This window comes from Streptomyces sp. NPDC032721 (genome assembly GCF_055579625.1).
The window spans coordinates 1-110,968 of the sequence record NZ_JBVIMX010000009.1; the positions used below are offsets into that span (position 1 = coordinate 1).

Sequence of the window (110,968 nt, forward strand, 5' to 3'; positions counted from 1 at the left end):
ACCCCGTGAAGTCCACGCTGACCACGAGCAGTTGCGACTCGTCGCGTAAATTCAACGGTCAAGTACCTGTCCGGGAACTTCGAGGCACCTCAGGGGCCCCGTACCGACGCCGACCCTCCGGTTCCTGAGCCGGACCGCCCTGCCCCGCGGACAGGACGGCTCCGTGTCCTGTGGAGACGTGTCCTCGCCATGAACGCGGCCAACAAGATCGCACTGGGCGCCTGGGCCCTGGGCGGCGTGACGTTCGTGGTTCCCTGGCGCCAGCGGGTCCTTGAGCGGCTGCGTGGTCTGGAGGCCGTGTTCGTCGTCGCCCTCGCGCTGCTGATCGGCGATTCCCTGATGGCCAACGGCGCGGCTGCCGAGGAGACGGTCGCGCGGCGCCCGGCCTCGTGGCCGCATTCGCTTCCTGCGCAGAGCTTGCTCGCCCTTGGCTACGGCCGGAGCGCGGGACCATCAGGGACAGAGGGTGTGGAGGCCGGAGGTCGCCGAGGATTCCTTGGGTGGGTTCCTTGGTACGAGGAGTCCGGCACGCTGCCGGCGCTGTCCCGATGTTCAGGCCGCAAGGGTGGTGGAATCCGCCTCATCGGCAGCCGTTGCCGCGGGCTGGAGGATCAGGTCGGCCACAGCGAGGGCTTCTTCGATGTACGAGGTTCCGGTCAGCACGCACAGGGTGTACGACACGTCCTCCAAGGTGCGGCGGGCACTCTCGCCCGGCTTGCTCTCCGCAGTGATGCGGGCTTCGGCGTAGCGGGCGAGTAACGGGCGCAGGACCTGAGGACTGGGAATGATCATGACTGGGCTGCCTTTCACTGGCCGGCGGCACAGCGTGCCGGGGAACCTCACCGTCGACCACATGAGTTGCCCCGTTCCCCCTTTTCATGCGCACCCGCAAGCAGCTGAACCACAATCAGCGCGTCCGGCCGCCACCGGTGGCGTGGCCCCAGAACCACGCAATGGCGCAGCCCCCGCACCATTGCGTGCGGGGGCTGCGCCGGTCTTCTGCGGTTGCGGGCGTACATGGGCGCCCCCGGCGATCGAGTGCGGGCGTGGCGGAAGCCGGAGGTCAGACCTGGCCGCGCCAGGCACCGGTCTCGTGGCCGCGTTCCTCGATGAACGTCTTGAACCGCTTCAGATCACCCGTGACCTGCCGCTTGACGACGCCGAGCTTGTCGCCGACGTTCTCCGCCAAGCCCTCGGGGTCGTAGTCGAGTTGCAGCATCACCTTCGTCCGCTTCTCGTCCAGCCGGTGGAAGGTGACCACACCCGCCTGCTTGACCTCGTCGCCGAGCGCCTTCCACGCGATGCGTTCGTCGGGGATCTGCTCCGTGACCTCGGCGTCGAACTCCCGGCTCACGCCGCCGATCTTGGTGACCCAGTGGGTCAGTTTGTCGGTGCGCTGCTCGATCCGCTCCACGCCGTCCATGAACTGGGGGAACGACTCGAACTGGGTCCACTGGTCGTAGACGGTACGCACCGGAACTTCGACCTCGACGGACTCCTCGACCTTCGACACAGTCACTCCATCCTTCCTCGTCGTCTTCGGCCCGGTAGTGGCACCGGCCCGGATCCGGAGGGGCTGCCTCACCCTCCGCTGCGATGCCAGTGCCCGCATCCGCCTCTTTCATGAACCCTTTGGTCCGTAAAAGTCCGCGAGGGCGAAATCGGGACGCCCTGCCCCGAGGTCGACGCGGGCATACGAGTCCGAGCGGGTAGCCATTGGCTGTGGGGGCACTCGGGGTGCCATGCACGGACAACATGCGCGTCCCACTCGGAGCACTCTGTTCGGCCGGGCCCTGACAGTCGGGACGACACCGCCCGCCTGTAGCGGCGCCAGGCACTCCCGCCGTGACCGGCTCGGCCTGCGGCTGCGCCGCCGCCTTCTCGCCTACAGGGCCATCGAGTTCCTGCCCACGCACCTCCCGGACGGCCCCGGCCCGGGCGAGGAGTGTCTGCTCCTGGTGCACATCCGCAAGGTCGTCGGCCAAGTCCAGTACCGGATCTGCACGGAATGCACCCAGGGTGTCATCACCGCCGTCGTCATCGACGAACACTTCCACAGCACCGGCTTGGGCACCCGTGCGCTCTCCCACCTGCGCTCCCGCCACCCGGAACTCACCTGGCGCAGCACGCTGCGCCAACGTACTACCCGCGATCTCCTGCGCCGGATGCGCATCCCCACCGTCTTCTCGGCCACCCCCTGCTCCCACCCGCACGGCTGAGGGGTGCTCGGCATGATCCGTTCCGGAGAGTGTCTGAGCAAGATGTGCAGGCTGCGGAACCACGACCCAGCCAGACCGGACTACCGGCCTGGCAGGAAGTCCACGACACCTCCCCCCGCGAGGTTCGCGCCCGGGTCGAGCACGCCTTCGCCCGCATGAACACCTGAAGATTCTCCGCGGCTGCCGCCTGAGGCAGCTTCAGCGCGGCAGGTGTCGGCAGGCGTCGGCAGGTTTATGAAAATGATTGTCATTATGCTACGGTCCTGGCACCGCCGCCCCTCGCCGCGTCTTTACCCCCCCTGCCTCCCTGGCCTGCGTCGATGAATGAAGGTTCACGTGCACCTCCCTCCCCCCGCCCGGATATCCCGCCGCAGCGTCCTGGCCGCCATAGCCGTCGTGGCCGGCTCCGCCACGCTCACCGGCTGCTTCTCCGGCAGCGCCACCGAAAGCGCGGGGTCCGGTTCGTCCGGCAAGCGCATCCGCGTCGCGCACATGCAGCCGCCGCGCTCCGGTCTGTCCCCGCTGTCGGACGACGCGTTCAAGCTGTCCCGCTGGGCGACGGCCGAGACGCTGGTACGGCTCGACGCCGACGGTGGCGCGAAGCCGCTGCTTTCCACCAAGTGGCGTCAGAGCGGGCGGACTTGGACGTTCGAGATCCGTGATGGCGTCACCTTCCACGACGGTACGAAGCTGACGGCCAAAGACGTCGTACGGTCCCTGCAGACCGCCGCAACCGCCGCCCCCAAGCCACGCATCCTGGACGGAGTGGACCTGACGGTGCTGGCCACCGGCCCGCACACCGTCACGGTGACCACCGGCGAGGAGGACCCGCTGGTCCCGCAGCGCCTCAGCTCGCCGCAGCTTTCGGTCCTCGCGAAGAAGGCGTACAGCGGGAAGACGGTGAACCCGCTCGGTGCGGGGACCGGCCCCTTCGAGCTGGTCAAGGTGATGGGCACGTCGTCGGCGACGCTCGACCGCTACGAGAGGTACTGGGGCGGCAGGGCCAAGGCGGCCGGCATCGACGCGACGTTCGTCCCCGACGGCACCGCGCGCTCCGCGTCCCTGCGCGCCGGGGAAGCCGACGTGGTCGAGGCGGTCCCCGTCTCCCAGGCGTCCCTCCTGGACGAGAAGTTGATCACCGAGGTGCCGATGCCGCGCACCAACACGCTGTACCTGAACACCTCGTCGGGGCCGTTCCGCAGTGCCGCGCTGCGGGCCGCCGCGCGCGAGGCGATCGACGCGAAGACCCTCGTGAAGAGCGTGTACGAGGGCCGGGCCGACGTCGCCGACGGGCTGCTCGGACCGGCACTGCCGTGGGCCGCACAACTGCGCGGCGACGTGGCACGCGCGAAGGCGGGCAAGCCCGACGGGGCCGAGATCACCATCGGCACCTTCACCGACCGGGCCGAACTGCCCGAGGTGGCCCAGCTGTTGCAGCAGCAGCTGAAGAAGGCCGGGTTCAAGGTCACGCTCGACGTACGGGAGTACGCGAACATCGAGGCGGACGCGCTGGCGGGCAAGTTCGACGCGTTCATCCTGTCGCGGGCGACCGTGCTCGACTCCGGCGACCCTGCCGCGTACCTCTACAGCGACTTCGCCTCGGACGGTTCCTTCAACATCGCGCAGTTGAAAAACGCGGGTGTGGACAGCGTCCTCGGCACGGCGGCCTCGACCGCTTCCGGTGCGGCGCGCCGCCGTGCGGTGATGCGGGGCGAGGCGGCCGTGCTGGCCACGGACGCGGCGATCCCGCTGCTGCACGAGCGGGTGATCCAGGGCGACGCCCCGGGGGTGCGCGGGGTGGCACACGACCCGCGCGAGCGCGAACTGATCACTGTGAACACCTACGTCGGCTGAGGTTCTCCGCGTCATGAAGGTGTGGATCAGCAGGGCGGCCGGGCTCGCGGCCGTCGTCGTACTGGTGGGGCTCCTGCCCTGGCTCTCGGGCAAGGACCCGGCGCTGAGCCTGCTGCGCGCCCGCAGTGCGGAGCAGGAACCGACGCGGGAGGCGCTGGAGGCGATCCGCCGCGAGATCGGGCTGGACGCCGGGCCGCCCGGGCTGCTCGGGCAGTGGGCCGCGCGCGCGGTCCGCGGCGACCTGGGGGTGTCCTGGGCATCGGGCGCGGAGGTACTACCGACGGTGGTGTCCGGGCTGGCGGTCTCGCTCGCGCTCATGGGAGCCGCGTTCGTCGTGGCGCTGGTGGTCGGCTCGGCGCTGGTGCTGCCGACCGTGCGGCGCGGACGCCGTACCTCGGGCGCGGTGGCGGCGGTCTTCGGGGCGCTCCCGGAGTTCCTGCTGGCCACCCTGCTGCTGATCGTGGCGGGGGTGTGGCTCGGCTGGCTGCCCACCTCGGGATGGGCCGGGCCCGCCGACATGGTGCTGCCCGCGCTCGCACTCGGCGTGCCGGGAGGCGCGCTGCTCGGCCGGCTGGTCGCCGACGCGCTTCCCGCCGTGCTCGACGAGCGGTGGGTGCAGCTGTGGCGCGGGGCCGGGGTCACCCACCGCGGCATCACCGCCGCCGCACTGAATCGGGCACTGCCCCCGCTGGTCCCGCAGTTCGGCATGGTGGCCGTCGGCCTGACCGGCGGCGCGGTCGCGGTCGAGACGATCTTCGCGATCCCCGGTATCGGCCGTACGTCGCTGGGGGCGGCGAAATCGCAGGACGTACCACTGCTGCAGGGCTGCGTTCTCGCTCTGCTGCTGCTCGGCCTCGCCGTGGGCGCGGCGGCGGCACTGCTGCGGCGCAGGATGCTCGGCCCGGGGCTGCGCGACGCGGGGCTCACGCTGCCGCCCACCCGCCCGGTGCGCGTACCGAGGGCGGTCCCCGTCGCCCTCGCGGTTCCACTCGTGACAGTGATCGTCTGGGGCCTGTTGCGCGACCCGTACACCGTCCACCCCGACCTGCGCCTCGCCGCCCCCTCGTGGGCGCACCCGCTGGGCATGGACGCGCTCGGCCGGGACGTGCTCGCTCGGCTCGGGCACGGCGCGGCGACCACGGTCGGCACGGCGCTGGCGGTCTGCGTCCTGTCGTACGCGATCGGACTCGCTCTGGGCTTCCTGCCCTCTCTCGCCACGGGTCTGTCGGACATCGCGAACGCGCTGCCCCCGGTGATCGTCGGCATCCTGGTCGCCGCGGCGGCCGGACCCGGCGCCGGTGGGGCGGCGGTCGCGGTGGCGCTGATCTCCTGGCCACCACTGGCCGCGCACGCGGCGGCGCTGGTCCATGAGACGCGGGCCTCGGGATTCCTCCAGGCCCAGAAGGCGATCGGCGCCTCGCCCACCTGGATCCTGACCCGCCACGTCCTGCCCTCCGTGGCAGCCCCGGTGGCCCGCCACGCGGTGCTGCGCCTGCCCGGTATCGCGCTGGCCCTGGCCGCCCTCGGTTTCCTGGGCCTCGGCGCCCAGCCGCCGTCCCCGGAATGGGGACTGCTCCTCGACGAGTCGGCGGACTACGTGGAACGCGCCCCCGTCCCGGCGCTCGCCCCGGCCGCGGCTCTGTGCCTGCTGGCCGCGCTGGCGGTGTCCCTGTCGGGATACGCGCAAGGGCGACCGGGCGGTCGTAGTCGCCTGCGCGGCGGCCTCCCCCTCCTGCGTCGGGGCACGTCGACGGAAGCCCCCACCCGGCCGGCCACGCCGCCCTCAGCGCCCGCGCCGGTCCCGTCGAGCGCGAACGGAGCTCCTGATAACGGGAGTTGAGTCCGCAACGGCGCCCGCCCGCAACCCCCACCAGCAACCTGCCCGTGCGACGAGGACACGACCGACCCCGCCGTCGCCGTCACACTCCTGTGGCCTGAGCAAGGCCCCACCGCCGCCAACGAAACGTCCCACGCCCGCAGTTGAACCCGCGATCGCTCCCACCCACCACACCGACGGGCGACCCGGCCGCGTGACGCGGGCTGCACACACCCGGTTGGCCACACCCGGTCGGCCACATCCGGTCGACCACACCCGGTCGGCCACACACCCCCCGACCCCATCGCCGCGAAGGGACCTTCGGTGTCCACGCCTGACCACAGCCCTGTCTCCACCCCCAAGTCCCACCCCAAGTCCACGCCCAAGTCCACGCCCAAGTCCACCGCCGTTCCCCTCCTCCGCGTCCGTGACCTGCGCATCGCCTTCGCCGGCGTCGACGTGGTCCGTGGCGTCGACCTTGATGTGCGGCGCGGCGAAGTGCTCGCGCTCGTCGGGGAGTCGGGCGCCGGGAAGTCCCTGACCGCCATGGCCGTACTCAGAATGGCGCCCCGTGAGGCCCGCGTCAGCGGCGACGTACTGCTCGACGGGCAGACCGTCGGGCCCGGCGACCGGGGGCGGCGCATCTCGCTCGTACCACAGGACGCGCTCTCCGCTCTGTCGCCCGTGCACACCGTCGGCGACCAACTCGGCCGCGCCCTGCGCTCCGTGAGCCCCGAGCTTTCCCGGCGCGACGTACGGGCCCGGGCCGCCGCCGCCCTGGACCGGGTCGGGATCGCGGCAGCCAAGGCATCGGCGTATCCGCACGAGTTCTCCGGCGGAATGCGGCAGCGCGCCGTGATCGCCATGGCAATGATCAACGAGCCCGATCTCGTCGTCGCCGACGAGCCGACCACCGCGCTCGACCCGAAGACGCAGGAGCAGGTTCTCAGCGTGCTCACCGAGCAGCGGGCCGCCACCGGCGCCGCGCTGCTCCTCGTCTCCCACGACCTGGGCACCGTACGCCAGCACGCCGACCGGACCGCCGTCATGTACGCCGGGCGCATCACCGAAATCGCCCCCACCCACCGCCTGATCGCCGACCCCCGCGCGCCCTACACCGCCGGACTGCTCGCCGCCCTGCCCGGTGAGGGCGTCCGCCAAGTCCCCCACAAGTCCCGGCTGCCCGTCATCCCCGGCCAGCCACCCGCCCCCGGCACGATGCCGCCCGGCTGCGCCTTCGCCCCGCGCTGCGCGCACGCCGTCGACCGCTGCCGCACCGAACTCCCCGAGCCCCGCCCCCTCGGCCACGACCGCGTCCTGGCCTGCCACCGGAACCTGGACCGCACCGCCCTGCTGAAGGCAACCGCATGACCACCGCGACCCCGACGCCCGCCCCTCCCCTCCTCGACGTCCGCGATCTCGTCATCCGTCACGGTGCGACCACCGTCGTCGACGGCGCCTCCTTCCACATCGGCAGGGGCGAGACCGTCGGGCTCATCGGCCCCTCCGGCTGCGGCAAATCCTCCACCGTCAACGCAGTACTGCAACTGCGCCGCCCCCAGGGCGGGCAGGTGCTCTTCGAGGGCCGCGACCTCACCCGGGTCCGCGAACGCGAGCTGCGCACGACCGTCCGGCCGCGCATCCAGCCCGTGCTCCAGGACCCCTACGGCTCGTTCAGCCCGCGCAAGCCGCTGCGCGAGCAGATCGCCGAACCGCTGAAGGTGCAGGGCCGCTGGTCCCGTACGACCGGCCCGGGGCGGGTCGCCGAACTTCTGCACCAGGTCGGCCTCGACGCCTCTCTCGGCGACCGGCTCCCGCCCGAACTCTCCGGAGGCCAGTGCCAGCGCGCAGGCATCGCCCGCGCCCTCGCCTCGGACCCGGTACTCCTTCTCCTCGACGAGCCCGTCTCCGCCCTCGACCCGTCGCTGCGCGCCAGCATCCTCAACCTGCTCCTCGACCTCCAGGAACAGCTCGGCCTCGGCTACCTGTTCATCTGCCACGACCTCGCAGTGGTCCGCCACTTCTCGGACCGCGTCCTGGCGTTGTCCGGCGGACGGACCGTCCCCGCGTGACAGCCCTCGCCCGCCTTCTCGTCTGCAGCCAGTTCGCCTTCAACATCGGTTTCTTCGCCGTACTGCCCCATCTCGCCGACCACTTGAGCTCCGGACTCGGCCTCGGCGGCGCCCTGGTGGGCCTCGTCCTCGGTCTGCGGACCTTCTCCCAGCAGGGCATGTTCGTCGTCGGCGGCGCCCTCACCGACCGCTACGGCCCGCGCCCGCCGGTCCTCGTCGGGTGCGCGCTGCGCGTCGCCGGGTTCGTCTGGCTCGCGTACGCCGATGCCGCCTGGTCGGTCATCGGAGCGGTGATGCTCATCGGGTTCGCGGCCGCGCTGTTCTCCCCGGCGGTCGAGTCGGAGATTGCCCGCGAGGCACTTCGCATCGAGCGGGCGGGCGGCCCCGCCCGCACCCGGGTGCTCGCCAAGTTCTCCGCGGGCGGCCAGGCCGGAGCGCTGATCGGGCCCGTGCTGGGCGCGGCGCTCCTGTACGGCGGATTCCGCGCGGCATGCCTCGCCGGCGCGGCGGTGTTCACGCTCGTCCTGGCCGCTCACGCGCGCCTGATGCCACGCGGCGCCCCGCACGTCAGCCGCTCGCCCCTCACCCGCTCACCCCTCACCCTGCGCCCCGTCCTCACCCACCGCCCCTTCCTCCTCCTCGCCCTCGCCTATTCCGCCTACCTCCTCGCCTACAACCAGCTCTATCTCGCTCTGCCCGCCGAACTCGACCGTGCCACCGGTTCGCAGGCCGCGCTCGGCTGGCTGTTCGCGCTCTCCTCGGCCTTGGTCGTCTTCGGCCAGATACCCGTAGAACGGTTCGCCTCGGCCCGCCTCGGCCTCGCGTGGCCCGCGATGCTCCAGGCCGGACTGCTGCTGCTCGGCGCCGCGTTCGCCGCGACGGCGGCGCTGCGTCCGCTAGGTGGCCTGTGGCCCGCGACCGCGTTCGTGGTGCTGCTCACGCTCGGCCAGATGCTGGTGGTCCCAGCAGCGCGGGCGGGCGTCACCGCGCTGGTGGCGGAGGAACGCCTCGGCCTGTTCACGGGTGCGCTGTCGTCGGTCTCCGGCCTGGTCGTGCTGGCGGGCAGCGTCCCCGTAGGCGCCCTGCTGGACACGGACGGCCCGGCGCCGTGGCTGATCCTTGCCACGGTGCCGGTGCTGGGACTCCTTCTGATACGGCCTCTTGCAGATGCTCCGCGACCAGGAGAAGACCCGCCACGGCTCACGGCCTCGGCTCCCGTTGGCCAACCGGGGCACACGAAGTGGCGCCGTGGCGTGAGGACATCGAGAAGAAGATCCCGGTGATCCCCGACGCGCGGCCCGTCATCGTGCTGTGCGGAGTCATCCAGAGCCACGGCGGCGGGGCGCCCCACCTGATCTGTGGCACCGCCGCCGACGACGGTCTCGGCCGCAGCCGTCCGGTGGGCGGCACCGGGCCGAACTTGGCGCGTTCGTAGCCGGTGTACGCCTGGTAGACCCGGTGGTAGACCCGGCCTCGATTGATCATGCCAGGGCCCGAACAGTGACTCCCCAACACACCGCGCAACGACTCCCAGTCAAAGGCCCTGGTCCACTTCGTGTGGTGCAGGGCCGGGACCTGTGTAACTCAATCGCGAGCCGTCTGTTTGCACCGGCCTGGTGTCCGTCCTACTCAAGGAAGCCCGCTGCGCAGCACGTCGCAAGGGCCGAGGCCGGCAGGACGGCATCGGTGGTGCTCTCGTCATCGAGGCGAGAGGCGTCCACGTCTGCCAGCATGCGGGTGATACGAGAGCGCAGCAGGTGCGGCCACAGTGCCGAGGAGGGCACGGTTGCGGCCGCCGCTTCGTCGCTCGTCGGGTCCACGCCCCGCGCGGCGTCCATGGCCAGGGCGAAGTCTTCGCGCGTCTCCTCCACTTCGACGCGGTCGACCGCGTCTGCCGACGGCTCAGCCCAGAACAGCAGGGCGCCCAGCGCAGTCCCCCGCGGCAGCGTCTCCAGTTGAGGCACCCCCAACGCACGCAGAGCGGCCCTGATCTGATGGGTACTCAACTCCGATACCGGCACTCCCCCACCCACGAGGCGGCCCCTTCTCAGGCGTAGAAGCTACGCGTCCAGTCCGCCCCCGGCCGGTGTCGATACCTCCTCGGGTGCGGATCCTCGATCTCTGCGTCGAGCAGAGCGATGGCCAGCATTCGGATGGTTGTCAGTGCCCGTTGCTACGTTCAAGCCGTTCGAAATCCCTCACGCCAGGGAGCATCAGATGGGATCTCAACTCAACCCGTGCCTCGCCTTCAACGGGAACGCACGGCAGGCGATCGAGTTCTATCAGGACGTCCTCGGCGGCCAGCTGGATATGGGCACCTACGCCGAATACGGCTCGCCGGACGTGCCCCATCCCGACAAGATCATGCACGCCACGCTCCGTACCCCGGACGGCTACACGCTGATGGCGTGGGACGTTCGGGAAGACATGCCTCACACCCCGGGCGACAACGTCGCGGTCTTCCTCGGCGGCGACGACACCAAACTCCGCGACTACTTCGAGAGGTTGTCCGCCGGCGGAACCGTAACGCTGCCCCTGGAGAAGCAGTCGTGGGGTGACGAGGCCGGCTCGCTCGTCGACCAGTTCGGGATCACCTGGATGGTCAACATCACCCGGCACCAATGATCAAACGAAGCGTGTGACTGCAAGACAAAGAGGTCAGCGCCGAAGGACAGTGGCGGGGAGGAGGTGGGGCGCCAGGGTGTCGTTGCCGGAAGGACTTCAGCTACGAGAGGCTGCAGCTCGACGGCGCGTGGAGGAACTTCAGTCTGCGGCAACGAAGTTGGCCGACCAGTTGGAGAGCGCCCGCGAGGACCTGTCGCGTGTTCAGTGGGGACATTCTGTAACCAGCACAGCAGTGGCCACAGAGTACGAGACGCGTGGCGGTGGGCCGGGCGGGCTGGCCCACCGCACCACTCCTCGCCCCCATCTCGACCGCGCCCCCGACACCGGCTCGCCCCCGCGCACCTCACCTTGTACGCCCTCGCCAGTGCGTTGCGCGACGCGGGAATGACCACGGCGGAACTCGTACTACGCCGGCACATCCTCCGGGCAGAGACCCCGGACTCTCGGCGCCGACCACCCCTACACCCTCAACAGCCGCCACAACCTTGCTTTGGCGGAGGCGTGACTGGGGCGGGGCGGCCTTGGTGGCGTCGGCGGGGGGGGTGATCCGCTACCACTCCCAGGCTGCCGGGTGGAACACGGATGCGCCCGCCCCTGGAACGGAGAGAAAACGTCGAGCTTTCCGTAGCCGAGGCCGAACTCGCCGCCCTGCACCAGGAGAACGCCCAGCTGCGAGAGGCCATCGAGCGCCGCCCCCCTGGACGATCTCGCACGCGGCGTCCTCATCTCCGCACACAAGCTGACCGCCGGCCAGGCCTGGGACGTTCTGGTGGAGGTCTCACAGCGGACCAACACCAAACTCCGCGAGATCGCACACCCGATCGTGCTCGGCGCCCACGACCGACCCCTGCCGTCCCCGCGTCGCCACCCAGCTGCGGGCCGCGATCGACGAAGCAGCCCGGCACCTGGGAAGCACCGACGGGCTGCTTTCCCAACCCGTCGGCCCCAGCCCGCCGCAGCGAGCCACTCCCACAAGTACCGCCCCGAGCCAGTAAGCAAACACCGCAGGCACCACCGTCTCGCCAGCCCTGCAGCACAGGCCAAGGCTGCCGCTGACACTCGGCACTGAACGGCCCGGGAGCCGACTCCCTTGGTGATCTTCGTCCGCAGTCGGACGGTCGGCAGAACCAGCTGACTTGGTTCGTGTCCTACTTTGAACCTTTGACGCGCCGCTGAGGCGCGACAGGCGTGGCGCAGCCGAAGCCGTGGGAAGTGGATGACGAGTTATGGGCGGTGGTCGAGCCGCTGGTCCCGACGGTCGAGCGTCGGTACCGACATCCGGGACGCAAACGGCATCCGGACCGACTGGTGTTCCAGGGCATCCTGTTCGTGCTGCACACCGGGATCGCCTGGGAGTACCTGCCACAGCAACTCGGCTTCGGGTCGGGCATGACCTGCTGGCGTCGTCTGGGGGAGTGGACCGAGGCCGGGGTATGGCACCGTCTGCATGAAGTACTGCTCGCCAGGCTGCGCAGCGCGAACGCCTTGGACTTCTCCCGAGCGGTCGTCGACGGCTCCCACATCAGGGCGTCAAAGGGGGAGCCAAGACAGGACGAAGCCCTGTTGACCGGGGCAGAACCGGCAGCAAACAACCCCTGATCACCGATGCCACCGGCATCCCGCTCGCCGCTACCCTCACCGGTGGTAACCACAACGACGTCACCCAGTTGATCCCACTGCTCCAAGCGGTGCCTCCCGTGCGCGGAAAGTACGGCCGGCCCCGGCGCCGTCCCGACACAGTGTTAGGCGACCGCGGTTACGACCACGACAAGTACCGTCGGCTGGTCTGGGGCCTCGGAGTGAGCCAGTGATCGCCCGCCGCGGCACTGAGCACGACTCCGCCCCAGGCACCCAGCGCTGGGTCGTAGAGCGCGCGTTCGCCCACCTGCATTGGTTCCGCCGCCTGCGGATCCATTGGGAGATCCGCGACGACATCCAGGAAGCCTTCCTCGCCCTCGGATGCGCACTCATCTGCTGGCGGCGCCTGAACTCGTCCCGTGAGGAGTCCTTACTACGTCACGACCGGGGGCAGCGGTTCACAGGCCGCGTGCCATGCGCGAGGGAGGGCGGCGACGCCGGTGCGGGCGGCGATGACCCCGCCCGCGATGGCGCAGGTGGTATCGATGTCGCCGCGCCCGTCGACCGTGACCCACAGGCCCTCGTGAAGGTCGTCGAGATGCCCCGCCGCACACCACAGGGCGTACGGGACGGTGTCCGGCCCTGACATCCGGTAGCCGGAGCCCAGGACCTCCGCGGCATGCCGAACAGAGGTGTGTTCCGGCATCCGGGCCGCGATCCGCACTCCCGACCGGACGTCGCTGTCGGTAAGTCGTTCGGCGACTGCCTGAAGGAAGTCCGATCTGGCCGGGGCAGCCCCGCCCCGGCTTCGGGTCGCCAGCGCCGTGGCCAGGGCAACTGCCACTGCTCCGGCGACCGCCTCCGGGTGGTGGTGCGAGACCGCACTCTGACGGGCGGCCTGCTCAGCGGCCACATCGAGATCGGCGCTGTGCCAGGCGCCGAGCGGGGCGGCTCGCATGGCTGCGCCGTTGCCCCAGGAGCCCTGGCCGCCGAACTGTCCAGCGACCACTTCCCGCCAGGGCTCGCCCGCATCGATCCGGCGCAGCACGTCATGCATCGAGGCTCCATAGCCGCGGTGCGTGTCCTCGCTGTAGGCCGCCGCGAGGCGCAGGGCCAAGCGGTCCTGGTCGACGATGCCCCCGCCCTCGACGAGCTCCCGGACGAGAACCAGCGCTTGAGCGGTGTCGTCACTCCACTGCCACAGCGGTTCCGGGGGCAGCGTCCGCGCTTCCAGGGCTGCCGGACCATGCCTGCGCAGGATGCCGAACCAGCGGTCGCCGAAGGCGTCGCCGAACGCGAGGCCCTGCAACGAGTCCCGTACAGCGGTAGGCATGTTGATCATCGGCGCAGTATCGCAGCGCAGTGGCTCTCCCGCACTCCGATTCCGGAGCCGCCAGGCTTCTGCCTGCGGAGCTGTTGGAGATCCAAGAATCCTTCCACGCCCTCCGCTGCGCACTCGTCTGCTGGTCTTTCCGATAGGAGCTCTGAGTCAGCCTGCCCCGGCCCGCTCGGACTTGGCCTGCTGGAGGCGGGAGGAGCCGGCGCCGGTCTCGGTGACGGTGCCGCCGAAGATGAGGCAGTCGATCGCACCCGCGCAGAGCCCAGGACCGGACCCCCGGCAGTACCGAGGACATCGGGGCCGAGGACTTCTGGTGGGCGTACCAGACCCGCCTCAAGACTCACGGCGGGCTGGCCCCACCAGGGCGAAACGCGAAGGCCAGCTCCCCCGACCACTGCTCGCGCCCCGCCCAAAGAGACAGCGAGTCCACACCCTCACTGAGCAAGGCGACGCGTCCGACAAGAACGGTGTGCATGGAGCCGCGGTGGGGACCGCGGTCGCCGGACCCTTCGGGACCTTCCTCGGCGGTGCGATCGGCTACGTCATCGGAACCATCCTCGCCGAGGCGGTGGCCGAGGCCGTCGAGGACTGGTGAGCCGCGGCCCGAGGGCCGCGCTTCAAGGGGGAGCGGGGCCCCGGCTGGTGCCGGGGCCCCGCAGCGTGAGCGCCCACCCCGTCCCGCTGCCCCGCCGTACGCCGATACCAGGAGCGCCGTCGTTACGCGGAGAAAGCGCCTCTCTAGTCAGGCTGGTCGGGCCCGTCTTCGCGCTTGCTTCGTCGGGCGAGGTTCCGGACCTGCCCTTCGTGAATGTCGCTTGCCCACTCCCAGCCGGGTTTGGGCGAGACGACCCGTGGGTCGCTGGAGACCCGGGCGTCACGTAGGTCCTCCACATACGCTCGATCCCGTTGGATCCTTGCGCGTACCTCACCATTCCTGGCGACGGACCCATGTCCGGGGATGAGGACATCGACGTCGTCCGCTACGCCCTCCAGCAACTCCAGCCCGACGAGGTAGTCCTCAATCGGACTATCGGTGTCGTCGAGCATGGGTACGAAGACGTCGGAGAGCATGTCGCCGGCGATGAGAACCCGGCGTTCTTCGATCAACAGGGCCGCATGGCCCGGGGCATGCGCCGGATGCTCGATGAGCCGCACCTTGGGACCGTCCCAAGGAAGCTGTGCGGTTTCAGCAGGCAGTCCCGTAACGAGGCCGTACAGGTCGAGCGGTGTGTCCTCGGCGATTTCCGGCGGCAGTCCTTCGGCGACGCCGGCCCTCCAGCCCGCGTTCGACAGCACACCCCGCATGAAGTCCGCGCAGCGGGCTGTGCCGTAGCGAGGCGCTTCACCGAGTTCGGCGTGCCAGAGCACGTGATCCCAATCAGGATGCGTCGAGAACCCTGCCACCACGGGCCTGCCCAGCCCACGAAGGTCGTTCGCCAAGCAGGTCATTTCGGCACCGGTGATCCCGGCGTCCACGAGCAGCACGCCGTCCTTGCCCTGCACGACAACGGTGTTGTTTTCGAGCACCTCACTCTGGTGGATCAGCACACCCTCGGCGACTTGCCTCAGCATGGGTCCCTCCCCGTTTGATGCCCGCACCCTGCCAGAGGGCCTGGTGCACATCAACCCAACCGATACGGAGTTGCAGGTCGCGGAGTTCTCGTGGAGCCACCTCGGCCAGTGCGCGATGCCCCGCCCGAAGTCCTGGCGAAACCTGGACACTTGAACCCGGCAGCTCCGGGAGGTCCGTCACCGGAGATCGGGCATGTCCCTGAGCTGCCTGCGGGAGGTGATGCCGAGCTTGCGGAAGATGTTCCGCAGGTGGGCGTCCACCGTGCGCGGGCTGAGGAACAGCCGCCCGGCGACCTCCTTCGTCGTCGCACCCGCCGCGACCTGGCGCGCGATGTGTGTCTCCTGCATGGTCAGCTGGTCGTACGTGTGCCCGGAGCGGTTGCGGGCCACTTCCCCGGTCGCGCGCAGTTCGTCGGCGGCCCGTTGGGCGAAGGCCTCCATGCCGGTCTCCGCCAGGTGTGCGTGCGCGGTACGCAGGTGTTCGCGCGCGTCGCGGCGGCGGCCGGCCCGGCGCAGCCACTCCCCGTACCGCAGCTGCGCCCGCGCCAGGTGCGGGGTCAGTGAGCTGCCCGTCAGATGCTCAAGTGCCTCTCGGTGGTCGTCCTCCGAGTCGCTGACCAGCGCCCGCGCTCCCGCGGCCACACCGAGGGCGAAGCGGGTTCCCGCAGGTTCCGTACGCTCGGCCAGGGATGCCAGTGCCGCTCGTGCGGCGGCGCCCTCGCCGCACCGGACGGCGGCCTCCACCAGTTCGGGCAGCGCGATGCCGGTGAGGAAGAGGTCGCCGCCCGCCACCGCGCGCTTGGCGGCGGCCAGCGCGGCCGGGTAGTCGGCCAGGCCGTTGTACAGGACGGCGGTGGCCCAGTGGGCGTTCCCGGTCAGGTGCCCGGCCGGCCTGCTGGTCACCTCGGTGAACAGGTCGAGCACCTCCTGGCGGCGGCCGCGCAGCGCCGCCAGGTGCACCCTCGGGTAGAGCTGCGGCAGATCGCCGGTGGCGTCGGCGATCGCCTCCTCCTCGGCGATCGCGGCCATCGCCTGCCCGAAGGCGCCGGTGAACACCGTGGACAGGGCGAGTTGCGACAGACCGAGCCGGATGGTCATCGGCGATCCCGTGTCCCGCCCCGTCCGTACCAGCCACGCGACGATCCTCGCGTGCAGGTCCAGGTCCCACAGCTCGCCCGCGATCACCGTGGCCAGCGCGGGTGCCCGAGTCCATCCGGCGGTACCGTCGCCACCGTCACCGCCACTGTCTCCGCCATTGCCGACGAGCGCCCGCCGGAGCGCCGGTATCCCGGCACGGTGACCCTCGCTGTTCAACAGCACCAGCGCGCCGAGAAGATCCGTCGTTCCCGGGGCCGACGGCACCGTCCGGGCCGCTTCGAGCACCCGGTCCATCACTCCTGCCGCCTGTCCCACGGCGAGCCCCATCTCCAGTGCCGCGACGAAGCATTCGCGTGCGCGTTCCGGATCTCGTACGGCGAAACGCTGTGCTGCCCGCAGGATGAGTTCCGGTCCCCGCACGGCCCTGTCCGAACCCTGGCTGAAGGCGATCTGCCCGCGCAGCAACTCGACGGACGCGTGCTGGAGATCGTCCAGTGACGCGGTGTCGATGCTGGTCAGCAGCTCGCCCGCGGCGTCCGCCCGGCCCGCCGCGAGCGTGGCCCGTGCGGCGGCGAGCGCACGTACCCCCTGCTTTCCGGGGTCGAGCGACAGCTCCGCCGCCCGTTCGAGGAACGCGGCGCCGGCCGCTACGCCCCCACGGGCCTGGGCGCGCGACGCCGACGACTCCAGCTCCGCCGCGACCCGTTCGTCCGGTCCTGTGGTGGCCTGCGCACGGTGCCAGGCGCGCCGGTCCGGGGCTGCGACGGGGTCGGTGGCGTCGGCCAACGCCCGGTGTGCCGCCCGGAGTTGTTCCGGTTCGGCCGTACGGTAGGCGGCCGAGCGTGCCAGCGGGTGGCAGAAGCGCGTACGGGTGGCGAAGCGCACCAGCCCGGACGCCTCGGCGGCGGCGCTCGCGGACGGCACGCCGAGGCCCAGCTGCTGCGCGGCCGGCCACAGCAGGCCCGGGTCGCCGGTGGGATCGGCACTCGCGAGGATCAGCAACTGCCTTGCTTCCGGGGGCAGTTCCGCCATCCTGGCCTCGAAGCTCCGCTCGATGCGGCTCGCGACGGGGGACGGTGCCGGCAGGGCGAAGCCGCCCGCCTTCGGCAGCTCGATCAGGGCCAGCGGGTTTCCGCGTGCCTCGGCGAGCAGCCGATCACGTACCCGCACGTCGAGCGTCATGGCCTTGTCCTCGGCCAGCAACGCGTGCGCGTGCGCGTCGCTCAGGCCGCCGACCGTCAGGCCGGGCAACTCCTCCAACCCTCGTACGACTTCGGAGTCGCGGGCCGCGAACACCATCGCGATCGGCTCTGCCGCGACGCGTCGCGCCAGGAACGTGAGCGCCCCCGCGGACGCGGCGTCCATCCAGTGCGCGTCGTCGACGAGGCACAGCACCGGCCGCTGCGACGCGGCGGTCGCCAGCAGCTGGAGTACGGCCAGGCCGACGCGGAACGCGTCCGGGGTGCCGTCGGACAGCCCGAACGCGACGAGCAGGGAGTCGCGGTAAGCGGGCGCGAGCGACTCCAGATGCGCCAGTACCGGCACGCACAGCTGGTGCAGTGCCGCGAACGGCAGTTCCCCCTCGAACTCCGCCCCGGACGCCCGGATCACCTGGAACCCCTCCGGCACCGCACGCCCGACGTGTTCGAGCAACGCGGTCTTGCCGATGCCCGGTTCGCCGCGGAGGACGAGCACTCCGCCCCGGCCCTGTTCCGCGTCGCCGACCAGCGCGAGGAGGCGAGTGATCTCGTCGTGCCGACCGAGGAGGGTCCGGGAGGGCGTCGTGGACATGATCAGCACCCTAGCGGTGCTGCCGCCGCCCCGGGCGGCCGCCGGGTCATCGGCGACGACGGGCCGGTTCAGGCGGCCGCCGACGTACGTAGGTGATTTTCACCGACGCGAGCGAAGGCCGGTTCACGGGATCGTCAGGGCATGCACCCCGGGGAACCGAACCGACCACCGCCAGGAACCCACCACACCCACCGCTAGCCCCTCTTCGGAAGGACGGGACGATGAGCGACGAAACCGCCCCCACAGCCCTGCTCGCCCGCGCACGGCCGCCACGCGGAGTGGCGATGGCGGGCCTGGCGACCGCCGTGTTCCTGGTCATTCTCGACAGCGCCATGGTGAACCTCGCCGGGACGACGATCCGTGCCGGGCTCGGGCTGAGCGCCGCCGAACTCACGGTCGTCGTGGACAGCTACCTGGTGACGTTCGCCGGTCTGCTGCCGCTCGGAGGCCGTATCGCCGACGTACTGGGGGGCCGCAAGGTGTTCCTGACCGGCATGGCCGTATACCTCGCGGCATCGGCGTTCTGCGCACTGGCGACCAGCGGCACGATGCTGGTCGCCGGGCGGATCGGGCAGGGGATCGGCGCGGCGGCCGTGATGCCGGCCGCGCTGTCCCTCGTACTCGCCCTCTGGCCGTCGCCCGGGGAACGTACCCGTGCGATGGGCGTCTGGGGTGCGGTGGCGGGTCTCGGCAGCCTCGTCGGAGTCTTCCTCGGCGGCACACTGACCGCGACGCTGGGCTGGCAGTCGGTGTTCCTGATCCCGGTGCCGTTCGGCGTCGTCGGGGCGATCGTCGTGTGGCGTTCGCTGCCGTCGGCCCCCGGCGGCTCCCCCACCCCCGGGACCACCCGCGGTCCGGTTCGGTCCGCGAGGTCCCGCAGGCCCGGCAGGCCTGGCAGGCCCGGCAGGCCCGGCAAGTTCGACGTGCCCGGCGCTCTCACCATCACCGTGGGAATCTCCGGCCTCGCACTCGGCACCGTCTCCGCCTCCGAAGCCGGATGGACCGCACCCGGCACCGTCCTCGGCCTCGTGACCGGCCTCGCTTCCCTGGTGGCGTTCGTGTTCGCCGAGCGCCGGTCCGCGCACCCCCTGGTGCCGCTCGGCGTCTTCCGCAGGAAGCCGGTGGTCACGGCGAACCTGGTGGTGCTGCTGCTCGGCGCCACGCTCACGGGCCTGTTCTTCTTCCTGCCCCAGTACCAGCAGGACGTACTCGGGATGAGTCCTTTCGCCACGGGAATGGCACAACTCCCCATCGCCGGAACGATCATCGCGGGCAGCGTCGCCGCACCGCTGCTGGCGAGGCGTATCGGGCTGACCCGCGCGCTCCCGGTCTCCCTCGCCGTACTGCTCGCAGGCTTCCTGTGGCTGGTGCTCGACCCGACGGCCAGCGGCTTCTCCCTCAGCCTGCTCGGCGCGTTCCTGCTGATCGGCACCGGCCTCGGACTCGGCCTCGTCAATGCCACCGCGATGGGGGTCCGTGACAGCGCCGAAGACGAGTCGGGCCTGCTCAGCGGACTGATCAACGCGGCACAGCAGTTGGGCGGCGCGGTCGGGCTCGCGGCTCTCGCAGGGATTGCCATCGGCGCCGCGGGAACAGGCGGGGAGATCTCGTTCACCGCCGCCTTCCTCGGCGAGGCGGCACTGGTCCTCCTCGCCCTCGCACTCTCCTTCGTACCTGCCGCCCGGGCCCACCCGGCCCCGGCCCTTGCCACCGCGCACACGCACTGAACCCACCGAACCCACCGAACCCACCGAACGAACAGATCGAACAGAACTCAGAAAGGCACTCCACCATGAACGCACCCACCGTGCTCGTGACCGGCGCCACCGGAACGATCGGTACGGCCCTGGTCCCCGCCCTGCTGGCCCGAGGCGTCACCGTCCGCGCCATGATCCGCGACGCCGGCCGCCCCGTCCCCGGAGCCGAGAACGTCGTCGCCGACCTCCGGGACCCCGCCTCGGTCCGCGCCGCGCTGAACGGCGTCGACGCGGCCTTCCTCAACAGCCCCTCGGCCCCGGACGCCGCCGAACTCCAGATCCGGTTCGCCGACCTCGCCCAAGACGCAGGAGGACGACGGCTCGTACTGCTCTCCCAGTACGCGGCCCGCGCCGACTCGCCCGTACGGTTCCTGCGCTGGCACGCCGAAGTCGAAGCACACGTGGCGGACCTCGGGCTCGACCACACCGTGCTGCGCCCCAACCTCTACCTCCAGGCCCTGCTCGGCCTCGCGGGCACCATCGCCCAGGGCTTCCTCGCCGCGCCCATCGGCAACGCCGCCGTCAGCGCCATCGACACCAGGGACATCGCGGACGCCGCCGCGGCCGTACTGACCACCCCGGGACACACCGGCCGCACCTACACGCTGACCGGCCCGCGCGCCGTGACCCACACCCAGATAGCCGAGGCGCTGTCGGCCGCCACCGGACGGCACATCACCTTCCACGACACCTCCGCCGACCAGTTCACCGCCGCGCTGAGCGGCGTCCTGCCGCCCTGGCAACTCGGGGGCCTCGTCGAGGACTACGCCCACTACAGCCGAGGAGAGGCCGCCGACGTGCACTCGTCCGTGCCCGACCTCACCGGACGACCCGCCCGCGACCTCACCGACTTCGCCCGCGACCACGCCGCCGCGTTCGCCCCGGCCGTGCACACCGCCCGAGAGGAAGCCCGATGATCTACCACTGCATCCGATTCACCCTCAAGCCCGGCGTCCCGGACGCGGAGAGGACAGCCGGCCTCGCCAAAATGACCGAACACATCCACGCCATCCCGTCCATCAGCACACGTGTCGTCGGCCCCGACATCGGCGGGGAATTCGAGTACGGCGCGGTCACCTCGGTCGAGGACATCCCGGCGTACGAGGAGTACATGAACCACCCGGCGCACCTCGCCATGGACCGCGCCGGTCTGCCGCTGGTCGACAGGTTCATGTCGTACGACATCACCGACGACCCGGACCCGGAGATCGGCGCGAAGATCGCCGAGGTGCACCGGCGGCGCTTCGAGAACGTCCCGGACGTCGCCGAACTCGTCCGCGACCTCGACGAATACACCGGCAGCGCCGCACCCGGCAGAGACGGACACTGACGCCCAAGTCACGCGGGCAGGCAGCCGGTTGAGGCCCCCGCCACGACGCACGGCACGCCGTACGCCGCTCACCCCCTTCCGACGCGAAGAACACCCCGGTGGAGAGCCCCACACCGGTCAGAACCACACGAAGCAGCGACGGCACTTCGCCGAAATCGCCGTCATCCAGCGGGCGCTGTCAGCGCCCTGCCGAAAGGTCGAGAAATGATCTACCACCACAACCGCTTCCTCTTCAGGACGACCGCCACCGCCCGACAGCGCGAAGAGGCACTCGCCGGCCTGCGCCACCAGGGCGAGTCCATCGACGCGGTCGTACGGTACGTCGTCGGCAAGGACATCGGCGGCGAGTTCGAGTACGGCGCCGTCTTCGTCCTCAAGGACCTCGACGGCTACTGGGAGTACCTGACGGCACCCTCACACGCCCACACGGACCGGATCGGCCTTCCGCTGCTGGAGTCCTTCGTCTCCTACGACACCACGGACGAGGACGACCCCGACATCGCCCGCAAGATCGCCGACCTGCACGCACGCCGCTACGCCGCAGACCCGGCCCTCACCGGGCTGGTGGCCGCCCTACCCTCCTACACCGGCAGCAGCGCGCCGTCCCCCACCAACCCCGTGGGGATCGCACGGGAGCGGTAGGACCGGCACTGACGGCGCAAGGCCGACCAGCCCGCAACCGCATGGGACGCGGCTCGCGCGGCGGTCGGCCGCCACAGTCCGACCCGCAGGACCACTGGGCCCGGCACGCTAACGAGTGGTTGCGATCAGGGCAGTTGATACAACGCCGGCACAAAGCCCACGCAGCATGGACCTGCGGTCACGCCCCCGCTATGTCGAGGAGAACCTGCGCCAGCTCACGCGGCTGCGAGAACATCGGCCAGTGGCCGGTGTCCATCTCGATCAGCCGCCAGTGCCCACTGGTCAGCAGCTTGGCCACGTCGTCGCTCGGCTCGGGGTCACCCAGCGTGCACTTGACGTAAGTCGCCGGGAGGTCGCCGAGCGGCCTGTCCAGCACGGCGGGTTCGGTCAGCGTGGCACCCGGGTGCGGCGTCGAACCGCCCACGATCCGTGCGATCTGCTCATCGGTGAGACCGTGGCCCCCGAAGTGGGCCGCGGGCGCGACCGGCCAGAATCCTCCGTTCTCGGCGATCGACGCCCTCACCATCGCCCCACCGTCCGGCCAGTCGGAGACGAACGGTTCACCATCGGCCGGAACACTGGAGTCAAGGAAGACCACGTGCGCCAGTCGGTCACCGATCCGCCCGGCAGCCTGACCACTCGGGACACCCGAATAACTGTGGCCTACCAGAACGACTTCACGCAGGTCCTGGCGCTCGACCTCATCAACGATGTCCTGTACGTGGGTCTGCTGCCCGGCCGGCACGCCTTGCTTCTCAGCGAGACCGGACAACGTCAGCGGGTGGACACCATGGCCGGCCGCACGCAGATGCGGCACCACATCGCCCCACGCCCACGATCCGAGCCGTGCACCTGCAACCAGCACAAAGTTCGCCATGGCCGCACCGTAGCGACCCGACGACCGATCCGGAAATGCTTTCGATACACGCCCTAGTGCCACATCACCCTTCTGGCACGACGGCTGCACGGGCCTGACCGGCCAGCCATGTCTTCACCTCGGACCAGGCGGCTTGCTCCTCCGCCTCGGTTCCCCACCACCAGGTGAAGGGCGAGTAGTCGGAGATCAGCTCCTCCCTCCACCAACCGGCACTGTCAGCCAGGTGACGGCGGGCAACCGGGTTCGTAGCCGCCTCCCACAGGGCGAGCCACGGGGAGACCGAGGAACTCGCAGTCACACAGCTCTCGAACACCGCGCAGGCAGAGACGGGCGGCGACTCCGACCGCAGGGTCTGCGTCCACCACGCCTCCAGGAAGCCGGCCACTGCCCCGGCCTGCTCGCCAGGCCACTGCGACCACCCTGCCGCGGCCAGTCCGCGGGCCATGAGATCGGCCTCGTCCGCGCCCTCAGCGAGCACCGCAACGAGTTGCGGCAGAACCCGCCGAATGATCGCGGGCTGGTCATCCCAGTGGAAGGGATCCTTCTGTGCGACCCGACGGACAAGGTCCGCCGGGAGCGGGACACCAGGCGTCCGCAGCAGCTCGACCTCACCCACCTCGAAGCAACGGCCGCAGCCGCTCTCGTCCGGTTGAGCGGTCATACCGCTGAAGGTCTTCGCGACCCTTGCCACCGCCGCGGCAAGGACATCGCCATCCGGAGAAGTCACCGTGCATCCCGTCAAGACTCCAGCAGGCTGCCCTGGCCGAAGAGGGGGACGCTACCAGGTGACAACTCCCTCACCGGAACGGGGCGAACGTTGCTTGATACAGCCTGGAGCGGTGTGCGGGTGGACCGCCGACGCGGTGGCGGAGTGCGCTCAGCTGATCGCCTCGTACGGCCTCAACTTCGAGCTGCTGCATCTCCTGGTCGGCAGGGAGAACATGGCTCTCTCCCTGCACAACACCGCACACCGGGAGGACGCCGTGCTGGACGAGTACCTGGCCACGGTCTGCCGGCTCCGCGACGGAAAGATCGCGGGCATCGAGACCTATCTCTCCGACGTGCCCGGAATGAACGCCTTCTTCGTCTGACGGCTCCCAGCACGGGTCTTGACCTTCGATCGGCTCCTCGCTCCAGCGCGACCACGCCTCGGTTCCCTGTCATCTGCCTGAGCTGGGCGGGATCGGCGGCGGACACCGTGGAAACGAGGCGAGCAAGAGTCGTCTGAGGTCAAAACTCAAGCTCACGCTCAGTCCCACCAGAACTCCCAGCAGTTGAGGCCGATGAGCTCCGCGGCGTAGGAGGCCAGGCCCGGGTGTGCTCCCTGCCAGATGTTGTCGGGGCAGAAGGCGAAGTGTTCGGCGGCCACGGCCAGGGCGTCGTCGGTCCGGGCTGGTGGTGTGGCGATGCTGAGGTGGAGGGTGCTGAACCCGACGCCGATGACGCGGGCGCCGAAGCGCTCTTCCCAGCTGCGGACGACGGCGGCAAAGGCGGCGGTGTCGTTGTCGTAGTTGGCGGGTCCCATCCAGCCGACGGTGGCGAGGGCGTCGGCGCCGCGGGCTGCTGCGGCAAGTCCGAGTCGTGCGTAAGGGTTTTGGTCCAGGAAGCCGCGCGCGTACTGCTCGGCGATCTCATCGGCGTTCGTCGAGGGCTCGGGTGCGGGTGCGGGTCCTGGCCAGGTCGGGCCGAAGGGAGCGGTGACGGCGAGGCGTTCGTCGGCGGTGAGCTGATCGTCGTCTTCCTCGGTGGCGGTGTAGTTCCGCCACCAGCGCGCGAGGAGGGCCATGGGGTCGTGGTCCGCCGGGCGGGACATGCGCTCGGGCCACAGTTCGCCACAGCCCCAGGGGCGGAAGTCCGCATCCTGCGGATCCAGGGCGTCGAGCAGGAGCGGCCAGAGCCCTGAGGTGGAGTGGGCGGCTCGCAGCTGTGACCACAGGGCAATCGAGACCGGGGCATCGCTCAGCCACAGAGGCTGCACGCCGCCGTCGCCGTTGTCCGAGGTGATCATGCGGCCGGACGGCAGGGTTATGCCATGAGGCAGACGGGATTCGAGGTTCACGAGCGGATGCTAAGCCCGAGGTCTGACAACGGAGGACGGCGTGATGACTGCGCCGCCAGCGAGTCGACGCTGTTGATTCCGATTTGAGGCCGCTTATGAGCCAGTACGCGGAACGGATGGTGTGCCTGTTCGCGGAGTACGGGCCGCAATCGGCGGCCGCGAAGTATGGGCGGCGCGAGCTGCTCGCGCACCCGTTGTCGCTGATGGTCCTGGAGCAACTGGTGGCCGTCCGCACCTGGTACGCGCTGGCAGCACGGTGGAGCGGGGCCCCTCCGGCGTGGCCAAGTGCGGCGAGCGCGACGTGCGGCGGTCCCGTACGCAGATGAACCAGAGTGGCCAGCACGCGATCGACGAAGACCAGCTCGTGCTTCGGCCCGGCACCGGCCTCTCGCAAGACCACACATCCGATGAACCCGTGTGGTCCGTTTCAGGTCACGGGCGTGTCGCTCCGATCTGCCGGCGGCAGATGTAGAACAGCTCAGGGTCGCCCTCGTCCAGCCCGTGAAGCAGGCCGACCGGGCTCCACCCGGCTCGTTGGAGCAGCCGCTGCATCGGTTGATTGGAGACGTTGGTCGAGGTGAACAGCTTCGGGGTCGTGCACGAGGCGGCCACGGCTCCCAGCAACCGATGGCCAACGCCACTGCCACGGGCGGGCGGCGCCACCATCAGCATCGTGACAAAGCCCTGTTCGAAGAATGTGTACTCGACCACGCAGTAGCCGAGCGGGCCAGACGCATCTTCCGCTACGACCGCCAGTCCCTGCTGGCACCACCTTCGGATGCTCGCCTGCCGCTCGTCGTCACCGTCGATCGCGACCGCGTCGATGGCGATCAATGCGTCCGCCTCAGACTCACTCACGCGGCGTACAACGAACTCGCCCAGTCCCACTGCATCCATGCGGCCATGCTGTCACCTCGCACTCGCACCAGAAGACGCCCCCGCCCTCTCTCGCGGACCACGTCGTTACCTCGGCGCTCCCCCTGGAGGGTCACCGTCGTAAGGACAAGATCTTGCCCTCCGGCCGTGCGGCGGGCCCTTGCCTAGAGCTCGGGGCCCGGTCGGGGCACAGCCGGTGGAAGGAGCGGCTGGTACCGCGCCAGTTACCAAACATCCTCGCCAGGGCAAACCGCTCTTCAAGTCGGATCACCCCGACGCTGAAGGATCTCCAGGGCCTCCGAAAGACTCTGCGAGGCCTCCTCGGTGCGGCCCAGCCGGGCGAGCGGAATTCCGTACGTCATCAGGAGTTCGGCGAGTGCAGCTCTGGCATCGTCTCTCTCGCTCACAGCTCTGCGGCGATGGAGTTCGATCGCTGAGGCGAGCGCCTCTGCGGCCTCCGTCAGATCTGTGTCGTCCACGGCGTAGTGGATCAGATCTCTTCCCGTACTCGTGTAGAGCCTGGCCGCGAGGGCCTCGTCGTTTGCCTTGAGGTAGAGGTCGGCGGCTCGCCGCAGGCAGAAACTGCCCCGACGACGCTCGTTGTCACCCCACTCGCGCCAAAGGAAAACGCCGAGCCGATGCGATGCCTGTGCCGCAAGTGCGGTCTCCCAATGCCCGTCCCCCGCTGCGCGCGCACATGTCACGGCCTCCTCGAACCGAGCGACAGCCTCCGCACACCGGCCGGCGCCGTACAGGGCCCCAGCGTGGTTCTGCATAGCCAGGGCTGCCACGCTGGGACTCGTCTGGGAGAGAACTGCCAATGCCTCCTCCAGGACGGGGATGGCTTCGTTGTACCGTTCGGCACGGTCGAGCCCCACGCCGTAGTCCATCAGGGCCACTGCCATGCGGTGCCGGTCGGGTCCCAGCCGCAGCAGTCGTACTGCTTCTTCGGCCATGCGCAGTGCTTCTTCCAGCTGACCGTCATCGCCCAGGGCGGCAGCGAGGGCGCGCGCTGCCTGGCCTTCGCCCGGCTGGTCGCGAAGCGCGCGGAAGAGCTGCGTGGCCGTGCGCCCGGCATCGATGGCTCCCTCCAGGTCGCCCACCGCGCGAAGGGAGTCACAGAGTTCGACGTGGGCATAAGCGGTTCCATGCGCGTCGTCCAGAGCCTGTGCGGCCCGCAGGGCCAGTTCGGCGGTGGCGCGCCGTTCCTCCTGGTGGAGGGTCATTGCCAGGAACTCCGTCAGCGCCATGGCCAGGTCCCGGGCCAGGTCCATGTTTCCCGTCGTGCCCGCGAGAGATACCGCGGCGAGCAGGTTGACCTTCTCGGCCTCCAGCCAGGCGAACGCCCCGGGCCGGTCCTCGAAGCCGTGGGGCGTCAGGTCCTGCCGGTTCACGACGTAACTGCCGGCTGCTGTCGTGCGCTGCACGTAGTACTGAAGGAGCTTCCTGGTGTCCTCGGCCATCGTGGGCTCTGCCCCTGCACGCTGCCCGGCGTAGAGCCGCACCAGGTCGTGCACCCGCCAACGCCCCCAGACGGCGCCGTGTTCGACAAGGTGCGCACGGGCGAGCGCCTGTAAGCGCTGCCCGGCACGGATCTCTGCTTCACCGATCACATGGGCGGCCGCAGCGGTGGACAGGTCCGGGCCCGGGTTGAGCGCGAAGAGACGTAACAACCTGGCCTGGATCGCGTCCAGTTGTTGATACGACAGGTCGAGGGCAGCCCCTACGGCTCGATCCTCGCGCTCCAGCTGGTCCAGGCGGTGGTGCACGTCCGAGAGCGACCGGCGCAGGGAGGCGAGCGGACGTCGGGGTGAATCGGCGAGCAGGGAGGCTGCGATGCGCAGGGCCAACGGCAGGCCGGCGCACAACTCGGCGATCGAGGCGGCTTCGTCAGGGGCGTCGGCCACTCGGGTGTCCGCGCTGCCTCTCGCCAGGTCGAGAGCACTGCGCAACACCTCCACGGAAGCCTCCGTGCCGAGGACGCCGAGGTCGTGGAGGCGGGCTTCCACTCCCAGGGTGTGGCGGGAGGTGACCAAGGCTGCCGTACGGCCGTCGGTGGGAAGCAGCGGGCCGAGCTGTTCGGAGTCGGACACGTTGTCGACGACCACCAGAACGCGCCGGTCCCGTTCGGCGAAGGCTGCCAGGACGCTGCGGAAGAGGCGGGAGCGGCCGGGCAGGTCATCGGGGATGTTCTCCGCGGGCATACCCAAGGAGCGGAGCAGGCCCGCCAGAGCGTGTGCGGGGGTGAGCCGGCGGTCGGAGTCGTAACCGAACATGTCGACGAACAGCACCCCGCCGGGAAACCAGCCCGGCTTCTTCAGGACCCGGTCGGCGGCCTGGAGCACCAGCTCGGTCTTGCCGACTCCCGCCATACCGGACACGGCCACCGGCACGCTCTGATGCGGACTCCCTGCGGGCGCCAACTGCCTTACCAGCGAGTCTATGTGGGCATGCCGACCCGCAAAGGCGACAGAGGCACTGGGCAGCCCAGAAAGCGCCGGAGTGATTTTCGCGGGCAAGCGCACGCTGATCTCGCCGCCCTGGAGGACGGTGCCGAAGACGACGCTGTCATCGACCTCGTTCGATACGTCCATGGTCCACTCCTCCCCGATGCCTCGAACACTCGCAGCACAAATCATGGAGAGCTACAGCCTGCCCAGGGCCACCCGCATAAGGAAGAACACCACGAAGAAACCCGCCAAGGCGAGGGCATCAGCGGTTGAACGCGCTGTTCATGCAGACACCTGTGCCAGTTGATGTGCACTTCTCGCCGCCCGGGCCGGGGGCGGCTCAAGAGGAGATGTGCATGGACAAGGACCGGATCTACCGCACCAAGGTGGCAGCCGCTCTTGCTTAGACCACCGGGGAGGGGGAACGGCTTGGCGCTATCCATCGGTCAGTCGCTGGATGGTCTTGAGTGTCTGACCTGCTGCGTTCTCCGTCAGTAGATGTTGCGCCGCATGTGCGGCGGCTCGGCTGTGTGCCTGCTGGTTCACTGCTTGGTGAAGTGAGTCGGCCAGCCGTTCGGCGGTGAGGGATCCGAAGGGGATCGGGTCGGTGGCGGCGCCGATGGCGGCAAGGCGTCCCGCCCAGAACGGCTGGTCCGCAGTCACCGGTACGGTGACCGCGGGTACTCCGGCACGCAGTGCGGCGGCCGAGGTGCCGGCCCCGCCATGGTGGACCACCGCAGCCAGCCGTGGAAACAGCAAGGCGTGCGGTACGTCCCCGATGGTGAGCACGTCGTCCCCGTCGGCGGCGAGCCCGGCGCTGCCCGCTTGGAGGACGCCGCGCAGCCCGACGCGGCGCAGGGCTTGCACAGCGATCTCGCTCAGCCGCTCCCCGTCACCGGCCGCCATGCTTCCGAAGCCGATGAGGACGGGCGGGGGTCCGGCACGCAGGAAGTCCTCAAGCTCAGTAGGCAGCCGTTCGGTCGCCTCATGATGGGGCCACCAGTTGCCCACGACCTCCAGGCCGGGGCGCCAGTCGGAGGGACGGGGCACCAGGGCCGTGCTGAAGCCGTGCAGGATGGGCCAATTTCGCTGTTCCTGTCGTCGGCGCATCTCGGAAGGCGAGGCCGGGGGCAGCTGGAGGCGGCGGCGCAGCTTTGCGACAGCCTGTTCGTAAACGCGGTCGGCCATGCGCAGTGCGAAGCGTCCCGTGGCTCGGTTGGCGAGACGGCCCAGTGAGCGGGAGCCCGTGACGACCGGCGGGAAGTCGCCGGTCGCTGCGGTGGGTTGGAGGTACACGCCGAGACTCGGTGTGCCCGTGGCCTCGGTGAGGTGCCAGCCGAGCGGAGCCGTGGTGGTCGACAGCAGAAGCAGGTCCGTGCCATCGTCCATCACGTCGGCGAAGCCCTGCCCCAGTTCGGTGATGAACTCGGCGGCGGTGCGCATGAGTTCACGTTTGCCGGTGACGCTGCCCCGCACTCGTGTGTCGGCGGGGAGGCTACGGAATTCCAGCCCTGCGTCGCGTACGAGCGGTGCGAAGGTGTCTGTGGTGGCGAGGGTGACGTCGTATCCGGCCCGGCACAGTTCGGCGCCCAGACCCGTGTAGGGCGCGATGTCGCCGCGCGATCCGGCTGCGGCAATCAGGATTCTCATTGGTCCTCCTCACCATCGGCACGGCCACCAGCGTGGCGGGCCGCGTTGGCGTGAACCGCCTTGCGCGTATAGGCGGCCAGGCCCGGTCGCTGCTGCGACGGCGGTACGACCAGAGCGAATGCGCGCGGGTCGGCGACGAAGTCGTCCGCGATGCGGCCGTGCATGTCGGGTGGGCAGGAGGTGAACCATCGCGAGATGTGCAAGCGGTGCTCCTCGGCGAGGTCCATGGCCCGCCCGCCGTCGGCCGGCTCCCCCTCGTCGAAGGCCGCGAGCAGCTCCGCGCGCCAGGAGGCGGCCTCGCTCATGAGCTGACGCCAGTCCTCTTTGGTGTGAGCAGCAGCGCGCGCCATCGCCTCGCGCTGTCCGTCCGAGTGCGCCCACTTCAGTTCTGCCTCGGTCGCATAGCTCAGGTCGAAGGTGATCTCGCCGAAGGCCTCGAAGCGTTCCTGAGGAGTCAGGGACACCCCGGTCTTCTGGACCTCCATCGCCCGTTCCGCCACCTCGGCCAGCCGCGCCAGCCGGGCGATCTCCTCACTCAGCTGCCGCTGCCGGGCCCTCAGCCGCTCCAAGGGGTTCACCTGCGGATCCTTGAAGATCGCGGTGATCTCGTCGAGAGGGAAGCCGAGCTCACGGTAGAAGAGGATCTGCTGGAGACGGACCAGGTCAGCGTCACTGTAGAGCCGGTATCCGGCGTGGCTGCGGTCACTGGGCGAGAGCAGCCCCGCCTTGTCGTAGTGATGCAGTGTCCGCACCGTCACCCCGGCGAAGGCCGAGACCTGCCCCACGGAATAGCTCATCCACCTGCCCTTTCGTCAGTACACAGCCTCAAGCCTGACGTAGGGGGAGGGTCAACTCCCGCGCATTCGACCTCGGAGCGCGGGTGACCGGCACGATCGGGAAGCACGCCCGGCGGGTGGTCCACCACAGAGCGCAGGAATTTCGGGGGTGGTTCCCGCGGAAGGGGGCCGCAATGGATTTCGGGGCCCCCTTCCGCGTACGAACGCCAGGGGAACGGGCCAGCGGTCGTACTTGTGGTGAACGAAAAGACAGCCGAAACGTTGCTGCTCCTCCTGCCCCAGCTAACGATCTCCACAATTCACACCGACAGAACACGACTCGGGATCGGGGACGGGCGGTGGTCAGGCCAGGGAGTCGAGCGGAACTCCGATCGGGCCGCCGCCGGCGGTGAGTCCTCCCAGCAAGGCTCCCGGGGCAGGCACCGCGTTGGGGCCGCCGGGGTGCACGCGGCGTGCGGCGGCCTCTTCCCTGAGTTGCATTTCGTCCACGTTGGACTTGAGGTCGGCCAGGAGCTTCTGCGGGGTGGCGACGTCCGTCAGCTGCTGCACCTGACCGGCCTGCACTTTGTCGATCTGGGTCTGCGCTTCGCTCACCTGGGCGTTCTGGGGCATGCCGTGGCTGGTCTCGTGGTGGGCGAGTGCCGGAGTGGCGGACCCAAGGGCTACGAGTGTTCCGGCGAGGGCTGCGGTGGCCTGGGTGTACTTCATGGGGGGTCCTGTCCGTGGGGTGGCTTCGGGGCGACAGTTACCGAGCGGTGTCTGTCGTTTCACCTCTGGAGAACGTCCATGGAGACTGTTTGGAGACGAAAAATCGCTGTAGATCACCCTATCGACTCGGCTGTGGAGGTGGTGAGTTGAGCAGCGTGGTGACGTTTCTGCGGATCGGGCCGCGGGCATCGGCACGTGGCCGGTTGGGGGCCGGGCTGGAGGATGCGCCGACGAGTACGGAGAGGGCGGGCGCGTGACTTCTGGGCGGCGCGGCTCGTTGCGACTGCGACCAGCCGAACTGCACACAGGAGAAGTCAATGCGTCATCACAAGGCATCCGCAGCCGCTCTCGCCGTTCTTGTCTCGGGTTCTGCGCTGGCTGCTGCCGGCTCGGCTCAGGCCGCCGCTCCCGAGGCGGCGCCGAAGCCGCGTCCCGCTGCTGCGGATCCGGCCGGTGATCTGCTCGGTGGGCTCCCCGTCGTGGGAGGGCTCACCAAGGGCTCGTCGCCCACCGCGTCTGCTCCCGCCGGGCTTCTGGGCGGACTCCCGCTCGGCGGCTGACCCGGCACGGCGGTGGCTGCGGGCGGTGGTCACCCTGCGCTGGGACGAGCGAAGCGTTGGCGGCGGTGTGCGGCAGTGGCGTGCTTTCCCTCTGTGAGTCCCTTCTTCGCAGCTTTCCTCGTAGGGCCTTTCGGGTGACCGCAAAAACTCGTGGAATTGAGCGAGTTTCCTTATTGACTCCGGATCGTTACGGATATCGACGGCGACGCCACGGGATTCCCTCATGGTCCCGTACAGCACGAAATACGTGACTGTCACTGCGTCGTTGAAGGAAAGGTCACAAAAATGAAGTCCATGAAGGTTGCTGCAGTTCTCGCCGGCTCGCTGATGGCCCTGGGTGCGGCCTCCCCGGCCATGGCGGACGCGGGCGCTGACGCCGCGGCCTCCAACTCCCCCGGCGTTCTCTCCGGAAACGTCGTCCAGGTTCCGGTGCACGTGCCCGTGAACCTCTGCGGTAACACGGTCAGCGTGATCGGCCTGCTGAACCCGGCCTTCGGCAACACCTGCGTGAACAAGTAAATCCTTATCCGAACCCTTGAGTGTTCGGAACTGGCCAGCCCCTGAATACATGCCGTGTGTTCGGGGGCTGGCCAATCAACGCTTCCTCATGTGTGGGTGAGCAACCGGCTTGCCCCGCAAGCATGAAAGACAGGGAACGGCGTAGTGCGACAGGTATTGAGTAAGAGCGTGCTGGTAACTGCAGCCGTCTCAGGTGTGCTTTCCATGACCGGGGGCTACGCCCACGCCGACGCGGTGGGCGACAGCACGGTCTCGAACTCGCCGGGGGTCGTCTCCGGCAACAGCGCTCAGGTTCCGGTGCACGTGCCCGTGAACTTCTGCGGCAACACGGTCAACGTGATCGGCCTGCTGAACCCGGCCTTCGGCAACAAGTGCGCCAACGGGTCAGCGGGTAAGCCGGGTGTGCCCGGCAAGAGCAACGGTGCCACGGCCACGTCGAAGGTCACCGGGTCGCCCGGTGTCGCCTCGGGCAACAACGTGCAGGTCCCCGTGCACGTGCCGGTCAACGCCTGTGGCAACACTGTGAATGTGGTGGCCGCGCTCAACCCGGCCTTCGGCAACAAGTGCGCCAACGGCTCCACCGTGACTCCTCCGACGGATGAGCCGCCGGCGGACGAGCCCCCGGCCGATGAGCCCCCGGCGGACGAGCCGCCCGCCGACGAGCCGCCGGCCGATGAGCCCCCGGCCGACGAGCCGCCCGCCGACGAGCCCCCGGCGGACGAGCCCCCGGCAGATGAGCCGCCGGCCGACGAGCCCCCGGCGGATGAGCCGCCCGCCGACGAGCCCCCGGCGGACGAGCCTCCGGCCGATGAGCCCCCGGCGGATGAGCCGCCCGCCGACGAGCCCCCGGCGGATGAGCCGCCCGCCGACGAGCCGCCCGCAGATGAGCCCCCGGCGAACGAGCCCCCGGCCGACCAGCCGCCGGTTGCGGACGAGCCCCCGAACACCCCGGGGAAGCCGCAGCCCGGTAAGCCGATGGGTCCCGGCAAGCCCGGTGGTAAGCCGACCCTGGCGCACACGGGTGCGGGCGAGCTCGGTGGTGCCGCTGCTCTGAGTGCGGCGCTCCTCGCTGGTGGCATCCTGATGACCCGTCGCGGACGCGCCGCCCAGCGCTGACGTCGGCGAGCCGTACACGCTGTTCGAGTGGGGCAGGCATCAGGCCTGCCCCACTTTTCTCTTGCGTGGCGTTTCCGGCATGCGAGTGAAGTCCGGGTGATTGTGCATGAATTCAGTTTCTCTGGCTCCTGGGTCCGCGTTAGTCATCGCGTAGGCGCTGCGAGCAGGATCCCGCGGCGTCAGGTTCCACCAGCCGTAGAGCAGTCCCATAGAGAATGAGGAAATCTTCATGAAGCACACCAAGGCAACTTCTGTTCTGGCCCTCTCGCTGGTCGCCGTCGCCGCGGGTTCCTCGGCGGCTGTTGCGCAGAACACCGTGCCGACCAGCCCGTCGATGAGCCTCAACTCGGGTGTCGCGCAGCTGGTTGACGCGTACAACACGCACACCGCCTCGCTGGACGCCCCGCTGCCGCTGGTCGACGAGGCGAAGAAAGCGGCCAAGACGGTGACCGAGGTCAAGGACACGGAGCCGGTGGCGCTGGTCGAGGACGCGGTGGGCGGCAAGGGTGCGGGGTCGATGCTCGGTGGGCTTCCCCTGAAGTGATTGCGCCGGCGGTGGGGCATCCGGAGTAATCGGACGCTCCACTGGTGTGACGTGACGGGCCCTCCGGGAGGGAACAGGTGAGCGACGGTATGCCTCCCTGCGTCTCAATCCCCCTCTCTGGGAGTGCACATGCGCAAGATCATTGGAAAGACCGTAGTGACGGCGGCCCTGGCGGCCACTGCTCTTCTTCCCCTGGCGGGAGCGGCTTCGGCGGCGGACAAGGCGCCTGCGGTCAAGCCTGCTGCGGTGGACCGCTGCTGGAGTCACCACGGGCATGTCTACTGTGCCGACGGCCCGTACTGGTACCCGCACTACACCGGTGTAGGTGTGGGGCTGGGCCTCGGCCTGGGTATCGGGCTGCTCTGAGCGGTGGTTGCCCGCTAGGTTCGGCACATAGTTGGGGCCCCACAGCAGACCTGTGGGGCCCTACCCGTTTGGCGAGAGCCGGGGTCAGCTGTTGGTGGCGTCGTTGCCGAACGCCGGGTTGAGCAGGCCGCCCCCGTTGACGGTGTTGCCCGCGACGTTCACCGGGACGTGCACCGGGACCTGGGCCGTGTTGCCGGAGACGACACCCGGTGAGTGAGTCGCGGCGGACTCAGCCTCACTGTCGGCGGCGGCGGTGCCGGCGGCGGCGCCAGCAGCGAGACCAGCGGTGGCGAGTACGAAGGCAGCCTTCTTGGCAGCGTTCATAGTGGTGCATCTCCTGAGAAGTTGGGATGTTTCGAGGGATCCTCGCACATGCGTGGCATCGCTCTGAGAGCAGAATCCTCCGTTCATTCCAGGTTCCCCCTGATGGCGCATTGAGGCACAGTTCGCGAACGGAAGGGCCCGCGGGGCCTTGAGCGCCTCGGGGTTGAGCTGGGCGTCGCGCTGGCGGACGGCCTCCGTCCCGCTGCTTGCTGCGGATCACGTGTCGGCTTGCGCGGAAGACGCCCAAGGCATTCAGGGGATTCTCACCGGGCCTGCCACGGGGTGCTCACTTCCCCTCCGTAATACGGATTGTGCCCCCCAGACCGACAGGCCTGGGGGGCACAACGCTGTGCGGAAGAGACACGGTGCGTGCAGCCCTTTGCGGGCTGCACACACACGAAGGGGTCAGCCGTTGTGGTGACCGTTGCCCGAGAGGACCGGGAAGTCGCTGAGGATGTGCGAGAGCGGCTCGTCACCCTTGGCCTGGGTGGAGTTCTCGACGCACTGCTGGTTCTGCGGCGCGGACAGGATCGGAATGTCCTGGACACCGACCGGGACGACACCGATGAGCGACGTGACGTTGGCCTTGGCCGGCAGGCCGATGCAGGGCTTGTTGAGCGAGCCCTGGACCAGGGACATCTGCGGGCTCATGTCACCGGCGGTCTTGGCGTTGCCGTAGTGCTGCTCCGCGTTGTTGCCGCTCTTGGAGGTGGTGCCGTGGTCGTCCCCGATGGCCAGGGCCTGCGGGGCGCCCATGCTGAGCGTGGCCGCTGCGAGCATGGCCGTCGCCATGATCTTCTTCATCTCTGAATCCTTACTTTCCCATGGAGTACCCCGTGCTGGAGCTCCCTGCAAAACGCCTTCCGACGGGTTTGGTTATCTCCATTCACTCGGATGGGAGCATCCGACACCGCGAGGGGCGGCTATTAAATGACGAACGGATCGGCCGGAAATAAGGCCGAGCACGGCGGCTGTGCAGCTTTTATGCCATACGGGTGAACGGCAGCAACCAAACATGCCGGGGAATGGTTATGCCGCTCGTAAGCAGCCATTGCCTCCCGAACTCGAGAAGGTCTTCTCCATGCGTAACAAGATGATGGTCTCGTCCGCAGTTGCCGCCGCCGCGATGAGCCTGGGCGTCATCGCCGCTCCGCAGGCCATGGCCCTCGCGGACGACGACGGCACGACGTCGATGAGCGGCAACGGTGCGGAGCAGCACTACGGCAACGCCGAGACCGCCGGTGACATGAGCCCGCAGATGTCCCTGGTCCAGGGCTCGCTGAACAAGCCCTGTGTCGGCCTGCCGGCCAAGGCCAACCTGACCTCCCTCGCGGGCCTGGTGCCGGTCGGTGTCCAGGACATCCCGATCCTGTCCGCCCCGCAGAACCAGCAGTGCGTCGAGAACTCCACCCAGGCCAAGGGCGACGAGCCGCTCTCGCACATCCTGGAGGACTTCCCGATCCTCTCCGGCAACGGCGCCAACAACCACTGACCCACCCCCTCCGGGGCCAGGCCCCCGGGCTGGCGGTGCGGCTGGCAACAAGAGGGACGTGCGTGTGAACAGCCGCTCACACGCACGGGGATGAGGTGGCATGCGGGTGCCCCGCGAAGACATGTCTTCGCGGGGCACCCGCATATCCGCACTCACGCACTCACGCACTCCTGACAGGGTGGAGTTTGCGCCAGTAGGTCCAGCTGGTCTCGTTGGGCTCGCTCCACTTCTCCGGCGCGTGGGCGTACTCCGGGTGGTGTTCGGCGATGTACGCACGGGTGCGTTCGGGGACCTCCGCGTAAGAGGTGAGCTTGCGGCCCCGGCAGTGGTAGGTGAGACCGCCGGGACGCTGCCCTCGGCCCATCCAGGGGAGCCACGGCGACATGCGGCTCCACGACATGGTGGCCGGGACGCTGGGCGCGTCGCCCGCCAGGTCGGTGCGGGCGGCGAAGAACTGGAAGAGTTCCAGGGCCTTGTACGTGTCGCCGGCCGAGGCGAGCGGGTAGTCGGCGACCGGCAGCGGCGAGGGGTAGGCGAGCGGGATCTCAAGGCTGAAGCAGATCTGGTCGCCGAGCTCGGTCGTGGGGATGGGGAAGGGGCGCCACTTCTGGTTCGCGGGGTCGTTCCAGATGTGTACGACCGGCAGGTCCTGCCAGGTGTCCAGGATCTCCCGGCTGACCGGGTCCAGGTAGAACGCGGCCTCGCGGGTGAGGAGTTGGTAGGCGTCGGGGCCGTTGGCGGGGTCTTCTACGAGGCGGGATACGTTGAGCCCCTCGAAGCCGAAGAGGCGCTGGTAGGGCTCGTCGGGGGCCCAGGAGTACACGTCACCGGACCACCAGTAGGTGACCTCCTCGCCGTCGAGGGAAGCCCGGGTGCGGGCGAAGTCGCGGAGCAGCTCTGCGGGTGTCGTCATGCCGTCCAGTCTGCGTCACTCCCACTTCGCCCTGATCCGTCCGGGCCAGACCCTCAAGTCCCGGTGAATCGAGGGTTCCGTGTTGCGTCGGTTCCTCAATTCTCTTATTTGTGGGGGTAGTTGGGCTTGGGGGAGGCTGTTGTTGATTGACTGCTCCGAGCGTTGCGTGGGCCGGTGGTTTCGCTGTGCCCTTGGATTACTGCCCTGGGGGGAAGAATGACCCGTCCGAACAAGCCCGTTCTCAACCGCCGTGCCCTGCTTGGGGGTTCGGCTGCGGCCGGTGTCGGGGTTCTGGTGCCCGCTGGGGCCGCCGGGGCCGCCGCCGCTGAGGGGGTGGGTCGGAGCGGGCCCCTTGATCAGGGTGCGATCGACGCCGTTGTGCGGCGTGTCGAGGCCGGCCTCGTGGAGTTGCGGCGCGATCTGCACGCCTATCCGGAGACGGCGAAGAGCGAGACCTCCGAGGGTGAGGTGGCCACGTCCCGGATCGTCGCGCATCTGCTGCGCGCCGCCGGGCTCGAAGTGACCACCGGGGTCGGTGGTTTCGGCGTCGTCGGTGTGCTGAAGGGCGCGCGGCCCGGGCGTACCGTCGCCTACCGTGCCGATATGGACGCCGTGCCGGGGGAAGGGATTCTTCCCGAGGCCGCCCAGCCCGCCCATGCCTGTGGGCATGACATCCACACCGCAGTCGGTGTCGGTGTCGCGCAGACCCTCGCGCGGTTGCGGCACCGTCTCAGCGGGACCGTCGTGTTCTTCTTCCAGCCGGGAGAGGAGACCCTTCAGGGGGCGCGCGCGATGATCGATGCCGGTGTGCTGCGGGATTACGCGCCCGAGGAGATCCATGCCCTGCACTGCGGGCCCTTCCCCGTGGGGCAGTTCGCCGTGACGCCCGGCAGTGGGCTGCCCGGGCAGGACGGGACCGTCATCGAGGTGAACGGCGCCGACGCGCTCGCGCGGGCCGAGCGGCTCGCCGCCGAGATCACGGGGCTGGGCACCGTCGCGCCCCCGGAGACATCCGCCGGTCTGGAGAAGATGGTCGCTGACGTACAGGTCAAGAACGGGCCGCTGGCCAGGTTCGTGACCGTCTTCGCCGGGGCGGCGAAGGACAAGGACACGGGGCAGGTCACCGTCTCGGTGTCGTACCGCTGCTGGCCCGAGGAGCGGTACGTCGAGGTGCGCGAGGCGATTCGGGGGCTGGTCAGGAAGTACGCGGGTGTGGTGGTCGACTTCGACCGGGCGCCCTTCCCCGCCATGGTCTGCCCGGAGCGTGACGCACTCGCACTGGGGCGGCACCTGCGCCGTGTTCTGGGCGCGGGCGGGGTGACCGTGATGCACGCCGCCTTCCCGTTCAACGGCGAGGACTACGCGCTGTTCCTGGACCGGATCCCGGGCACGTACTCCTTCCTCGGCGTACGGCGGCCGGGCACCGACATCACCGAGGGGGTCCCGCACTACGGGGCCTTCGACCCCGACACCAAGGCCATCGGCATCGGGGTGCGGGCGATGGCGGGATGGCTCGCCACGCGGGCGAAGGCCTGACCGTCAAGGCACGGTGGGAAAGGCCGCCGCCAAGCCGCTTGCGGTCAGTGCTCGGAGCGCGGCTGCGGTCCCCTCGTCGGCGTCCTGGGTGCTCGTCGCCCAGGCCACGTGCCCGTCGGGTCGGATCAGCGCCGCGCTCACCTGCGCCCATTGTGCCGGGGGGCGGTGGAGGGTCGCGGTGTGGACGGTGAGTCCGGGGCCCGGCGTGGGGGTGGTCGTGAGGTCGGGGGTCAGGAGGAGCAGGAGGTGGGCGTCGGCGCGTAGGAGGGTGAACAAACCGTTGCCTGTGCCGGTGAAGGTCAGGTCCGGGGCGCGCGTTCCGGTGAGGGGGTGCGCGCCCGGGTCGGCCTGTGGGTAGTTGACGGCGAGGCCGGTGAGGCGTTCGGCGAGCTCGCGGTTGAACTCGGGGCGGTCGGCGATCATCGTGCTGAGGAGGGAGCGCAGGGCGAGGTTCTCGGGCGTGAAGGCGGTCATCAGGGCGGTCTGGGCGCGGCTGTTCCCGGTGAGCTGGCGGCCGACCGGGTGGCGCTCAAGGTGGTAGGTGTCGAGGAGGTCGTCGGTGGCGCGGCCGGTCAGGGTCGCGGCGAGCTTCCAGCCGAGGTTGTGTGCGTCCTGGATGCCGACGTTCATGCCGACGCCGCCCGCGGGGAAGTGCTGGTGGGCGGCGTCGCCCGCGAGGAGGACGCGTCCGTTGCGGTAACGGGCGGCCAGGCGGGTGGCGTTGCCGAAGCGGGAGAGCCATACGGGGTCGCGCATGCCGAAGTCCGTGCCGGTGATGGCGACGGTCCTGGCGCGCAGTTCGTCCAGGGTGAGGTCGCCCGGCCATTCGGTGGTGAGGCTGTCGGGGTCGGCGCCGACGATCCGGTACCGGCCGTTCGGCAGGGGTGCGGCCATCAGTCCGCCCTCGGGCCCGAAGGTGCTGAAGCCGGGGCGTGGCGGGTCGTCGAGGGTGACGTCGCCCAGCCAGCCGAGCACGGTGGCGGGGGTGCCGGGGAAGTCGATGCCGGCAGCCGTACGCACCGTACTGCGGGAACCGTCGCAGCCGACCAGGTAGGCAGCCTGGAGGTCGTACGGCCCGGCCGGGCCTTCCACCCGTACGGTCACGCCGTGCGAGCGCTCGGTGTACCCGGTGACGCGGTGTCCGCGCAGGATCCGTGCGCCGAGCCGGTCTGCCTGGGCCTCCAGCAGTGCCTCGGTCCGGGCTTGCGGCAGGGCGAGGGTGAAGGGGAACGGGGTGTCCAGGTCGGTGAAGTCGAGGCGGTCGTCGAGCATCGCGAAGTGGCCGCCGGGGATGCGCAGGCCCTCGTCGAGGAGGGCGTGCTGGGCGCCGCGCGAGGCCAGTACCTCGATGGTGCGGGGGTGCACGGTGAGCGCCTTCGAGCGCTGGTCGATCTCGCGGCGTTCCTCGATGACGGTGGCGGTGACCCCGCCCCTGCGCAGTTCCGCGGCGAGCCAGAGCCCGACCGGGCCGCCTCCGGCGATGACGACGTGCTGATCCATGGTTACCCTTCCAAGACTCTTGGTCACTGACCAAGTCCGATGGGCCCCAGTAGACTAGGTCAATGACCAAGAAGCAAGCGCCCGAGGACCGCGGTGCCCGCCTGGACCCCGGCGCGGTGATCCGTGCCGCGCTGGAACTGCTGGACGAGAAGGGGCTCGACGCCCTGTCGACCCGGGCCGTCGCCGACCGCCTCGGCGTACGGATGAACACCGTGCTGTGGCACGTGAAGACCAAGGCCGGGATGCTGGAGCTGATGGCGGACGCGGTGATCGGCGAAATCCCGCTCGACGGCCTGCCGGAGCCCCGGGAGGAGCGGGTCCGCGAACTGGCCCGTCGCTACCGCCGCGCTCTCCTCGCGCATCGCGACGGCGCCGCCCTCGTCGTAGGCACGAACACCGCCGAACCGCACACCCTGCGCTTCGCGGACACCCTCGTCGCAGCGCTGCTGGACGGCGGCCTGGCGGAACGGGAGGCCGCCTGGACCGTCTGGACCCTCACCTACTTCACTCTCGGGCTGACGCAGGAGGAACAGGCCGCGGCCGGCCAGGAACTCGACGGGCGGCTCGCCGCCGCGGTCTCCCCTGCCGCGCAGCCGGCCCTCCACCGCGTGCTGGCGCACCTCGGGCCTGACTCTTTCGACGAGCGCTTCGAGTACGGCCTCACGGCGATCCTGGCGCGCCGCGCTTGAGTACGTACTCGTCTCGTCGGTGATGCCGGTGTTGGGGGGGCGGTCCTTGGTATGCGGTCTTCGGTATGCGGTCGGGGCTCAGCGGCGTGGGTCGATCTTCAGGTCTCCGCGGTTCTGCATCCGGCCCCTTTCGCCGGCGAGGAAGTCGTGGGGGAAGCCCAGTTCGATCGCGCCGGCCTGTCCGAGGCGGGTCAGTTGGGAGGGGGTGAATTCGACTTCCAGGGCGCCCAGGTTGTCCTCCAGTTGGGCGGGGGTGCGGGCGCCGATGACGGGGGCCGTCACGCCCGGGTTCTGCAGGGGCCAGGCCAGGGCGATCTGGCCGGGGGTTCTGTTCTGTTCCGCGGCGATCTCTTTCACCGCGTCCGCGATGGTCAGGTTGCGTTCGGTGAGTGCGCCGTTGGCGATGTTGAAGTCCTTGCGCGTGCCGTCGGCGCCGCCCCTCGGGGAGGTCAGGTCGTCGCGGGTGTACTTGCCGGTGAGGATGCCGCCGGCCAGTGGGGAGAACGGGACCACTCCCAGTCCCATCTCGCGTGCCATGGGGATCAGGTCGCGTTCCCCGGTGCGCTCGATCAGGTTGTACTCGGTCTGGAGCGCGACGAGCGGTGACCAGCCGCGCAGATCGGCGATCGCCTGCATGCGCGACACCTGCCAGGCCGGGACGTTGCAGATCCCCACGTACAGGACCTTGCCCTGCCGGACCAGATCGTCCAGGCCGCGCAGGATCTCCTCGACCGGAGTCGTGGCGTCCCATACGTGCAGGTAGAGCAGGTCGAGATAGTCCGTGTGCAGCCTGCGCAGACTCGATTCCACCGACGCGAACAGTGCCTTGCGGTGGTTTCCGCCGGAGTTCGGATCGCCGGGCCGACGCAGCGTCGAGTACTTCGTCGCCAGAACCAGGCTTTCGCGGCGGTCCCGGGCGAACTCGCCCAGCAGCCGCTCGGAGCTGCCGTTGGTGTAGGTGCTGGCGGTGTCGATGAAGTTGCCTCCGCGCTCGACGTACACGTCGAACAGCTTGCGCGCCTCGTCCGGTTCGGCGCCCCAGCCCCATTCGGTGCCGAAGGTCGCCGCTCCCAGTGCCAGCGGCGAGACCCGCAGTCCGGAGCGGCCCAGCAGCCGGTAGGTGTCCAGGGTGAGCGGCATCGTGTCCTCCTGTGCTCGTGATCCGTTGCCGAGACCCAAGCCTGTGGCCGTCGCGAGCCGGGAGTAAGGGAAGGATCCTCCTGGGAAGGCCGGTCCTACCCTGGTGCGGACATCGAACGAAGTCGAACGAACAGGATTCGCGCCATGGACACCACCCAAGAACTGGCCGCTTTCCTGCGCGCTCGGCGCGAGCGCCTGGACCCCGACGGCTTCGGCCTGGCCACCCACCGGAAGGCCCGGCGGACCCCGGGGCTGCGCCGCGAGGAGGTCGCCGAACTGGCCGCGGTCAGCACCGACTACATCGTGCGACTCGAACAGGGCCGCGGGCTGCGGCCCTCGGCGGACGTGGTGGAAGCACTGTCCCGAGCGCTGCGCCTGGCCCCCGACGAACGCACGTACCTCTTCGACCTGGCCCAGCAACGCCCCCGCAACGCCAGTAAGCCCGCCACCACTGCGTCCCCGCAGCTTGCCCGGCTGGTCGCCGACCTGTCGCCGTTGCCCGCCATGGTGATGAACCACCGCTTCGACATCGTGGCCTGGAACCCCGAAATAGCCGGGCTGCTCCTCGATTTCGACGCGCTGCCGCCCTCGCAGCGCAACGCGATGTGGTTGTGCCTGATGCACCCGGGGATGCGGGATTTCTACGTCGACCGTGAACGCGTCGTACGGGAAGGAATCGCCCACCTGCGCACTGCGTGGGCCGCGCATCCCGAGGACCGGGAACTGGCCGACCGTATCGCTGAATTCACCGCCCGTGACGCGGAGTTCGCGCGCTTCTGGGGGGAGCGGGACGTCAAGGTCAACGGGCGTGGGCGCAAGGTTCTGCGCCACCCCGACGTCGGTTTGATCGCAGTGGATTTCGAGGTGCTCGTGCCGCTTCAGGATCCGGACCAGCGGCTGGTCATCTACCGCGCCGGGGACGGGGAGAGCCAAGCGGCGCTGGACACCTTGCGCCAGGGGCGATGAGGATTCCCGGGGCGGCACCCGCACTGCCCCTTCCGTGGCCGTAGCGTCGGTGCCGGTGCCGGTGCCCTGGCGCGGTCAGCGCAGCCGTTTGGCGAAAAATTCGGTGACGTACCGGATCGCTTCCTTGCGTTGCTGCGGGGGTGTCAACTGGTGTGGACTGCCTGTGTGGTTGACGCTCTTGCACTTTCCGCCGGGGCGGTTCCGGTGCTCGATGGCTACGTCGTCGCGGGCGAATGCCGGTCCTGTTCCGGGGGTCCATACGGTGTTGAAGTAGTTGTGGTTGGCGCCGGGGATGCTGTGGAGTTCGGTGTTCTTGTTTCGCTCGGTGATCGCCCGGACCGTCGTGCTCTCCTCCCACAGGGCGTCGCAGGTCCCGGCGGCGAACAGGACCGGGACCTTGGTCAGGCGGTCCTTGGTCTCGTCGATGCCGTTCATGGCCGGGGCCAGCGCTGCCACCGCCCGCAGGGTCACGCCGTCCGGGGTGTGGTGGTCGTCCAGGGCCTGGGCGAGGACGGCGCCTCCGCCGCGGGAGTGGCCCAGGGTGCCGACCCGGTTCATGTCGGCATGGCCGGCGAACTGCTTCAGCCCTTTGAGCGGGCCCTTGCCGGCCGCCAGGTCCCGCCACAGCGTCAGGTGCTTGTCCAGCAGTGCCCGGCGTGCCTGGTAGCCGGAACTCTGGCTTGTTTCCTGGGCGTTGATGCCGTTCGCGGAGATCGACACCACGATGTTCCCCTTCTCCGCCAGCGGCTGGGCGAGGTAGGAGTATCCGAGGTGGTTGTCGACGGGCCGGGCTCCGTCGCCGCACGGCCAGGCGGAGGGGCGCAGGGGCTTGTCACCGGTGGCGCAGGCGTCGGCCAGCCCGTGCAGCATGAACACGACGGGGTGCTTCCCGGAGCCGAGGCTGCGGGGTGCGGTGACGGCTGCTTTCAGTTCGGTACGGTCGCCGTCCAGGCCGGGCGGCGCGTAGGCGCTGTCGCCGAGGTCGTACGTGAACTCGGCCACCGGCCCGGAGGCGGTAGGGGCGGTCGTACGGAGCGGGGACAAGGTGTCGGCCGTATCGGACTTGGTTCCTCCGCAGGACATGACCAGGGCCGCCCCGGTGGCCACAGCCGTGGTGGCGAGGGCGGCGCGGCGCAGAGTTCGGCGGTGGGAGTGGTGCATGGGTGGGGGGGCCTTCCGGTGGTGCGAGCAACGTGGCCGACGGTATGCGGGCGATATGTCGGGCCCGTATCAGCGCGGAATCAGCCGCCGCGCAGCGCGTAATCGACTTCAGGGGCAGCGGACAGGTGCGTCCGCTGCCGTGATCGCGTGAAGTCGGGGCGGCCCGCTGCGCGGAGGGCGATGAGTGCCATGTCCGATGCCGTCGGCACTCCGGCGACGCGACGAGGTCGGGGCCGAGCCCTACCGGGGCCGGGGCGATGTCCGTCAGCCTGTGGTCATGCCGTTCTGGTCGCGTACGGGCACGGAGCGCAGCTTCGAGCGTGCCATCGATCAGTTCGGCGAGCCCCTCGGTGAATGTCTCCGCCGCCGCACCGGACACGTCGGCTCGGCCCGTGGTCAGGCCGTGTGCAGGGTAAGGCCGTAGCGGTTGAGGATCTCGTTGACCGGCTGGTGCCAGGTCTCGCCGCCGCTGCGGCAGTTGCCCCAGCCGCCCGAGGTGACGCCCTGGGCCTGGTCGCCGCTGATGAACGAGCCGCCGGAGTCGCCCGGTTCGGCGCATGCGCTCGTCTTCGTCATCTGGTGGACGGCGCCCTGGCTGTAGTTGACGGTCTCGTTCTTGGCGAGCACGGTTCCGCAGTGCCAGTGGGAGGTGGAGCCGGAGCGGCAGATGGACGCTCCGACGGGGGCTTCGGCCGAGCCGCGGACGAGGCGGTCGGGGATGGTGCCCCAGCCGAGGACCACGGGGACGGTCCACCAGCCGCTGCCCACGTTGACCCAGGCGTAGTCGTTGCCGGGGAACGAGGAGCCCTGGAAGTTGCCGATGTACGAGCGGTCCCAGCCGTTGACGGCCTGGCCCGTGCCGCCGCAGTGGCCGGCGGTGACGAATCCGCCGTGTACGGAGAAGCCGATGGAGCAGCGGACGTTGCCGGTGTAGTACGGGTCGCCGCCGACCGTACCCGCGGCGAAGGTCGTCGGTTGGTGGGGGGTGGCCCGGACCGTCAGGGGGCCGGCGTTGCGCGCCTGCGTGAGGAAGCGCTGGACATCGTTGTCGTTCTGGCGGTCGGTCTGGACTTCCACCACGACCTTGTTGGTCTTTGCGTCTACGTGCCAACTGGTCACGCCTGAGGGGGCTTTGAGGGTGTTGAGGTGTCGCATGTTCGTTTCGAGTTGCTGGGCGTTTCGGGCGACCGGTTGTACGGTCGCGCCGGTTGCGCGTACCTCTTCCGCCTTGTTCCGGCCGGCGACCGCGACGGTCAGGCGTCCGGTTTCCGGGGTGAACCAGGAGCCCGCGTAGTCGGCTCCCGCCGCCGCTCTGGCCCGCTTCTCGACGTCGGTCGCCTCCTTCTCCGCGGCGAGCCTGGCCTTCGCCTCGGCGGCGGTGAGGCCGAAGTCGCGTTGCATGGCGGCGAGTATGCCTGCGGATGCCGGGGCTCGGACCGCATCGGGGGTGTCCTTCGGGGCGGAGGCGGATCCGGTCGTTGCGGTGGCACCCACGACGAGGAGTGCCGACAGGACCGCGCGCAGAGCTGTCGTGCGTTTCATGGGGTTCGGCCCTTCGTTCGTTGTTCCGGTGAATGGGGGGAGGGAACATCACGATGCGATCTGAGAGCGCTCTCAGGGCGTGCCGGTGAGGAGACTAGCGAAGGAACGCGGGCAGGTCCATGCCAATGCGCGCCGGGCGGTCGCATCGGGTGAGGGATGAGCGCTCTCCGTCAAGGGTCGAAGGCATGGGCGGTTGGATGAGTCGCTCAACTCCCTTGACTGTTGGGCCTATTGACACTCGCGTTTCCGGAGTTCTACGTTCCTTGACGTCTGAGAGCGCTCTCGATAGGCCCTTCCCGTCAAGACTTCGAGGTGCCGTCCATGCCAGTTCCCCGCTCCCACCCAGCCCCCCACCCCCACAGCAGAACTCCGCTCCGGCGACCGGCCGCCGCGCTGGTCCTGGTCGCCGCGCTGGCCGCCGTCGGGCTCGGTCCCGCCGTCTCCCCGGCGGTGGCAGCCACCGTTCCGGTGGGTTCCGGAAGTTACTCCGACACCCGCCCCGCCGGAACCTCCGGACCCACCACCCACACCGGTGCCCCCGTCAGCCCCAAGGTCACCCCGGCGGCCAAGGGCAAGCCCGTACCGACCAATGACTGGTGGTCGTCCCTGGCCTTCCAGCGGTACGGCGACAACCCGTACTCGACCCCGATGTACGGGCACCCGCTCACCTACCAGGCCACCGCGGGCGGTCTGGACGTCGGGTACCCCACCACTCCCGCGGTCGTCGGCGAGGGCCGGCAGTACGAGTACGCGCACAAGCGTGACCTCACCCTCGGCCTCACCGGTCTCAACTCCCCCGACACGAGGGCCGATTCGTGGTCCGACTGGACCGTGACCCCTTACTGGTCGGACGGCGCCCGCACCCTGCGCACGACCATCGGCCACGGTCTGCCCTTCGTGTACGCCAAGGGGTCGGGCGGCAACGCGCAGATCACCACCGCCGCCGCACCGGCCGTCTTCGCCGACCAGGGCAACGTCCTCGGCATCACGGTCTCCGGCCACCACTACGCCCTCTTCGCCCCGACCGGCAGCGACTGGAACGTCTCCGGGTCCACGATCACCGCAGGACTGGGCGGCAAGGACTACTTCTCGCTGGCCGTCCTGCCGTCAGCCGACGCCCTCGCCACGTACAAGAAGTACGCCTTCAGCTTCGTCACCGGCTCCCGGGTGTCCTGGTCCTCGTCGGCGGGCTCGGTGAAGGCCGGTTACACCCTCACCACCCAGGCGCAGGAGGGCAGCGAGACCGGCACTCTCCAGGCGCTTTACCGGCATCAGTGGCTGCACACGGCCGATCCGCTGACCTCCTACACCTACGTCTCGCCGCGCGGCACGATGAAGGTCCGCGAGGGCACCGCCTTCACCACCACCCAGAAGTCCTCGCCCGTACTACCCGCCCTCCCGAAGTCCTCGGGGGTGGACCGGGCGCGCCTGAAGGCGTACCTCGACGAGGTGGCGAACGCGGCCGATCCGTTCTCGGGGGCCACGGACACGTACTGGACGGGCAAGGCGCTCGGCAGGCTCGCCCAACTAGTGCCGGTGGCCGACCAGTTGGGCGAGGTCGGTGTCCGCGACAAGCTGCTCGGGCTGATCAAGGGGCGGCTCCAGGAGTGGTTCACCGCGGGCGGCGCGAGTGAGTTCTCGTACGACAAGGACTGGAAGACGCTGACCGGTTATCCGGCCTCGTACGGCAGCGACACGGAACTCAACGACCACCACTTCCACTACAGCTACTACGTGTACGCCGCCGCGGTCGTCGCCCAGTACGACCAGGCCTGGGCCGCCGACTCCGCGTGGGGCGGCATGGTGAAGACCCTGGTCAAGGACGCGGCCAACCCCGCTCGTGGCGATACGGCCTTCCCGTTCCTGCGGGGCTTCGACGTGTACGCGGGTCACAGCTGGGCCTCCGGGCACCAGGGCTTCGCCGCGGGCAACAACCAGGAGTCGTCGTCCGAGTCGACGAACCTCAGCGCGGCCCTCGTACTCTGGGGTTCGGCCACCGGGAACGCCGAACTCCGCGATCTGGGCGCCTACTTGCTGACCACCGAGTCGGAGGCGATCTCCCAGTACTGGTTCGACGCCGACGAACAGGTGTTCCCCGCCGGGTTCGGCCACGACACGGCCGGGATGGTCTGGGGAAGCGGCGCGGCGTACGCGACGTGGTGGACGGCGAACCCCGAGGAGATCCACGGCATCAACGTCCTCCCGGTCACCGGGGGCTCCCTCCACCTGGGCGGGCACAAGGCCGCGATCCGGCGCAACCTCGCCGAGCTCGTACGGGAGAACGGCGGGCCGGCCGTCGAGTGGCGGGACATCCTGTGGGAGTTCGAGTCGCTCGCGGATCCGGCGGCGGCGCGGGCCAAGTGGGATGCGGGCAGCGGCGGTTACACGCCCGAGCAGGGCGAGTCCAAGGCGCACACGTACCACTGGATCGGCACTCTGGACGCGCTCGGCGCTCCCGATCCCGCGGTGACGGGTGACATCCCGACCTCGGGCGTCTTCACGAAGGGGACCGTGCGCACCTACGCGGCCCACAACTACGGCGCCACGCCCCGCACCGTCACCTTCTCCGACGGCAAGACCCTCACCGTCCCGGCGCGCTCCACGGCGACGGGCACCGGGACCGGCGGCGGTACGGATCCCGACCCGGATCCGGACCCGCCGACGGGGAACGTCTTCCAGCTCCGCAGCGGAGGCACCCTCACCACGACGGACGGCGGCACGGCGGGCAGCGACACCCTCGCGTCGGCGGACGGCGCGAACCACGACGGGACGCCGTACCGGCCCCTGGTCTACGAGGCGAAGCAGGTCAACGGCACCCTCACGGCGGGCGGGGCCACGGCCTTCCGCCTCCAGGTGGACGCCGGGACCGCGGTCGGCCTCGGCCAGCAGGCCAGGATCAGTTACGACCTGACGGGCGACGGCACCTTCGAGCGGACGGAGACCTACCGGTACTTCGCGACCGATCCGGTGACCGGCTGGGAGACGTACGGCGAGGGCAGCGGCCTGAAGTCGGCGACCGGTTCGCCGGGGAACCTGAAGGGCGGGACCGTACGCCTTGAGGTGTGGCCGGCGATCGGGAACGGAGCGGCGAGGCTCAGGACGGGGGCGGGTGGGTCGGTGCTGACGATCCCGTACGGCTGACCGGCCCCGCCGGACTGCTGACCGGCCCGCCGGGCGGCTGGCCGGCCTGGCGGACTGCTGACCGGCCTGGCGGACTGCTGACCGTCCTGCCGTACGGCTGACCGTCCTGTGGGTCGGCGCTGGGCGCCGACGGGGCTCTCTCGCCCTGTCGGTGCCTAGGGCGTGTCTTTCGGATCAGGTCGACCAGGGGTGCCTTGCCCTTTCGGGGTGGCCGAGCGGGGCTGGGTGCGTGCAGCTGCAAGGCGGAGGATTGAGGCGACGCGGAGCGTCGTCGATTGACGACAACGCCGCAGATGTGCGTGACCGGCCCCGCGACCCAGGCCTGATCAGAAAGACACGCCCTACGCCGAAGCTCGCCGTATCAGGACGGTGGGCGTGATCACCGGGTCCGGGGGCGGCGCCCCCGACCCCCTCTCGCCCAGCGAGCGCATCAGCAGTCGCACCATCAACCGGCCCATTTCCTCTACGTCCTGACGGACCGTCGTCAGCGGTGGGTCGATCCTGCACACCACCGATGCCATGTCGTCGAACCCGACCACGGCAACGTCCTCCGGAACCCGCAGCCCCCGCTCGCGCAACGTCGCGACCGCGCCTGCCGCCATCAGGTCGTTGGCGGCGAACACCGCGTCCAGGTCCGGCGTGCGGTCCAGCAGCTCGGCCATCGCACGGGCGCCGCTCTCCTCCGTGAAAGCCCCCTCGCCGATCAGCTCCGGCCCGACGCCCCGCAGTGCGTCGCGGTAGCCGTCGGCACGGTCCAGCGCGGAGGTCTGGTCGAGCGGGCCCGCGATGTGGGCGATGCTCTTCCGGCCGAGCGAGACCAGGTGGCGTACCGCTTCGTGTGCTCCGCCCCGGTTGTCGCAGTCCACGTACGGCACCGGGGGGCCGGCTGCCGCACCCGTCGGCCCGGTCGGGGCCGGCCTCCCCGGCCGTCCTCCGAACACGTACGGCACCTTCATCCGGCCGATGATCGCGGGGAGTTCGTCGTCGTGCAGCGAGAAGGCGAGCGCCCCGTCGACGTGTCCGCCTCCCAGGTAGCGGGCGATGCGTTCGTGGTCGTCGGGCCCTTCCACCCACAGCAGGACGAGTTGGGAGTCGTACGCCGTGAGCTCGCGGCTTATGCCTCGTATTTGCTGGGCGAAGAAGGGGTCCGAGAAGATCCTGAACTCAGGTTCGGCGATGATCACGGCGACGGCGCCGTTGCGGCGGGTGACCAGGGTGCGGGCCGCGTGGTTGGGAACGTATCCCAGCTCTTCGATTGCCCGGCTCACCTTCTCCGCCAGGGCTGCCCGGACACCGGCGCCGCCATTGACTACGCGCGAGACGGTCGCCCGGGAGACACCGGCGCGGGCGGCGACTGCTTCGAGGGTGGGGCGGGGCGTACCGAACCCAGGAGTCTGCTCGGGCAAGGGGTCTCCTCGGGTACGTCACTTCGAGTGCCGGGACAGGCTACCCGGCTCGGCCCGGGGGCCGGCTGGGCTGCTCGTCGCGACGACGTCCGGATGTCCGGAGGTCCAGACGTCTATTCGATGACCGCGGTGGCTTCGACTTCGACTTCGACTGGCAACACAGAGCTGGACCATCGGGCACGGACTCGCTTCGCTTGTCGCCACAGGCCCGTTGCCGCGCCAGGCGCTTGGTCACGGCGTGCCCATGTTGACCGCGCTGTTCAGTGGCGCGGGAGACGGAGCTGAGCGATGCCCTCGGTCGGTCGAGCGTGGCTGGGGCGAGGTCGGGGCCGGGGTCGGGGTCGGGGTCGGGGTCGGGGGGTCCTAGCCCTTGAAGGCTGCCAGGGCGAGGCGCTGGGCTATTGCCGGGGCGCGGTCGTCGGGCGAGGAGGTGCCTATCGCGTACACGGCACGGCGGTTCAGGTCGGGGGTGGCGAAGACGCCGGCCTTGTAGCCCATGTCGCTGCCCGTCTTGCCCCACAGCACGGTGCCGTCGGGGAGCGGGAAGGACATCAGTACGGTGCTGAAGCAGGCGGTGCCCTTTGCCGGGCCCTGGTTGCAGTTGGAGGTGCCCGCGTAGGGCAGGGGCTTTCCGTCGGTGCCGCGCGGGACGGCGAAGAGTTCGGCCTGCTGGGCAGGGCGCAGGAGGCGGCCGGTGAAGAGGCCGGTGATGAAGCGGTCGAGGTCGGCGCCGGTTGACGTCATGCTGGCGGGCAGGCCGCCCTGCTTGTTGACGTCGACGAGCCGGCCGGTGCTGCGGGGCAGGTAGCCCGGGAGGTACGGGCGGGGCACGGACGTGGCGCGGCCCGGCACCGAGGTGGCCGTGTCGCGCATCCCGAGCGGCTTGAGAATGCGCTGGGTCACCTCGTGGTGGAAGGAGTGGCCGGTGAGGGTTTCGATGAGTTTTCCGGCGATGCGGTAGCCGAAGGAGTTGTACTCCTGCTTGGTGCCGGGGCTGAAGCGCGGACCCGGCCCCGGACGTCCCTCGGGGCGCAGCGTCTGCTGGATGCTCCGGTCGAAGCTGAGGGAGTCGAAGCGGCCGTCGATCGCCTCGTCCTGGGAGAACGGGGGCGCGCCGTCGAGGTCCTGCGGCAACCCGCTGGTGTGGTTGAGCAACTGCCGTACGGTGACGGCTTCCTGGAACCTGTCCTCGGGCAGCAGCCCGGGCAGGTAGTGCTGGACGCTGCGGTCCAGGTCGATGCGACCCTCGGCGGAGAGCTGCAGGAGTATGACGGATTCCATCGGCTTGGCGACGCTGCCGATCCGGAAGTGCGCCTTGGTGCTCACCCGCTTCCCGGTGACGGCGTCGCCGGATGTGCCCCGCCACGTCTCACCGTCGCGGTGGGCCTCGGCCACGACACCGGCCGCGCCGTCGTCCGCACGAAGGGCGATCGCCTCGCGCAGGGCGGCACGGTCCAGGCCGGGGGAAGCAGCGGTGGCCGCCTGGGCGGGAACAGCAACGGCACACAGTGCGACGGCGGTTGTGAACGCGGCCAGGGAGATGACCGACGGACGGCGCAGGGACATGGGGACTCCGCTCAGGAAGGCTCGGAACTGGTGTTCCTCGTGCCTTCGAGTCTTCCTGCCCGGATGCCGGGCTCGATTCGGGATGACCCTGAGCGGTCCCTGAGTGCCCCCTGACGATCACCCCGATCACTCCGCTCATCCCGACCGTCATGGCCGGCCCGGCTCAGTCGTCAGGCTGGGGCGACCTGTCCACCCGCATTGCGGACCATGCGCTGTAGCACCTTCAGAGTGATCAGGTACTCCTCGTCCGAAACGTCCGAGTGGACACTGGCCCGGCTGGTCCGTTGGGTCTCTGCGGCACGCCGGTGCAGCGCCCGGCCCTCGTCGGTGATCCGGAGTCGGCCGGCCGCATCCACGACGACCAGCTTCCGCTCGATCAACAGGTCGATGTCCGGGACGATTCCGGCACCGACGTCCAGGTTGGCCTGCTGCGCAGTGATCACTTCGTCCCGGGTCGCGCCGCTGTCACTGTGCAGGACCTGGTGCAGGACCCACCACTGGGGCTGGGTGATCCCGATCGCCGCGAGGCGCCCTCTGACGTACGCCGTGAGGGTCTTGTTCGCGGCCCATGTCCAGTACCCGATCGGCTGGTTGACCAGCTCCTCATCGGGGTGCGAGTACTTCATCACGTCACCTCCATGACCCCCAGCCTCTCGGTCCGTCCGCCACAAGTCCAAGAGCCAGTCGTTCTCGCGATGAGCACGTCTGCTTCTGGAAGGCGCAGGCCCGGCGGCTACGGACCGCGCCAACCCGGCGCAGCTCAGATGCCAAGGCCCTCAATGGCCTTGTCCACGTTCCGGAGCGCCGAGCTCCTCGATTGCTCACGCAGCAAAGCCAGTTGAGCGACCGCCTTGCCGAGCCACTCCGGGTCGCCCAGCCGGTGCGCTGCGTTGGTTTTGACCGCCTTCTCGAACAGTCCCTGGACCAGGGCGATCTCGAAGTAGGGGTAGGAGCGCTTGTGGTGGGTGTAGTTCGCCGACCAGTTGTCGTACGGGTGGCGTACCACTGCCTGTACGGAGCAGGCTCTGCGGCCGCATACGTTCCCGCTCATGCCCGCACTCAGTGCGCCCGCCGCGCCGCTGGCCATCCACGCCCATTGGGTGGCGAGCACGTCCAGTTCCACGAACCGGGACCACGCGACAGCGTCGCGCGGTCCCAGCGCGCCCCGCGTGTGGTGTTCCAGGCCCTCGGGTGTCAGGACGAGAAACGAGCCGCCCTTTCGCGTCGAATCACCTATGGCCCACCGGCCCCCGATCAGTTCCAGCGGTCCCAGATGCTCCGACATGACCCCTCCTGGCCGACTCTATTGCCCTATGACATAAAACTTATGCCCTATGCCCTATCTGGTGCGGAATCCTATGCTCTGGGCTGCTCCCACAGTTCGTCCGGGGCGTTGTGCAGCGGGCAGGACGGTTCAGCCGGCCTCCCTGCTCGCACGGGCCGGCAGGGAGAACATCAGGGCCCACATCGCGGCGAGGATGCCGCCGGTCCACCAGAGAACACCGGTGAATGCCGCCCGATTGACCGCGCTGTCGGGCGAACCGCCCGTCGCGGAGAAGAAGGTGAGTGCGGTCAGCGCCGTGCCAAGGGCCATGCCCAGGTGCATCGCGGTGTTGAACAGGCCCGAGGCGGACCCGGCGTTCTCGTGCGGGACCTTGGCGAGCGACATGTCGGCGAGCGGGCCGCCGACCATGCCGAGACCGAAGCCGAGCAGTACGGTCGGGGCCGCCATCGCCAGGAGTGCCTCGTCGGACTGGATGCCGCCGACCTGGTTGCCGTAAAGCTGGATTCCGTACGCCGTGATGGAGGCGAGGGCGATCAGGAGGCCGGTCTGTGGCAGGCGGCGGGCGAAGCGCCCGGCCGTCCTCATCGCCGCTGTCGCACCGGCCAGTTCGCCGAGGGCGAGCAGCGCGAAGGCCGCGGCGGCCATCAGCGGGCTCATGCCCAGACCGCGCTGGAGGTAGAGCGTCCAGGTCATGAAGAACAGGCCGCACAGCAGGCCGAGGACCAGTTGCGCGGAGAGGCCGCCGGAGAACTGCCGGTCGCGGAACAGGGACAGTGCCAGGAGCGGGGAGTGGCCCTGCTGGTCCTTCCCGCGCTGCTGGTGGCGCAGAAAGACACCGAGGACGAGGAGGCCTGCGGCGAGCATGGTGAAGCACCAGAGCGGCCAGTGGTGGGTGTGCCCCTCGGTGAGCGGGAAGATGATCAGGACCACGGCGAGGGCGGACAGGAGCATGCCGTTCAGGTCGAGGCGGTCGGCTTTCGGCGCGGTCGACTCGGGGACGAACCTGCGGCCGAGGACGATCACTGCGAGACCGATGGGTGCGTTGATCAAGAAGACCGGCCGCCAGGACAGTCCGAACAGGTCGGCCTCGGTGAGCGCACCGCCGAGGACCGGGCCCAGGACGTTGGCGAGCGGAAGGATCCCCCCGTACAGGCCGAATGCCTTGCTGCGGTGCTGCCCCTCGAACGTGACATGGAGCGTGGCCAGGACCTGCGGGAGCATCAGCGCGACGCCGGCACCCTGGAGCACGCGGGCGGCGATCAGTACGCCGGGGGTGGTGGCGGTGCCGCACAGCAGTGAGGACAGGGTGAACACCAGGGTGCCGACGAGGAGGATCCTGCGTCGGCCGTGGAGGTCGCCGAGCCGCCCGCCGGTGATCAGGCCGACGGCGACGGCCAGTGAGTAGCCGGCGGTCAGCCACTGCGACGCGGCCGGTCCGGCGCCGGTCGACTCCTGGATCACGGGCAGGGCGGTGAGGACGACCGACTGGTCGAGGATGTCAATGAGTTCGGCGACCAGGAGCACGGCGAGGGCGATCCAGGCGGCCCGGGGCGGGGAGGACACGACGGGAAACTCCTGATTCAGGGAATCGGGGAACCCTGCCGTCGGCCGCTCCGAGGCCGGTCAGGACGGAACCCGGGGCAGACAGCAGAGCTGCACCCGGGCAGGACAAGACGGGAAACGCGGGGGTGGGTGACGCAACTCAGGCCGGTGCGACGTCCTCCCCCGGGCACGTTCGACTCAGAACGTGGGGGAAGGCGGACCGCTAGATGGCCTGGGGAATACGAAGTCACCTCAAGGTCGACACAGAAGGAGCTGGGGGTCGGTCACTGCCGCTGCCACTGCTGCCGCAATCAGACGGGGCGCAGGTCAGGATACGGGAACGGCGTTCCGGCCTGCCTCGCCGAGTGGCTGTTCCTCATCTCGTCATGACCATGGCCGGTGTTTGGGAGGCCGGGGAAGGTCTGGTGATGCTGGCTCCGACCAGGACTCCGAGGGCGACCGCTTCGTGGTGCTGATCAACCCCGCCCGTCCCGGTGCCGGCTAGCCCTGGCTGCGTGGTGGGAGCCGCTCCGTGATCCGGTGGAACAAGTCCTTCAGGGGATCGCTGACTTCCCGGCCGAACTCGGTGAGCCCGTACGTGACTTGGGGCGGTGTTGTCGGCTCCACCTTCCGCCAGACCAGGCCGTCCTGGACCAACGCGCGCAGGCTCTGGGCGAGCATCTTCTCGCTGATGCCCCGGATGCTGTCCCGCAGCTCGTAGAACCGAAGGTCGTTGCTCCGCAAGGAGATCAGCACCCAGATACCCCACTTGCTGGTCACGTGGTCGACCACGTCCCTCGCCGGGCAGTCAGTGTGAAACACCTCATACCGCTGACCTTCCTCGGCCTGCTTCAGCTGCACACCTTCCGTCATGTCCGGAGCTTACCTCTGGGTATGTTCTTACGAAAAGTAAGCCTGCCTCCTAGCGTCAACTGCCTTAGCGCACAACGAACCAGGAGCTGAAAATGATCGTGGTGACCGGGGCTACCGGCAATGTGGGCCGGCCTCTGACGCAGGCCCTGGCCGCGGCGGGCGAGCAGGTGACGGCCGTGTCGCGGAACGCGGCGGCGATGCCCGACGGAGTCCGCCACGTGGCGGCCGACCTGACCGAACCGACAAGCCTCACCCCCGTACTGGACGGGGCGAAGGCACTCTTCCTCCTGCTCTCCGGCGACCTGCACGCCGCCACGGCCAGGGCGACCGACCTCATCGCCCTGGCCAGGGCGAGCGGGGTCCGCCGACTCGTCCTGCTGTCCTCGCAGGGCGTGGCGACCAGGCCGTCCGGCCCGTCGCGGGTCGCGGTGCGCACGGTGGAGGAAGCCTTGCAGGGCTCCGGCCTGGACTGGACCGTCCTGCGACCGGGCGGTTTCGCCTCCAACGCCTTTGCCTGGGCGGAGTCGGTCCGTACGAAGGGAACGGTCGCCGCACCCTTCGGCGATGTGGGGGTGCCGGTCGTCGATCCGGCGGACATCGCCGAGGTCGCGGCGGCCTCCCTGCTGGACGAACGGCACCACGGCGCGGTGTACGAGCTGACCGGGCCGGAGGTGATCACACCACGTCAGCAGGCTGCGGCCATCGCTGCCGCACTCGGGTCGCCGGTACGGTTCCACGAACTGACCCGCGACGAGGCCAAGGCCGCGATGACCCGTTTCGTACCGGCGGAACTCGCCGACGACACCCTGGACATCATCTCCGCCCCGAACCCCGCCGAACTGCTCATCAGCCCGGATGTGGAGCGGGTCCTGGGCCGCGCCCCGCGCCACTTCAGCGACTGGGTCGCGCGCAACATCGCCGCCTTCCGCTGAGCCGGCACTCAACTCCGACCACCTGAACGGCCTCGTGCGGCCTGTCGGCGGTCTCGCACAATGCAGGGGTGACCGACCACCATGAGACAGCAGCTGTCCGGCCGACGACTCTGGCCTGGGTGAGACAGCACCTGGAGACCGGTGAACGGATCGTCAGAACCGAGGCACTGCACGGCGGCCTCACTACCGAGGTGTGGAAGCTGACGATCGGCGGCGCGCGAAGTGGCGGCGGGGCCCGGGAGTTGGTGCTGCGGACCTTCGTCGATGTGGAGCAGGCGGAGGACTGGTTGGGCCGGGAGGCTGGTGCGCTGGCCCTGCTGGCGGGGACCGGCGTACCGGCTCCTGGGCTGGTCGCGGTGGATCCGACCGCCGCGCACTGCGCGTACCCGTCCCTCCTCATGACGCATCTGGCGGGGCGGACGGTCCTCGACGACGAGGGGCTGGAGGGGCGCATTCCGCTGCTGGCCCGTCAGCTCGTGGCGATCCACGCGCTGCGGCCCGCCGAACGGCCGCGGAAGTACGTGGCGTTGACGACCGCCGAGAGTGTCGTGGTTCCGAAGGGCGCGGACGCGGCGGCCTGGGCCGCGGCGATCCGTGTGATCCGCAAGCCTGTGCCGCGCTACGAAGGGCGGTTCCTGCACCGGGACTTCCAGCCCGGCAACGTGCTGTTCGACGTGCCGCCCTCAGGGCCGGCGGAGGTCAGGCTGACGGGGGTCGTCGACTGGGCCGGGGCCTCGTGGGGCCCGGCCGATCTTGATGTGGCGCACTGCGCCGTCAATCTCGCGCTGCTGCACGGCCCGGCGTGGGGTCTGCGGTTCCCCGGGGCGTACGAGGACGCCGGCGGGGAACTGGCTGCGGACCGGAACGAGCGGCTGTACTGGCTGGTCAGGGACGGGCTGGCGTCCTCGGAGGAAGTGCGGTGGGTGGCGCGGCCGTGGCGGGAGGCAGGGCGGGCAGAGCTGACGACGCGGGTGGTGGAGGAGCGGCTGGATGCCTATGTCACAGCGCTGATGGACGCGGCGCACTCCACTGCTCGTGGGTGATCGCGTACTCGACCGTGCGCAGGTCGGTACCGGGCGGAAACCACTCGGCGTCCGCCAGGAACTCACGGACGCGTCGCAGTCCGAGGGCCGTGAGCGTCGCCTGGGACGCGGTGTTGGCCGCCGCTGCCATGGCGTGGATCCTGGCGAGTCCGAGGTCTTCGAACCCGTGGCGGATCAGCTCACGGGATCCCTCGCTGGCAAGTCCCTGACGCCAGTGGCGTCGCAGGATCTTGAACCCGAGCTGCCCGTCGTTGGCTTCCTGCTCGGCAGGTCCCGGGGACCGCAGGAGCCCGAAGCCGACGAACTCCCCTTCCACGAATCCGGCCCAGCATCCCAATCCCGGTACCCGTCGGGCGTCTTCGAGGTACCCCTGGAGCGCTTCCTCTATCTGCTCACGGCTCCGCGCGCCGCCCAGGTACTCCATGACTTCGGAGTCGCCGTCGAGCTCGACCTGGTGTTCGAGGTGTTCGCGGGACAGGGGGATCAGTTGGATCCGCTCGGACTTCAAGATCGCTTGAGACATGACACGGAGCATGCCAGAACTTCGTGTACGGGGGGCACACTTGTGCGCCGGAGATCACTGGAGACAACCGGTCAGCGGCGGCCCGTGGCCAGGATGACGAGGAACTGGCCGCCGCCCGGCTCGACTTCGGCGGTCACCGGCAGCCCCGGCGTCAGTCGGGAGAACCGGTCCACCAGCCAGTCCGCCGCTTCCTGGGCGTCCCGCTTGGTCGGGCAGCGGCCCACCATCTCGCGGCCCCCCTTGCGCTCCAGCCTCGCGGCGACAGCGATCAGCGGGGCGGGTTCGACCACGTACAGGTCGTCCGGCCAGGCGATGACCACCTTGACCGCGCCCTTGCGGGAGTTGCACCCGCGGTGTGCGAGCCGCTCGGCGACCTTGGCCTTCCGGTCGGCGGTCCGGCTGTCCACGCTGGGCCCCTGCTCGTCATTGACCGACTTGTCGGGGTCGACCGGCTCGTCGCACACCCAGCAGCGCCAGCCGTCGCGCTCGGCCACATCATCAAGGAGACTCATCCGAGCAAAGTAGCCTGCCCGGCCGTCATCCCGCGCATCAGGGCTGGTCGTACACGTACTGTTCGCCGCGGGCGATCCAGGCGCGGATGATCTCTGCTGCCAGCCAGTGGCCGCAGTCTTCGGCTGCGGTCACGATGGATGTTCCCTCCCAGGACCGCAGGGGATCGGCGCCCCGTGCAAGGAGGAACGCTGTCACGTCCGCGTGGAGCGGCGCGCCCGACTGCACGTGGCTGTCGTGCTCGACGTCGACGGCGTGCCGCAGGAGAGTCCAGCCGTTGCCCTGATCGTCTTCCACGTCATGCCCCGCGTCCAGCAGTTCACGGAGCCGGGGGAGGTCTTGCTGCTCCACGGCGAAATGAGCCGGCGACCACGTCACTGAACGGCTCCTGAACTCTTGGTGGTGGTGCCCGACGGACGCCCGGATGGGCGGCAGGCGGACATTTTGGAGGTTTTGGTCAGGGGCGGAGGGCGTGTACCACTGATTCGTTGGTGAAGTAGAGGAGGCCGTTGGCGGACAGGGGTGGGGGGCCTGAGGTGCTTTCTTCTGTGGGGAGGCGCCAGAGGGGCTTGCCCGTTTGGGTGTGGTAGCAGTACCAGTCGGGCGTGTAGGCGATGAAGAGGTGGCTGTCCGGAGTCGTGGCCGCTTTGTAGGAGGCTTCGGGGCGGTCGTTCCGCCAGCGTTCGCGGCCGGTGCGGGCGTCGTGGGCTCGTAGGGTCGTGCGGTTCTCGGCGAAGCCGGTGCTCTCGCTCCAGCTCAGGTACGCGCAGTCCTTGTCGGCGGCGAGCGCGGCGCTTTCGTTGAGCGTCTTCGAGAAGGCGGGGGCGGTCCAGCGGCGGTTGCCCGAGGTGGCGTCGAAGGCGTGGAGTTGTTGTCCGTCGCCGCGGGTTCGGCCGGGGGCGTTGATGTAGACAGTGTGGGTGTGGGCCACCGGTGTCGAGGCGTGGGCTGCTGGGGCGGTCCAGCGGGTGGCGCCGGTGCGTGGGTCGTACGCCACCAGTTTCGAGCCGATGCCCACGTTGCCGTTGCGGCCGAAGAGCAGGCCGGCGGTGAAGAGGTCCAGGGTGCACTTGCCGCCCGGTTTCTCCGGCGGTGCCGACCAGCGGACCTGGCCCGTACGTGGGTCCAGTGCGGTCAGGCTCTCGTCGGGGAGGTTGACGTACGCGAGGCCGTCGCGCACCTCCAGGAGCGAGGCTTCGGTGTGCCAGAGGAGGTTGCCGTTGCGGGTGTCGAGTGCGTACAGGACGCTCGGCGGCGGGTCGGGGTCCTCGTCGTAGGTGGAGGGAAGGAAGCTGGTCAGGGCGATGGAGCCGCTGATCCACACGTCCCCCGCGCTGGGGGTGCGCAGGCGGTTTCCCGGGGTCCGGCTCCAGAGCGGTTTGCCGTCCGCCGTGCGCAGTGCTTGTACGGTGCCGCCCTGCGTGGCGATGAACACCGCTTGCGGCGTCACGGACGGTGCACCGGGGAAGGGGCCGGCCAGTGGTGCGTGCCAGCGTTCGCGTCCGGTGGTCGCGTCGAGTGCGTAGAGGCCGTGCTTCTTCGTCCTGACGTAGAGCACGTTGTTGTGGTGCACCGGCGTGGCGTCGTCCAGGCCCTTCTGTGTGCCGTCCTTGTCGAGGAGGTTCAGGGTCCAGAGCGGTTTGCGGGTCGGTGGCTCGGGCTCGTCCGGTGTGCTGTCGCACGCGGAGGTGGTCAGGGCCAGACCGGCCACCGCGCCGGTCGTCAGTTTCAGGGCCTGGCGGCGGCCGATGCGGCTGGTGATGTGTGGGTGTTCCGCCGGCTTGGCCATTGGGGCAGGCTAGGTGACGGCCGGGGCTGGTGGGTCAGAGGGGGTTGGGTTCACCCAGGGGGGTCGTGACGAACGGGCCGCCGATGTGGTCCGCGGCGGGGCCGGTGGGGGCGGGAGTGTTGATCTGGGGCGCGAACGTTTCGGCGTTGTCGTGGGAGGTGTAGCCCAGGGCCTCCGCCTCGGTGAGGGAGTACAGGCGGCGGGTGTTGTCGGAGACGCCCCAGACGACGCGGTAGCCGGGCGACGGGGTGGCCAGGCAGGCTTCGAACAGGCGGGCCGCGTCGCCCGGGGACAGCCAGGTGGCCAGGCCTCGTGGGCCGAGCGCGATCGGGTCCGGGAAGCAGGAGCCGATGCGTACGACGATCACGTCCATGCCGAACCGCGAGTGGTAGAGGCTTCCGAGCGCTTCGATGGCCGCCTTGCTCACGCCGTAGTACGTGTCGGGGCGGGCGGTGGAGTCGGCGGGCAGGCCCGTTCCGCCGTCGGCTTCGTCGTTGCGGCGGTAGCCGACGACGTGGTTGCTGGAGGCCAGGATCATGCGTGGGACGCCGGCGGCGCGGGCGGCTTCCAGAAGCGTTCTGGTGCCGTGGATGTTGACGTCGAGGGTGTCTTCCCAGGATGCCTCGCGGCTGAGGCCGCCCAGGTGGATCACCGCGTCCACGTCGGCGCACGCCTCGGCCATGGCTGCCGGGTCGGTGACCGAGGCGGAGATCAGCTCGACTGCTTCACCCTCCTCCGCGGCCGGCTGGTCGGCGAGGTCGAGCAGGCGCAGGATCCGGCCGTCGCGGCGGAGCCGTGAGCGCATCAGGCCGCCGACCATGCCCGCTGATCCGGTGATCAGGACGCGCTGGTCTGCCGTCGCCATCGCCATCGGGGTTCTCTTTTCTCTGCGTAGCGGATCTCTGCGTAGCGAAGGAAGGAAAGGGCCTTGTCGGTCAGCGGATTCCGGCTCGGCGCAGGCGTTGGCCCAGTTCCGTGGTGGCCTCGGCGAGCAGTTCGCCCACGTGCTTCGCGTCGGCGTCGGTGACCTGGTCGAGGGGCATGGAGCAGCTCATCGCGTCGGTGGCGGGGATGCGGTACGGGATCACCGCGGCGACGCAGCGCACTCCGAGCCCGCCCTCCTCGATCTCGGCTCCGTAGCCGCGTTCCCGGGTGAGGGCGCATTCGGCGTGGAGGGCTTGGACCGAGGTGATGGTGTTCGGCGTCCGCGCGGTGAGCGGGTCGTGCAGTACGGCTTCGATCTCGTCGTGCGTCAGTTCGGCGAGCAGCGCCTTCCCGAGGGCGGTGGCGTGGGCGGGGAGGGTCCGGCCCACGCGGGACACCAGGTGGGTGGACCTGGCGGACTCCCGGGTCTCCAGGTATACGACCTCCGCGCCGGCGCGGCGGGCGTAGTGCGTGGTGAACCCGGTCTTCTCGCGGACGAGTTCGAGCGCCTCGGTCGCGTACGGGATCACCGGGTCGCGGTCGAGATAGGCCGTGCCGCAGGTCAGCGCCCGGACGCCGAGGCGGTAGCGCCCGGTGCCGGAGTCCGTCTCCAGCCAGCCGGCGTCGAGCAGTGTGCGGAGCAGTCCGTGCAGGCTCGACCTGGGGAAACCCGTACTGGCTTGCAGGTCGGCCAGGGACAGCCAGCCGACGTTGGCCGCGAAGGTCTCCAGCAGGTCGATGGTGCGGCGCGCCGATTTGACCCCTGCCGGCTCAACTGCGTTCCCGCCTGCGGGGGTTCCTGCCTTCTGCGGCACGAGGCGCTCCTTCATCCAGTACGTCCGACCGTTGACACGTACGTCACACCCTATTAACGTCCCGGGACATTGTTCCAGTCCATGAACATCGAGCACAGTATCAGACACGATTCATGTATGTGAACGTCGTCGAGAGGGGTGAGCGTGACCCTTCCAGAACGAAAGAGCGAGAAATTGACGGCACAGCCCCACACGGCAGAACCCGCCACGGCGCAGCCCCACACCGCGCAGCCCCACCCCGCGCAGCCCCGCGTCGAGCTTGACGGCCTGCTCGCGTTTCCCCTCACTCCCTTCACCCACGACCTCGAAGTGGACCTGGACGCCTTCTCCGAAACGGTCGAGAGGCACGTGGCAGCCGGTGCCGGAGCCCTCTTCATCGCCTGCGGGACGGGCGAGTTCAGCGCACTGGTGCCCGACGAGCAGGCCGCGCTCCTGCGCAGGGCGCGCGAAGTGGTCGCCGGGCGGGTGCCGGTCTGGGTGGGTGCCGGAGGCGGTGCGGCCACCGCGCGGGCCGGGATCGCGGCGGCGCGCGAGGGGAACGCGGACGGTGTTCTCCTGCTGCCCCCGTACCTGGTGTCCGGGCCGTCGTCCGGGCTCGTCGACCACGTGCGGTACGCGGTCGGCGACACCGACGTCCCGGTCGTCGTCTACCACCGCGCCAACGGTGCGTTCACCCCGAGGTCCGCGCTGGAGCTGCTCGACGTCCCGGCCGTGGTCGGTCTCAAGGACGGCGTCGGCGACGTCGAGCTGATGAGCAGGATCGTCACCTCGGTACGGAGTTCCGACTCACCGCGCGCCGAGGACTTCCTCTTCTTCAACGGGCTGCCGACCGCCGAGGTCTCGGCCCGCGCGTACAAGGCGATCGGGGTGGCCCGCTACTCGTCGGCGGTGCACTGCTTCGCGCCGGAGATCGCGATCCGCTTCCACGGGGCGCTCGCGGCGGACGACGACAAGACCGTCGACGCACTGCTGGCGGGGTTCTACCTGCCGCTGGTGGCGCTGCGGGACGAGACCGCCGGTTTCGCGGTGTCCTTGGTGAAGGCGGGCGCCCGGCTGCGCGGCGACCGCGTCGGCGGCGTCCGGCCGCCGCTCGTCGAGCCCTCGGCGGAGCAGATCGAGCGGCTGGAGAAGATCGTCGCGGACGGCTACGCGATGCTTGCCGCAGGGGACGGGGTGCGCTGATGAAGATCGTCGAGGTGGTCCTGACCCCGGTCGCGTTCCGGGATCCGCCGCTGCTCAACGCGATGGGCGTGCACGAGCCGTTCGCGTTGCGCGGGGTGGTCGAGCTGCGCTGCGAGGACGGTGTGGCGGGGCTCGGTGAGTCGTACGGCGATCTGGCCTTCCTGGAGCAGGTGCGGAAGGTGCTGCCGGAGCTGGCCGGGCACAACGTGTTCGACCTGCCGGGACTGCGCCGCATCGTGACGCGGGTGCTGGGCGGGGCGGTGTTCTCCGACGAGCACGGCCTCACCGGCGGCTTCTCGGTGAGCAAGACGATCGCCAGCGTCTACGCGCTGTTCGAGGTGGCCTGTCTGGACGCGCAGGGGCACTTCCTGGGGCGTCCGGTGGTCGACCTGCTCGGCGGGCGGGCGCGCGACGAGGTCGACTTCTCCGCGTACCTCTTCTACAAGTACGGAGCACACACCGGCGCCGAACAGGACGTCTGGGGCGAGGTGTTGACCCCGGACGCCCTGGTCGGCGAGGCGAAGCGGATGATCGACCGCTACGGCTTCAAGTCGATCAAACTCAAGGGCGGCGCGCTCCACCCCGACCAGGAGATGGACGGGATACGCGCCCTGGCCGAGGCCTTCCCCGGCCACCCGCTGCGCATCGACCCCAACGCGGCCTGGACGGTGGATACTTCGGTCCGCGTCGCGCGGGAACTGGCCGGCGTCCTGGAGTACCTGGAGGACCCGACCCCGGGCATCGAGGGCATGGCGAAGGTCGCCGAGCAGGCGAGCATGCCGCTGGCCACCAACATGTGCGTGGTGCGGTTCGAGGACATCGAGCCCGCGTTCCGGGCACGGGCCGTCGGCGTCGTACTCTCCGACCACCACTTCTGGGGCGGTCTGCGCGACACCCAGGCGTTGTCGAAGACCTGCGAGGCCTTCGGCGTCGGGCTCTCGATGCACTCCAACAGCCACCTCGGCATCAGCCTCGCCGCGATGGTGCACGTCGCCGCGGCGACCCCACACCTGACGTACGCCTGCGACACGCACTGGCCGTGGCGCGAGGTCGACGTCATCGCGCCGGGCGCGCTGGAGTTCCGCGGCGGCGCGGTGGCCGTGCCCGAGGGGCCGGGACTGGGCATCGAGCTGGACCGGGACGCGCTGGCCAGGGCGCACGAGGACTACCTCCGGTGCGGACAGACCAAGCGGGACGACGTGACGTACATGCGCACGTTCGACCCGTCGTTCGAGCCTCGCACCGCGCGGTGGTGAAGCGGTGCGCGTAGTCGGTTACGCCTATCCGTGGGACGTCATCGACGCACCCGGCTTCGTGGCCCGGGCGCGGGCGCTCGGGGTCGACGAGGTGGCCGTCGCCGTGTCGTACCACAGCGCCCGCGCCGCCACCCCCTGGTCGCCGGACGGCACTTCGGTGCTCGCCCGGCACGCGGCGCTCTACCGTCCGGTGCGGGAGGAGGCCTGGCGTGACGCCGCGCTCCGTCCGGCCGCGGCGGACTGGGTCTCGGCGCCCGACAGCGCGGGAGACGCCGTACGCGTACTGAACGCGGCCGGGGTGCCCGCCGCCGCGTGGATCGTGCTCACCCACGATTCGCGGCTGGGTACGGAGTTCCCCGGGTACGCCGTGCGCAACTGCTTCGGCGAGAGCTATCCGTGGGCGCTGTGCCCGTCGCACCCCGAGGTGCGGGCGTACGCGGCGACGCTGACCGCGGAGTGTCTGGAGGGGCTCGACGTCGCGTCGGTGGTCCTCGAAGCCTGTGGTCAGCTCGGCGCGGTCCACCAGCACCAGCACGAGAAGACGGACGGCGTCTGGTCCCCGGCCGTCGCGCGGCTGCTCTCGGTGTGCTGCTGTGCGGCCTGCGCCGACGGCTGGGCGGGGTACGGATTCCTCGCCGAGGACGTGCGCAAGGCACTGCGGGCCGAGGTCCGCCGCCTGGTGGACGGTGCCGAACTGACCGGCACTGCCGATGAGTTGGCCGCCGAGCTGAGGACCGTACTCCTGCGGACCCGGCAGCGCGGCACCGACGCGCTGCGGCGCGGGGTGCTCGCCGCGATCGGGCCCGGCATCCGGGTCGTGCTGCACGGGGCTCTCGATCCGTGGGCGACCGGAGCGCTGCCGGGGCTGACCCCGGCTGCGGCCGCCGAGGTCGACGCCGTGGTGCTGCCGAACTGGGTGCCGGGACAGGCCAGTGTGGACGCCGTCGCGGCGGCCGGGCGGCAGCTTCCGTCCGCCGTGGACGTCGGCAGCTACCTCACCGCGGTGGCCGCGAGCCCGGTCCCGGACATGAAGGCGTACGTCACGGAACTGGCCGAGGCCGGTGCCGCTGAGCTGCACCTTTACCACCTCGGACTGGCCGGACCCGGCCGCTGGCAGGACATGTGCGCCGCCACGGACGCGGCGCACGCTTCGCGCAGAAAGGACTCGTGATGCAGGACACCGACTCCGCCGCCCTGGAGGGCGTGCTCGCCCGCGCCGGGGCGGCGGCCGGACCGGCAGCCGCCTCGACCCCCGCCGAGCGCGCGGCCTGGCTGACCGCCGTCGCCGACGCGATCGACGACGCGGCCGAGGAGCTCATCGCGTTGGCGGCGGCCGAGACGCACCTGCCGCCCGCACCACGGCTGAAGGGCGAGCTCGCCCGGACGACGTTCCAACTACGCCTGTTCGCACAGGAGTTGGACGAAGGGCACTTCCTCGGAGCAACGATCGACCACGCGGACGCCGCCTGGCCGATGGGTCCGCGTCCGGACATCCGGCGGTTGCTGGTGCCGATCGGCCCGGTGCTGGTGTTCGCCGCCAGTAACTTCCCGTTCGCGTTCAGCGTCGCGGGCGGGGACACCGCGTCCGCGCTGGCCGCCGGCTGTCCGGTCGTACTCAAGGCGCACCCGGGGCATCCGGAACTGTCGCACCGGACGGGCGCCCTCGTGCGCGACGTGCTCCTCGCCGCCGGGGCGCCGGACGGGATCTTCGCGGTCGTCCACGGCGTCGACGCCGGTGTCACGGCACTGCGTGACGAGCGGATCGCGGCGGCTTCGTTCACCGGCTCGGTGGCGGGCGGGCGCGCGCTGTTCGACATCGCGAACGGCCGTCCGCGTCCGATCCCGTTCTACGGCGAACTCGGCAGCGTCAACCCGGTCGTCGTCACCCCGGGCGCCGTCGCCGCGCGCGGTGCACAGGTCGCGAAGGCGTACGTGGGTTCCTTCACGCTGGGCGCCGGACAGTTCTGCACCAAGCCCGGTCTGCTCTTCCTGCCGGAGGGCCACGGCCTCGACGGCGCACTGAAGGAGGCCGTCGCCGCGGTCGCCGCCCAGCCGATGCTGAACGAGCACCTCGCGCAGGGGTACGCGCGCGTGCTGGCCAGGATGCGTGCGGTGCCGGGGGTCGAGGTGCTGGCGGAGTCCGGGCAGGACGGCGGTCCGGGGTTCGCTCCGGCCCTGCTGAGCATCAGCGGGAAGGAGTTCCTCGCCGCGGGCACGGACGTACGGCAGGAGTGCTTCGGTCCTGCCTCGCTGGTGGTGACGTATGCAGATACGGCCGAACTGATGGGTCTGCTCGGTGAGTTGGAGCCGGGCCTCACCGCGACCGTGCACGGCGAGGAGCACGAGGCCGAGCTGGTGCGGGGCTTGCTGCCCTCGCTCGTCGGGCTCGCGGGCCGGCTGCTGTGGAACGAGTGGCCGACCGGGGTCACGGTCAGCTGGGCACAGCAGCACGGCGGGCCCTATCCGGCGACCACCTCGCCGACGACGACCTCCGTGGGCACCGCCGCCGTCGAGCGCTTCCTCAGGCCCGTCGCCTGGCAGGGCTTCCCGGACGCGCTGCTGCCGGAGGCCCTGCGGGACGACAACCCGTGGCGGCTCCCGCGCCGGACGGACGGGCGGCGCTGACACAGGCAGGGCGTGCGCGTGCACCGGCCGCACCTTCCTGGGTCGCCCTGGGCCGTACGCCTGTCGTGCCTGGCGTACGGCCCGGGACCGGGTCAGGCCAAGGTGGCCGCGTGGACCGGGTCGATGGCGTGCTGGAGCGGGGCGCCCTGGGTGAAGCGGCGGAGCTCGTCGAGCACGAGCAGGCCGAGGCGGTGGCGTTCCGCGCCCATCGCACCGGCGAGATGGGGCGTCAGGACCACGTTCGGCAGGTCGAAGAGAGGTGAGTCGTGGGCGGGAGGTTCCGGGTGGGTGACATCGAGTACGGCGGTGAGGTCGGGCCTGGCGCGCAGCACCCGCGCGGCGGCCGGCTCGTCGACGAGTGCGCCGCGTGCGGTGTTGATCAGCGTCGCGCCCGGCCCCAGGGAGTTCAGCAGCCGCGCCCCGACCGTGCCGCGGGTTTCGGGCAGGAGCGGTGCGTGGAGGCTGACGACGTGGCAGGTGGCGAAGAGTTCGTCGATGCCGACGAGCCGGACGCCCGCCTGCTGGGCGGTTTCCGGGGAGGCGACGGGGTCGGTGGCGCAGACGTCGAGGTCGAAGCGGCCGAGGTGGTCCGCGACGAGCCGCCCGATGTGCCCGAGCCCCAGCAGGCCCACCCGCGACCGGTAGGCGCCCGGCACCGCGACGTCGTGCGGGAAGCTGCGGCTGCTCGCCGCGTCCCGTGCGATGCGGTGCACCTGCTTCAGCCCCAGCAGGACCTGGGCGAGGGTGAACTCCGCCACCGGGACGGCGTTGGCGGCCGCCGCGGAGACGATCGGTATGCCGCGCTCCCAGAAGGCGGGCGTGGTCAGGTGACGGACGGATCCCGCCGCGACGAGGACGGCGCGCAGGCGGGGGGCGTGTGCCAGCAGGGCGGCGTCGAGGACGGGCGCACCCCACCCGGTGAGCAGGACGTCGACCCCGGCGAGTACGGAGGAGTCGTCGGCGAGCTGCTGGTGGGTACGGGGCGGTCCCTGCCAGTGCACCAACTCACCTATTCCGGCGATCACTTCGGGCGGATAGACATCCGCGCGGCGTTCTTCCTCCATGACCAGCAGGGCTGTCGGTACGGTGCCGGGCTCATTCATGCGGGTTTTCTCCTCTGCCTGTTCTCTGGCTTCTGTGGCTTCTGTTGCTTCTCCGGCGGCCCGTCGGCCGGCCGCCCAACGGGCCTTCGGCGGATGTGCGGTCCGGTCGGTTTCGTGGGCGAGTGCCGGAATGGATGTCGCGGGCCGACGCGGTTTGTTGACCCCTCGCGTCAGGCGACTCGCAGGGACCATACATCGGATCACTGGAATGCGATCGACGGAATCACGTATGTCCGGTCCTCGCCGGTCAGACGGCGATCAGAGTGCTCGGCATCCGCCCCGGAGAGCGGTGATCGTTTCCATGAGCGCTCGAACCACCTCTCCTATCAGCAATTTCCAAAGATGGTCAATGCCTTGCCGGAGTCGGTTTGTGCATGCGGCGGCACGGAAAGACAGGTCCGGCGAATCTTTCGCCGTCTCCGGGAATTTTGATATTCATCGGAGTATTGACCGCTGATTCCGACCCCGTTACGGTCCGAGCAAGCGCTTTCTATACCAACTGGGCAGCCACGAAACGGGAGTTGTCATGCAGCGATTGCGATGGATCGGTGCGGGTCTTCTCGCCTCGGCATTGGTCCTCACCAGCTGTACCTCAGGGCCTGCGGGCGTGAACGCCAAGCAGGACACCAAAGCGCCGCTGGAGCTCTGGACCAGGACGAAGCCGGGCGGACCGGGCGAGCAGGGAACGCTCCGGCTCGCCAAGGCCTTCGAGAAGGCCACGGGCTTCAAGGTCAAGGTCACGGCCATCTTCGACGACTTCGAGACCAAGCTGCAGCAGCGGGCCGCGCAGAAGAACCTTCCCGACCTCGTGATGAACGACGTCACGCAGCTCGGCGCGATGAACAGCCAGGGCCTGCTGCGGGAGATCGACCTGGGCAAGGTCAAGAACAGCAAGGACCTCATCGCCCGGGGCCTGGACTCCGGCAAGAGCGTGGACGGCAAGCAGTTCGCACTGCCGTACTCGGCGCAGGCGTCCGCGCTGCTCATCCGCAAGGACTGGCGGCAGAAGCTGAAGCTCGAAGTACCGAAAACCTGGGCCGACTTCGCGGCGATGGCCAAGGCCTTCACCACCCAGGACCCCGACGGCGACGGCAAGCAGGACACCGCGGGGCTCGCCGCCCCGCTCTCCACCAAGCGCGGCTACGCCTCCTGGTACTTCTCCAACTTCCTGTGGGCCGCGGGCGGGGACTTCATCACCGAGTCCGGCAAGGGCACCTACAAGCCGGCGATGACCAGCACGGCGTCCGTCGAGGCGATGCAGTGGTTCCGTGACCTCGGCTGCACGGCCAAGGCCGTCCAGCCGGGCTCCGTGACCATGGACACCCCGCCGACGAACGAGACGTTCGAGGCGGGCAAGACCGGCATGTACGTCGTCGGCCCGTACATGCTCCCCCGGTTCGACGAGACGCTCGGCAAGGACAAGTACGAGGTCGTGCCGATGCCCAAGGGACCGAAGGACGCCACCGTCCTCGCCGAGGGCGGTTCCGTCTACCTGATGGCCGGCTCCGAGAACATGGCGGGGCAGGACGCCTTCGTCGACTTCGCCATCTCCCCCGAGGGCCAGAAGATCGGCATGGAGGGCGACACCGGCTTCGTCGTACAGCTCCCCGTGAACAAGACGGTGAACATCTCCCAGGTCCGCCCCGACCCCCGCTGGAAGGCCTTCGCCGACATCTACCAGGAGACCGGGCGCTACGCACCCTCCGTCCCGAACTGGACCCCGGTCCGGCAGGCGACCGCGGACACCGTGAACGCGCTGATGGCCGACTGCGGCCTGGACACCAAGGCCAAGCTGGCCGAGCTCGACAAGCAGCTCGCCGGCATCCTCAAGGAGCAGGGGATCGCCGCGTCATGAGCCTCGACCAGGCTGATCCGGCCGCTCCCCCGGCGGCCGGCCCCGCCCCCGGCACAGCGGGCCGCCGGGGCCCGAGGGTCCCCGGCGCCCGGAAGAACGGGCGCAGGTCGGGCCGGTGGTGGACGCCCTGGCTGTTCCTCGCTCCCGCGCTGCTGCTCTTCCTGTACTTCAAGTTCATCCCCATGCTCAGCGCACTGACCATGTCCTTCCAGGAGGTTCAGCCCTACCTGGGAAACAAGTGGGTCGGCGCGGAGAACTACTCCACGATCCTCCAGTCCCACGGCTTCCGCGAGGCCGCCTGGCACACCGTCGTCCTCGCCGCCGGACAGACGGCGGGCTCGATGGTTCTCGGCCTCGCCCTCGCGCTGCTGATGGAGGGGCAGAGCCGCCGGCTGGGCTTCGTACGCTCGGCGGTGTTCCTGCCGGTGGTGGTGCCCATCGCGGTCGTCGCCGAACTGTGGCGGATCATGTACCACCCGACCGAGGACGGGATGCTCAACTCCCTGCTCGGGCTGGTGGGGTTCGGTCCCTCGGGGTTCATCAACGACCCCCACGCGTCGATGGGTTCGGTCATGCTCACCGGCATCTGGCGGGGCGCCCCCTACGACATGATGATCTTCCTCGCCGGTCTGACGAGTGTCGACCGGGGCCTGTACGAGGCCGCCAAGGTCGACGGCGCCTCCAGGTGGCAGCGGGTCCGGTACGTGACGGTGCCCGGGCTGCGGTCGGTGTTCTCGATCCTGTTCATCCTCGCCGCGATCCGTGGGCTGCGGGTGTTCACCGAGGTGTTCCTGCTGACCAACGGCGGGCCCGACGGCTCCACCGAGGTCGTCATGACCCTCATCTACAAGCTCGGCCTCGAACAGAACCGGCTCGGCGTCGGCGCGGCGGGAGCCGTCCTGCTGTTCGTCGCGACGCTGATCCTGACCGTCGTCGTCCAACTGCTGCGGCGGAGGGAAAGCAAGTGAGCGCATCAACGGAGACCGCGCTGGGGCTGACCGAGAGTCGCAGCGTCGGCGGACGGGTCCTGAAGACCGTCGTGTACCTGCTGGCCCTGGTCGTCTTCGGCGGGCCGCTGCTGGCCCTGCTCGTCAGCGCCTTCGGCAACGTCAAGGACCCGACCCAGCTGAGTGTGATCCCCTCGGGGGTCACGCTGGACAACTTCGGCATCGCCTTCGACCAGGGCGTGCTCGCGTACCTGCTGAACTCGTTCTTCGTGGTCGGCTTCGGGCTGCTGCTCCAGGTGGCCGTGTCCGTCCTGGCCGGATACGCGCTGGCCAGGAAGGTCTTCCCCGGGATGACGCTGGTGCTCGTCGCCATCCTGGCGACGCTGATGCTGCCCGAGGAGATCCTGGCGCTCCCGCTGTCCCTGATCCTGGCCGACCTGCCGGTACTGCACTTCAACCTCATCGGCACCCTGGCCGGGATGATCGTCCCGCTGGGCGCCTGGGGGTTCTCCATCCTGGTGATGACCGAGTTCATGCGGGACGTGCCCAGGGAGCTGGAGGAGGCCGCCCGTATCGACGGGGCCGGTGACCTGCGGATCTTCTTCCAGATCATCCTGCCGATGTGCAAGCCCGCGCTGGGGGTCATCGGGGTGTTCGGCTTCACCATGATCTGGGACCAGTACCTGCTGCCCCTCCTCGTCTCCGTCGACGCGTCCTCCTACACGCTGCCGCTGGCGCTGCGGACCCTGCGGATCGATCCCGACGTCACCCCGGGCGTGGTGATGGCCGCGGCGCTGCTCGCCCTGCTGCCGTCCGTGATCGTCTTCCTGTTCTTCCAGCGCTCCTTCGTCAGTGGTCTGTCCTCCGGCGCGCTGAAGGGCTGAGCCCCCGTTCTCCGTTCTCAAGGATCCAAGGAGCGATTCCGCATGACCCCGCACACCGCCCCCGGGGACGTCCCCGAGGGCACCCCCGGTACCTCCTGGTTCACCACCGACCGGTTCGGCATGTTCGTCCACTGGGGCCTGTACTCCCTCGCCGCCCGGCACGAATGGGTCAAGAACCGGGAGGAGTTGACCGACGAGCAGTACCAGGTCTACTTCGACCACTTCGACCCCGACCGCTACGACCCTGTCCAGTGGGCCAGGTCGGCCAAGGCCGCCGGGATGCGGTACGTCGTCCTGACCGCCAAGCACCACGACGGCTTCTGCCTGTGGGACAGCGCCCTCACCGAGTACAAGGTCACCAAGACCCCGTACGGCCGTGATCTCGTCGGCCCGTTCGTCGAGGCGTGCCGCGCCGAGGGGCTCAAGGTCGGCCTGTACTACTCGCTGATCGACTGGCACCACCCGTCCTTCCCGGTGGACGGCACCCATCCGCAGCGCGACGACGAGGAGTTCAAGGCCGCCCACGCCGGCCGGGACATCCGCGACTACCAGGCGTATCTGCACGGCCAGGTCCGCGAACTGCTGACGTCGTTCGGACGCGTCGACTACCTGTTCTTCGACTTCTCGTACGCGGGACGCTCCTGGTGGGGCGGCAAGGGGCCCGACGACTGGGACTCCCCCAAGCTCCTGGAGATGGTCCGCGAGCTCCAGCCGCACGTACTCGTCAACGACAGGACCGGGCTGCCCGGCGACTTCGTCACCCCCGAGCAGTACCAGCCCTCGGGCCCGATGACCCAGGACGGGCACCCGGTGCTCTGGGAGGCCTGCCAGACGCTCAACGGGAGTTGGGGGTACGACCGCGACAACCTCGACCACAAGAGCGCCGACCTGCTGATCCGCATGCTCGTCGACGGGGTGTCCAAGGGCGGCAACCTGCTGCTCAACGTGGGCCCCAACGGCCGGGGCGAGCTCGACCCGCGCGATGCGGGGACCCTCGGGGAGATCGGGCGGTGGATGGAGCTGCACGAGAGGTCGGTACGCGGCTGTGGCCCGTCGGCGTACACCGCCCCCTCCGAGTGCCGGTACACCCAGCGCGGCGACCGGCTCTACGTCCACCTGTTCGCCTGGCCACTGCGCCATCTGCACCTGCCGGGCCTCGCGGGCCGGGTGCGCTACGCCCAGTTGCTGAACGACGCGTCCGAGATCGTCCAGGTGCACATCGATCCGGACCGGCCGGCGGTCAACACCGAGATGGGCGGACAGCCCGCCGGGACGCTCACCCTCCAGATCCCGGTCCGGCGCCCGGACACCCCCGTACCCGTCATCGAACTCTTCCTCACGGAGGCATCATGCAAAGACGCACGTTCCTCATAGGCACCGCGACCGGGGTGGCGCTGGCCGCAGGCCCGGTCGGAGGGGCGCTGACCGCGAGCGCGACGGCGGCACCGGCGGCTCCGCAGGCACCGGCGGCACCGGCGGCCCCTCAGGCATCGGCGGCCTCGGCGACCGTCCGCTCGCTGGAGGAGCTCCAGGCCGCGATCGACCGGGCGCGCCCGGGTGACCGGATCGTCCTGGCCGACGGCACCTACACCGTCCCGCCGGGACGCCCCCTCACCGTCCGCGACAAGCGGGGCACCAAGTGGGCGCCCGTGACCATCGCGGCCCGGACCTGCGGCGGCGTCGTGCTCAACGGCGAGCAGGGTTTCGTCTTCGAGGGGTCCAGCCACATCACCCTCAGCGGCTTCTCCTTCCGCCAGAGCACCACCCTGGACGTCCCGCCGGACTGCTCGCACATCAGGCTCACCCGCAACGACTTCCAGCTGGCCGACGTCGAAGGCCTGCACTGGCTGATGGTGCGCGCGGACGACAGCGAGATCGACCACAACCACTTCCACGGCAAGAGCACGCTCGGCATCTACCTCGGCATCGAGGGCGCGGGCGAGGCCGGGATGGCCCAGCGCGTCCACGTACACCGCAACTACTTCTCCGACCACAGCTTCGCGGGGTCCAACGGCGGCGAGCCCATCCGGCTCGGCGTCAGCCCGCGCGCGCTGACCAGCGCCCACGCGGTCGTGGAGTACAACCTGTTCGAGCGGGCGAACGGGGACCCCGAGGCCATCTCGGTGAAGTCCTCGGACAACACCATTCGCCACAACACCGTCCGCGACAGCTTCGGCGGGATCGTGCTGCGGCACGGCAACCGCAACCGGGTCGAGGGCAACTACCTGCTCGACGGCACGGAGGGCGTGCGGATCTACGGCAACGACCACCGCATCGTCAACAACCACCTCGCCGGTCTGTCCGGCCGCGCCCTGGTGATCGGCAGCGGTTCGGCGCGCGACCACGTGCCCGGCGAGACGCCCGAGGCGCGGCGCGGCAACGACGCCGCCGACCGGGTCCTCATCGCGTACAACACCCTGGTGAACAACGGGAGCACGCTCTCCGGGGAGAGCCAGCGCCCGCACGAGCCGCGTGACGTCACCGTTGCCGACAACCTCTTCGTGGCGGACGCGGGCCAGTTGGTCGCGATGGCGAACACCGTACGTTTCACCTGGTCGGGCAACCTCCTGTGGGGCGGGGCCGCCGACGGCAACATCCCCTCGGGCGGCGGGACCCGTACCGACCCGAAGCTGGTGGCGGGCCGGGACGGCATCGTCCGGCCGGCCGCCGACAGCCCGGCGATCGACGCCGGCACCCTCCGGTGGCCGCGCATCTCCCACGACATCGACGGGCAGCCGCGCGGCTGGTCCCGCGACGTGGGTGCGGACGAATACTCCCGCCGCGCGCCGAGGCGCGGGCCGCTGACCACGGCGGACGTCGGCCCTCGGGCCCGCTGAGCAGCACCTCCTCCATTTACCCGGCGGCGCGGAGTCCCCGCCCGCGACTTCCCCCCCCCAGGAGGCACCATGCAACGACGCACGTTCCTCAGAAGCAGCGCGGTGGCCGCACTCGCCGCCGTCCCCCTCACCACCTCGCTGTCGGGCAGCGCATCGGCGGCCGACATACCCGTCTCGTCCCTGGCCCAGCTCCAGAGCGCGATCAACGGCGCCGCACCCGGTGACCGGATAGTCGTCGCCGACGGCACGTACACCGTGCCGTCGGGCGGCGCGATCAGCATCTCCGGCAAGGCCGGTACGAGTGCGCAGATCACCATCGTCGCGAAGACCAGGGGCGGTGTCGTACTGCGCGGCGAACGCAGCTTCGTCCTCAGCAATTCGAGCAACATCACCATCAGCGGTTTCGCCTTCCGCCAGAGCACCACGCTGGAGATACCCGAGAGCTGCTCGTCGATCCGGCTGACCCGCAACGACTTCCAGCTCGCGGACACCGGCGACAAGCACTGGGTCGTCGTGCGGGCGAACGACACGAAGATCGACAGGAACCACTTCCACCACAAGACCACCCTCGGTGTCTTCCTCGTCGTCGAGGGCCCCAGCGAAGAGTCCCGCAAGACCGAAATGGCGCAGAACGTACAGATCTTCAGGAACTACTTCTCCGACCACAGCTTCACGGGGGACAACGGCGGCGAGCCGATCCGGCTCGGCGCCAGCGGCCGGGCGCTGTCCGGTGCCAAGGCGAAGGTCGAGTACAACCTTTTCGAGCGCTGCGACGGGGACCCCGAGGCGATCTCGGTGAAGTGCTCGGACAGCACCGTCCGGTACAACACCGTCCGCGACAGCCTCGGCGGGATCGTGCTGCGGCACGGCAACCGCAACCGGGTCGAGGGCAACTACCTGCTCGACGGCACGGAGGGCATACGCCTCTACGGAAACGACCACCTGATCGTCAACAACTACCTCAGCGGTCTGTCGGGCAGTGCCCTGGTGATCGGCAGCGGATCCACGCGTGACCACCACTCGGGCGAGTCGGACACGGAAAGGAAGGGCAACGACGCCGTCGACCGCGCGGTGATCGTGCACAACTCCCTGCTGAACAACGCCAAAACGCTCGTGGGCGAGACCCGGACCTACGAGCCGCGCAACGTGGTCGTCGCCGACAACCTGCTGGTCGGCGGCTCGGGCAGCCTCGTCGCGATGGGGGCCACTTCCGGTTTCACCTGGCAGTCCAACATGCTCTGGGGCGCTGCCGCCAACGGCAACATCCCCTCCGGCGGCTTCACCCGGGCCGATCCCCGGCTCGTCGCGGGGCAGGACGGTGTCCTGCGACTGTCGTCGTCGAGCCCCGCGATCGGCGCCGCCACGCTGGGCAGCCCGGCCGTGGCCGATGACATCGACGGGGACCAGCGGGGCAGCACGCGCGACATAGGCGCCGACGAGTACGCGACGACTCCCGCGCTCCGGCGCCCGCTCACCACTGCGGACGTGGGCCCGAACGCGGCATGAACGAAAGGAAGGTGGATTCGGTGACCGAGCAGATCGACCAGAGCGAGCAGGTCGAGCAGGTCGAGCAGGTCGAGCAGAGGAAGAGGGCGGGCGTGGCGGACGGCGTTCCGACCAGGCTCGGCCTGTGCTCGGTCACCTTCCGCCGGCTGCCCGCCGCCGAGGTCGCGCGGTGCGCCGCCGACGCGGGGCTGGAAGTGGTCGAGTGGGGAGCCGACGTACACGCGCCGCCGGGGGAACCCGGCACCGTGCGCGCGGTCCGTGAGGTGTCCGACCGGTTCGGGCTCGACTGTTGTTCGTACGGTTCGTACTTCCGCGCCACCCCGGGCGAACTGGCCGAATTCCCGGCTGTCGCACGGGCGGCGGTGCTCCTCGGGGCGGGGCGGGTACGGGTGTGGGCGGGCGGAACCGGATCGGCGGCCGCCTCGCCGGATGCGCGGCGCACGACCGTGGCGGGTCTGCGGGAGGCGGGCCGGATCGCCGCCGACCACGGGCTGGAGCTCGCGACGGAGTTCCACGGGGGAACGCTCACGGACACCGTCGCCTCGACCGTACGGCTGCTGGAGGAGGTGGGCGCGGAGAACGTGCGCACCTACTGGCAGCCGCCGCTCGACGTCCCCGACGAGGAGGCCCTGGCCGGGCTCGCCGAGCTCGGCGACCGGGTCAGTGCCGTGCACGCCTTCTCGTGGTGGCCGGGCAACACCCGGCTGCCGCTGGCCGAACGGGCGGACCTGTGGGCCGCGGCCCTCCGCCAGGTGGACGGCCGGGGCATCGAGGCGCTGCTGGAGTTCGTACCGGGCGAGGACCCCGCCGTACTGGGCCGGGAGGCCGGGACACTGCGGCACGCAGCAGGTCAACGTCCGTACGATCAGACGTAGTTGACCGACAGGCCATCGCGCACGACAACCCGCCCACGACGTCAGAACGGCAGCCATGCAGATCGAGCCAGACGACACGCTCCTGTTCATCGGTGACTCCATCACCGACGCGGGCCGCGACCGGGCGGACTCCGCTTCGCTCGGCAACGGCTACGTCCACGAGATCGCGCGGACCCTGCACGACCGGGCGGGCGCCGGGGCCGGACCCGGCACTCAGGGACGGCGACCCCTCCCCCGGGTCATCAACAAGGGCCTCAACGGCAACCGGGTGTACGACCTCGAAGCCCGCTGGGCCGCCGACGTCACGGAGCACCGTCCCACCGTGCTCACGGTCAAGATCGGCATCAACGACACCTGGCGGCGCTTCGACAGGGGGCTGCCCAGCCCGGTCGACGAGTTCGAGGCGTGCCTCGACCGGCTGCTGGCGGACGCGGCGCGGACCCTCGCCGCCCGGCTGGTCGTCATCACTCCCTTCCTGCTGCCGGTCACCCCGGAGCAGGAGGGCTGGTTCGACGATCTGCTGCCGCGCACGGACGCCGTCCTGCGGGCGGCTCGGGGCAATGGGGCCCAGGTCGTACGTGCGGACCTGGTCCTGCCCCGCGCGGCGCGGGAAACGGAGGCGGCGGAACTGGCCCCGGACGGCGTCCACCCGAGCCCGCTCGGCCACCGGCTGATCGCCGACGCCTGGCTCGCGGCGGCAGCGCAGTAGCGCGACTGCGCCCGCTGCCCAGGCCCTGTCAGGTCTCGTACCGCTTCCAGAGCTTCGGGGCGCTCTTGGGGTTGTTCGCCGAGTTGGACTTGTGCGCCACCAGGCAGAGGTAGTGCTTGCCGTTGAGGGCGGTGCGGTCGTTCACCGCGTACTGCTTGTTGACTTTCCACGCCGAAAATCCTGCGGCCATGCGATGGCCCCCTTCCCACGGGCGGCACGCTGCCGACCTCGGAGATCATCCCACGGGCAGGTGCGCAGCCCCTCCCGACGCGGGGGTGCGGGAACGGACACCCACCCAACTCGACGTCGGTTTCTGCATGTTAGACGTCATTGCCGACACCGCGGCAGCCTCATAGCGTGATGATCACAGCCCCGGAAGCACCTGAACCGGACGCGGCGGGCTGTGTCTCTCTCTGTGATGCAAAGGCGGTACACGCATGTCCAGGACCACACTTCGCGAGCTCAACGGCTTCGACCAGGAGCCCGCGAAGCTGGCCGAGTCGACGCTCGTCCTGATCGACCTCCAGAACACCTACACCCAGGGTGTGATGGAGCTCGACGGCTGGGAGGAGTCGCTCGACGCCGCTGCCCAGCTGCTGGTCCGGGCCCGTGCGGCCGGCACCAAGGTGGTGCACGTCATCAACGACGGCGGCGAGGGAACCCCGTACGACATCCGGGCCGAGATCGGCCGGATCCACCCGAAGGTCGCCCCGGTCGACGGTGAGCCGGTCGTCGTCAAGCAGGTCCCGAACGCGTTCGTCGGCACCGACCTGGCGAGCCACCTCAAGGAGGGCCAGGACGTCGTCATCGCGGGGTGGATGACCCACATGTGCGTCGCGTTCACCGCGCAGGGCGCGTTCCTGAACGGCAACCGCCCCACCGTCGCCTCCGACGCCACCGCCACCCGCTCGCTGCCCGTCGCGGGCGTCGACGTACCCGCCGCCCAGGTGCACCTGGCTGCTCTCGCCACCATCGCCGACCTGTACGGGGTCGTCGCCACCCAGAAGGAGATCGTCTGATGAAGCCGCTGCGTACGCTCGTCGCCCTCGGGGCCGCCACCCTGCTCGCGGCCACCGTCACCGCGTGCGGCGGAAGCTCCCAGGCCGCCACCAACTCCGACCGGCAGGACAAGAAGCCGTCGCCGTCGGCCGAGCAGAACCACGCGAAGAACACCACCACGCTGCGCCAGCTCATGAAGCTCGACGAGACCCCGGCGAAGCTCTCCGACGCGGCGCTGGTCCTGGTCGACTACCAGAACGTCTACACCGGCGGCACGATGGAACTGACCGACTGGCGCAAGGCGGTGGACAACACCAAGGCGCTGCTTGAGCGCGCCCGCAAGGCGAACACTCCGGTCATCCACATCGTCGAAAAGGGCTACGACCTCAAGTCGAAGGCCGGACAGATCATTCCGGCGCTGAAGCCGGCCAAGGGCGAGGCAATTGTCGAAAAGGCCGTTCCCAACGGCTTCCACGACACCACGCTCAACGCGGAGCTCAAGAAGACCGGCCGCAAGAACGTCATCATCGCCGGATTCATGACGCACATGTGCACCCTGTTCACCACCGAGGGCGCCGTCTACAACGGCTACAACCCGACCGTGGTGGGCGACGCCTCCGCGACCCGGCCGCTGCCGGTCAAGGGCAACCCCCGGGGCATTCCCGCCAAGCAGGTCCACGAGGCCGCACTGGCCACGATCCAGGACCGCTTCGGCGTCGTGGTGCCCAAGCAGAGCGACATCAAGAAGTAGCTCTCGCATCCCACAGTTTTCGGCGGGCGAAGGAATTTCCGGTTCCTTCTCCCGCCGAATGGTGCGCCATTTCGCGCACTCTCCCCCACACCCCCATCCCCCCGCAGTTTGAAGGTCCCCCCATGCATGCGATCCCCCCATCCAAGAAGAACCACAAAAAGCTCAGCACAACCTCGATCAGCACAACCTCGATCAGCAAGACCTCATGGAGAAAACGAAGATGGCTACCCGCAGAGGGTTCATAGGCAGCGCGACCGGCATCGGTACCGCTGCTCTGCTCGGCTATTCCGCATCCCCCAGCTCCGCGGCCACTGTCGCGGACGGCGCGGACGCCGCAGCCGTCGAGGCGGTCAGCCAGCAGACCGCGCGAGCGTCGATGCTCGCCGTCAACGCGGGCATGCGCACCAACTACGCCACGCTCAAAGCAGAACTGATCAAGCACCTTGCCCCGGTGGTCGTCGTGCAGAACGACGCCAAGGGCGGCCGCTTCACCCTCGTGACCACGAGCGGCCAGGAGTCCAGCAACCCCGTACCGGCAACGTTCGAGCTGGCGAAGTCCATCGCTCACGTGCCGCTCGGCATCTTCTCGGTGATCGCCTCGTACCTGGCGGACAAGGTCCCGAACCTGCCCAACGCCGGCCGCATCGACCCCCATGACCTCGTCATGGTGGCGTTCAACAGCGACACCTCCACCGCATGGATCGCGCCGTTGCAGGCGTACGCCGACAAGCTGGTCACGGCCCGCCGCCAGCTCCCCTCCGCGGGGCTGCCCGCAGCGCTGACCACGTCCTGCGGCAACATCATCGACGGCGGTCTGAAGTTCATCAGCGACTCGATCGCGGCCAAGAAGTTCGACATGGCGTCCTTCGAGGCCTTCTCCGGCAGCATCTACCCGGACATCCGCGTCAACATGGAGCACGCCTCGCAGGCTCAGATCTCGGGCGTCCAGAGCATCATGAAGACCTGGCGCGCCAAGGTCGGCGAGGCCGCCTGGGCCGACCTGTACTGCGTGGTGCTGTCGCAGTGGACCACCAGCGTCCTCAACCAGAACACCATCATCCTCAAGGACTGCATGAACGCGGCGAAGGTCGCCACCCACCTGATCGACCTGCCCGGCCTGGAGCCGCCGGCGGACCCGATCTTCACCGCGCTCGACAACCTCGCGCGGATCGTGCAGGACAACATCGCCGCCGAGATGGTCTTCCCGAAGGCCGCGACGGTCGCCGACGCGCTCAAGGGACAGCAGGACCTGCTGTCGGACGAGATCCTCAGGCAGCTCGGCAGCAACACGACGGCCCGCTCTGCGGCGCCGAGCTACAACACCGTGGCAGCGACCGGGGTGTGCCCGGTCCCCCACTAGTACGCGCGGACCGGCCGGCTCCGGGGTGCGCGCCCCCGGAGCCGGCCGGTCGGTCGGCCGATGCGGTCCGCCGATGCGGTCCGCCGGTCGACCGGACCGGTCAGGCCAGGCCCGCCGCGATGGCGCGGCGGACGGCGTCGGCCCGGTCGCGGATCGTCGCCTTGGCGAAGAGGTTGTTGATGTGGGTCTTGACCGTGGCCTCGCTGATGAAGAGCTTCTCGGCGATGGCCCGGTTGGGCAGGCCCCGGCCGATCAGCATCAGCACCTCGCGTTCACGCGGGGTGAGGTCGTGGGGCAGATCCTGGGCCGTGTCCTGCCCCGGCTGCGGTGCCTTGGTCCTGGCGGTGGCGAGCAGCCGGTCCTGGACCTCCCGGTCGAGTACGGACTGACCTGCGGCGGCGGCCCGGATGGCCCGGGTGATGTCCTGGCGTCCGGCGTTCTTGGTCAGGTAGCCGCGGGCTCCCGCGCCCAGTGCGCCCAGGATCGATTCGTCGTCGGCGAAGGTGGTCAGGACGACCACCGCCACCTCCGGGTGCTCCTCGGCGAGGCGGCGCGTGGCCTCGATGCCGTCCATCACGGGCATCCGCAGGTCCATCAGCACCACGTCCACCGGCCCGGCGGCGGCTGCCGTCAGCACTTCGGTCCCGTTCGCGGCGGACGCGACGACGTCGATGTCCTCGGCCAGGGCGAGCACCGCGGCGAGCGGTTCCCGGACGGCGGCCTGGTCGTCGGCGACGACCACCCTCAACTGCGTTTGCTTCTCGCTCGATTGGGCCATCCCGCTCATTTCTCGGTCACCTCGGTCATCCCGGAATCACTGCCTCCACCTGCCAGCCGCCCTGGTAGGGACCGTCGTTGACCGGGCCGGCGGTGAGGATGCCGCCCAGCAGGGCGACGCGTTCCCGCATGCCGATCAGTCCCATTCCGCTGCCGTCCCGCGTGGTCGCCCCGCGGGTCGCGGGGCCGTTGCGGACCTTCACCGTCGTCGATGCGGCGGCGTACGTCAGCTCCACCGCGACGTATCCCCCGGGCGCGTGCCGGGTCGCGTTGGTCTGTGCCTCCTGGGCGATCCTCAGCAGGTTCTGCGTCACCCTGGCCGGTACCTCGCGCACGGTCCCCTCGACGCTCAGCGCGTCGTGGTGTCCCGAGGAGGCGAGCATCGCGGTCAGGCTCTCCAGCAGCGGCAGGGAGTCCTCGCGCAGGGCGTGCACCGTCCACTGCGCCTGCTTCAGGCTCTCCTTGACCAGGTCGTGGGCCTTGTTGTTGGCCTCCCTGACCTTCGCCAGGTCACCGGTGTCGAGCAGGGCGTCGGCCAGTTCCAGTTGCATGTTGATCCCGGCGAGCGAGTGCGCCAGTACGTCGTGCACGTCCCGGGCGATCCGGCCGCGTTCGGTCAGTACCGCGGTCCTGGCCTCGGCGCGGGCGGCGCGTTCCGCCGACTCCGCGGCCTCGATCGCCGACCGTACGCCCTGTCGCTGGGCGCGGTTGAGGATGCCGATCACGACCGGGGTGCCGGTGGCGAGTCCGATCGCCCACGGCAGGTCCGGGTTGCCAGGGCCGAGGCCGAGGTAGAGAACTGCGGCGCACAGCAGGCCGCAGGCGCCCGCGAGGACGAGGGCCGGTTTGGTGGCGAGCCGGTAGCCGATGTGACCGGCGACGAAGTAGGCGAAGAGGTAGGCCGTACCGCTGCTGCTGGCACCGATCAGTGCGGCGGCGGCGAGGATGCCGAACGAGAGCCAGATCAGTGCGGCGCGCGGCGAGACCTTGTCCTCGGGCAGCCGTCTGGCCAGCAGCGACACCGCGTTGACCACGAAGAGCACGGCGACCGCCAGCCCCTGCCCGGTGAAGCCCATCGGCCGGATGGTCAGGGCTCCCACGACGATGACCGCGAGGGTCGCCGCCCACTGCACGCGCGGGTCCTGCCCGGGGACCGGCCGCGGGCCCGTCTCCGGGTCCGCGGCCTTTCCGGGCGGCAGGGTGCCTTCGTCTGCGGACACGGGCCGAAGATACTGCACGGTCAGACCGTACGGTCGAGGACGGTCGCGGTCGTGGTCACGGGCGCTGTCCCTGTCGCTGTCGCCGTCGCGGGGCGGACCGCCTTCACCCGCCTGCTGCGTACGAAGATCGTGGCCACGCGTGTGACGACCTCGGTGACGGCCATCAGCACGAACGCCGTGACCCACGCCTGTCCGCCGGTGATCTGGTGGGCGGCGCTGAACCTGGCCACGTCATCGGCGCCACCGCCGTGCTCCACCCACAGCTGGAAGCCCATCCTGGCTCCCATGCCCACGACCCACAGCACCGCGGACACCGCGCCCGCCTTGATCAGGAGGTGGCCGCCCATGGCCCGTATCCGGGTGTAGACGCCGCCCGAGACACCGAGCGCCGCGCCCACCGCCATCAGGGCCGCGATCAGCACCAGGTCGTTGCCCGCGGTGGGGATGGAGTCGAGGTACGAGTACGCCACGAAGGCGACGATCGCCAGTGGCAGCAGGAACGTCTTGCGGTCGAGCCGGTCCTCCCGCAGTTGCCGGAACACGATGAGGACGAGCGCGATGTCTGTGATCCACTCCGTTGTTGTCATGCCTCAAGGCTCCAGCGAAGAGGCCTTCGACACCTGGACCCACGGGTGGAAACGAGGGTGGAGATGGGGGGTGGAGATGAGGGGTGGAGGACGGGGGCGGAGACCGGGAGTGGGGAGCGTCAGGGCACGGTGATGACGATCTTGCCGCGCGCATGGCCGGTGGCGCTGGCGTCATGGGCCGCGGCCGCCTCCTTCAGCGGGAACACGGCGTGCAGCGGGACGGTGAGCCGGCCCCGGTCGGCGAGCTCGGCCGCCAGCGGCAGTCCCGCCCAACCCGGCGACACCCCCGGTTCGGACCGGGAGAGGCGCACTCCGTGCCGGGCGGCGTCGGGGTCCGCGATGGTGATCACGCGGTGCGGGTCGCCCGCGATGGCCACGAGTTCGCCGAGGGAGCCCTTCCCGGCCGCGTCCAGGGCCACGTCGACACCGTGCGGAGCCAGGGGGGCGAGGCGATCGGCCAGCCCCGGCCCGTAAGTCACCGGTACGACGCCGAGTTGGCCGAGGAAGGCGTGGTTGCGTTCGCTCGCGGTGCCGATGACGGTGAGGCCCCGGGCGCGGGCGAGCTGCGCGGTGAGGGTGCCGACGCGGGCAGCTGCGCGCGGACTTCGACCCCAGCGACGTCACCCTTCTCCTCCTGGCCAACAACGGCGTCCTGCGGGACTCCCCGGCTGAGGCCCTGGCCGCGTCCGACCGCCTGCTCGCCTACTTCCTCCGGTCCTGCCTGCCGACGGACGGCCCTCCCCTGCCTCCGTCCGCCCGTCTCCGGCTCGACGACCTCTACAAGGCGCCCGCTCCGCGCGGGGGATGACACACAGAGGGCGGGGGGAGGGGCGGCGCGACCGCCCGCGCCGTGGTTCGGATCACAGCGGGTGGGCCCCCGGCCCCGGAATGCCCCGGTGGCCGGGCCGGTTGGCACACAGGAATCCGACCGCCTGTACGTGCTCTCGAAAGTGCTCCGGCACTTGAGGAGGAACCCTCCGTGACCGACGCCTCGTCGCCCGCATCCCGCGCTGCGGACATCCTTTCCCGCCCCGTCGCACTGAACGGCCTGACCGTTCCGAACCGCATCGCGATGGCTCCGATGACCCGCATGTTCTCGCCCGGCGGCGTCCCCGGCGAGGACGTCAGGTCGTACTACTCGCGCCGGGCCGCCGCAGGCGTGGGCCTGATCATCACCGAGGGCACCTACGTCGGCCACGACTCGGCGGGCAACAGCGACCGGGTGCCCCGGTTCCACGGCGAGGAGCAACTGGCGGGCTGGGCACAGGTCGCCGCCGACGTGCACGCGGCCGGGGGCACGATCGTGCCGCAGCTGTGGCACATCGGCACGGTCCGCGAGGCCGGGAGCCCGCCCTTCGCCGACGCCCCCTCGGTCGGCCCTTCCGGCATCGGCGCCGACGGCGCCGAAGACACGGGCCGGAGCATGACGCAGACCGACCTGGACGACGTCATCGGCGCGTTCGCGCAGGCGGCCAAGGACGCGGAGCGCATCGGGTTCGACGGCATCGAGGTGCACGGCGCGCACGGTTACCTGGTCGACCAGTTCCTGTGGGAGGGCACGAACCGCCGTTCCGATGCGTACGGCGGTGACCCGGTCGCCCGTACGAAGTTCGCCGCCGAAATCGTCGCCGCGATCCGGGGCAACGTCTCCGCCGACTTCCCGGTGATCTTCCGCTACTCGCAGTGGAAGCAGCAGGCGTACGACGCCCGGCTCGCCGAGACCCCGCAAGAGCTGGCGGCGATCCTCGAACCGCTCACCGCAGCGGGCGTCGACGCCTTCCACGCCTCCACGCGGCGCTACTGGAACCCCGAGTTCGACGGCTCGGACCTGAACCTGGCGGGCTGGACCAAGAAGCTCACCGGCAGGCCCACCCTCACCGTCGGTTCCGTCGGCCTCGACGGCGACTTCATCGGCGCCTTCAAGGGCGAGGGTTCGCAGGCCAGGGGCATCGACGACCTGCTGGAGCGGATGGAGCGCGACGAGTTCGACATGGTCGCCGTCGGACGCGCCCTGCTCCAGGACCCGCTGTGGGCCCAGAAGGTCCTGACGGGCCGCACTGACGAACTCGCCCCGTACGACGCGGCAGCCCTGAAGACCCTCAGCTAGCGGCTTCGCACGGCACGCCGCCGCTGCCGCCGTGCCGCAGCTCGTCCGGCTCACGTGCTCCTGTGCCCCGCACCAAGTACGGGGTACAGGAGCCGAGTTGGCCGGTACGCCTACGGGTCTGCGGCGCTCCCGGAGGGCTGCGGACCGCTGCTCGGGGTGAGTTGGCCGGGCCCAGCGTGTGCGGGGCTGAAAGCTCGTGCGCCCGGCCCCGTCCCGGCGCCCCCGGCACGGTTGGTCCGGGCGACGAAGGCAGGTGGGTTTCTTCGTCGTCGTGGATGAACCGCGCGCACGTCGGCCGTCCTAACGTCGTCCGGGTCAACTCCCACCGGAAGGCTCCGACGTGCCCGCTGATCTGCACCAACGCGCCATCGTCGCCGATACCCACAACGACCTCCTGATGGCGGTGTCGGCCCGGCCCCCGTCGCGCTGGGCCGACTTCTTCCGCGAGCGCTGGCTGCCGCAGCTCCGGGCCGGCGGCGTGGACATCCAGGTGCTGCCCATCTTCATCGACGACGCTTACCGCCCGGAAGGCGCGCTGCGCCGCACCCTGCGGATGATCGAGACCGCCCACATACTGGCCGAGGGGAACCCGGACACCGTGGCCCTGTGCCGGGACGGCGACGAGATCGACGCCGCGCTCGCCGCGTCGAGGATCGCGCTCGTACTCGCGCTGGAGAGCGCCCCGGGCATCGACGCCGACGTCGAGCTGTTCCACACCCTTCACCGTCTCGGTGTACGGGTCGCCTCGCTCGCGCACTGGAGCCGCACCCCGCTCGCCGACGGCAGCGGGGAGGACGCCACCGGGTCCCGGCTCACCGCCGCCGGGGTCCGGGCCCTGGCGGAGATGGAACGGCTCGGGATGCTCTTCGACGTGTCCCACCTCGGCGCCGCCGGGGTGGGGCACGTACTCGAACTGGCCACCCGCCCGCTCATGGCCACCCACTCGTCGGCCCGGGCGCTCCGCGACCACCACCGCAATCTGACCGATGACCAGCTCCGGGGAGTCGCCGCGACCGGCGGTGTCGTCTGCGTCAACTTCTTCCCCGGCTTCCTCGCCGAGGACAAGAAGGACCGCACCCTGGAGAAGCTGGTGGACCACATCGAGCACGTGGCGTCGGTCGCGGGCATCGACCACGTCGGCATCGGGCCCGACTTCGTGCGCGAGGTGCTGCTCGACGTCACCCCGCCCTGTTGCGAGGACCTCGATCTCGGCCTCGGCGACATCGACTCGCTCTTCACCCTGCCGGGACTCGAAGGCCCGGCGGGGCTCCCCCTGGTGACGGCGGAGCTCGTCCGGCGCGGCCACCGGGAGAGCGACATCGGGAAGATACTCGGCGGGAACGTCCACCGGCTGTTCCGCGCGGAACTGGGGCGCGCCCGATGACGCCCGCCACCGACGCGACACGCTCCGCCGACGAGCACGTGGTCCTCGCGGAGTCGCCCGGCCGGGTCGCCGTGCGCGAAGTCCACCGGCTGGCGGAGTTCGAGGAGATCGACCGGCTCTTCGGCCGCATCTGGCAGTACGCGCCGGGCGAGGGCCCCGTCGGTGTCGAGCTGATGCGCGCACTGTCCCACGCGGGCAACTACGTGGCGGGCGCGTACCACGGCACCCGGCTGGTGGGCGCCTCCGTCGCGTTCCTCGCCGCCCCGCCCGGTCTGGCGCTGCACTCCCACATCACCGGTGCGGCCCAGGGGCACGGCATCGGCTTCGCCCTCAAGCAGCACCAGCGCGACTGGGCCCTGGCCCAGGGCCTGGACCGGATCACCTGGACCTTCGACCCGCTGGTCCGGCGCAACGCCCACTTCAACCTCACCAAGCTGGGCGCGACGCTGGAGGAGTACCACGCCGGGTTCTACGGCACGATGCGGGACGCGATCAACGGCAACGACGAATCCGACCGGGTGCTCGCCCGCTGGGACCTCAACGCGCCGCAGGTGATCGCGGCTGCCTCGGGCGTCCGCGCCTGCCCGCCCCCCGGCAGCTCCACCGCAGCGGCCCCCGTGCCCGTACTGGCCGCCGACCGCGACGGCCGTCCGCGCCTGCTGTCCACCGACTCGCCGACCGTGCTGGTCGAACTGCCCCCGGACATCGAGGCCCTGCGCCGCAGCGATCCGGCCGCCGCCACCTCCTGGCGGCTGGCGGTCCGCGAGGTGCTCGGCGGGCTGCTGGCCGACGGCGGCCGGGTCACCGGGCTGCCCGGCCGCATCGGCTACGCGGTCGACCGCGCTCCCCTCGGGCCGGAATCCGCCGCGCCGCGATCCCGCTGAACGAACCCCGAACCCCGAACCCCGAACTTTGTACGAACGAAACGGCGTGTGCCGCCTGCCAGATGCCGGCAGGCGGCACACGCCGTTTCACGCCGTTTCACACTCCACGCCTCAGGCCGTGACCGGCCTCGGCACCGCGTCCAGCAGCGCGCGCGTGTACGCCATGCGCGGGGCCGCGACCACCTCTTCCACCGGGCCCTCCTCGACGAGCCGCCCCCTGTGCAGCACCGCGACCCGGTCGCAGACGTACCGTACGACCGCGAGATCGTGCGAGATGAAGAGCATCGAGAGGCCCAACTCCGCCTGGAGCGAGCGGATCAGGTTGAGTACCGAGCCCTGCACCGAGACGTCCAGCGCCGAGGTGATCTCGTCCGCGATCAGCAGCTCGGGCCGCGTGCCCAGGGCACGTGCGACGGCCACCCGCTGCCGTTGCCCGCCGGACAGCTCTCTCGGGTACCGGGCCGCGTACTGCGGGGGCAGCGACACCAGCGCGAGCAGCCGCTCCACCTCCGCCGTCCGCCGCACGCGTGCCGGCCTTCCGGCCCGCCCTCCCGGCAGCCCTTCGGCCACCGAAGCGCCCACCGTCATACGGGGGTTGAGCGAGCCGTACGGATCCTGGAACACCATCTGCACCTTGTGCCCGCCCGGGCCCTCGATGGTGCCCCGGTACGGGACCAGCCCGGTGACCGCCCTGGCCACCGTCGACTTGCCCGACCCGGACTCCCCCACCAGGCCGACCACGGTCGCCGGCGGGATGTCGAGGTCGAGCCCCTCGACGACGGTCCGGGAGCCGTACCGCACGGTCAGATCGGTGATTCTCATCATCATGCCTCCCAGCAGGCCGCGCGATGGCCCGCCCGGTGCTCGACGAGCACCGGGCGCTGCGTGCGGCATCGGTCGGTCGCGGACGCGCAGCGGTCCGCGAAGGTGCAGCCGGGCCCCAGGTCGGCGGGGGACGGCTGGGTGCCGGGGATGCCGGTCAGCGGGGCGTGCCGGTCGGTGTCCATCGTCGGTACGGAACCCAGCAGCGCCCGGGTGTACGGGTGCACGGCGCCGTCCGCGAGCCGGGAGGTCTCCAGCTCCTCGACGATCGCGCCCGCGTACATCACCGCGACCCGGTCGCAGAGTTCGCCCGCCAGCGCGATGTCGTGGGTGATGAACAGCACGCCCGCGCCGGTCTCGTCGGTCACCTCGCGCAGCAGTCCGAGGATCTGCCGCTGCACGGTCACGTCGAGGGCCGTCGTCGGCTCGTCGGCGATGATCAGCCGGGGGGCGCCCATCAGTCCCATCGCGATGACCGCACGCTGGCGCATGCCGCCGGACAGCTGGTGCGGATGCATCCGGGCCGTCCGCTCCGGGTCCGGCAGCCGTACGCTGCCGAGCCGGTCGACGGCCCGCTGCCGGGCGTCGGCGCGGGAGGCACCCTGGTGGACGACGGAGACCTCGGCGAGCTGCCCGCCGACCCTGAGCGCCGGGTTGAGCGAGGCCATCGGGTCCTGGAAGATCATCGCCAGTGAGGTGCCCAGCAGCTTCCTGCGCGCCTTCTCCGGCAGCGAGTTCACCTCCTGGCCGTCCAGCCGCAGCCGGCGCACGTCGACGCGGCCGGGGTGGGGGACCAGTCCGCCGATCGCGGACGCCGTCATGCTCTTGCCGCTGCCGGACTCCCCGAGCAGGCCCACGATCTCGCCCTGCCGGATGGTCAGCGACAGGTCCCGTACGGGGCGCGCCCCGCCGGGAAAGGTGACGGTGAGCCCCCGGACGTCGAGCGCCGCGTCCGGCTCGCCTTCAGCCGTCCGGCTCTCGTCCTCCTGGGGTTCGTCCTCCTGGGGCTCGTCCTCCTGGGGCTCGGACGACGGGATCCCCGCCTCCGCCTCCGCCCCCGCCTTGTCGCCGCCGCCGGCCGCCGCGGTCCGCCGCGCCGCGGCGTCCGAGAACGAGTCGCCGAGCAGGGCGAACCCGAGTCCCGCCAGGACGATCGCCACGGCCGGACCGACCGCCACCACCGGGGTGACGTAGATGTGCCCGAACGCGTCGAACAGGAGCCTTCCCCAGTCGTACGAAGGTGGCTGCACGCCGAGCCCGAGGAACGACAGCCCCGCGAGCCCCAGCAGTGCCCCGCCGATCGCCTGGGCGCACGTCATCACCAGGGGTTCGGCGATGTTCGGCACCACGTGCCGGAGCAGGATGCGGTGCCGGGGCACGCCCATCATCCGGGCCGCGAGCACGTAGTCGGAGGTGGCGACCGACCTCGCCAGGGTGTGGGTCAGCCGGGCGAAGGCGGGCGCGATCGCGACGCCGATGCCCAGGACCGCGCCGGTCGCGCCGAGTCCGGCGATCACGGCGGTGAACATCGCGAGCAGCAGCCCGGGGAAGGCGACCAGGGCGTTGACGGCCGAGGTGACCAACTGCCCGGCGCGCCTGGGCAGTACGGACGGCAGGGTGCCCAGGACGAGGCCGATGCCGGTGCCGATGGCGGTGGCCAGCAGCGCCAGCAGCAGGGTGAAGCGGGTGGCCACGAGGGTACGGGCGAGCAGGTCGCGGCCGAGCGCGTCGGTGCCAAGGGGGTGGGCGGCCGAGGCGCCCTCGCCGATCGCCGACGGGTCGAAGCGGGTGGCGGCGTCCCCCCAGACCGTCGGGGCGAGGGCGGCGAGCAGGGCGAGCAGGGTGACGAGCGCGAGTCCGGTGCGGCCGGACGCGGTACGCGGCAGGCGCGGGCGGCGCATCATGCCTCCTCGGGCGCGAGGGCGCGGTGGGTGGGGGCGGGCTCCGCCGGGGCCGATTCCGCGAGCGCGGCGTTCAGCGCGGACCTCGGGTCGAGGAAGCCGAGCAGCAGGTCGACGAGGAAGTTCACGACCAGCACGATCGCCCCGTAGACGAGGATCACGCCCTGGGCGACCGGATAGTCCTGCTGGGTGATGGCCTCGACGGTGCGCTGGCCGAGCCCCGGCCAGGCGAAGACGCTCTCCACCAGCACGCCCGAGGTGATCAGCGAGGTGAGCAGCAGCCCGCCCATGGTGAGGGTCGCGGTGAAGGTGTTCGGCAGCAGGTGGCGCAGATGGAGCCGGGCGGCCGGAAGGCGTTTGGCGCGCGCCAGGCGCATGTACTCGCTGCCCAGTTCGCGCTGGGTCTCGACGCGGGCGACCCGGGCGAGCAGTGCCGCGGGGCCGATCGCGAGGGCCAGTACGGGCAGGACGTACGAGGAGGGGCCCGCCATTCCGGCGGGCGGCAGCCAGTGCAGGCCGACCGCGAAGACCGCCACCAGGCCGATCGAGTAGAGGAATTCGGGGATCGAGTTGGCGGTTCCTGTGACGCCGGAGAACAGGCTCCGGGTGAGCGGGCGGCGCCCGTTGTCGGTGCGTACGGCGGCCCACATGCCGAGCGGGATCGCGATGCCGAACGCGAGCACCGTACCCAGCAGGGCGAGGGAGACGGAGTGGGGCAGCCGGTCGGCGATGACGTCGCCGACCGGTTCCGAGGTGAGGAAGGAGGTGCCGAGGTTTCCGCTGAACACGTGGCCCACGTAGTCCAGGAACTGCCGCGGCAGCGGGTCGTTCAGGCCGAGCGCCGCCCGCCGCCTCTCCACCACCTCCAGCGGGGCGGACGCACCGAGGGAGCCGCGGGCGGGGTCGCCGGGCAGCAGGTGGATCATCAGGAACGACACCACGAGCAGTACGGCCAGGGAGAGCGTCAGGCGCAGTACGGCGCGGAGCAGGAAGGCGAGCGGGAGCCTGCGGCGCACGGCGCTTCGCGGACTGTTGCCGGGCATGCGGATCAGGCGGATCTGGCGGACCTGACGGCTCATCCCGATCACTCGCCTTCCGTGTGCAGCCGGATGGTGGTCGGGTACACCGCTCCGGGCACCATGCGGAGGGACCCGTTCTTGGTCGCCAGCGTGGTGGTCAGGTGGACGATCGGCATGATGTCGTGGTGCTCGACTAGTGCTGCCTCGGCCTTGTTCCACAGGGCGCAGCCGGGCTCGCCGGGGGTGCCGAGTGCCCGGCCGGTGAGGGCTTCGTACCGCTGGTTCTTCAGGTGCAGGAAGTTGCCGCCGTCCGGCGGGGTGGGGCCGGAGAGCACGCCCATGAGCATCGAGGGGAGGGGGACGACGACGGGCAGGGCGCCGATGTCCCAGTCGAGGCTGCCGTTGGTGGCGTCGGCGAGACGGCCGCCGGTGACGCCGAGGAGCTTGACGTCGGCGCCGACGCGTTTCCACTCGGCGGCGGCGTACTCGGCGGTGGCCGCGCCCGTCTCGCCCCGGGCGGTGGCGAACAGCAGGGTGAGCGACAGCCTGCGCCCGTCCTTGACCCGTATGCCGCCCGCGCCCTCCTTCCAGCCGGCCGCGTCCAGGACGGCCTTGGCCCCGGCGAGGTCGTACGGCGGCAGGTAGCGGGAGAAGTCGACGCGGGGGCAGGGGCGCGGCTCCGACACCATGCCGCCCGGCGGGGCGCCGCTGCCGCCGGACGCCATCCGGCCCAGGTCCTTGACGTCGAGCGCCATGAACAGCGCCTTGCGGACGGCCGGGTCGGCGGTCGGCCTGCCCTTGCTCTGCTGGAAGATGAACTGCTCGCTGCCGGTGGGGACTTCCTCGGTACGGATGCCGGGGACGGCCTTGAGGCGGGCCCGGTCGGGGCCCTGGACGAAGGCCGCGTTGGCGGCGCCGCCGATCATGAGGTTGGTGGAGGTCTGCTCGTTGGCCACCACCCGTACGACCAGCTTCTCCGGCATGCCGGCCGAGGTGGCGCCGTCGGGGCCCCAGGCGTACTCCTTGCGCAGCCGGAAGGTGTAGCGGTCGCCGGGCTGTACCTCGGCGAGCCGGTACGGTCCTGAGCCCGACATGCCCCGGGCGAGCAGCTTGCGGTCGGTGAGGCCCTTGCCGCAGACGACGTACATCATCGCGGAGCTCTGCAGGATGAAGCTGAACGGCTGCGGTGTGGCCAGGGTGACGGTGCCCGCGGCGTCGTCGGCCCTGGCGGTGAGGCCGGCGGGGACGACGACGCCCAGGAGCATCGATTTGGTGGCGGGGGCGGTCTCGTGGGCGATGTTCGCGGCGATGGTGCTCGGGGTCAGCGGTGTCCCGTCGGAGCAGGTGATGCCCTTGCGGAGGGTGTAGGTCACGGACGTCGGCGTCACCCGCCACTTCTCGGCGAGCCCCGGTACCGTTCTGCCCTGCTCGTCGCTGGAGACGAGGGTGTCGTAGCCGATGGACAGCAGGAAGTTGGTGCCGCCCGTCAGTGCGTGCGAGGGGTCGAGTGCGCCGGGGGCGAGGGGCGTGGTGAGGGTGAAGGTGTCGCCGTCCGGGGCGAAGCCGCCGGTGGTGGCACAGCCGGTGGCCGCGAGCAGCAGGGCCAGGGCCGCTGCCACGGTGGGTCGGATGGGTTTCATGGAGGACTCCAGAAGCGGAACTTCGGGACGCGCGGAGGTGACGCGTGGGGATGCGTCGGGGGTGCGTCGGGGATGCGCAGGGGAGTGAGGCACCACCCTGTCCGCTGTCCGGCCCCCCGGTATTCGTGCCGGAGCACAAAACTCGGGGGGCTGTCCGTCCTGGCGGCCAATGGGGCCGGGATTCAGGGTGAGGGGGGTCCGCCGGTGCCGAAGAGGCGGATCTGGAGCATGACGCCGAGCCGTTCCCGCGGATCGTCCAGATCGAGACCGCTGATCTCCACGACCCTCTTGAGCCGGTACCGGAAGGTGTTCGGGTGGACGTGCATGCGCGCGGCTGCGGCCGGTACGTCCCCCAGTGCGTCGAGGTACGAGGAGAGCGTGGCGACCAAGTCGCTGCCGTGCTCGGTGTCGTACGCGAGCAAGTGCCGGTAGGGGCCGACCGGTTGGTGTTCCTGGACGGTCGCGAGGTCGCCGAGCTGGAGCAGCAGGGACTCGATGTGCAGCTCGGTGTAACCGGCGGCGGTGTTCGGCTCCTGGTGCGACGTCAGCACGCGCAGTGCCCGGTCGGCGTCGGCGCGGGAGCGGGCCACCTGGGCGAGGGTGGCGGCGGGGCGGCCGACGCCGATGCGGGCGGCGTACCGTACGCCGGTCCTGGACAGGAACTTCCTGGCCACCTGGACGGCCCGGCGCTCGCTGCCTTCGTGGTCCGCCCGGCCCTGCGGCATCGGCAGGACGGCGTACGCCACCGTGCCGACCACGGCGGCGGACGAACGCGGGTGGATGGCGCCGAGGTGGAGCGCGAGGGCGTCGCAGAAGCGTTCGCGGTCGGCGTCCGTGTGGACGGCGGTGTCGTCGGCGAGCTGGGCGGCGATGACGCAGACACCGCCCGGTTCGCCGTCGGCTATGCCGAGCCGGGCGGCGGCTCCCGGGGCGCCGGGGCCGCCTTCGAGGACGGTGGAGAGCAGGTCGGCCCGCAGCCGCCGACGGGTGTCGGCCCCGGCGCGTTCGCGCAGGAGTTGCAGGGCCACGATCTTCGCCGCGTCCGTCAGCGCGCTCGCCCGCGGGGCGTCCAGGGGGTCGGCGGCGGCGACCCAGATCGATCCGAGGATCTCGTCGCCGGACCGGACGGCGATCGCGGTCCGGCGGATGTCCCCCTCCTCCAGGTGCACGAAGACGGGTTCCCGGCTCTGGTCCAGCTGCCGGAGGATGCCGCGCTCCTGGACGATCCGGCGGATGTGCTCGGGGACCTGGCGGGCGAGGACGGTGGCGACCCGGCTGGGGTCGGCCTCCTCCTGGCGGCCGGAGTGGGCGAGGATCCTCGACGCCCTGTCCTCGATCGTGACGGGTGCGTCGAGCAGTGCGCAGATCGCGTTCGCCAGCACGAAGAGGTCGCCGGGCAGCCCGTCGTCCGGGTCGCCGAAGTCCCCTTCGGAGAGCAGGGAGCGGAGCATGGCGGCGACCTGGGCCCAGGAGGCGGCGCGGGCCAGGCCCAGTACGGCGACGCCGGTCTCGGCCACCGTCCGTCGCATGGATTCGTCGGGTTCCACCGGCTGTTTGACGATGAGGGCGGCGGCGGGGGCCGCCGCCCTCATCAGTGCGCGGATCCGCTCGCCGCCCTCGACGCCGACGGCGAGCAGAAGGGTGCCGGGGGTCACCAGGAGTTCGTCCAGCGGATCGTAGATGTGCACGCCGGTGATCCCCGCCCGGAGATCACCGGGGGGTGCGGCGACGACATTGAGCACGGTGCTGCCCAGGTCGTCGACGATGCGTCGCAGCGAGGGGCACGGCCGATTCAGCATGAGGTCACGGTAGTGCGCGTATCCAGACATCACGCCTGCTCATGGGGTATGAGGGCATTCCTTGGGGGGAGTTGCCCCTCGCCGGATGATTCCATCGGGTGCGGCGCCGGTCGCTCGGGTGCCGCTCGGTCAGGTGCCGCTCGCTCAGGTACGGAGCAGGTCGACGGCTGCCCGCGCCGCCAGCCCGATGGCCGCGTCCACCTTCGGGAGCCGGTACGCCATCGACCGGGGCCGCAGGAAGACGGCGGCTGCGTAGCGGCGTCCGTCGGGGTACTCCACGACTCCGACCTCGTTGCGCACGCCCCACAGGGTGCCGGTCTTGCCGGACACCTTGATCCCGTCCTCGAACCCGGCCGAGAGCCGGTGCGGCCAGAGCTGCTGCCCCATGATCCGGCGTACTTCGGCGCAGGCGGCGGGCGGCCCGGCTGCGGGCTCGTCGCGCCAGACGGCGGTGAGGAGCGAGGTCATTTCGCGGGGCGTGCCGGAGGTCGTACGTTCCGGATCGAGCACCGAGAGCCCGGGAATGCGCGCCGGGTCCACTTCCGCCACCATCGCCTCCAGGTCGCCGTCGGGGTCGAGTCCGAGTTCCGGGATCATGCTGGTCAGCATGGACCGGCAGTCCCCGACGATGCGGGTGCGCTTGAGTCCGAGGGAGGCGAGAGCGGCGTGCACCTCGTCGAGTCCGACCTCGTGCATCACGACGTCGGTGGCCGCGTTGTCGCTCATCGTCAGCATCATGAAGACGAGGTCGCGAAGGCTCATCCCGACGTCGTCGAGGCAGCCGTCGGTGCCGATGCCGCCCTCCTTGTACTCGGCCGTGACCTTCAGCCGCCGCTGCGGGTCGAGTTCACCGGCGGCCACCCCCCGCGCGTACGCGAGCGCGACCGGCACCTTGAACACGGAGGCCAGGACCACGGGGTCGTCCGCGCCGAAGGTGATCTCGGCGTCGCCGTCGATCTCGCGGACGTGGAGGAAGCCCTCGGCGTCGGCGCCGTCGAATATCTTCCGGATCCGGGCCTGCGCGGGATCGTCGTGGTCGTCGTGGTCACCGTGGTCGCCGTGGTCGTCCTGAAGAATGCTTGTCATGGCAGCGCCCTTCAGGCCGTCTTGGGCAGGGCGCGGGCGCCAAGGTGGAGATAGGGCGAGCCGTCGGCCAGTTCGTAGAAGGTCATGGAATTCCAGGGCCCCTCGCCGAGCAGTCGGCCGATGACCCTTCCCTCGCCCAGGGCGACGAGGTCGCACTCCCTGACCGGGCTCATGCCGGCGAGGGAGCCCTTGGTCTCCATCCGCAAGTGCAGCCCGCCGGTCTCGGTCTCCGTCACGGTGACCTTGCTGCCGACGCTCTCGTACACCCCGGTGTAGCGCCCGGCGTCGACGGCGACGGGGGTGGCCGGGGGCTGCGGTGCGGCGGGGACGTCGATGCCGAGCAGCTCGCGGAAGAGTTCGGTCGCCACCTCGTGCTGCATTCCCGAGGCGTCCCCGCCGTTGATCAGGACACAGGCGACGAAGTCCAGTTCCGGTACGACCCACAGCAGTGCCGACTGGCCGATCGTGTTGCCCGCGTGCGAGACGATCCGGCGCCCCGACATGGTGTCGAGCATCCAGCCCAGGCCCCATTCGGCGGCGAACGGCAGGGGGCACGGCACGGCCACGTGCGCCTCCCGCATCACCTCGGGGTGGGCGAGCAGTCCGTCGGCGAGGTGGGCCTGCCCGAACCTGACCACGTCGGACGCCTGCGCGCAGATCAGTCCGGCGGGTCCCGCCGACCGCATCAGCCCCCACACCGGGGACGTGGACCCGTCCGCCTCGTGCCCCATGGCCGCGCTGTGGCGCAGTACGTCCTCGGGGAGCGTCGCGGTGCGGGTGAGCCCCAGCGGCTCGATGATCTGCTCGCGCAGTGCCGCGTCCCAGACCTTGCCGGTCACCTGCTCGATGATCCGGCCGAGCACCGAGAAGCCCGAGTTGCAGTACGACTGGGTGGCGCCGAGCGGATGGATCGCGGTGAGGTCGCGACACGCCTCGGTGTACTTCTCCAGGGTGTCGTCGCCCCGCCCGGTGTCGAGGAAGAGGTCGCCGTCCATGCCGGAGGTGTGCGTGAGCAGATGGCGTACGGTCATGGACTTGGTGAGCGCCTCGTCGGCCACCCGGAACTCCGGGAGCACCTCGACGACGGGCGCGTCGAGGTCCAGCCGGCCCGCCTCGACGAGCAGCATGATCTGCGTGGCCGTCCACACCTTGGTGACCGAACCGATCTGGAAGAGCGAGTCGGTACGGACCGGGGCCTGGGTGTCCCGGTTGAGCACACCGGTGGCGAACTCGTGCATCTTCCCGTCGTGGAAGAAGGCGAGCGACGCACCGGGGACTTCGTGCTTGGACGCTGAGGTGCTGAGCAGATTGGTCCAACGCGCGGATTCGACTGCTGCCGTCATGGAAACCGTCCTTGGTCGTCGGCTGAGGCCGTCGGCTGAGCGTGCGCCCAGCGTAGGCAGCGGGACGGGCGGTGGATCTGGCCGCGAGGACGAAGTGGAAGGGGGTGGATGGTGCGGAAGGACGAAGGGGCGGGGCCGGGCCGCGATCCGGCGCCCCTGAGGCGACAGACTCCGGGCCATCACCCCGAGGCCCTTACCAACAGCCTTACCAACAGGGGGAGTCAGCCACTCGTCCGACGCCCCAACGGCCCGACTCGGCTCAGCGGAAGAGGGCCGCGTTCTCCGCGGCCCACTGCCCGAACGGTCTGGCCGGGGAGCCGGTGACCCGGGACACCGTGTCGCGCACCGTCAGGAGTTCGTCGTTGGGGTCGCCGCCCGTGACGTCGAGCACCGCGTCCGCGGCCTCGTCCCCGAAGACCGCGGCCATCCGGGCGTAGGCCTCCTGACGGCTGATCCCGGCGAAGGGCACCTCCCGCCCGAGCGTGGCCGCGAGGGTCTCGACCTGCTGCCGGGGCGTCACCCGCGCCGGGCCGGTCAGGGCCTAGGTCCGGCCCCGGTGGCCCGGTTCGGTCAGTGCCACCCGGGCCACCGACGCGATGTCCGCGGGGTGGATCGTGGGCAGCCCGGTGTCCGCGTACGGGGCACGGACCGTCTGGTGGCCGCGGATCGACTCCGCCCACATCAGCGTGTTCGAGGCGAACTGCGTGGGCCGCAGGATCGTCCAGGCCATGCCGCTGTCCTTGAGCAGGCGCTCGACCGCGAGGTTCTCGGCGGCGGGGCCCAGGTGCGGATGCGTCTGGACGGTGATGGACGACACCAGCACCACGTGCTCCACACCGGCCAGCCGGGCGGCCTCGATGATGTCCGCGTCGGGGCCCAGACGCGACGGGAGGAAGAGCGAGCGCACCCCGTCCAGGGCGGACACCCACGACCCCGAGCCCGCGAAGTCTCCCTCGACGGTCTCGACCCCCTCGGGGAAGGCGGCCCCGGCGGCGTTACGGGTGAGTCCTCGCAGCGGCCCCGCACCGGCCGCGTGCAGCTCCCTGAGCAGTGCGCTTCCTATGTTTCCGGTGGCTCCGGTCACGACGATCATGGCGCGTTCTCCTGTCGTCGGGTGATCAACTCGGGAACACGCTAAGAGCTCAAGCGCGCTTCAGGTCAAGGGGAGTCCCGCCCTTCCCGCACACCCCTCCCCCAGTACCGGATTGCCGCGTTCCGCGATACCCCCACCCGTATGTTTGAATACCCCCGGGGGTAAAAATGCAGCAGCGTTCCAGGTGTTCCAGGAGGAGCCATGAAGGTCGTCATCGTCGGAGGTGTCGCGGGCGGGATGTCCGCGGCCACCCGGCTGCGCCGTCTCGACGACAGTGCGGAGATCGTCGTGCTGGAGCGCGGCGCGCACGTCAGTTACGCGAACTGCGGGCTGCCCTACTACCTCGGTGGCGTCATCGAGGAGCGCGCCCGGCTCCTCGTCCAGACGCCCGAGGCACTGCGCGCCCGGTTCGAGCTGGACGTACGGGTGCGCAGCGAGGCGGTCGCGATCGACCGTGCGGCGCGTACCGTCCGGGTGCGCGAGGTGGAGAGCGGGCGGGAGTACGACGAGCCGTACGACCGGCTCGTACTCAGTCCCGGCGCCCGGCCCTTCGTCCCCGACCTGCCCGGCGTCTCCCGCGCCCGTACGCTGCGCGACGTCGCCGACGTGGACCGGATCGCCGCCGATCTCGACGCCGGTGCCCGCAGCGCCGTGGTCGTCGGGGGCGGTTTCATCGGCGTCGAGGCCGCCGAGAACCTGCGTGAGCGCGGCCTCGCGGTGACGCTGGTCGAGCTGGCCGACCAGGTGCTGCCGCCGCTGGACCCGGAGATGGCCGCGCCGGTCGCCGCCGAGCTGCGCGCGCACGGCATACGGGTCGAACTCGGCACGCGGCTCACCGCCGTCGGGCCGGACGACGTCACCCTGGCCCACGGCCGCACCGCCCCCGCCGACCTGGTCCTCATGGCCATCGGCGTACGCCCCGACGCCCGGCTCGCCGTGGCCGCCGGGCTGGCGGTCGGCGCGCGCGGCGGCATCGCCGTCGACGAGCGGCAGCGCACCAGCGATCCCCACGTGTACGCGGTCGGCGACGCGGCCGAGAAGCCGGACGCGCTCTCCGGCGAGCCCACCCTGATCCCGCTGGCCAATCTCGCCAACCGGCACGGCCGCCTGGTCGCCGACGCCATCGCCGGGCGCCCCGTCAGGGCGCGCGAAGCGGTCGGCACCGCCGTCGTCAAGGTCTTCGGGCGCACCGCGGCCGCGACCGGGTGGAACGAGAAGCGGCTGCGTGCCGCGGGACGCCCGTACCAGGCCGTGCATCTGCACCCCGGTTCGCACGCCGGTTACTACCCCGGCGCGTCCCCGATCGCCATCAAGCTCCTCTTCGACCCGTCCGACCTGCGCATTCTCGGCGCCCAGGCGGTCGGCGCCGACGGTGCGGACGGGGTCGACAAGCGCATCGACGTGCTCGCCACCGCGATGGCGGGCGGTCTGACCGCCGCCGACCTGGCCGATCTGGAGCTGGCCTACGCCCCGCCGTACGGCTCGGCCAAGGACCCGGTGAACATGGCCGGGCTGATCGCCGAGAACCTGGCCACCGGCACCAGCACCTCCGTGCAGTGGCACGAGCTGGAGGCCCTGGTCGCCGACGGTGCCACCCTGATCGACGTACGCGGCCGGGACGAGCACGCCCGGGGTGCCATTCCCGGCGCGGTCAACATCCCGGTCGACGAACTGCGCGCACGCCTCGCCGAGGTCCCCGCCGGGGCCGGGCAGCCGTTGATCGTCCACTGCCAGGTCGGCCTGCGCGGCCACACCGCCGCCCGGCTCCTCACCCAGCTCACCGGCCGCCAGGTCGCCAACCTGGACGGCGGTTACGCGACCTGGGCCGCGACGCGGCCCGCCCTGGCCGCCTGACCGCACCCACGTACCTCCCCCCAGACACACGAAAGAAGGGCGCTTCCCTCATGAACTCCCCCCTCGCTCCCGCCCAGTTGGAGTCCCGCATCGCCGAAGGCGTCCTCGTCCTGGACGTCCGGTCCGCCGACGAGTACGCCCAGGGTCACGTCCCCGGTGCCGTCAACCTCCCCCTCGACGCCGTGCCGCACCTGCTGGACGAGCTGCGCGAGGCCTCGGAGCGGCGCGGTCTTGCCGTGGTCTGCGCCTCCGGGGTCCGCTCCAGGACCGCCTGCGAGCAGCTCGGCCGGGCCGGGATCGCGGCCGCGGGGCTGGAGGGCGGCACCGCTGCCTGGCAGGCCGCCGGTCTGCCCGTCGAGCGCGCCGAGATGCCCGCGCGGCGGAGCGTCTGGGCCATGGACCGCCAGGTCCGGTTCGCCGCGGGGACCCTGGTGCTGACCGGTCTCGCGCTGGGCGTACGCGCGCCCCGGGCCCGGCTGCTGTCCGCCGGTATCGCCGCCGGACTCGTCTACTCGGGCGTCAGCAACACCTGCGGAATGGCCGCCGTACTGAGCAGGCTGCCGTTCAACCGTCCTCGCCCGGAGAACCTGGACGCGGCCCGGTCGGCCCTGCGCGGCTGACGTACCGCACACTGGAATGTCCGACGACGACGAGAAACAGGAGCCGCCGTCATGGCCGCCCAGAACAACGAAGAGACGATGGCCGCCGTCCTGAACCGGCTGCGGCGCGCCCAGGGCCAGCTCACCGGGGTCATCGCGATGATCGAGGCGGGCCGGGACTGCAAGGACGTGGTGACCCAGCTCGCGGCGGTTTCCCGGGCGCTCGACCGGGCCGGATTCAAGATCATCGCCAGTGGGATGCGCGAGTGCCTCGCGGCGACCGACGGCGAACGCCCGCCGCTGACCGAGGCGGAGCTGGAGAAGCTCTTCCTCAGCCTGGCCTGACGCCACGGCTCCCGGTACTGGCGGAGGAATCCCTTCGGGTTCAGGTCGCTTCGGTCGGCAGCGCCTCGTACGTCGCCGCCGACGCGCTGGCCTCCAGGAGGGCGACCGCCGAGTCGGCGAGCCCGGCCGCGAGCAGCTCCCGGCACGGCACTCCGGCGGGGGTCTCGCCGTGCCGCTGGAGCAGGTACTCGTGCCGGGCGAGCGTGTGCAGCAGCAGCCCGATGAGGAAATCCCAGCGCTGGGCGCGCACTTGGGGCGGCAGTGCGCCCATGCACCCGTCGATCCGGGTGCGCAGCTCATGGATGCCCCGGGTCCACTCCTGGGCGGTGAGGTCAAAGGGGGCGATCTCGTGCACGTACAGGGCGTTGGCCACGAAGCGCAGGAACCAGCCGGGCTCCTCGTGCGTGCCGAGCCGGCCCGTCATCGAGTACACCAGGATCTCCACCAGGGCGCGCAGGTCGTGGCCGCGCCCCTGTGCGTCGAGGGCGGCGATGCGGCGCAGCTGGTCCTCGCTCGCCGGGGCGAGGCGGTGGGCGTAGACGGCGTCGACGAGGGTGCGTTTGTCGCCGAAGTGGTAGGCCACGGCGGAGGTGTTGCGCTGCCCGGCCGCCGCGGCGATCTCACGGAAGGACACCGCGTGCAGGCCCCGCTCGGCGAACAGCCGCTCGGCCACTTCGACGAGCCGCACCCGGGTGTCCTTCCGGGCCTGCCGGGTCCTCACAACTCCTCCTGTACGCAAGCGCGTTGGGGCTCCACCGACCTCCCCATACTGTGCCCTTGCGCCGACTAACGCAACTGCGTTAGAACGGGTGCGGCAGCGCACCAAACAAACGCTTGGCCGTCTCGGTACCGCAGTGCCGCCCCCGCCCACAGCCGGCCGCCCCCTGCCCCTCCTCCATCTGCGACGAAAGGGCACTCCCATGCACACCCGCCCCACCCCCCGCCCCACCCCCCGCAAGCGGCCCAACATCCTCCTCGTCGTCTCCGACCAGGAGCGCCAGCGCGGCTGGCTGCCGCCGCAGGTCCGGCTGCCCTGGCGCGAGCGCCTGCTCGCCGAGGGCCTGGAGTTCACCAACTACTGGACGCACTCGTCCCCCTGCTCGCCGTCCCGCGCGACGATGATGACCGGGCAGTACGTCACCCAGCACCAGGTCGCCGAGAACGTGATCTTCCCCTGGCAGCCGGAACTCCCCACCACCACCCCGACCATCGGCAGCGCCCTGCGCAAGGCCGGTTACCGCACCTCGTACATCGGCAAGTGGCACCTGTCCCGCTCCGCGCACCCCGACATGGAGGCGTACGGCTACGGCGACTGGGACGGCAACGACCACCACTTCATGGGGATGGCGGGCACCGGGGTGCACTTCGACCCGGTGATCGCCGCGAACGCCGCCAACTGGCTCCGCCGGGCGGCCGGTTCACCATCCCTCCGGCCCTGGTTCCTCACCGTCGCGCTCGTCAATCCGCACGATGTGATGTGGTACCCGATCGACCAGCCGGAGTACCAGCGGGCCCACCCGAAGATGCTGGAGTTCATCCGCGGCTTCCTGGACGCGGACGACTGGGGGCGCGGCCGGGCGATCCCGCCGTACACCGAACCGTACGACGAGATCTTCGACGAGCTGCCGGCGAACTTCGACGACGACCTGCACACCAAGCCGGACACCCAGCGCCAGTGGCGGTACGACCAGCAGAACAGTCTGTGGGGGCGCATCGAGCCCGACGACAGGAAGTCCTGGCTCCGCCAGCTCGACTACTACGTCAAGCTGCACCAACTCGCCGACGAGAGCCTCGGCAGGGTCCTCGGCGCACTGGAGGAGTCCGGCGGCTGGGACGACACCGTCGTCGTCTTCACCTCCGACCACGGCGACATGTGCGGCTCGCACGGGCTGCGCTCGAAGGGCCCCTTCGTCTACGACGAGATCATGCGCGTCCCCTGCTACGTCAAGGCACCGGGTCTCACCCGCCCCGGCAGCACCACGGACTCCCTCGCCTCGCACGTGGACCTGGCGCACACGATCTGCGCACTGGCCGGGGCGGCACCCGAGCCGGCCTTCCGGGGCAAGGACCTCTCCCCGGTCCTGGCCGACCCGGCGGCGAAGGTCCGCGACTACGTCCTCTTCGCCCACGACTCGGTGCACACCCGCCGGATCCAGCAGACCCGTTACGCGGTACGGGGCATGTTCGACGGCCGCTTCAAGTACGCCCGCTACTTCGGCGTGGGCGGCGGCCTCCCCGCCGACCGCGCGGAGGTCCCCGAGCCCTCCCGGATGCTCTACGGCCCGGACGCCGCCTTCGACGACTGCGACCACGAGCTGTACGACCTCCAGGAGGACCCGCACGAACTCACCAACCTGGCGATGGACCGCTCCCGCCGCACGGAGGTCCGGGACCGCTTCGCAAGAATGAAGGCGGTGGAACGGACGGACCTGACCCCGGTGTCCCGTTACGCGTAGCTACGCGTAGCGGTACTTCAGCGACTCCGCCTCCGCCTTCTCGATGTCGGCGATCGTCAGGTCCGGCATGCGCAGCTGGGCCAGCGTCACCTCGGCCGAGGACGGCTGGGCGTCCGCCGCGAGCCACTGCTCCGGCTTCCAGGCGGCGCTGCGCAGAAGCGACTTGGGGCAGTGCGGGTAGACCTCCTCGATGCCCACTACCAGTGCGCTGGCCGGGGGCTTGCCCACGGCGGTCAGCTGGGACAGCAGGTCCGGGCGGGTGGAGACGCAGGCCCGGCCGTTCAGGCGCAGAGTGGTGGTCCGCCCGGGTATGACGAACAGCAGTCCGGCCCGGCCGGTGGCGATGACGTTCTGCAGGGTGTCCAGGCGCTTGTTGCCGGTCGCGTCCGGTATCGCCACCGTCCGTGAGTCCAGCACGGCGACGAATCCGGCGGGGCCGCCGCGCGGGGAGACGTCGCAGTTGCCCTCGGCGTCCGCGCTGGCGACGAAGACCAGTGAGGAGCATCCGATCAACTGCCGCGTCTGGTCGGTGAGTTCGGTCATCTGCTTGCGCACGGCGGCCGCGCCGGGGAGTTCGTAGGTCCGGCGCAGCGCCTCCTGGTCGGACACGGCGTCGAGGCGGAGCGAGTCGAAGGCACTGGTGGCAAGGGGTGTCGTCATGCCTGCGACCCTAACCGGCCGCTCCGCGGCCGATGTTGGCCGGTGGACCTGCACCCCGTCGGGCCGGTTACGCGTCGGGGTGCGCCGGCAGGGCGAGCCATTGCTCCCAGGAGGTCTCGCGGCCGAGGAAGCGCGGCTGCTCGAACGGCCAGTCCGCGGCGATCCACTCCGGCACCAGCGTGTCAAGCGCCTGCTCGACGTCGCTGCCCACCAGCTCGTCCACCACCCACCAGGAGATCTCGCCGTCCGCGCCCGCCTTCTCCGGCGGGTCGATGTAGACGCAGCCGAGCAGGGCCGTCTCCGCCGTGGCGAACAGTGCGTAGTTGAAGGACTGGTGGGCGTCGATCTCCTTCTCGTGCCGCAGCAGTTCGGCCTCGTTGGCCTCGTAGGTCATGGTGGCCGATGGCCAGTCCCAGGCGGGGCCGAAGACCGTGTACAGCCGGTCGCGCGAGCCCATCACGGCCGGGTAGTCGAGGTGGGCGTCCGTCTGCCGGATCGGACGCAGGTGATGGGTGCCGCCCGGCAGCGGTATCAGGACGGGATGGACGAAGTCTTCGGGAAGCCAGCTCATGGTGCCCGACCGTAACAGTGCGCGGGCGCCGGCTCCCCCGGGTTTTACGGTCGTCGCCCCAGGTGGGCGGCCCCCGGCCGAACTCCTGGTGACGCAGCCCCCTCTAGTGGCGGCGGCCGGTGAGCCGGAAGGTGCTCAGGACCGCCTTGTGGTCGGTCGGCCAGGTCCAGTTCGGTTCCCAGAACCTGTCGCGGCCGGTCTCCTCGGTGCGGACGTTGCGCACGATGGACGACGAGGGGCCGACGATCGTGCTGTCCAGCAGCCGCAGGCGGCGGTCCGGGTGGTAGAAGACGAAGTCGATGCGGTCGCGTTCGTCGGCCTTCGGGGCCCAGGTGAGTTCCTCCGTCTTGGCGCCCGGGTTGTCGCTGGGCCAGGTGAAGCCGGGGGTGCGGACCGGGTCGGGGTGGATCTCACGGTAGCTGTCGCGGAACCCGGCGGCCTCGATGGACTTCGTCGTCGACCACGGGATCACGGTGCCGTTGTGGTCGAAGAGGTGGCGCGTCCTGCGGGTCCAGTCGAGGTGCGAGGGCTCGTTGAAGTCCCCGGCCAGCAGGGTGAGCCGGCCCTTGCGGCGCTCCTTCGCGGCGTCGGCCAGCACCGTCTTCGTCACGGCGGTACGGCCCGACGCCTCGTTGAGCCGCATGATCAGGCCGGTGTCGGTGATCGGCCCGGTGGGTATCTCGCCCCAGCCGTACTCGGAGGTCTCCAGCGGTGCGGGCGTACCGCCGCCGTAACCGCGCGGGAGGTAGTTCACGTAGTAGCGGTATTCGAGGTGCCCCGAGTAAGCGGCCACCTCCGTGCCGCCCACCGAGACGACCGCCTTCGACCAGGACGGGAAGGACTGGTGCTCGATGACCGGGTACCGCGATATCACCGCGGGGTCGGTGGGGTTGGCGTTGTCGTAGTACGTCACGCCCCGGTCCGCGAGGTCGGAGAGCAGGGCGGCGACCCGTTCCGGGTTCGACTCGCTGAGCATGACGATGTCGGGGCGGACTGCGGCGACGGTGTCCGCGATGCCGGCACGGCCCCCGGGCACGCGGCTGCCGCCGAGCCAGATGTTGAACTGGAGGACCTTCAGGGTGGAGTGCGGGCGGGCCTCGGCCGTTCCCGTACCGACCACCCCCGCGCCCACGGTGGCTCCCAGCAGACCGAGTACCTCACGACGTCTCACCACGTACGACCTCCACGGTTCACACCACTCACGCCACGACCGGCGCCGGACGACGCCCGGCACACGCAGGGTGCAGTCTTGAGGGGCTCGGCGTACAGAGCATGAACAGCGGGCGTCCTGCACTCATGGCCGTGGTGGCCGGGGCGAGCGGTGCCGCGGTTGCCAGCGCAGGCGTCTGGCGGCGGTCCTGAGCTGCTGGGCGTCGGTGCGGTAGCCGGTCCTGGCGAGGTGGCGGGCCAGGAAGCGCCAGTGGTCGAGGAGTTCGGGTGACCGGCGGGCGCGGTGGTCGGCGGGCAGCAGCGTCAGGAGCTGGAGGGATTCGAGGGCGAGCAGCCGGGCCGTGGGGTCGTTGCCGAGCGCGGCGTGGCACTTGGCGAGCCTGGCCACGGTGTGGAGGTGGACCTCGCGGTCGTCCGGGGTGGGGGTGGCGGTGGCGGTGAGGGCGCGGTGGATCTCCAGGGCTTCGGTGAGGGAGGCGAGGGCCTCCTCGTCGCGGCCGGTGGCGGTCAGGCGGGCGGCCGTGTTGTTGAGGCAGCGGGCGAGCTCCGCGCGGTGGTGCTCGGTGGGGGCGAGGCCGCGGAAGAGTGTCACCGCTTCCCTGGACGGCGGGAGCGCCTCCTCGTGTCTGCCCAGGTCGGCGAGCCGGGTGCTGAGGCTGTCGAGGGCGTCGGCCAGGCGCGGGAGGCCGAGGTCCGGCTCCTCCGCGGCGATGTCGCGGAAGAAGCCTATGGATTCGTCGGCGGCGCGCAGTGCCTCCTCGTGGAGTCCGTACCAGGACGTCACGAGGCCCAGGTTGTGCAGGCACACCGCCAGGGCCAGCCGGGTCTCCCGGCCGTCGTCGGCGACGAGTTCGCGGCGGGCGAGATACATCGCCTCGCGGCCGAGGCCGATGGCACGGTCGTGGTCGCCGGACTTGGCGAGGAAGAGGCTGAGTTGGGTGTCGTGCTCGATCCTGCGGAGCTCGGGCCTGGACATCGTGTCCTTCGAGGGTCAGTACGTGGCTGAAGTCTGCGCGTTCGCAGTGTGGACGCCAATTCGCCGCGCGTGCAAGAGAGTTGATGAAGGGCGCCACTGCCGGCCCTCTGCCATCGGTCCGTCCTCGGTTCGTCCCCGTTCCGCCCTCGGTCCGTTGTCAGTCCGTTGTCAGTCGGCTGAAGTAGCCTTCCCCCGCTACCGCACACCATCTGGAAGGACCGAGAGAGTTGACTGCGCTGTCCCCGTTCCCCCTGCCTTTTGCTGCTTTCCGCACCACCACGTTCGCGCGGCCCCGGACCCTGCGGGAGCTGGAGATGATGCAGTGCAGCGCCCTCATACGGTCGAAGCCGGAGTGGTTCGCCAAGATGAACGACGCGGCGATCGTCGCCAGGTGGACCAGGGAAATGGCCGACCAGGGCCTGACCGAGGCGCAGGTTCGCCACGTACTGGCCGAACTCGCCCACTACGCCGGGCTGCGGGACCAGGAGCGCGGCATCGAGGTGGCCGCGGTGGACGGGGTGTGGCAGTCGGACACCCTGATCGAGGACGGGCTCAGGTCCCGGCTGCGCGAGGCGGTCCGGGTGCTGGAGGAGGTCCCGGAGGCGGAGAAGGACTGGCATCCGGGTTCGGACGGCCAGGTGCTGGATCTGGTGCACCCTTCGCTCTTCTGCAACGTACGAGAGGTGAGCGGCGGCCCCGAACGGGCCTGGCAGCGCCCGGAGAAGGGCGGGCGGTATACGCAGTACGAGTTCTCGGACAAGTTCCAGTGGCTGCCCACGGACGTCGAGGTGGGCGAGGACGGCGAAGCCGTCTTCATGTCGTACGTCAACAACGTCCACCCCGTTGAGCACCGCGAGCTCGCCGCCGTCCTGCCGGAACTGTTCGGCCGCATGCGCCCGCTCTTCGAGAACGTGCTCACCGACCTGCGCAATCCCCGGCCGCTGCGCATCAAGCCCGACCCCTACTCCTGGTACGACGGCACCGAGCCGGTCGAACCCGACGGCGACGAGGACGACGAGGGCTTCGAAGAGGCCTACCGGGAGTACGAGATCGCCCAGGACCACTGGTGGCGGGAGCGCCGTCCGGCCGTTCCCGACGCCCCGGAGTTCAGCCCGCCCGTGCTGCCCGACGGCGCGCGGGTCGATCTGCGCGGTCGCCGCCTCCAGGTCATCGCGAAGCTGGCCACCATTCATCTCACGCCGGAGAAGCCCGAGTACGCGGGCGGTTCCTGGCACGTCGAGGGGATGCTGAACGAGCGGATCGTCTCGACCGGCATCTACTACTGGGACAACGAGAACATCACCGAGAGCCGGCTGAGCTTCCGGGCGGCCCTCGACGACCCGGAGTACGAGCAGAACGACAACGCCGGAATGAGCGAGGTCTACGGCCTGGACAACGAGGACCCGCTGAACCAGGAACTCGGCTCGGCACCGACCCCGGCGGGCCGCTGCCTGGCGTTCCCGAACGTCCTGCAGCACCGCGTCGGACCGTTCCGCCTCGCGGACCCGACCCGGCCGGGGCACCGCAAGATCCTGGCGTTCTTCCTGATCGACCCTTCGCAGACCATCGTCTCGACATCCGACGTGCCGCCGCAGCAGCCCTGGGCCGAGACGTCCACGATGACGCTGGAACAGGCCAAGGACTTCCGCGAACAGCTCATGCAGGAACGCAAGTTCTTCGTCGCCGAGCACAACGAGCAGATCTACGAGCGGGAGTTCTCCCTCTGCGAGCACTGAGTGCGCGCTGATGCCGCGCTGAGTCCGCCCTGCTGCCTCAGTACTGGAGCAGCCCGGTGACCGGGACGGGAGCGACGTGCCCGGTCGCCGGTGTGGTCCGTGCCAGGGCGAGGCCGACGTCGACCAGCGAGGACCGGCGGAGCCCTGCGACCTCCGGGATCGGGGTCCAGACCGACTCGACGGTTTCGCCGTTCGGCTCGGGCCTGAGCCGGCCGCCGGTGATGCGGACCCGGTAGAAGACGCCGACGTTCTGGTGCTCGATCCCCGCATGCGCGACGGCTGCGGGGATCACTCGCGAGTCCACGCCCAGCAGGCGTTCCACCACCGCGTCGCAGCCGGTCTCCTCGGCGACCTCGCGGATCACCGCGTCGAACGGATCCTCCGACTGCTCGACGCGGCCGCCCGGGAGGGTCCAGTTCCCCGACGCGTGACGGGCGAGCAGGACGCGCCCGTCCTCGATGCACACGGCGTACGCCGCCAGCCGGAAACTGCCGGCCGCCACGCCCCCGGCATACCCGCCCGCCTCGACTGTCTCCTGGCTCACCAGACCACCGTCCATCGCTTCATGGGGCATGGCCTCACCTTAGGTCACCAGTTGGATCACCGCCGTGGCATCCACTTCTTCTTGAAGAGGGCGTCGATGACCAGTGATTCACGCCCCTGGGCTCCGGCGGGGACATTCTCGTGCTGGTCGATGACCCAGCCGTACTCGTTGATCATGCGCACCACATGGCGCCTGGTCGAGGTGGATTTGCCCGGCCAGGTGGAGGTGTAGGTGACGACGGCCCCGTAACCCGCCGGATGGCTGCCGTCGGCGGTGGCCGGGACGACGAGGACGCTGGAGACGACGACGGGGCCGGTATCAGGGAGGGCGGGCGCGTCGGGGTCGGCGCGGGGGTACGCGTCGGGCAGTGGGAGAGGCTGGGTCGAGCGGGCGCGGGGCAAGGCGGGCCGTTTGTTCAGGCAGTCCCCGAGGGGACCCCGTTGCATCCGCTCCGAGGCCAGCACGCAGGCCAGGGTCAGGTCCCCCGCGTTCACGGCCTCCTGATAGACACGGGCGCCTTCGCGAGCGCTGGCTTTGTCGAACATGGGGCCCACCGGAGCTGGACGCGGCGTGGTGCAGCCCGCCGCCAGGAACGCGGTGACGACGACAAGGAGAACGGCGGCTCGGCGGCCGGTCCTGCCTTCGTGTGCCGATGGGTCGGCGGATTTCTGCGGTGCCGTCATGGGCTCCCCTGAGGTTGGTCGGTCGGTCTCGTCGCTCGCCACAACGAGCCAGGAGCACACCGGGGTGCGACCGCAGGGCTGTCTTCCGCAGGTCTGTCCACCGTCGAGGAGATCGCTCAACTCCCGACGCGCGCGCCGCACTTCGCTCAGCGACTGGTGGTGGCCACCGATGCTGATGTGGCACGGTCGTGTGATGAGTTCCGTGCGCTGTGACCTGCTGCGCGGGCAGTTCGAACACGCGGTGCTGGACCGTGCGTCGGACGGCTGCGGGAAGGTGGGTGCCCGACCGGGCGGAGACGGAGCCCGATGCCGTCGCTCTCGTGGAAGAGCCGGCGCACCGTCCGGTGCTGTCTGGGACACGTCCCGGACAGCGATTCCCTTGAAGCAGCGCCTCAGTCGCCCAACGCTGGCGCCGAAGCCCTCTTAGGGGGACCAAGGACCTCGGGAGCATCCGATGCGCCAACGCAGAAGTGCCTTGTTTCTCGGACTCGCGGCGAGCGCCGCATCCGTCGCCCTCCTCACGGCGACCCCCGCCGTGGCCGACGCCTTCTACCTCAACAGCGGCAAGTCCGCACAGGGTGGGTACAACCGCGGCTACGCCGCTGTCGGGGGTTCCACCGCCGTCATGGAGGCGTGCGACTCGGGACCGGGCGACAGTCGCCGCGCGGTCACCATAGTCTCGACCAACGCCGGCGGTTACTTCGAGGTCCAGGACGCCAACGGCAGCAACAACGGCTGCGCGAGCGACTTCTTCGCGGAACAGGACCTCATCTACAGCGGTCTCGGCTACGTCATGTTCTCGTGCATCCAGAACGGGTCCAGCGGCACGCCGTACAACTGCACGTCGAGAAGGGGAGTCGTCGACTGACGACGACCCCGGGCGGCGGCCCTGCTCCTGCTTACGCTCCCGCGACCGTTTTGGGGGCGTCGAGCCAGCGGGCCGCCGCGTCGTAGGTGTCCGTGGGGCTGGTGTTGAACGCGATCGATGCCCCGGGG

At 70.3% G+C, this 110,968-nt stretch carries 104 protein-coding genes and 4 pseudogenes; 54 read left to right on the forward strand and 54 right to left on the reverse strand.

Annotation, left to right across the window (positions count from 1 at the left end; all coding sequences use genetic code 11):
• Positions 1-552 precede the first annotated feature (552 nt).
• Positions 553-792, reverse strand: a complete 240-nt coding sequence (locus tag ACZ5PB_RS19480) for a DUF5133 domain-containing protein (RefSeq protein WP_468692707.1) — start codon at positions 790-792, stop codon at positions 553-555.
• Positions 793-1,063: 271 nt separating this feature from the next.
• On the reverse strand, positions 1,064-1,513 hold the full coding sequence (locus tag ACZ5PB_RS19485) for an SRPBCC family protein (protein ID WP_468693257.1): 450 nt from the start codon (positions 1,511-1,513) through the stop codon (positions 1,064-1,066).
• A gap of 229 nt (positions 1,514-1,742) precedes the next feature.
• On the opposite strand from ACZ5PB_RS19485, the gene ACZ5PB_RS19490 reads away from it, so the two are divergent.
• The 8 genes and pseudogenes from ACZ5PB_RS19490 to ACZ5PB_RS19525 all read left to right on the forward strand — a co-directional run bounded on the left by ACZ5PB_RS19490 (position 1,743) and on the right by ACZ5PB_RS19525 (position 9,396).
• A complete protein-coding gene (locus ACZ5PB_RS19490; protein ID WP_468692709.1) occupies positions 1,743-2,219 on the forward strand; it encodes a hypothetical protein in 477 nt (158 codons plus the stop codon).
• Between the two features lie 71 nt (positions 2,220-2,290).
• Positions 2,291-2,412: pseudogene (locus ACZ5PB_RS19495) on the forward strand (IS5/IS1182 family transposase); the annotation flags it as partial.
• A gap of 143 nt (positions 2,413-2,555) precedes the next feature.
• Complete coding sequence (locus ACZ5PB_RS19500) at positions 2,556-4,073, forward strand: ABC transporter substrate-binding protein (RefSeq protein WP_468692711.1); 1,518 nt, start codon at positions 2,556-2,558, stop codon at positions 4,071-4,073.
• 13 nt (positions 4,074-4,086) lie between these two features.
• Positions 4,087-5,913 (forward strand): ABC transporter permease subunit, encoded by a 1,827-nt coding sequence (locus ACZ5PB_RS19505; protein ID WP_468692712.1) that lies wholly within the window; start codon positions 4,087-4,089, stop codon positions 5,911-5,913.
• 300 nt (positions 5,914-6,213) lie between these two features.
• Positions 6,214-7,260, forward strand: coding sequence for an ABC transporter ATP-binding protein (locus ACZ5PB_RS19510; RefSeq protein WP_468692714.1), 1,047 nt, complete (start codon positions 6,214-6,216; stop codon positions 7,258-7,260).
• Positions 7,257-7,961, forward strand: coding sequence for an ABC transporter ATP-binding protein (locus tag ACZ5PB_RS19515; RefSeq protein WP_468692715.1), 705 nt, complete (start codon positions 7,257-7,259; stop codon positions 7,959-7,961). Before ACZ5PB_RS19510 ends, ACZ5PB_RS19515 begins: the two co-directional genes overlap by 4 nt.
• Positions 7,958-9,244 (forward strand): MFS transporter, encoded by a 1,287-nt coding sequence (locus tag ACZ5PB_RS19520; RefSeq protein ID WP_468692717.1) that lies wholly within the window; start codon positions 7,958-7,960, stop codon positions 9,242-9,244. Before ACZ5PB_RS19515 ends, ACZ5PB_RS19520 begins: the two co-directional genes overlap by 4 nt.
• The gene (locus tag ACZ5PB_RS19525; protein WP_468692720.1) at positions 9,241-9,396 is read left to right on the forward strand and encodes a hypothetical protein; all 156 of its coding nucleotides are present in this window, start codon (positions 9,241-9,243) and stop codon (positions 9,394-9,396) included. Before ACZ5PB_RS19520 ends, ACZ5PB_RS19525 begins: the two co-directional genes overlap by 4 nt.
• Positions 9,397-9,586: 190 nt before the next feature.
• On the opposite strand, the gene ACZ5PB_RS19530 is transcribed toward ACZ5PB_RS19525, so the two are convergent.
• Positions 9,587-9,967: a hypothetical protein gene (locus tag ACZ5PB_RS19530; RefSeq protein ID WP_468692722.1), complete on the reverse strand. Its 381-nt coding sequence runs from the start codon at positions 9,965-9,967 to the stop codon at positions 9,587-9,589.
• 211 nt (positions 9,968-10,178) lie between these two features.
• Between ACZ5PB_RS19530 and ACZ5PB_RS19535 the strand changes: the two genes are divergently transcribed.
• The 3 genes and pseudogenes from ACZ5PB_RS19535 to ACZ5PB_RS19545 all read left to right on the forward strand — a co-directional run.
• Complete coding sequence (locus ACZ5PB_RS19535; RefSeq protein ID WP_468692724.1) at positions 10,179-10,586, forward strand: VOC family protein; 408 nt, start codon at positions 10,179-10,181, stop codon at positions 10,584-10,586.
• Positions 10,587-11,283: 697 nt separating this feature from the next.
• On the forward strand, positions 11,284-11,655 hold the full coding sequence (locus ACZ5PB_RS19540; RefSeq protein ID WP_468693258.1) for an ANTAR domain-containing protein: 372 nt from the start codon (positions 11,284-11,286) through the stop codon (positions 11,653-11,655).
• A gap of 119 nt (positions 11,656-11,774) precedes the next feature.
• Positions 11,775-12,570 (forward strand): annotated as a pseudogene (locus ACZ5PB_RS19545) (IS5 family transposase); the annotation flags it as partial.
• Between the two features lie 27 nt (positions 12,571-12,597).
• On the opposite strand, the gene ACZ5PB_RS19550 reads toward ACZ5PB_RS19545, so the two are convergent.
• From ACZ5PB_RS19550 to ACZ5PB_RS19560, 3 genes are all read right to left on the reverse strand, one after another.
• Positions 12,598-13,506 (reverse strand): ADP-ribosylglycohydrolase family protein, encoded by a 909-nt coding sequence (locus ACZ5PB_RS19550; RefSeq protein WP_468692727.1) that lies wholly within the window; start codon positions 13,504-13,506, stop codon positions 12,598-12,600.
• Positions 13,507-14,241: 735 nt separating this feature from the next.
• Positions 14,242-15,075, reverse strand: a complete 834-nt coding sequence (locus ACZ5PB_RS19555; RefSeq protein WP_468692729.1) for an MBL fold metallo-hydrolase — start codon at positions 15,073-15,075, stop codon at positions 14,242-14,244.
• Positions 15,076-15,252: 177 nt separating this feature from the next.
• Positions 15,253-17,964 (reverse strand): helix-turn-helix transcriptional regulator, encoded by a 2,712-nt coding sequence (locus ACZ5PB_RS19560; RefSeq protein ID WP_468692730.1) that lies wholly within the window; start codon positions 17,962-17,964, stop codon positions 15,253-15,255.
• Positions 17,965-18,185: 221 nt separating this feature from the next.
• Here ACZ5PB_RS19560 and ACZ5PB_RS19565 point away from each other — a divergent pair, with 221 nt between their 5' ends.
• The 4 genes from ACZ5PB_RS19565 to ACZ5PB_RS19580 all read left to right on the forward strand — a co-directional run bounded on the left by ACZ5PB_RS19565 (position 18,186) and on the right by ACZ5PB_RS19580 (position 21,693).
• Positions 18,186-19,691 (forward strand): MFS transporter, encoded by a 1,506-nt coding sequence (locus tag ACZ5PB_RS19565; RefSeq protein ID WP_468692731.1) that lies wholly within the window; start codon positions 18,186-18,188, stop codon positions 19,689-19,691.
• Positions 19,692-19,756: 65 nt separating this feature from the next.
• Positions 19,757-20,638, forward strand: a complete 882-nt coding sequence (locus ACZ5PB_RS19570; protein ID WP_468692732.1) for an NmrA family NAD(P)-binding protein — start codon at positions 19,757-19,759, stop codon at positions 20,636-20,638.
• A complete protein-coding gene (locus ACZ5PB_RS19575) occupies positions 20,635-21,051 on the forward strand; it encodes a Dabb family protein (protein ID WP_468692733.1) in 417 nt (138 codons plus the stop codon). Before ACZ5PB_RS19570 ends, ACZ5PB_RS19575 begins: the two co-directional genes overlap by 4 nt.
• A 204-nt stretch (positions 21,052-21,255) precedes the next feature.
• A complete protein-coding gene (locus tag ACZ5PB_RS19580; protein WP_468692734.1) occupies positions 21,256-21,693 on the forward strand; it encodes a Dabb family protein in 438 nt (145 codons plus the stop codon).
• A gap of 178 nt (positions 21,694-21,871) precedes the next feature.
• On the opposite strand, the gene ACZ5PB_RS19585 is transcribed toward ACZ5PB_RS19580, so the two are convergent.
• Together ACZ5PB_RS19585 and ACZ5PB_RS19590 are read right to left on the reverse strand one after the other, a co-directional pair.
• Complete coding sequence (locus ACZ5PB_RS19585) at positions 21,872-22,570, reverse strand: alpha/beta fold hydrolase (protein ID WP_468692736.1); 699 nt, start codon at positions 22,568-22,570, stop codon at positions 21,872-21,874.
• A 64-nt stretch (positions 22,571-22,634) separates the two neighbouring features.
• The gene (locus tag ACZ5PB_RS19590) at positions 22,635-23,231 is read right to left on the reverse strand and encodes a hypothetical protein (RefSeq protein WP_468692738.1); all 597 of its coding nucleotides are present in this window, start codon (positions 23,229-23,231) and stop codon (positions 22,635-22,637) included.
• Between the two features lie 178 nt (positions 23,232-23,409).
• Between ACZ5PB_RS19590 and ACZ5PB_RS19595 the strand changes: the two genes are divergently transcribed.
• Entirely contained in the window at positions 23,410-23,661 is a 252-nt protein-coding gene (locus tag ACZ5PB_RS19595; RefSeq protein WP_468692739.1) for a hypothetical protein, read from the forward strand.
• A 158-nt stretch (positions 23,662-23,819) separates the two neighbouring features.
• Here the strand turns inward: ACZ5PB_RS19595 and ACZ5PB_RS19600 are convergent, their stop codons facing one another.
• Positions 23,820-24,629 carry a DUF4253 domain-containing protein gene (locus ACZ5PB_RS19600; protein WP_468692740.1) on the reverse strand — a complete coding sequence of 270 codons (810 nt, stop codon included), beginning with the start codon at positions 24,627-24,629 and terminating at the stop codon, positions 23,820-23,822.
• 95 nt (positions 24,630-24,724) lie between these two features.
• Here ACZ5PB_RS19600 and ACZ5PB_RS19605 point away from each other — a divergent pair, with 95 nt between their 5' ends.
• Complete coding sequence (locus ACZ5PB_RS19605; RefSeq protein ID WP_468692743.1) at positions 24,725-24,955, forward strand: hypothetical protein; 231 nt, start codon at positions 24,725-24,727, stop codon at positions 24,953-24,955.
• A 106-nt stretch (positions 24,956-25,061) separates the two neighbouring features.
• Here the strand turns inward: ACZ5PB_RS19605 and ACZ5PB_RS19610 are convergent, their stop codons facing one another.
• Entirely contained in the window at positions 25,062-25,526 is a 465-nt protein-coding gene (locus ACZ5PB_RS19610) for a GNAT family N-acetyltransferase (protein ID WP_468692745.1), read from the reverse strand.
• Positions 25,527-25,762: 236 nt separating this feature from the next.
• A complete protein-coding gene (locus tag ACZ5PB_RS19615) occupies positions 25,763-28,099 on the reverse strand; it encodes an ATP-binding protein (RefSeq protein ID WP_468692747.1) in 2,337 nt (778 codons plus the stop codon).
• A 140-nt stretch (positions 28,100-28,239) separates the two neighbouring features.
• Between ACZ5PB_RS19615 and ACZ5PB_RS19620 the strand changes: the two genes are divergently transcribed.
• Positions 28,240-28,362 (forward strand): hypothetical protein, encoded by a 123-nt coding sequence (locus ACZ5PB_RS19620; protein ID WP_468692749.1) that lies wholly within the window; start codon positions 28,240-28,242, stop codon positions 28,360-28,362.
• Positions 28,363-28,390: 28 nt separating this feature from the next.
• On the opposite strand, the gene ACZ5PB_RS19625 is transcribed toward ACZ5PB_RS19620, so the two are convergent.
• The 3 genes from ACZ5PB_RS19625 to ACZ5PB_RS19635 form a co-directional block, all read right to left on the reverse strand.
• Entirely contained in the window at positions 28,391-29,605 is a 1,215-nt protein-coding gene (locus ACZ5PB_RS19625) for a glycosyltransferase (RefSeq protein WP_468692750.1), read from the reverse strand.
• Entirely contained in the window at positions 29,602-30,402 is an 801-nt protein-coding gene (locus ACZ5PB_RS19630) for a MerR family transcriptional regulator (RefSeq protein ID WP_468692752.1), read from the reverse strand. The genes ACZ5PB_RS19625 and ACZ5PB_RS19630 overlap by 4 nt, the downstream gene beginning before the upstream one ends.
• Positions 30,403-30,744: 342 nt before the next feature.
• A complete protein-coding gene (locus ACZ5PB_RS19635; RefSeq protein ID WP_468692753.1) occupies positions 30,745-31,110 on the reverse strand; it encodes a hypothetical protein in 366 nt (121 codons plus the stop codon).
• A gap of 317 nt (positions 31,111-31,427) precedes the next feature.
• Between ACZ5PB_RS19635 and ACZ5PB_RS19640 the strand changes: the two genes are divergently transcribed.
• The 5 genes from ACZ5PB_RS19640 to ACZ5PB_RS19660 all read left to right on the forward strand — a co-directional run bounded on the left by ACZ5PB_RS19640 (position 31,428) and on the right by ACZ5PB_RS19660 (position 34,215).
• Positions 31,428-31,670 carry a hypothetical protein gene (locus ACZ5PB_RS19640; RefSeq protein WP_468692755.1) on the forward strand — a complete coding sequence of 81 codons (243 nt, stop codon included), beginning with the start codon at positions 31,428-31,430 and terminating at the stop codon, positions 31,668-31,670.
• A gap of 285 nt (positions 31,671-31,955) precedes the next feature.
• On the forward strand, positions 31,956-32,189 hold the full coding sequence (locus tag ACZ5PB_RS19645) for a chaplin (protein WP_468692756.1): 234 nt from the start codon (positions 31,956-31,958) through the stop codon (positions 32,187-32,189).
• Positions 32,190-32,357: 168 nt separating this feature from the next.
• A complete protein-coding gene (locus ACZ5PB_RS19650; RefSeq protein ID WP_468692757.1) occupies positions 32,358-33,305 on the forward strand; it encodes a chaplin in 948 nt (315 codons plus the stop codon).
• Positions 33,306-33,534: 229 nt separating this feature from the next.
• Positions 33,535-33,849, forward strand: coding sequence for a hypothetical protein (locus ACZ5PB_RS19655; RefSeq protein ID WP_468692758.1), 315 nt, complete (start codon positions 33,535-33,537; stop codon positions 33,847-33,849).
• A 129-nt stretch (positions 33,850-33,978) separates the two neighbouring features.
• Positions 33,979-34,215 carry a hypothetical protein gene (locus ACZ5PB_RS19660; RefSeq protein ID WP_468692759.1) on the forward strand — a complete coding sequence of 79 codons (237 nt, stop codon included), beginning with the start codon at positions 33,979-33,981 and terminating at the stop codon, positions 34,213-34,215.
• An 84-nt stretch (positions 34,216-34,299) separates the two neighbouring features.
• Here the strand turns inward: ACZ5PB_RS19660 and ACZ5PB_RS19665 are convergent, their stop codons facing one another.
• Together ACZ5PB_RS19665 and ACZ5PB_RS19670 are read right to left on the reverse strand one after the other, a co-directional pair.
• Entirely contained in the window at positions 34,300-34,539 is a 240-nt protein-coding gene (locus tag ACZ5PB_RS19665; protein WP_468692761.1) for a chaplin, read from the reverse strand.
• A gap of 405 nt (positions 34,540-34,944) precedes the next feature.
• The gene (locus ACZ5PB_RS19670) at positions 34,945-35,343 is read right to left on the reverse strand and encodes a rodlin (protein WP_468692763.1); all 399 of its coding nucleotides are present in this window, start codon (positions 35,341-35,343) and stop codon (positions 34,945-34,947) included.
• 277 nt (positions 35,344-35,620) lie between these two features.
• Between ACZ5PB_RS19670 and ACZ5PB_RS19675 the strand changes: the two genes are divergently transcribed.
• A complete protein-coding gene (locus ACZ5PB_RS19675) occupies positions 35,621-36,031 on the forward strand; it encodes a rodlin (protein ID WP_468692765.1) in 411 nt (136 codons plus the stop codon).
• Positions 36,032-36,191: 160 nt separating this feature from the next.
• Here ACZ5PB_RS19675 and ACZ5PB_RS19680 read toward each other — a convergent pair whose 3' ends face one another.
• Complete coding sequence (locus ACZ5PB_RS19680; protein WP_468692766.1) at positions 36,192-36,944, reverse strand: DUF1838 family protein; 753 nt, start codon at positions 36,942-36,944, stop codon at positions 36,192-36,194.
• Positions 36,945-37,322: 378 nt separating this feature from the next.
• Here ACZ5PB_RS19680 and ACZ5PB_RS19685 point away from each other — a divergent pair, with 378 nt between their 5' ends.
• Positions 37,323-38,480 (forward strand): M20 metallopeptidase family protein, encoded by a 1,158-nt coding sequence (locus ACZ5PB_RS19685; RefSeq protein ID WP_468692767.1) that lies wholly within the window; start codon positions 37,323-37,325, stop codon positions 38,478-38,480.
• A 3-nt stretch (positions 38,481-38,483) separates the two neighbouring features.
• Here the strand turns inward: ACZ5PB_RS19685 and ACZ5PB_RS19690 are convergent, their stop codons facing one another.
• Positions 38,484-39,980 (reverse strand): FAD-dependent monooxygenase, encoded by a 1,497-nt coding sequence (locus ACZ5PB_RS19690; protein ID WP_468692768.1) that lies wholly within the window; start codon positions 39,978-39,980, stop codon positions 38,484-38,486.
• A 62-nt stretch (positions 39,981-40,042) separates the two neighbouring features.
• Between ACZ5PB_RS19690 and ACZ5PB_RS19695 the strand changes: the two genes are divergently transcribed.
• Positions 40,043-40,669, forward strand: a complete 627-nt coding sequence (locus ACZ5PB_RS19695) for a TetR/AcrR family transcriptional regulator C-terminal domain-containing protein (protein ID WP_468692770.1) — start codon at positions 40,043-40,045, stop codon at positions 40,667-40,669.
• Between the two features lie 78 nt (positions 40,670-40,747).
• Here ACZ5PB_RS19695 and ACZ5PB_RS19700 read toward each other — a convergent pair whose 3' ends face one another.
• Complete coding sequence (locus ACZ5PB_RS19700; RefSeq protein WP_468692772.1) at positions 40,748-41,809, reverse strand: aldo/keto reductase; 1,062 nt, start codon at positions 41,807-41,809, stop codon at positions 40,748-40,750.
• Between the two features lie 144 nt (positions 41,810-41,953).
• On the opposite strand from ACZ5PB_RS19700, the gene ACZ5PB_RS19705 reads away from it, so the two are divergent.
• Positions 41,954-42,775: a helix-turn-helix domain-containing protein gene (locus ACZ5PB_RS19705; RefSeq protein ID WP_468692774.1), complete on the forward strand. Its 822-nt coding sequence runs from the start codon at positions 41,954-41,956 to the stop codon at positions 42,773-42,775.
• 75 nt (positions 42,776-42,850) lie between these two features.
• Here ACZ5PB_RS19705 and ACZ5PB_RS19710 read toward each other — a convergent pair whose 3' ends face one another.
• Both ACZ5PB_RS19710 and ACZ5PB_RS19715 read right to left on the reverse strand, forming a co-directional pair.
• Positions 42,851-43,936 (reverse strand): alpha/beta hydrolase, encoded by a 1,086-nt coding sequence (locus ACZ5PB_RS19710; protein ID WP_468692776.1) that lies wholly within the window; start codon positions 43,934-43,936, stop codon positions 42,851-42,853.
• Between the two features lie 396 nt (positions 43,937-44,332).
• Positions 44,333-45,478 carry a S1 family peptidase gene (locus ACZ5PB_RS19715; protein ID WP_468692777.1) on the reverse strand — a complete coding sequence of 382 codons (1,146 nt, stop codon included), beginning with the start codon at positions 45,476-45,478 and terminating at the stop codon, positions 44,333-44,335.
• Positions 45,479-45,799: 321 nt separating this feature from the next.
• On the opposite strand from ACZ5PB_RS19715, the gene ACZ5PB_RS19720 reads away from it, so the two are divergent.
• Entirely contained in the window at positions 45,800-48,619 is a 2,820-nt protein-coding gene (locus ACZ5PB_RS19720; RefSeq protein WP_468692778.1) for a glycosyl hydrolase, read from the forward strand.
• 341 nt (positions 48,620-48,960) lie between these two features.
• Here ACZ5PB_RS19720 and ACZ5PB_RS19725 read toward each other — a convergent pair whose 3' ends face one another.
• The 6 genes from ACZ5PB_RS19725 to ACZ5PB_RS19750 form a co-directional block, all read right to left on the reverse strand.
• Positions 48,961-50,025, reverse strand: coding sequence for a LacI family DNA-binding transcriptional regulator (locus tag ACZ5PB_RS19725; RefSeq protein WP_468692780.1), 1,065 nt, complete (start codon positions 50,023-50,025; stop codon positions 48,961-48,963).
• A gap of 363 nt (positions 50,026-50,388) precedes the next feature.
• Positions 50,389-51,591, reverse strand: a complete 1,203-nt coding sequence (locus ACZ5PB_RS19730) for a serine hydrolase domain-containing protein (protein WP_468692781.1) — start codon at positions 51,589-51,591, stop codon at positions 50,389-50,391.
• Positions 51,592-51,761: 170 nt separating this feature from the next.
• Positions 51,762-52,217 (reverse strand): MarR family winged helix-turn-helix transcriptional regulator, encoded by a 456-nt coding sequence (locus tag ACZ5PB_RS19735; RefSeq protein ID WP_468692782.1) that lies wholly within the window; start codon positions 52,215-52,217, stop codon positions 51,762-51,764.
• A 134-nt stretch (positions 52,218-52,351) separates the two neighbouring features.
• Positions 52,352-52,876 carry a hypothetical protein gene (locus tag ACZ5PB_RS19740; RefSeq protein WP_468692784.1) on the reverse strand — a complete coding sequence of 175 codons (525 nt, stop codon included), beginning with the start codon at positions 52,874-52,876 and terminating at the stop codon, positions 52,352-52,354.
• A gap of 129 nt (positions 52,877-53,005) precedes the next feature.
• Positions 53,006-54,439, reverse strand: coding sequence for an MFS transporter (locus tag ACZ5PB_RS19745; RefSeq protein WP_468692785.1), 1,434 nt, complete (start codon positions 54,437-54,439; stop codon positions 53,006-53,008).
• A 480-nt stretch (positions 54,440-54,919) separates the two neighbouring features.
• Positions 54,920-55,291 carry a winged helix-turn-helix transcriptional regulator gene (locus ACZ5PB_RS19750; protein ID WP_468692786.1) on the reverse strand — a complete coding sequence of 124 codons (372 nt, stop codon included), beginning with the start codon at positions 55,289-55,291 and terminating at the stop codon, positions 54,920-54,922.
• Positions 55,292-55,383: 92 nt separating this feature from the next.
• Between ACZ5PB_RS19750 and ACZ5PB_RS19755 the strand changes: the two genes are divergently transcribed.
• Positions 55,384-56,223: an SDR family oxidoreductase gene (locus ACZ5PB_RS19755; protein WP_468692788.1), complete on the forward strand. Its 840-nt coding sequence runs from the start codon at positions 55,384-55,386 to the stop codon at positions 56,221-56,223.
• Between the two features lie 68 nt (positions 56,224-56,291).
• Positions 56,292-57,266: a phosphotransferase family protein gene (locus ACZ5PB_RS19760; RefSeq protein WP_468692789.1), complete on the forward strand. Its 975-nt coding sequence runs from the start codon at positions 56,292-56,294 to the stop codon at positions 57,264-57,266.
• On the opposite strand, the gene ACZ5PB_RS19765 is transcribed toward ACZ5PB_RS19760, so the two are convergent.
• The 6 genes from ACZ5PB_RS19765 to ACZ5PB_RS19790 form a co-directional block, all read right to left on the reverse strand.
• Entirely contained in the window at positions 57,223-57,789 is a 567-nt protein-coding gene (locus ACZ5PB_RS19765) for a GNAT family N-acetyltransferase (protein ID WP_468692790.1), read from the reverse strand. The two genes, ACZ5PB_RS19760 and ACZ5PB_RS19765, sit on opposite strands and share 44 nt — an antisense overlap.
• 71 nt (positions 57,790-57,860) lie before the next feature.
• Positions 57,861-58,301 carry a hypothetical protein gene (locus tag ACZ5PB_RS19770; RefSeq protein ID WP_468692791.1) on the reverse strand — a complete coding sequence of 147 codons (441 nt, stop codon included), beginning with the start codon at positions 58,299-58,301 and terminating at the stop codon, positions 57,861-57,863.
• Between the two features lie 37 nt (positions 58,302-58,338).
• Positions 58,339-58,650, reverse strand: a complete 312-nt coding sequence (locus tag ACZ5PB_RS19775; protein WP_468692794.1) for an ankyrin repeat domain-containing protein — start codon at positions 58,648-58,650, stop codon at positions 58,339-58,341.
• 106 nt (positions 58,651-58,756) lie between these two features.
• Positions 58,757-60,088: a PQQ-like beta-propeller repeat protein gene (locus ACZ5PB_RS19780; protein WP_468692795.1), complete on the reverse strand. Its 1,332-nt coding sequence runs from the start codon at positions 60,086-60,088 to the stop codon at positions 58,757-58,759.
• A gap of 34 nt (positions 60,089-60,122) precedes the next feature.
• Complete coding sequence (locus ACZ5PB_RS19785; protein ID WP_468692796.1) at positions 60,123-60,959, reverse strand: NAD-dependent epimerase/dehydratase family protein; 837 nt, start codon at positions 60,957-60,959, stop codon at positions 60,123-60,125.
• Between the two features lie 64 nt (positions 60,960-61,023).
• A complete protein-coding gene (locus tag ACZ5PB_RS19790) occupies positions 61,024-61,827 on the reverse strand; it encodes an IclR family transcriptional regulator (protein ID WP_468692797.1) in 804 nt (267 codons plus the stop codon).
• Between the two features lie 267 nt (positions 61,828-62,094).
• On the opposite strand from ACZ5PB_RS19790, the gene ACZ5PB_RS19795 reads away from it, so the two are divergent.
• The 4 genes from ACZ5PB_RS19795 to ACZ5PB_RS19810 are packed head-to-tail and all read left to right on the forward strand — an operon-like array spanning position 62,095 to position 66,890.
• Positions 62,095-63,009 (forward strand): 5-dehydro-4-deoxyglucarate dehydratase, encoded by a 915-nt coding sequence (locus tag ACZ5PB_RS19795; protein ID WP_468693259.1) that lies wholly within the window; start codon positions 62,095-62,097, stop codon positions 63,007-63,009.
• The gene (locus tag ACZ5PB_RS19800) at positions 63,009-64,265 is read left to right on the forward strand and encodes a glucarate dehydratase family protein (RefSeq protein ID WP_468692799.1); all 1,257 of its coding nucleotides are present in this window, start codon (positions 63,009-63,011) and stop codon (positions 64,263-64,265) included. The genes ACZ5PB_RS19795 and ACZ5PB_RS19800 overlap by 1 nt, the downstream gene beginning before the upstream one ends.
• A gap of 4 nt (positions 64,266-64,269) precedes the next feature.
• Positions 64,270-65,436, forward strand: a complete 1,167-nt coding sequence (locus ACZ5PB_RS19805; RefSeq protein WP_468692800.1) for a hypothetical protein — start codon at positions 64,270-64,272, stop codon at positions 65,434-65,436.
• Positions 65,436-66,890 (forward strand): aldehyde dehydrogenase (NADP(+)), encoded by a 1,455-nt coding sequence (locus tag ACZ5PB_RS19810; RefSeq protein WP_468692801.1) that lies wholly within the window; start codon positions 65,436-65,438, stop codon positions 66,888-66,890. Before ACZ5PB_RS19805 ends, ACZ5PB_RS19810 begins: the two co-directional genes overlap by 1 nt.
• A 92-nt stretch (positions 66,891-66,982) precedes the next feature.
• Here the strand turns inward: ACZ5PB_RS19810 and ACZ5PB_RS19815 are convergent, their stop codons facing one another.
• Positions 66,983-67,993: a hydroxyacid dehydrogenase gene (locus tag ACZ5PB_RS19815; protein ID WP_468692803.1), complete on the reverse strand. Its 1,011-nt coding sequence runs from the start codon at positions 67,991-67,993 to the stop codon at positions 66,983-66,985.
• Positions 67,994-68,519: 526 nt separating this feature from the next.
• Here ACZ5PB_RS19815 and ACZ5PB_RS19820 point away from each other — a divergent pair.
• From ACZ5PB_RS19820 to ACZ5PB_RS19855, 8 genes are all read left to right on the forward strand, one after another.
• On the forward strand, positions 68,520-69,848 hold the full coding sequence (locus ACZ5PB_RS19820; RefSeq protein WP_468692805.1) for a sugar ABC transporter substrate-binding protein: 1,329 nt from the start codon (positions 68,520-68,522) through the stop codon (positions 69,846-69,848).
• Positions 69,845-70,816: a carbohydrate ABC transporter permease gene (locus ACZ5PB_RS19825; protein ID WP_468692806.1), complete on the forward strand. Its 972-nt coding sequence runs from the start codon at positions 69,845-69,847 to the stop codon at positions 70,814-70,816. Before ACZ5PB_RS19820 ends, ACZ5PB_RS19825 begins: the two co-directional genes overlap by 4 nt.
• Positions 70,813-71,679 (forward strand): carbohydrate ABC transporter permease, encoded by an 867-nt coding sequence (locus ACZ5PB_RS19830; protein WP_468692808.1) that lies wholly within the window; start codon positions 70,813-70,815, stop codon positions 71,677-71,679. Before ACZ5PB_RS19825 ends, ACZ5PB_RS19830 begins: the two co-directional genes overlap by 4 nt.
• 42 nt (positions 71,680-71,721) lie before the next feature.
• On the forward strand, positions 71,722-73,053 hold the full coding sequence (locus ACZ5PB_RS19835; protein ID WP_468692809.1) for an alpha-L-fucosidase: 1,332 nt from the start codon (positions 71,722-71,724) through the stop codon (positions 73,051-73,053).
• On the forward strand, positions 73,029-74,516 hold the full coding sequence (locus tag ACZ5PB_RS19840; protein ID WP_468692810.1) for a polysaccharide lyase 6 family protein: 1,488 nt from the start codon (positions 73,029-73,031) through the stop codon (positions 74,514-74,516). The genes ACZ5PB_RS19835 and ACZ5PB_RS19840 overlap by 25 nt, the downstream gene beginning before the upstream one ends.
• Positions 74,517-74,585: 69 nt before the next feature.
• Positions 74,586-76,022: a polysaccharide lyase 6 family protein gene (locus tag ACZ5PB_RS19845; RefSeq protein WP_468692811.1), complete on the forward strand. Its 1,437-nt coding sequence runs from the start codon at positions 74,586-74,588 to the stop codon at positions 76,020-76,022.
• A 20-nt stretch (positions 76,023-76,042) separates the two neighbouring features.
• Positions 76,043-76,897, forward strand: coding sequence for a sugar phosphate isomerase/epimerase family protein (locus tag ACZ5PB_RS19850; protein WP_468692812.1), 855 nt, complete (start codon positions 76,043-76,045; stop codon positions 76,895-76,897).
• Between the two features lie 55 nt (positions 76,898-76,952).
• Positions 76,953-77,606 (forward strand): GDSL-type esterase/lipase family protein, encoded by a 654-nt coding sequence (locus tag ACZ5PB_RS19855; RefSeq protein WP_468692813.1) that lies wholly within the window; start codon positions 76,953-76,955, stop codon positions 77,604-77,606.
• 28 nt (positions 77,607-77,634) lie between these two features.
• Here the strand turns inward: ACZ5PB_RS19855 and ACZ5PB_RS19860 are convergent, their stop codons facing one another.
• Positions 77,635-77,796 carry a carbohydrate-binding protein gene (locus ACZ5PB_RS19860; RefSeq protein ID WP_468692815.1) on the reverse strand — a complete coding sequence of 54 codons (162 nt, stop codon included), beginning with the start codon at positions 77,794-77,796 and terminating at the stop codon, positions 77,635-77,637.
• A gap of 247 nt (positions 77,797-78,043) precedes the next feature.
• On the opposite strand from ACZ5PB_RS19860, the gene ACZ5PB_RS19865 reads away from it, so the two are divergent.
• The 3 genes from ACZ5PB_RS19865 to ACZ5PB_RS19875 all read left to right on the forward strand — a co-directional run bounded on the left by ACZ5PB_RS19865 (position 78,044) and on the right by ACZ5PB_RS19875 (position 80,716).
• The gene (locus ACZ5PB_RS19865) at positions 78,044-78,625 is read left to right on the forward strand and encodes a cysteine hydrolase family protein (protein ID WP_468692817.1); all 582 of its coding nucleotides are present in this window, start codon (positions 78,044-78,046) and stop codon (positions 78,623-78,625) included.
• Entirely contained in the window at positions 78,625-79,356 is a 732-nt protein-coding gene (locus tag ACZ5PB_RS19870) for a cysteine hydrolase family protein (protein WP_468692818.1), read from the forward strand. The genes ACZ5PB_RS19865 and ACZ5PB_RS19870 overlap by 1 nt, the downstream gene beginning before the upstream one ends.
• A gap of 220 nt (positions 79,357-79,576) precedes the next feature.
• The gene (locus ACZ5PB_RS19875) at positions 79,577-80,716 is read left to right on the forward strand and encodes a hypothetical protein (RefSeq protein ID WP_468692820.1); all 1,140 of its coding nucleotides are present in this window, start codon (positions 79,577-79,579) and stop codon (positions 80,714-80,716) included.
• 100 nt (positions 80,717-80,816) lie between these two features.
• Here ACZ5PB_RS19875 and ACZ5PB_RS19880 read toward each other — a convergent pair whose 3' ends face one another.
• From ACZ5PB_RS19880 to ACZ5PB_RS19895, 4 genes and pseudogenes are all read right to left on the reverse strand, one after another.
• Complete coding sequence (locus ACZ5PB_RS19880) at positions 80,817-81,494, reverse strand: response regulator transcription factor (RefSeq protein ID WP_468693260.1); 678 nt, start codon at positions 81,492-81,494, stop codon at positions 80,817-80,819.
• 25 nt (positions 81,495-81,519) lie between these two features.
• On the reverse strand, positions 81,520-82,731 hold the full coding sequence (locus ACZ5PB_RS19885; protein WP_468692821.1) for a sensor histidine kinase: 1,212 nt from the start codon (positions 82,729-82,731) through the stop codon (positions 81,520-81,522).
• Positions 82,732-82,733: 2 nt separating this feature from the next.
• Positions 82,734-83,300 (reverse strand): hypothetical protein, encoded by a 567-nt coding sequence (locus tag ACZ5PB_RS19890; protein ID WP_468692823.1) that lies wholly within the window; start codon positions 83,298-83,300, stop codon positions 82,734-82,736.
• 119 nt (positions 83,301-83,419) lie between these two features.
• Positions 83,420-83,896: pseudogene (locus ACZ5PB_RS19895) on the reverse strand (zinc-binding dehydrogenase); the annotation flags it as partial.
• Positions 83,897-84,279: 383 nt separating this feature from the next.
• Here ACZ5PB_RS19895 and ACZ5PB_RS19900 point away from each other — a divergent pair.
• The 3 genes from ACZ5PB_RS19900 to ACZ5PB_RS19910 all read left to right on the forward strand — a co-directional run bounded on the left by ACZ5PB_RS19900 (position 84,280) and on the right by ACZ5PB_RS19910 (position 87,675).
• Positions 84,280-85,407, forward strand: a complete 1,128-nt coding sequence (locus ACZ5PB_RS19900) for an NADH:flavin oxidoreductase (RefSeq protein WP_468692824.1) — start codon at positions 84,280-84,282, stop codon at positions 85,405-85,407.
• A gap of 340 nt (positions 85,408-85,747) precedes the next feature.
• Complete coding sequence (locus ACZ5PB_RS19905) at positions 85,748-86,791, forward strand: dipeptidase (RefSeq protein WP_468692825.1); 1,044 nt, start codon at positions 85,748-85,750, stop codon at positions 86,789-86,791.
• Positions 86,788-87,675, forward strand: coding sequence for a GNAT family N-acetyltransferase (locus ACZ5PB_RS19910; protein WP_468692826.1), 888 nt, complete (start codon positions 86,788-86,790; stop codon positions 87,673-87,675). The genes ACZ5PB_RS19905 and ACZ5PB_RS19910 overlap by 4 nt, the downstream gene beginning before the upstream one ends.
• A gap of 111 nt (positions 87,676-87,786) precedes the next feature.
• On the opposite strand, the gene ACZ5PB_RS19915 is transcribed toward ACZ5PB_RS19910, so the two are convergent.
• From ACZ5PB_RS19915 to ACZ5PB_RS19950, 8 genes and pseudogenes are all read right to left on the reverse strand, one after another.
• Complete coding sequence (locus ACZ5PB_RS19915; protein ID WP_468692827.1) at positions 87,787-88,503, reverse strand: ABC transporter ATP-binding protein; 717 nt, start codon at positions 88,501-88,503, stop codon at positions 87,787-87,789.
• The gene (locus ACZ5PB_RS19920) at positions 88,500-90,401 is read right to left on the reverse strand and encodes a dipeptide/oligopeptide/nickel ABC transporter permease/ATP-binding protein (RefSeq protein ID WP_468692828.1); all 1,902 of its coding nucleotides are present in this window, start codon (positions 90,399-90,401) and stop codon (positions 88,500-88,502) included. The genes ACZ5PB_RS19915 and ACZ5PB_RS19920 overlap by 4 nt, the downstream gene beginning before the upstream one ends.
• Positions 90,398-91,477, reverse strand: coding sequence for an ABC transporter permease (locus ACZ5PB_RS19925; RefSeq protein ID WP_468692830.1), 1,080 nt, complete (start codon positions 91,475-91,477; stop codon positions 90,398-90,400). The genes ACZ5PB_RS19920 and ACZ5PB_RS19925 overlap by 4 nt, the downstream gene beginning before the upstream one ends.
• Positions 91,478-91,482: 5 nt before the next feature.
• A complete protein-coding gene (locus ACZ5PB_RS19930; RefSeq protein ID WP_468692831.1) occupies positions 91,483-93,057 on the reverse strand; it encodes an ABC transporter substrate-binding protein in 1,575 nt (524 codons plus the stop codon).
• A gap of 182 nt (positions 93,058-93,239) precedes the next feature.
• On the reverse strand, positions 93,240-94,856 hold the full coding sequence (locus tag ACZ5PB_RS19935) for a PucR family transcriptional regulator (protein ID WP_468692833.1): 1,617 nt from the start codon (positions 94,854-94,856) through the stop codon (positions 93,240-93,242).
• Positions 94,857-95,000: 144 nt separating this feature from the next.
• Positions 95,001-95,942 (reverse strand): serine hydrolase, encoded by a 942-nt coding sequence (locus tag ACZ5PB_RS19940; RefSeq protein ID WP_468692835.1) that lies wholly within the window; start codon positions 95,940-95,942, stop codon positions 95,001-95,003.
• Positions 95,943-95,953: 11 nt separating this feature from the next.
• Positions 95,954-97,285 (reverse strand): serine hydrolase domain-containing protein, encoded by a 1,332-nt coding sequence (locus ACZ5PB_RS19945; RefSeq protein WP_468692837.1) that lies wholly within the window; start codon positions 97,283-97,285, stop codon positions 95,954-95,956.
• A 259-nt stretch (positions 97,286-97,544) separates the two neighbouring features.
• Positions 97,545-98,378, reverse strand: a pseudogene (locus ACZ5PB_RS19950) (NAD(P)H-binding protein).
• Positions 98,379-98,579: 201 nt separating this feature from the next.
• Here ACZ5PB_RS19950 and ACZ5PB_RS19955 point away from each other — a divergent pair.
• Genes ACZ5PB_RS19955 through ACZ5PB_RS19965 form a run of 3 tightly spaced genes read left to right on the forward strand, consistent with a single transcriptional unit; the run spans position 98,580 to position 101,176 of the window.
• Positions 98,580-100,232 (forward strand): FAD-dependent oxidoreductase, encoded by a 1,653-nt coding sequence (locus ACZ5PB_RS19955; RefSeq protein ID WP_468692838.1) that lies wholly within the window; start codon positions 98,580-98,582, stop codon positions 100,230-100,232.
• Between the two features lie 50 nt (positions 100,233-100,282).
• On the forward strand, positions 100,283-100,852 hold the full coding sequence (locus tag ACZ5PB_RS19960) for a rhodanese-like domain-containing protein (RefSeq protein WP_468692840.1): 570 nt from the start codon (positions 100,283-100,285) through the stop codon (positions 100,850-100,852).
• 51 nt (positions 100,853-100,903) lie between these two features.
• Complete coding sequence (locus tag ACZ5PB_RS19965; RefSeq protein ID WP_389240930.1) at positions 100,904-101,176, forward strand: metal-sensitive transcriptional regulator; 273 nt, start codon at positions 100,904-100,906, stop codon at positions 101,174-101,176.
• Positions 101,177-101,216: 40 nt separating this feature from the next.
• Here ACZ5PB_RS19965 and ACZ5PB_RS19970 read toward each other — a convergent pair whose 3' ends face one another.
• On the reverse strand, positions 101,217-101,897 hold the full coding sequence (locus ACZ5PB_RS19970; protein WP_468692842.1) for a TetR/AcrR family transcriptional regulator: 681 nt from the start codon (positions 101,895-101,897) through the stop codon (positions 101,217-101,219).
• A 199-nt stretch (positions 101,898-102,096) separates the two neighbouring features.
• Here ACZ5PB_RS19970 and ACZ5PB_RS19975 point away from each other — a divergent pair, with 199 nt between their 5' ends.
• Positions 102,097-103,632 (forward strand): sulfatase-like hydrolase/transferase, encoded by a 1,536-nt coding sequence (locus tag ACZ5PB_RS19975; protein ID WP_468692843.1) that lies wholly within the window; start codon positions 102,097-102,099, stop codon positions 103,630-103,632.
• Here ACZ5PB_RS19975 and ACZ5PB_RS19980 read toward each other — a convergent pair whose 3' ends face one another.
• The 4 genes from ACZ5PB_RS19980 to ACZ5PB_RS19995 form a co-directional block, all read right to left on the reverse strand.
• Positions 103,633-104,292 (reverse strand): MSMEG_1061 family FMN-dependent PPOX-type flavoprotein, encoded by a 660-nt coding sequence (locus ACZ5PB_RS19980; RefSeq protein ID WP_468692844.1) that lies wholly within the window; start codon positions 104,290-104,292, stop codon positions 103,633-103,635.
• A 67-nt stretch (positions 104,293-104,359) separates the two neighbouring features.
• Positions 104,360-104,863, reverse strand: coding sequence for an N-acetyltransferase (locus ACZ5PB_RS19985; RefSeq protein WP_468692845.1), 504 nt, complete (start codon positions 104,861-104,863; stop codon positions 104,360-104,362).
• A gap of 103 nt (positions 104,864-104,966) precedes the next feature.
• Positions 104,967-106,034, reverse strand: a complete 1,068-nt coding sequence (locus ACZ5PB_RS19990; RefSeq protein WP_468692847.1) for an endonuclease/exonuclease/phosphatase family protein — start codon at positions 106,032-106,034, stop codon at positions 104,967-104,969.
• A gap of 123 nt (positions 106,035-106,157) precedes the next feature.
• Entirely contained in the window at positions 106,158-107,009 is an 852-nt protein-coding gene (locus tag ACZ5PB_RS19995) for a tetratricopeptide repeat protein (protein ID WP_468692848.1), read from the reverse strand.
• Between the two features lie 227 nt (positions 107,010-107,236).
• Between ACZ5PB_RS19995 and ACZ5PB_RS20000 the strand changes: the two genes are divergently transcribed.
• Positions 107,237-108,745, forward strand: coding sequence for a DUF4246 domain-containing protein (locus ACZ5PB_RS20000; RefSeq protein WP_468692849.1), 1,509 nt, complete (start codon positions 107,237-107,239; stop codon positions 108,743-108,745).
• A 37-nt stretch (positions 108,746-108,782) separates the two neighbouring features.
• Here the strand turns inward: ACZ5PB_RS20000 and ACZ5PB_RS20005 are convergent, their stop codons facing one another.
• Together ACZ5PB_RS20005 and ACZ5PB_RS20010 are read right to left on the reverse strand one after the other, a co-directional pair.
• On the reverse strand, positions 108,783-109,319 hold the full coding sequence (locus tag ACZ5PB_RS20005) for an NUDIX hydrolase (protein WP_468692852.1): 537 nt from the start codon (positions 109,317-109,319) through the stop codon (positions 108,783-108,785).
• 26 nt (positions 109,320-109,345) lie between these two features.
• Positions 109,346-109,972 carry a hypothetical protein gene (locus ACZ5PB_RS20010; RefSeq protein ID WP_468692854.1) on the reverse strand — a complete coding sequence of 209 codons (627 nt, stop codon included), beginning with the start codon at positions 109,970-109,972 and terminating at the stop codon, positions 109,346-109,348.
• 475 nt (positions 109,973-110,447) lie between these two features.
• On the opposite strand from ACZ5PB_RS20010, the gene ACZ5PB_RS20015 reads away from it, so the two are divergent.
• Positions 110,448-110,840, forward strand: a complete 393-nt coding sequence (locus tag ACZ5PB_RS20015; protein ID WP_468692856.1) for a hypothetical protein — start codon at positions 110,448-110,450, stop codon at positions 110,838-110,840.
• The last annotated feature ends 128 nt before the right edge of the window (positions 110,841-110,968 follow it).

What these genes read in the sequence shown, in the direction of transcription:
- ACZ5PB_RS19480 (WP_468692707.1), bottom strand. Translation starts at nt 792, where the DNA reads ATGATCATTCCCAGTCCTCAGGTCCTGCGCCCGTTACTCGCCCGCTAC.
- ACZ5PB_RS19490 (WP_468692709.1), top strand. Translation starts at nt 1,743, where the DNA reads ATGCACGGACAACATGCGCGTCCCACTCGGAGCACTCTGTTCGGCCGG.
- ACZ5PB_RS19505 (WP_468692712.1), top strand. Translation starts at nt 4,087, where the DNA reads ATGAAGGTGTGGATCAGCAGGGCGGCCGGGCTCGCGGCCGTCGTCGTA.
- ACZ5PB_RS19515 (WP_468692715.1), top strand. Translation starts at nt 7,257, where the DNA reads ATGACCACCGCGACCCCGACGCCCGCCCCTCCCCTCCTCGACGTCCGC.
- ACZ5PB_RS19535 (WP_468692724.1), top strand. Translation starts at nt 10,179, where the DNA reads ATGGGATCTCAACTCAACCCGTGCCTCGCCTTCAACGGGAACGCACGG.
- ACZ5PB_RS19550 (WP_468692727.1), bottom strand. Translation starts at nt 13,506, where the DNA reads ATGATCAACATGCCTACCGCTGTACGGGACTCGTTGCAGGGCCTCGCG.
- ACZ5PB_RS19555 (WP_468692729.1), bottom strand. Translation starts at nt 15,075, where the DNA reads ATGCTGAGGCAAGTCGCCGAGGGTGTGCTGATCCACCAGAGTGAGGTG.
- ACZ5PB_RS19560 (WP_468692730.1), bottom strand. Translation starts at nt 17,964, where the DNA reads ATGTCCACGACGCCCTCCCGGACCCTCCTCGGTCGGCACGACGAGATC.
- ACZ5PB_RS19565 (WP_468692731.1), top strand. Translation starts at nt 18,186, where the DNA reads ATGAGCGACGAAACCGCCCCCACAGCCCTGCTCGCCCGCGCACGGCCG.
- ACZ5PB_RS19570 (WP_468692732.1), top strand. Translation starts at nt 19,757, where the DNA reads ATGAACGCACCCACCGTGCTCGTGACCGGCGCCACCGGAACGATCGGT.
- ACZ5PB_RS19575 (WP_468692733.1), top strand. Translation starts at nt 20,635, where the DNA reads ATGATCTACCACTGCATCCGATTCACCCTCAAGCCCGGCGTCCCGGAC.
- ACZ5PB_RS19580 (WP_468692734.1), top strand. Translation starts at nt 21,256, where the DNA reads ATGATCTACCACCACAACCGCTTCCTCTTCAGGACGACCGCCACCGCC.
- ACZ5PB_RS19585 (WP_468692736.1), bottom strand. Translation starts at nt 22,570, where the DNA reads ATGGCGAACTTTGTGCTGGTTGCAGGTGCACGGCTCGGATCGTGGGCG.
- ACZ5PB_RS19590 (WP_468692738.1), bottom strand. Translation starts at nt 23,231, where the DNA reads ATGACCGCTCAACCGGACGAGAGCGGCTGCGGCCGTTGCTTCGAGGTG.
- ACZ5PB_RS19605 (WP_468692743.1), top strand. Translation starts at nt 24,725, where the DNA reads ATGAGCCAGTACGCGGAACGGATGGTGTGCCTGTTCGCGGAGTACGGG.
- ACZ5PB_RS19610 (WP_468692745.1), bottom strand. Translation starts at nt 25,526, where the DNA reads ATGGATGCAGTGGGACTGGGCGAGTTCGTTGTACGCCGCGTGAGTGAG.
- ACZ5PB_RS19615 (WP_468692747.1), bottom strand. Translation starts at nt 28,099, where the DNA reads ATGGACGTATCGAACGAGGTCGATGACAGCGTCGTCTTCGGCACCGTC.
- ACZ5PB_RS19620 (WP_468692749.1), top strand. Translation starts at nt 28,240, where the DNA reads ATGCAGACACCTGTGCCAGTTGATGTGCACTTCTCGCCGCCCGGGCCG.
- ACZ5PB_RS19625 (WP_468692750.1), bottom strand. Translation starts at nt 29,605, where the DNA reads ATGAGAATCCTGATTGCCGCAGCCGGATCGCGCGGCGACATCGCGCCC.
- ACZ5PB_RS19630 (WP_468692752.1), bottom strand. Translation starts at nt 30,402, where the DNA reads ATGAGCTATTCCGTGGGGCAGGTCTCGGCCTTCGCCGGGGTGACGGTG.
- ACZ5PB_RS19635 (WP_468692753.1), bottom strand. Translation starts at nt 31,110, where the DNA reads ATGAAGTACACCCAGGCCACCGCAGCCCTCGCCGGAACACTCGTAGCC.
- ACZ5PB_RS19640 (WP_468692755.1), top strand. Translation starts at nt 31,428, where the DNA reads ATGCGTCATCACAAGGCATCCGCAGCCGCTCTCGCCGTTCTTGTCTCG.
- ACZ5PB_RS19645 (WP_468692756.1), top strand. Translation starts at nt 31,956, where the DNA reads ATGAAGTCCATGAAGGTTGCTGCAGTTCTCGCCGGCTCGCTGATGGCC.
- ACZ5PB_RS19655 (WP_468692758.1), top strand. Translation starts at nt 33,535, where the DNA reads ATGAAGCACACCAAGGCAACTTCTGTTCTGGCCCTCTCGCTGGTCGCC.
- ACZ5PB_RS19660 (WP_468692759.1), top strand. Translation starts at nt 33,979, where the DNA reads ATGCGCAAGATCATTGGAAAGACCGTAGTGACGGCGGCCCTGGCGGCC.
- ACZ5PB_RS19665 (WP_468692761.1), bottom strand. Translation starts at nt 34,539, where the DNA reads ATGAACGCTGCCAAGAAGGCTGCCTTCGTACTCGCCACCGCTGGTCTC.
- ACZ5PB_RS19670 (WP_468692763.1), bottom strand. Translation starts at nt 35,343, where the DNA reads ATGAAGAAGATCATGGCGACGGCCATGCTCGCAGCGGCCACGCTCAGC.
- ACZ5PB_RS19675 (WP_468692765.1), top strand. Translation starts at nt 35,621, where the DNA reads ATGCGTAACAAGATGATGGTCTCGTCCGCAGTTGCCGCCGCCGCGATG.
- ACZ5PB_RS19680 (WP_468692766.1), bottom strand. Translation starts at nt 36,944, where the DNA reads ATGACGACACCCGCAGAGCTGCTCCGCGACTTCGCCCGCACCCGGGCT.
- ACZ5PB_RS19690 (WP_468692768.1), bottom strand. Translation starts at nt 39,980, where the DNA reads ATGGATCAGCACGTCGTCATCGCCGGAGGCGGCCCGGTCGGGCTCTGG.
- ACZ5PB_RS19695 (WP_468692770.1), top strand. Translation starts at nt 40,043, where the DNA reads ATGACCAAGAAGCAAGCGCCCGAGGACCGCGGTGCCCGCCTGGACCCC.
- ACZ5PB_RS19700 (WP_468692772.1), bottom strand. Translation starts at nt 41,809, where the DNA reads ATGCCGCTCACCCTGGACACCTACCGGCTGCTGGGCCGCTCCGGACTG.
- ACZ5PB_RS19705 (WP_468692774.1), top strand. Translation starts at nt 41,954, where the DNA reads ATGGACACCACCCAAGAACTGGCCGCTTTCCTGCGCGCTCGGCGCGAG.
- ACZ5PB_RS19710 (WP_468692776.1), bottom strand. Translation starts at nt 43,936, where the DNA reads ATGCACCACTCCCACCGCCGAACTCTGCGCCGCGCCGCCCTCGCCACC.
- ACZ5PB_RS19715 (WP_468692777.1), bottom strand. Translation starts at nt 45,478, where the DNA reads ATGAAACGCACGACAGCTCTGCGCGCGGTCCTGTCGGCACTCCTCGTC.
- ACZ5PB_RS19720 (WP_468692778.1), top strand. Translation starts at nt 45,800, where the DNA reads ATGCCAGTTCCCCGCTCCCACCCAGCCCCCCACCCCCACAGCAGAACT.
- ACZ5PB_RS19730 (WP_468692781.1), bottom strand. Translation starts at nt 51,591, where the DNA reads ATGTCCCTGCGCCGTCCGTCGGTCATCTCCCTGGCCGCGTTCACAACC.
- ACZ5PB_RS19735 (WP_468692782.1), bottom strand. Translation starts at nt 52,217, where the DNA reads ATGAAGTACTCGCACCCCGATGAGGAGCTGGTCAACCAGCCGATCGGG.
- ACZ5PB_RS19740 (WP_468692784.1), bottom strand. Translation starts at nt 52,876, where the DNA reads ATGTCGGAGCATCTGGGACCGCTGGAACTGATCGGGGGCCGGTGGGCC.
- ACZ5PB_RS19750 (WP_468692786.1), bottom strand. Translation starts at nt 55,291, where the DNA reads ATGACGGAAGGTGTGCAGCTGAAGCAGGCCGAGGAAGGTCAGCGGTAT.
- ACZ5PB_RS19755 (WP_468692788.1), top strand. Translation starts at nt 55,384, where the DNA reads ATGATCGTGGTGACCGGGGCTACCGGCAATGTGGGCCGGCCTCTGACG.
- ACZ5PB_RS19765 (WP_468692790.1), bottom strand. Translation starts at nt 57,789, where the DNA reads ATGTCTCAAGCGATCTTGAAGTCCGAGCGGATCCAACTGATCCCCCTG.
- ACZ5PB_RS19770 (WP_468692791.1), bottom strand. Translation starts at nt 58,301, where the DNA reads ATGAGTCTCCTTGATGATGTGGCCGAGCGCGACGGCTGGCGCTGCTGG.
- ACZ5PB_RS19780 (WP_468692795.1), bottom strand. Translation starts at nt 60,088, where the DNA reads ATGGCCAAGCCGGCGGAACACCCACACATCACCAGCCGCATCGGCCGC.
- ACZ5PB_RS19785 (WP_468692796.1), bottom strand. Translation starts at nt 60,959, where the DNA reads ATGGCGATGGCGACGGCAGACCAGCGCGTCCTGATCACCGGATCAGCG.
- ACZ5PB_RS19800 (WP_468692799.1), top strand. Translation starts at nt 63,009, where the DNA reads ATGAAGATCGTCGAGGTGGTCCTGACCCCGGTCGCGTTCCGGGATCCG.
- ACZ5PB_RS19810 (WP_468692801.1), top strand. Translation starts at nt 65,436, where the DNA reads ATGCAGGACACCGACTCCGCCGCCCTGGAGGGCGTGCTCGCCCGCGCC.
- ACZ5PB_RS19815 (WP_468692803.1), bottom strand. Translation starts at nt 67,993, where the DNA reads ATGAATGAGCCCGGCACCGTACCGACAGCCCTGCTGGTCATGGAGGAA.
- ACZ5PB_RS19820 (WP_468692805.1), top strand. Translation starts at nt 68,520, where the DNA reads ATGCAGCGATTGCGATGGATCGGTGCGGGTCTTCTCGCCTCGGCATTG.
- ACZ5PB_RS19825 (WP_468692806.1), top strand. Translation starts at nt 69,845, where the DNA reads ATGAGCCTCGACCAGGCTGATCCGGCCGCTCCCCCGGCGGCCGGCCCC.
- ACZ5PB_RS19835 (WP_468692809.1), top strand. Translation starts at nt 71,722, where the DNA reads ATGACCCCGCACACCGCCCCCGGGGACGTCCCCGAGGGCACCCCCGGT.
- ACZ5PB_RS19840 (WP_468692810.1), top strand. Translation starts at nt 73,029, where the DNA reads ATGCAAAGACGCACGTTCCTCATAGGCACCGCGACCGGGGTGGCGCTG.
- ACZ5PB_RS19845 (WP_468692811.1), top strand. Translation starts at nt 74,586, where the DNA reads ATGCAACGACGCACGTTCCTCAGAAGCAGCGCGGTGGCCGCACTCGCC.
- ACZ5PB_RS19855 (WP_468692813.1), top strand. Translation starts at nt 76,953, where the DNA reads ATGCAGATCGAGCCAGACGACACGCTCCTGTTCATCGGTGACTCCATC.
- ACZ5PB_RS19860 (WP_468692815.1), bottom strand. Translation starts at nt 77,796, where the DNA reads ATGGCCGCAGGATTTTCGGCGTGGAAAGTCAACAAGCAGTACGCGGTG.
- ACZ5PB_RS19865 (WP_468692817.1), top strand. Translation starts at nt 78,044, where the DNA reads ATGTCCAGGACCACACTTCGCGAGCTCAACGGCTTCGACCAGGAGCCC.
- ACZ5PB_RS19870 (WP_468692818.1), top strand. Translation starts at nt 78,625, where the DNA reads ATGAAGCCGCTGCGTACGCTCGTCGCCCTCGGGGCCGCCACCCTGCTC.
- ACZ5PB_RS19875 (WP_468692820.1), top strand. Translation starts at nt 79,577, where the DNA reads ATGGCTACCCGCAGAGGGTTCATAGGCAGCGCGACCGGCATCGGTACC.
- ACZ5PB_RS19880 (WP_468693260.1), bottom strand. Translation starts at nt 81,494, where the DNA reads ATGGCCCAATCGAGCGAGAAGCAAACGCAGTTGAGGGTGGTCGTCGCC.
- ACZ5PB_RS19890 (WP_468692823.1), bottom strand. Translation starts at nt 83,300, where the DNA reads ATGACAACAACGGAGTGGATCACAGACATCGCGCTCGTCCTCATCGTG.
- ACZ5PB_RS19910 (WP_468692826.1), top strand. Translation starts at nt 86,788, where the DNA reads ATGACGCCCGCCACCGACGCGACACGCTCCGCCGACGAGCACGTGGTC.
- ACZ5PB_RS19915 (WP_468692827.1), bottom strand. Translation starts at nt 88,503, where the DNA reads ATGATGATGAGAATCACCGATCTGACCGTGCGGTACGGCTCCCGGACC.
- ACZ5PB_RS19920 (WP_468692828.1), bottom strand. Translation starts at nt 90,401, where the DNA reads ATGATGCGCCGCCCGCGCCTGCCGCGTACCGCGTCCGGCCGCACCGGA.
- ACZ5PB_RS19925 (WP_468692830.1), bottom strand. Translation starts at nt 91,477, where the DNA reads ATGAGCCGTCAGGTCCGCCAGATCCGCCTGATCCGCATGCCCGGCAAC.
- ACZ5PB_RS19930 (WP_468692831.1), bottom strand. Translation starts at nt 93,057, where the DNA reads ATGAAACCCATCCGACCCACCGTGGCAGCGGCCCTGGCCCTGCTGCTC.
- ACZ5PB_RS19935 (WP_468692833.1), bottom strand. Translation starts at nt 94,856, where the DNA reads ATGCTGAATCGGCCGTGCCCCTCGCTGCGACGCATCGTCGACGACCTG.
- ACZ5PB_RS19940 (WP_468692835.1), bottom strand. Translation starts at nt 95,942, where the DNA reads ATGACAAGCATTCTTCAGGACGACCACGGCGACCACGGTGACCACGAC.
- ACZ5PB_RS19945 (WP_468692837.1), bottom strand. Translation starts at nt 97,285, where the DNA reads ATGACGGCAGCAGTCGAATCCGCGCGTTGGACCAATCTGCTCAGCACC.
- ACZ5PB_RS19955 (WP_468692838.1), top strand. Translation starts at nt 98,580, where the DNA reads ATGAAGGTCGTCATCGTCGGAGGTGTCGCGGGCGGGATGTCCGCGGCC.
- ACZ5PB_RS19960 (WP_468692840.1), top strand. Translation starts at nt 100,283, where the DNA reads ATGAACTCCCCCCTCGCTCCCGCCCAGTTGGAGTCCCGCATCGCCGAA.
- ACZ5PB_RS19965 (WP_389240930.1), top strand. Translation starts at nt 100,904, where the DNA reads ATGGCCGCCCAGAACAACGAAGAGACGATGGCCGCCGTCCTGAACCGG.
- ACZ5PB_RS19975 (WP_468692843.1), top strand. Translation starts at nt 102,097, where the DNA reads ATGCACACCCGCCCCACCCCCCGCCCCACCCCCCGCAAGCGGCCCAAC.
- ACZ5PB_RS19980 (WP_468692844.1), bottom strand. Translation starts at nt 104,292, where the DNA reads ATGACGACACCCCTTGCCACCAGTGCCTTCGACTCGCTCCGCCTCGAC.
- ACZ5PB_RS19985 (WP_468692845.1), bottom strand. Translation starts at nt 104,863, where the DNA reads ATGAGCTGGCTTCCCGAAGACTTCGTCCATCCCGTCCTGATACCGCTG.
- ACZ5PB_RS19995 (WP_468692848.1), bottom strand. Translation starts at nt 107,009, where the DNA reads ATGTCCAGGCCCGAGCTCCGCAGGATCGAGCACGACACCCAACTCAGC.
- ACZ5PB_RS20005 (WP_468692852.1), bottom strand. Translation starts at nt 109,319, where the DNA reads ATGCCCCATGAAGCGATGGACGGTGGTCTGGTGAGCCAGGAGACAGTC.
- ACZ5PB_RS20010 (WP_468692854.1), bottom strand. Translation starts at nt 109,972, where the DNA reads ATGACGGCACCGCAGAAATCCGCCGACCCATCGGCACACGAAGGCAGG.